This is a genomic window from Micromonospora rubida (assembly GCF_009908295.1).
In the GTDB taxonomy this organism is placed as follows: domain Bacteria; phylum Actinomycetota; class Actinomycetes; order Mycobacteriales; family Micromonosporaceae; genus Micromonospora; species Micromonospora rubida.
Map to the genome: position 1 here is coordinate 387,767 of NZ_JAAALO010000002.1, position 112,821 is coordinate 500,587.

Annotated in this window: 109 protein-coding genes, 2 tRNA genes and 1 pseudogene (2 of these 112 only partly in view); 47 read left to right on the forward strand and 65 right to left on the reverse strand. The window is 73.3% G+C overall.

Going from position 1 to position 112,821, the window contains the following annotated elements; translation table 11 throughout:
- Positions 1-668, reverse strand: the 5' end (the start) of a protein-coding gene (locus GVV04_RS06140; protein ID WP_161685385.1) for a histidine kinase N-terminal domain-containing protein. The gene continues 991 nt to the left of window position 1, outside the view; the window shows 668 of its 1,659 coding nt (coding positions 1-668); the start codon lies at positions 666-668; the stop codon falls past the left edge of the window.
- A gap of 25 nt (positions 669-693) precedes the next feature.
- Positions 694-1,725, reverse strand: a complete 1,032-nt coding sequence (locus GVV04_RS06145; RefSeq protein WP_161686720.1) for an SIS domain-containing protein — start codon at positions 1,723-1,725, stop codon at positions 694-696.
- Between the two features lie 256 nt (positions 1,726-1,981).
- On the opposite strand from GVV04_RS06145, the gene GVV04_RS06150 reads away from it, so the two are divergent.
- On the forward strand, positions 1,982-3,811 hold the full coding sequence (locus tag GVV04_RS06150) for a tetratricopeptide repeat protein (protein ID WP_328822233.1): 1,830 nt from the start codon (positions 1,982-1,984) through the stop codon (positions 3,809-3,811).
- 110 nt (positions 3,812-3,921) lie between these two features.
- On the opposite strand, the gene GVV04_RS06155 is transcribed toward GVV04_RS06150, so the two are convergent.
- A complete protein-coding gene (locus GVV04_RS06155) occupies positions 3,922-5,517 on the reverse strand; it encodes an MDR family MFS transporter (RefSeq protein ID WP_161685391.1) in 1,596 nt (531 codons plus the stop codon).
- Between the two features lie 108 nt (positions 5,518-5,625).
- Between GVV04_RS06155 and GVV04_RS06160 the strand changes: the two genes are divergently transcribed.
- Positions 5,626-6,192 (forward strand): TetR/AcrR family transcriptional regulator, encoded by a 567-nt coding sequence (locus tag GVV04_RS06160; RefSeq protein ID WP_161685394.1) that lies wholly within the window; start codon positions 5,626-5,628, stop codon positions 6,190-6,192.
- Positions 6,193-6,230: 38 nt separating this feature from the next.
- Here GVV04_RS06160 and GVV04_RS06165 read toward each other — a convergent pair whose 3' ends face one another.
- Together GVV04_RS06165 and GVV04_RS06170 are read right to left on the reverse strand one after the other, a co-directional pair.
- Entirely contained in the window at positions 6,231-6,752 is a 522-nt protein-coding gene (locus tag GVV04_RS06165; RefSeq protein WP_161685396.1) for a GNAT family N-acetyltransferase, read from the reverse strand.
- Entirely contained in the window at positions 6,749-6,964 is a 216-nt protein-coding gene (locus GVV04_RS06170; protein ID WP_161685399.1) for a biotin/lipoyl-binding carrier protein, read from the reverse strand. Before GVV04_RS06170 ends, GVV04_RS06165 begins: the two co-directional genes overlap by 4 nt.
- A gap of 281 nt (positions 6,965-7,245) precedes the next feature.
- On the opposite strand from GVV04_RS06170, the gene GVV04_RS34730 reads away from it, so the two are divergent.
- Complete coding sequence (locus GVV04_RS34730) at positions 7,246-7,320, forward strand: 50S ribosomal protein bL37 (RefSeq protein WP_386988480.1); 75 nt, start codon at positions 7,246-7,248, stop codon at positions 7,318-7,320.
- 133 nt (positions 7,321-7,453) lie between these two features.
- Here GVV04_RS34730 and rsrA read toward each other — a convergent pair whose 3' ends face one another.
- From rsrA to GVV04_RS06195, 5 genes are all read right to left on the reverse strand, one after another.
- A complete protein-coding gene (gene rsrA, locus GVV04_RS06175) occupies positions 7,454-7,741 on the reverse strand; it encodes a mycothiol system anti-sigma-R factor (RefSeq protein WP_161685402.1) in 288 nt (95 codons plus the stop codon).
- Position 7,742: 1 nt separating this feature from the next.
- A complete protein-coding gene (locus tag GVV04_RS06180; protein ID WP_161685405.1) occupies positions 7,743-8,567 on the reverse strand; it encodes a sigma-70 family RNA polymerase sigma factor in 825 nt (274 codons plus the stop codon).
- 265 nt (positions 8,568-8,832) lie between these two features.
- The gene (locus tag GVV04_RS06185) at positions 8,833-9,453 is read right to left on the reverse strand and encodes an alpha/beta hydrolase family protein (RefSeq protein ID WP_161685408.1); all 621 of its coding nucleotides are present in this window, start codon (positions 9,451-9,453) and stop codon (positions 8,833-8,835) included.
- Between the two features lie 113 nt (positions 9,454-9,566).
- The gene (locus GVV04_RS06190; protein WP_161685411.1) at positions 9,567-9,959 is read right to left on the reverse strand and encodes a WhiB family transcriptional regulator; all 393 of its coding nucleotides are present in this window, start codon (positions 9,957-9,959) and stop codon (positions 9,567-9,569) included.
- 199 nt (positions 9,960-10,158) lie between these two features.
- On the reverse strand, positions 10,159-10,866 hold the full coding sequence (locus GVV04_RS06195) for an SOS response-associated peptidase (RefSeq protein ID WP_161685413.1): 708 nt from the start codon (positions 10,864-10,866) through the stop codon (positions 10,159-10,161).
- A 103-nt stretch (positions 10,867-10,969) separates the two neighbouring features.
- Between GVV04_RS06195 and aroA the strand changes: the two genes are divergently transcribed.
- The 4 genes from aroA to GVV04_RS06215 all read left to right on the forward strand — a co-directional run bounded on the left by aroA (position 10,970) and on the right by GVV04_RS06215 (position 15,199).
- Positions 10,970-12,271 (forward strand): 3-phosphoshikimate 1-carboxyvinyltransferase, encoded by a 1,302-nt coding sequence (aroA, locus tag GVV04_RS06200; protein ID WP_161685416.1) that lies wholly within the window; start codon positions 10,970-10,972, stop codon positions 12,269-12,271.
- Positions 12,241-13,392: a ribosome small subunit-dependent GTPase A gene (gene rsgA / locus GVV04_RS06205; RefSeq protein WP_201752986.1), complete on the forward strand. Its 1,152-nt coding sequence runs from the start codon at positions 12,241-12,243 to the stop codon at positions 13,390-13,392. Before aroA ends, rsgA begins: the two co-directional genes overlap by 31 nt.
- 62 nt (positions 13,393-13,454) lie before the next feature.
- A complete protein-coding gene (gene hisN / locus GVV04_RS06210; RefSeq protein ID WP_161685419.1) occupies positions 13,455-14,273 on the forward strand; it encodes a histidinol-phosphatase in 819 nt (272 codons plus the stop codon).
- A gap of 59 nt (positions 14,274-14,332) precedes the next feature.
- A complete protein-coding gene (locus GVV04_RS06215) occupies positions 14,333-15,199 on the forward strand; it encodes a hypothetical protein (RefSeq protein ID WP_201753106.1) in 867 nt (288 codons plus the stop codon).
- Positions 15,200-15,256: 57 nt separating this feature from the next.
- Here GVV04_RS06215 and GVV04_RS06220 read toward each other — a convergent pair whose 3' ends face one another.
- Positions 15,257-16,459: a glycosyltransferase gene (locus tag GVV04_RS06220; protein ID WP_161685426.1), complete on the reverse strand. Its 1,203-nt coding sequence runs from the start codon at positions 16,457-16,459 to the stop codon at positions 15,257-15,259.
- 191 nt (positions 16,460-16,650) lie between these two features.
- On the opposite strand from GVV04_RS06220, the gene GVV04_RS06225 reads away from it, so the two are divergent.
- From GVV04_RS06225 to GVV04_RS06235, 3 genes are all read left to right on the forward strand, one after another.
- On the forward strand, positions 16,651-17,649 hold the full coding sequence (locus GVV04_RS06225) for an SDR family oxidoreductase (RefSeq protein ID WP_161685429.1): 999 nt from the start codon (positions 16,651-16,653) through the stop codon (positions 17,647-17,649).
- Complete coding sequence (locus GVV04_RS06230) at positions 17,649-18,431, forward strand: ATP-binding protein (RefSeq protein ID WP_161685432.1); 783 nt, start codon at positions 17,649-17,651, stop codon at positions 18,429-18,431. Before GVV04_RS06225 ends, GVV04_RS06230 begins: the two co-directional genes overlap by 1 nt.
- 114 nt (positions 18,432-18,545) lie before the next feature.
- Complete coding sequence (locus tag GVV04_RS06235; RefSeq protein WP_161685435.1) at positions 18,546-19,115, forward strand: DUF5709 domain-containing protein; 570 nt, start codon at positions 18,546-18,548, stop codon at positions 19,113-19,115.
- Between the two features lie 32 nt (positions 19,116-19,147).
- On the opposite strand, the gene GVV04_RS06240 is transcribed toward GVV04_RS06235, so the two are convergent.
- Together GVV04_RS06240 and macS are read right to left on the reverse strand one after the other, a co-directional pair.
- Positions 19,148-19,801 (reverse strand): response regulator, encoded by a 654-nt coding sequence (locus GVV04_RS06240; protein WP_161685438.1) that lies wholly within the window; start codon positions 19,799-19,801, stop codon positions 19,148-19,150.
- Positions 19,798-20,925: a MacS family sensor histidine kinase gene (gene macS, locus GVV04_RS06245; protein ID WP_161685441.1), complete on the reverse strand. Its 1,128-nt coding sequence runs from the start codon at positions 20,923-20,925 to the stop codon at positions 19,798-19,800. The genes GVV04_RS06240 and macS overlap by 4 nt, the downstream gene beginning before the upstream one ends.
- Positions 20,926-21,047: 122 nt before the next feature.
- Between macS and GVV04_RS06250 the strand changes: the two genes are divergently transcribed.
- A complete protein-coding gene (locus tag GVV04_RS06250) occupies positions 21,048-21,503 on the forward strand; it encodes an ATP-binding protein (RefSeq protein ID WP_161685444.1) in 456 nt (151 codons plus the stop codon).
- A gap of 18 nt (positions 21,504-21,521) precedes the next feature.
- Here the strand turns inward: GVV04_RS06250 and GVV04_RS06255 are convergent, their stop codons facing one another.
- Positions 21,522-22,460, reverse strand: a complete 939-nt coding sequence (locus GVV04_RS06255) for a ribose-phosphate diphosphokinase (RefSeq protein ID WP_161685447.1) — start codon at positions 22,458-22,460, stop codon at positions 21,522-21,524.
- A gap of 63 nt (positions 22,461-22,523) precedes the next feature.
- On the opposite strand from GVV04_RS06255, the gene glpK reads away from it, so the two are divergent.
- On the forward strand, positions 22,524-24,008 hold the full coding sequence (gene glpK, locus GVV04_RS06260) for a glycerol kinase GlpK (protein ID WP_161685450.1): 1,485 nt from the start codon (positions 22,524-22,526) through the stop codon (positions 24,006-24,008).
- A gap of 109 nt (positions 24,009-24,117) precedes the next feature.
- On the opposite strand, the gene GVV04_RS06265 is transcribed toward glpK, so the two are convergent.
- The 3 genes from GVV04_RS06265 to GVV04_RS06275 form a co-directional block, all read right to left on the reverse strand.
- Positions 24,118-25,251, reverse strand: coding sequence for a hypothetical protein (locus GVV04_RS06265; RefSeq protein ID WP_161685453.1), 1,134 nt, complete (start codon positions 25,249-25,251; stop codon positions 24,118-24,120).
- Positions 25,248-25,745, reverse strand: a complete 498-nt coding sequence (locus tag GVV04_RS06270; protein ID WP_161685455.1) for a SigE family RNA polymerase sigma factor — start codon at positions 25,743-25,745, stop codon at positions 25,248-25,250. The genes GVV04_RS06265 and GVV04_RS06270 overlap by 4 nt, the downstream gene beginning before the upstream one ends.
- Positions 25,746-25,873: 128 nt before the next feature.
- Positions 25,874-26,707 (reverse strand): phosphoribosylaminoimidazolesuccinocarboxamide synthase, encoded by an 834-nt coding sequence (locus GVV04_RS06275; RefSeq protein WP_161685459.1) that lies wholly within the window; start codon positions 26,705-26,707, stop codon positions 25,874-25,876.
- 164 nt (positions 26,708-26,871) lie between these two features.
- Here GVV04_RS06275 and GVV04_RS06280 point away from each other — a divergent pair, with 164 nt between their 5' ends.
- Positions 26,872-28,200 carry an ABC transporter substrate-binding protein gene (locus GVV04_RS06280; protein ID WP_161685461.1) on the forward strand — a complete coding sequence of 443 codons (1,329 nt, stop codon included), beginning with the start codon at positions 26,872-26,874 and terminating at the stop codon, positions 28,198-28,200.
- A 57-nt stretch (positions 28,201-28,257) separates the two neighbouring features.
- Here GVV04_RS06280 and GVV04_RS06285 read toward each other — a convergent pair whose 3' ends face one another.
- The 3 genes from GVV04_RS06285 to GVV04_RS06295 form a co-directional block, all read right to left on the reverse strand.
- Positions 28,258-28,506, reverse strand: a complete 249-nt coding sequence (locus tag GVV04_RS06285) for a hypothetical protein (protein WP_161685463.1) — start codon at positions 28,504-28,506, stop codon at positions 28,258-28,260.
- 215 nt (positions 28,507-28,721) lie between these two features.
- Positions 28,722-28,795: transfer RNA gene (locus tag GVV04_RS06290), tRNA-Met, on the reverse strand.
- Between the two features lie 96 nt (positions 28,796-28,891).
- Entirely contained in the window at positions 28,892-29,545 is a 654-nt protein-coding gene (locus tag GVV04_RS06295; RefSeq protein WP_161685466.1) for a TetR/AcrR family transcriptional regulator, read from the reverse strand.
- A 100-nt stretch (positions 29,546-29,645) separates the two neighbouring features.
- On the opposite strand from GVV04_RS06295, the gene GVV04_RS06300 reads away from it, so the two are divergent.
- Positions 29,646-30,680 carry an NADP-dependent oxidoreductase gene (locus GVV04_RS06300; RefSeq protein ID WP_161685469.1) on the forward strand — a complete coding sequence of 345 codons (1,035 nt, stop codon included), beginning with the start codon at positions 29,646-29,648 and terminating at the stop codon, positions 30,678-30,680.
- A 151-nt stretch (positions 30,681-30,831) separates the two neighbouring features.
- On the opposite strand, the gene GVV04_RS06305 is transcribed toward GVV04_RS06300, so the two are convergent.
- From GVV04_RS06305 to GVV04_RS06315, 3 genes are all read right to left on the reverse strand, one after another.
- Positions 30,832-30,905 (reverse strand) — tRNA-Met (locus GVV04_RS06305).
- Between the two features lie 71 nt (positions 30,906-30,976).
- Entirely contained in the window at positions 30,977-33,943 is a 2,967-nt protein-coding gene (locus GVV04_RS06310) for a UPF0182 family membrane protein (protein WP_328822234.1), read from the reverse strand.
- 105 nt (positions 33,944-34,048) lie between these two features.
- A complete protein-coding gene (locus GVV04_RS06315; RefSeq protein WP_201752989.1) occupies positions 34,049-35,062 on the reverse strand; it encodes a YlbL family protein in 1,014 nt (337 codons plus the stop codon).
- Positions 35,063-35,244: 182 nt separating this feature from the next.
- Here GVV04_RS06315 and GVV04_RS06320 point away from each other — a divergent pair, with 182 nt between their 5' ends.
- Entirely contained in the window at positions 35,245-36,477 is a 1,233-nt protein-coding gene (locus GVV04_RS06320; protein WP_201753112.1) for a zinc-dependent metalloprotease, read from the forward strand.
- A gap of 246 nt (positions 36,478-36,723) precedes the next feature.
- Here the strand turns inward: GVV04_RS06320 and GVV04_RS06325 are convergent, their stop codons facing one another.
- Both GVV04_RS06325 and GVV04_RS06330 read right to left on the reverse strand, forming a co-directional pair.
- A complete protein-coding gene (locus GVV04_RS06325) occupies positions 36,724-37,323 on the reverse strand; it encodes a hypothetical protein (protein ID WP_161685474.1) in 600 nt (199 codons plus the stop codon).
- A 126-nt stretch (positions 37,324-37,449) separates the two neighbouring features.
- Entirely contained in the window at positions 37,450-37,980 is a 531-nt protein-coding gene (locus GVV04_RS06330; RefSeq protein WP_161685477.1) for a M48 metallopeptidase family protein, read from the reverse strand.
- Between the two features lie 513 nt (positions 37,981-38,493).
- On the opposite strand from GVV04_RS06330, the gene GVV04_RS32120 reads away from it, so the two are divergent.
- The 3 genes from GVV04_RS32120 to GVV04_RS06340 all read left to right on the forward strand — a co-directional run bounded on the left by GVV04_RS32120 (position 38,494) and on the right by GVV04_RS06340 (position 41,484).
- Entirely contained in the window at positions 38,494-38,661 is a 168-nt protein-coding gene (locus GVV04_RS32120) for a DUF5679 domain-containing protein (RefSeq protein WP_007464795.1), read from the forward strand.
- Between the two features lie 204 nt (positions 38,662-38,865).
- Positions 38,866-39,918, forward strand: coding sequence for a ThiF family adenylyltransferase (locus GVV04_RS06335; protein WP_161685480.1), 1,053 nt, complete (start codon positions 38,866-38,868; stop codon positions 39,916-39,918).
- Positions 39,919-40,152: 234 nt separating this feature from the next.
- Positions 40,153-41,484: an ABC1 kinase family protein gene (locus tag GVV04_RS06340; protein WP_161685483.1), complete on the forward strand. Its 1,332-nt coding sequence runs from the start codon at positions 40,153-40,155 to the stop codon at positions 41,482-41,484.
- A 384-nt stretch (positions 41,485-41,868) separates the two neighbouring features.
- Here the strand turns inward: GVV04_RS06340 and GVV04_RS06345 are convergent, their stop codons facing one another.
- From GVV04_RS06345 to GVV04_RS06355, 3 genes are all read right to left on the reverse strand, one after another.
- A complete protein-coding gene (locus tag GVV04_RS06345; protein ID WP_161685486.1) occupies positions 41,869-42,234 on the reverse strand; it encodes a WhiB family transcriptional regulator in 366 nt (121 codons plus the stop codon).
- Positions 42,235-42,367: 133 nt separating this feature from the next.
- Complete coding sequence (locus GVV04_RS06350; RefSeq protein WP_161685489.1) at positions 42,368-42,622, reverse strand: hypothetical protein; 255 nt, start codon at positions 42,620-42,622, stop codon at positions 42,368-42,370.
- A gap of 122 nt (positions 42,623-42,744) precedes the next feature.
- The gene (locus tag GVV04_RS06355) at positions 42,745-44,922 is read right to left on the reverse strand and encodes an ATP-dependent DNA helicase UvrD2 (RefSeq protein ID WP_161685492.1); all 2,178 of its coding nucleotides are present in this window, start codon (positions 44,920-44,922) and stop codon (positions 42,745-42,747) included.
- A gap of 90 nt (positions 44,923-45,012) precedes the next feature.
- On the opposite strand from GVV04_RS06355, the gene GVV04_RS06360 reads away from it, so the two are divergent.
- Complete coding sequence (locus GVV04_RS06360; protein ID WP_161685495.1) at positions 45,013-45,255, forward strand: mycoredoxin; 243 nt, start codon at positions 45,013-45,015, stop codon at positions 45,253-45,255.
- 152 nt (positions 45,256-45,407) lie between these two features.
- On the opposite strand, the gene GVV04_RS06365 is transcribed toward GVV04_RS06360, so the two are convergent.
- Positions 45,408-46,673 (reverse strand): MFS transporter, encoded by a 1,266-nt coding sequence (locus GVV04_RS06365; protein ID WP_161685498.1) that lies wholly within the window; start codon positions 46,671-46,673, stop codon positions 45,408-45,410.
- A 208-nt stretch (positions 46,674-46,881) separates the two neighbouring features.
- On the opposite strand from GVV04_RS06365, the gene GVV04_RS06370 reads away from it, so the two are divergent.
- The 3 genes from GVV04_RS06370 (at position 46,882) to GVV04_RS06380 (ending at position 48,658) form a co-directional block, all read left to right on the forward strand.
- Positions 46,882-47,859: a helix-turn-helix domain-containing protein gene (locus tag GVV04_RS06370; RefSeq protein WP_161685502.1), complete on the forward strand. Its 978-nt coding sequence runs from the start codon at positions 46,882-46,884 to the stop codon at positions 47,857-47,859.
- Between the two features lie 76 nt (positions 47,860-47,935).
- The gene (locus tag GVV04_RS06375) at positions 47,936-48,175 is read left to right on the forward strand and encodes a DUF397 domain-containing protein (protein ID WP_161685504.1); all 240 of its coding nucleotides are present in this window, start codon (positions 47,936-47,938) and stop codon (positions 48,173-48,175) included.
- Between the two features lie 213 nt (positions 48,176-48,388).
- Positions 48,389-48,658: a hypothetical protein gene (locus GVV04_RS06380; protein WP_161685507.1), complete on the forward strand. Its 270-nt coding sequence runs from the start codon at positions 48,389-48,391 to the stop codon at positions 48,656-48,658.
- Between the two features lie 320 nt (positions 48,659-48,978).
- Here the strand turns inward: GVV04_RS06380 and nudC are convergent, their stop codons facing one another.
- From nudC to GVV04_RS06400, 4 genes are read right to left on the reverse strand one after another with little or no spacing between them, the layout of a single operon-like run.
- The gene (nudC, locus tag GVV04_RS06385; protein WP_328822236.1) at positions 48,979-49,962 is read right to left on the reverse strand and encodes an NAD(+) diphosphatase; all 984 of its coding nucleotides are present in this window, start codon (positions 49,960-49,962) and stop codon (positions 48,979-48,981) included.
- Positions 49,959-51,302: a M16 family metallopeptidase gene (locus GVV04_RS06390; RefSeq protein WP_161685511.1), complete on the reverse strand. Its 1,344-nt coding sequence runs from the start codon at positions 51,300-51,302 to the stop codon at positions 49,959-49,961. Before GVV04_RS06390 ends, nudC begins: the two co-directional genes overlap by 4 nt.
- 56 nt (positions 51,303-51,358) lie before the next feature.
- The gene (locus tag GVV04_RS06395) at positions 51,359-52,669 is read right to left on the reverse strand and encodes a M16 family metallopeptidase (protein ID WP_161685514.1); all 1,311 of its coding nucleotides are present in this window, start codon (positions 52,667-52,669) and stop codon (positions 51,359-51,361) included.
- Between the two features lie 56 nt (positions 52,670-52,725).
- Positions 52,726-53,820 (reverse strand): LLM class flavin-dependent oxidoreductase, encoded by a 1,095-nt coding sequence (locus tag GVV04_RS06400; protein WP_161685517.1) that lies wholly within the window; start codon positions 53,818-53,820, stop codon positions 52,726-52,728.
- A gap of 184 nt (positions 53,821-54,004) precedes the next feature.
- Here GVV04_RS06400 and GVV04_RS06405 point away from each other — a divergent pair, with 184 nt between their 5' ends.
- Genes GVV04_RS06405 through GVV04_RS06420 form a run of 4 tightly spaced genes read left to right on the forward strand, consistent with a single transcriptional unit; the run spans position 54,005 to position 57,236 of the window.
- Positions 54,005-55,069, forward strand: coding sequence for an ABC transporter substrate-binding protein (locus tag GVV04_RS06405; protein ID WP_161685521.1), 1,065 nt, complete (start codon positions 54,005-54,007; stop codon positions 55,067-55,069).
- Positions 55,066-55,845 (forward strand): ABC transporter ATP-binding protein, encoded by a 780-nt coding sequence (locus GVV04_RS06410; protein WP_161685524.1) that lies wholly within the window; start codon positions 55,066-55,068, stop codon positions 55,843-55,845. The genes GVV04_RS06405 and GVV04_RS06410 overlap by 4 nt, the downstream gene beginning before the upstream one ends.
- Positions 55,835-56,719 carry an ABC transporter permease gene (locus GVV04_RS06415; protein WP_161685527.1) on the forward strand — a complete coding sequence of 295 codons (885 nt, stop codon included), beginning with the start codon at positions 55,835-55,837 and terminating at the stop codon, positions 56,717-56,719. Before GVV04_RS06410 ends, GVV04_RS06415 begins: the two co-directional genes overlap by 11 nt.
- A gap of 1 nt (position 56,720) precedes the next feature.
- Positions 56,721-57,236 (forward strand): RrF2 family transcriptional regulator, encoded by a 516-nt coding sequence (locus GVV04_RS06420; protein ID WP_161685530.1) that lies wholly within the window; start codon positions 56,721-56,723, stop codon positions 57,234-57,236.
- Positions 57,237-57,322: 86 nt separating this feature from the next.
- Here GVV04_RS06420 and GVV04_RS33900 read toward each other — a convergent pair whose 3' ends face one another.
- From GVV04_RS33900 to GVV04_RS06455, 7 genes are all read right to left on the reverse strand, one after another.
- Entirely contained in the window at positions 57,323-57,544 is a 222-nt protein-coding gene (locus GVV04_RS33900; protein ID WP_161685533.1) for a hypothetical protein, read from the reverse strand.
- Between the two features lie 200 nt (positions 57,545-57,744).
- Positions 57,745-59,148, reverse strand: coding sequence for a DEAD/DEAH box helicase (locus GVV04_RS06430; protein ID WP_161685535.1), 1,404 nt, complete (start codon positions 59,146-59,148; stop codon positions 57,745-57,747).
- Positions 59,149-59,377: 229 nt separating this feature from the next.
- The gene (locus GVV04_RS06435) at positions 59,378-59,581 is read right to left on the reverse strand and encodes a cold-shock protein (protein ID WP_161685538.1); all 204 of its coding nucleotides are present in this window, start codon (positions 59,579-59,581) and stop codon (positions 59,378-59,380) included.
- A 249-nt stretch (positions 59,582-59,830) separates the two neighbouring features.
- A complete protein-coding gene (locus tag GVV04_RS06440) occupies positions 59,831-63,214 on the reverse strand; it encodes an ATP-dependent helicase (protein WP_161685541.1) in 3,384 nt (1,127 codons plus the stop codon).
- Positions 63,215-63,319: 105 nt separating this feature from the next.
- Complete coding sequence (locus GVV04_RS06445) at positions 63,320-66,976, reverse strand: ATP-dependent helicase (protein ID WP_161685544.1); 3,657 nt, start codon at positions 66,974-66,976, stop codon at positions 63,320-63,322.
- 152 nt (positions 66,977-67,128) lie between these two features.
- Complete coding sequence (locus GVV04_RS06450; protein WP_161685547.1) at positions 67,129-67,674, reverse strand: LOG family protein; 546 nt, start codon at positions 67,672-67,674, stop codon at positions 67,129-67,131.
- Positions 67,675-67,678: 4 nt separating this feature from the next.
- A complete protein-coding gene (locus GVV04_RS06455; RefSeq protein WP_161685549.1) occupies positions 67,679-68,530 on the reverse strand; it encodes an LOG family protein in 852 nt (283 codons plus the stop codon).
- Between the two features lie 177 nt (positions 68,531-68,707).
- Between GVV04_RS06455 and GVV04_RS32125 the strand changes: the two genes are divergently transcribed.
- Complete coding sequence (locus GVV04_RS32125; RefSeq protein WP_201753267.1) at positions 68,708-68,875, forward strand: hypothetical protein; 168 nt, start codon at positions 68,708-68,710, stop codon at positions 68,873-68,875.
- A gap of 110 nt (positions 68,876-68,985) precedes the next feature.
- Here GVV04_RS32125 and dapE read toward each other — a convergent pair whose 3' ends face one another.
- On the reverse strand, positions 68,986-70,059 hold the full coding sequence (gene dapE, locus GVV04_RS06460) for a succinyl-diaminopimelate desuccinylase (RefSeq protein ID WP_161685551.1): 1,074 nt from the start codon (positions 70,057-70,059) through the stop codon (positions 68,986-68,988).
- 24 nt (positions 70,060-70,083) lie between these two features.
- On the opposite strand from dapE, the gene dapD reads away from it, so the two are divergent.
- On the forward strand, positions 70,084-71,043 hold the full coding sequence (dapD, locus tag GVV04_RS06465; RefSeq protein WP_161685553.1) for a 2,3,4,5-tetrahydropyridine-2,6-dicarboxylate N-succinyltransferase: 960 nt from the start codon (positions 70,084-70,086) through the stop codon (positions 71,041-71,043).
- Between the two features lie 125 nt (positions 71,044-71,168).
- On the opposite strand, the gene GVV04_RS06470 is transcribed toward dapD, so the two are convergent.
- Positions 71,169-74,534: a S8 family serine peptidase gene (locus GVV04_RS06470; RefSeq protein ID WP_235965722.1), complete on the reverse strand. Its 3,366-nt coding sequence runs from the start codon at positions 74,532-74,534 to the stop codon at positions 71,169-71,171.
- Positions 74,535-74,676: 142 nt separating this feature from the next.
- Here GVV04_RS06470 and GVV04_RS06475 point away from each other — a divergent pair, with 142 nt between their 5' ends.
- Positions 74,677-75,234 carry a sugar O-acetyltransferase gene (locus GVV04_RS06475; protein ID WP_161685555.1) on the forward strand — a complete coding sequence of 186 codons (558 nt, stop codon included), beginning with the start codon at positions 74,677-74,679 and terminating at the stop codon, positions 75,232-75,234.
- Positions 75,235-75,302: 68 nt separating this feature from the next.
- Here the strand turns inward: GVV04_RS06475 and GVV04_RS06480 are convergent, their stop codons facing one another.
- The 5 genes from GVV04_RS06480 to fdxA form a co-directional block, all read right to left on the reverse strand.
- On the reverse strand, positions 75,303-75,947 hold the full coding sequence (locus GVV04_RS06480) for a nucleoside/nucleotide kinase family protein (RefSeq protein WP_161685557.1): 645 nt from the start codon (positions 75,945-75,947) through the stop codon (positions 75,303-75,305).
- A complete protein-coding gene (locus GVV04_RS06485) occupies positions 75,947-76,591 on the reverse strand; it encodes an SIMPL domain-containing protein (protein WP_161685560.1) in 645 nt (214 codons plus the stop codon). The genes GVV04_RS06480 and GVV04_RS06485 overlap by 1 nt, the downstream gene beginning before the upstream one ends.
- A gap of 165 nt (positions 76,592-76,756) precedes the next feature.
- The gene (locus GVV04_RS06490; protein ID WP_161685562.1) at positions 76,757-77,776 is read right to left on the reverse strand and encodes a prephenate dehydrogenase; all 1,020 of its coding nucleotides are present in this window, start codon (positions 77,774-77,776) and stop codon (positions 76,757-76,759) included.
- 132 nt (positions 77,777-77,908) lie between these two features.
- Positions 77,909-79,024, reverse strand: a complete 1,116-nt coding sequence (dapC, locus tag GVV04_RS06495; protein ID WP_161686732.1) for a succinyldiaminopimelate transaminase — start codon at positions 79,022-79,024, stop codon at positions 77,909-77,911.
- On the reverse strand, positions 79,021-79,347 hold the full coding sequence (gene fdxA / locus GVV04_RS06500; RefSeq protein ID WP_007072862.1) for a ferredoxin: 327 nt from the start codon (positions 79,345-79,347) through the stop codon (positions 79,021-79,023). Before fdxA ends, dapC begins: the two co-directional genes overlap by 4 nt.
- Before the next feature lie 79 nt (positions 79,348-79,426).
- Between fdxA and GVV04_RS06505 the strand changes: the two genes are divergently transcribed.
- A complete protein-coding gene (locus GVV04_RS06505) occupies positions 79,427-80,398 on the forward strand; it encodes a GNAT family N-acetyltransferase (RefSeq protein WP_161685565.1) in 972 nt (323 codons plus the stop codon).
- 533 nt (positions 80,399-80,931) lie between these two features.
- On the opposite strand, the gene GVV04_RS06510 is transcribed toward GVV04_RS06505, so the two are convergent.
- The 3 genes from GVV04_RS06510 to mshB form a co-directional block, all read right to left on the reverse strand.
- Positions 80,932-81,396 (reverse strand): hypothetical protein, encoded by a 465-nt coding sequence (locus GVV04_RS06510; RefSeq protein ID WP_161685568.1) that lies wholly within the window; start codon positions 81,394-81,396, stop codon positions 80,932-80,934.
- An 81-nt stretch (positions 81,397-81,477) separates the two neighbouring features.
- Positions 81,478-81,918, reverse strand: a complete 441-nt coding sequence (locus GVV04_RS06515) for a hypothetical protein (protein WP_161685571.1) — start codon at positions 81,916-81,918, stop codon at positions 81,478-81,480.
- 17 nt (positions 81,919-81,935) lie between these two features.
- A complete protein-coding gene (mshB, locus tag GVV04_RS06520) occupies positions 81,936-82,865 on the reverse strand; it encodes an N-acetyl-1-D-myo-inositol-2-amino-2-deoxy-alpha-D-glucopyranoside deacetylase (RefSeq protein ID WP_328822238.1) in 930 nt (309 codons plus the stop codon).
- 87 nt (positions 82,866-82,952) lie between these two features.
- Between mshB and GVV04_RS06525 the strand changes: the two genes are divergently transcribed.
- On the forward strand, positions 82,953-85,097 hold the full coding sequence (locus GVV04_RS06525; RefSeq protein WP_161685576.1) for a S9 family peptidase: 2,145 nt from the start codon (positions 82,953-82,955) through the stop codon (positions 85,095-85,097).
- 78 nt (positions 85,098-85,175) lie between these two features.
- Here GVV04_RS06525 and GVV04_RS06530 read toward each other — a convergent pair whose 3' ends face one another.
- The 5 genes from GVV04_RS06530 to GVV04_RS06550 form a co-directional block, all read right to left on the reverse strand.
- Positions 85,176-86,918 (reverse strand): ABC transporter substrate-binding protein, encoded by a 1,743-nt coding sequence (locus GVV04_RS06530; RefSeq protein ID WP_161685579.1) that lies wholly within the window; start codon positions 86,916-86,918, stop codon positions 85,176-85,178.
- Between the two features lie 131 nt (positions 86,919-87,049).
- A complete protein-coding gene (locus GVV04_RS06535; RefSeq protein ID WP_161685582.1) occupies positions 87,050-88,036 on the reverse strand; it encodes an ABC transporter permease in 987 nt (328 codons plus the stop codon).
- Between the two features lie 9 nt (positions 88,037-88,045).
- A complete protein-coding gene (locus tag GVV04_RS06540; protein WP_161685584.1) occupies positions 88,046-89,059 on the reverse strand; it encodes an ABC transporter permease in 1,014 nt (337 codons plus the stop codon).
- Entirely contained in the window at positions 89,056-90,078 is a 1,023-nt protein-coding gene (locus GVV04_RS06545) for an ABC transporter ATP-binding protein (protein ID WP_161685586.1), read from the reverse strand. The genes GVV04_RS06540 and GVV04_RS06545 overlap by 4 nt, the downstream gene beginning before the upstream one ends.
- Positions 90,075-91,178, reverse strand: a complete 1,104-nt coding sequence (locus GVV04_RS06550) for an ABC transporter ATP-binding protein (protein ID WP_161685589.1) — start codon at positions 91,176-91,178, stop codon at positions 90,075-90,077. Before GVV04_RS06550 ends, GVV04_RS06545 begins: the two co-directional genes overlap by 4 nt.
- A 226-nt stretch (positions 91,179-91,404) precedes the next feature.
- Here GVV04_RS06550 and GVV04_RS06555 point away from each other — a divergent pair, with 226 nt between their 5' ends.
- The 7 genes from GVV04_RS06555 (at position 91,405) to GVV04_RS06585 (ending at position 99,739) form a co-directional block, all read left to right on the forward strand.
- Entirely contained in the window at positions 91,405-91,953 is a 549-nt protein-coding gene (locus GVV04_RS06555; protein WP_161685593.1) for a Uma2 family endonuclease, read from the forward strand.
- 135 nt (positions 91,954-92,088) lie between these two features.
- Positions 92,089-92,637, forward strand: a complete 549-nt coding sequence (locus GVV04_RS06560) for a Uma2 family endonuclease (protein ID WP_161685596.1) — start codon at positions 92,089-92,091, stop codon at positions 92,635-92,637.
- A gap of 32 nt (positions 92,638-92,669) precedes the next feature.
- Entirely contained in the window at positions 92,670-94,106 is a 1,437-nt protein-coding gene (locus GVV04_RS06565) for a TldD/PmbA family protein (RefSeq protein ID WP_161685599.1), read from the forward strand.
- Between the two features lie 20 nt (positions 94,107-94,126).
- Positions 94,127-95,641, forward strand: a complete 1,515-nt coding sequence (locus GVV04_RS06570; RefSeq protein ID WP_161686734.1) for a TldD/PmbA family protein — start codon at positions 94,127-94,129, stop codon at positions 95,639-95,641.
- 285 nt (positions 95,642-95,926) lie between these two features.
- Positions 95,927-96,733: a hypothetical protein gene (locus tag GVV04_RS06575; protein ID WP_161685602.1), complete on the forward strand. Its 807-nt coding sequence runs from the start codon at positions 95,927-95,929 to the stop codon at positions 96,731-96,733.
- A gap of 10 nt (positions 96,734-96,743) precedes the next feature.
- A complete protein-coding gene (locus GVV04_RS06580; RefSeq protein WP_161685603.1) occupies positions 96,744-98,675 on the forward strand; it encodes a fumarate reductase/succinate dehydrogenase flavoprotein subunit in 1,932 nt (643 codons plus the stop codon).
- Positions 98,675-99,739, forward strand: coding sequence for a succinate dehydrogenase/fumarate reductase iron-sulfur subunit (locus GVV04_RS06585; protein ID WP_161685607.1), 1,065 nt, complete (start codon positions 98,675-98,677; stop codon positions 99,737-99,739). Before GVV04_RS06580 ends, GVV04_RS06585 begins: the two co-directional genes overlap by 1 nt.
- Before the next feature lie 79 nt (positions 99,740-99,818).
- Here the strand turns inward: GVV04_RS06585 and GVV04_RS06590 are convergent, their stop codons facing one another.
- Positions 99,819-100,259 (reverse strand): (deoxy)nucleoside triphosphate pyrophosphohydrolase, encoded by a 441-nt coding sequence (locus tag GVV04_RS06590; protein WP_161685610.1) that lies wholly within the window; start codon positions 100,257-100,259, stop codon positions 99,819-99,821.
- Positions 100,260-100,442: 183 nt separating this feature from the next.
- Here GVV04_RS06590 and GVV04_RS06595 point away from each other — a divergent pair, with 183 nt between their 5' ends.
- From GVV04_RS06595 to GVV04_RS06605, 3 genes are read left to right on the forward strand one after another with little or no spacing between them, the layout of a single operon-like run.
- Positions 100,443-100,751, forward strand: coding sequence for a 4a-hydroxytetrahydrobiopterin dehydratase (locus tag GVV04_RS06595; protein WP_161685612.1), 309 nt, complete (start codon positions 100,443-100,445; stop codon positions 100,749-100,751).
- 42 nt (positions 100,752-100,793) lie between these two features.
- Complete coding sequence (locus tag GVV04_RS06600) at positions 100,794-101,288, forward strand: hypothetical protein (protein WP_161685615.1); 495 nt, start codon at positions 100,794-100,796, stop codon at positions 101,286-101,288.
- Between the two features lie 38 nt (positions 101,289-101,326).
- On the forward strand, positions 101,327-101,689 hold the full coding sequence (locus GVV04_RS06605; RefSeq protein ID WP_161685618.1) for a PH domain-containing protein: 363 nt from the start codon (positions 101,327-101,329) through the stop codon (positions 101,687-101,689).
- A gap of 53 nt (positions 101,690-101,742) precedes the next feature.
- Here GVV04_RS06605 and GVV04_RS06610 read toward each other — a convergent pair whose 3' ends face one another.
- Positions 101,743-102,633 carry an NmrA/HSCARG family protein gene (locus GVV04_RS06610; RefSeq protein ID WP_161685621.1) on the reverse strand — a complete coding sequence of 297 codons (891 nt, stop codon included), beginning with the start codon at positions 102,631-102,633 and terminating at the stop codon, positions 101,743-101,745.
- A gap of 82 nt (positions 102,634-102,715) precedes the next feature.
- Between GVV04_RS06610 and GVV04_RS06615 the strand changes: the two genes are divergently transcribed.
- Positions 102,716-103,291 carry a TetR/AcrR family transcriptional regulator gene (locus GVV04_RS06615; protein ID WP_161685624.1) on the forward strand — a complete coding sequence of 192 codons (576 nt, stop codon included), beginning with the start codon at positions 102,716-102,718 and terminating at the stop codon, positions 103,289-103,291.
- Positions 103,292-103,328: 37 nt separating this feature from the next.
- On the opposite strand, the gene GVV04_RS06620 is transcribed toward GVV04_RS06615, so the two are convergent.
- On the reverse strand, positions 103,329-103,772 hold the full coding sequence (locus tag GVV04_RS06620; RefSeq protein ID WP_161685626.1) for a hypothetical protein: 444 nt from the start codon (positions 103,770-103,772) through the stop codon (positions 103,329-103,331).
- Between the two features lie 141 nt (positions 103,773-103,913).
- Here GVV04_RS06620 and GVV04_RS06625 point away from each other — a divergent pair, with 141 nt between their 5' ends.
- Positions 103,914-104,120, forward strand: a complete 207-nt coding sequence (locus tag GVV04_RS06625) for a hypothetical protein (RefSeq protein ID WP_161685628.1) — start codon at positions 103,914-103,916, stop codon at positions 104,118-104,120.
- Here GVV04_RS06625 and GVV04_RS06630 read toward each other — a convergent pair.
- From GVV04_RS06630 to GVV04_RS32900, 3 genes are all read right to left on the reverse strand, one after another.
- The gene (locus tag GVV04_RS06630) at positions 104,117-105,061 is read right to left on the reverse strand and encodes an acyltransferase domain-containing protein (RefSeq protein ID WP_161685630.1); all 945 of its coding nucleotides are present in this window, start codon (positions 105,059-105,061) and stop codon (positions 104,117-104,119) included. The two genes, GVV04_RS06625 and GVV04_RS06630, sit on opposite strands and share 4 nt — an antisense overlap.
- Before the next feature lie 164 nt (positions 105,062-105,225).
- Positions 105,226-105,483, reverse strand: coding sequence for a hypothetical protein (locus tag GVV04_RS06635; RefSeq protein WP_161685632.1), 258 nt, complete (start codon positions 105,481-105,483; stop codon positions 105,226-105,228).
- Positions 105,483-105,800: a DivIVA domain-containing protein gene (locus tag GVV04_RS32900; RefSeq protein WP_407938764.1), complete on the reverse strand. Its 318-nt coding sequence runs from the start codon at positions 105,798-105,800 to the stop codon at positions 105,483-105,485. Before GVV04_RS32900 ends, GVV04_RS06635 begins: the two co-directional genes overlap by 1 nt.
- 178 nt (positions 105,801-105,978) lie before the next feature.
- On the opposite strand from GVV04_RS32900, the gene GVV04_RS06645 reads away from it, so the two are divergent.
- The gene (locus tag GVV04_RS06645) at positions 105,979-106,392 is read left to right on the forward strand and encodes a GntR family transcriptional regulator (RefSeq protein WP_161685636.1); all 414 of its coding nucleotides are present in this window, start codon (positions 105,979-105,981) and stop codon (positions 106,390-106,392) included.
- 34 nt (positions 106,393-106,426) lie between these two features.
- On the opposite strand, the gene GVV04_RS06650 is transcribed toward GVV04_RS06645, so the two are convergent.
- Positions 106,427-107,026 (reverse strand): hypothetical protein, encoded by a 600-nt coding sequence (locus GVV04_RS06650; protein WP_161685638.1) that lies wholly within the window; start codon positions 107,024-107,026, stop codon positions 106,427-106,429.
- A 99-nt stretch (positions 107,027-107,125) separates the two neighbouring features.
- On the opposite strand from GVV04_RS06650, the gene GVV04_RS06655 reads away from it, so the two are divergent.
- The gene (locus GVV04_RS06655; RefSeq protein ID WP_161685640.1) at positions 107,126-107,845 is read left to right on the forward strand and encodes a SanA/YdcF family protein; all 720 of its coding nucleotides are present in this window, start codon (positions 107,126-107,128) and stop codon (positions 107,843-107,845) included.
- Here the strand turns inward: GVV04_RS06655 and GVV04_RS06660 are convergent.
- Positions 107,831-108,748 carry an alpha/beta hydrolase family protein gene (locus GVV04_RS06660; RefSeq protein ID WP_328822241.1) on the reverse strand — a complete coding sequence of 306 codons (918 nt, stop codon included), beginning with the start codon at positions 108,746-108,748 and terminating at the stop codon, positions 107,831-107,833. The two genes, GVV04_RS06655 and GVV04_RS06660, sit on opposite strands and share 15 nt — an antisense overlap.
- Before the next feature lie 257 nt (positions 108,749-109,005).
- Entirely contained in the window at positions 109,006-109,632 is a 627-nt protein-coding gene (locus GVV04_RS06665) for a histidine phosphatase family protein (RefSeq protein WP_161685642.1), read from the reverse strand.
- A gap of 969 nt (positions 109,633-110,601) precedes the next feature.
- On the opposite strand from GVV04_RS06665, the gene GVV04_RS06670 reads away from it, so the two are divergent.
- Positions 110,602-111,102, forward strand: coding sequence for a DUF1877 family protein (locus GVV04_RS06670; RefSeq protein WP_161685644.1), 501 nt, complete (start codon positions 110,602-110,604; stop codon positions 111,100-111,102).
- A 200-nt stretch (positions 111,103-111,302) separates the two neighbouring features.
- Positions 111,303-111,823: pseudogene (locus tag GVV04_RS06675) on the forward strand (IS5 family transposase); the annotation flags it as partial.
- A 208-nt stretch (positions 111,824-112,031) separates the two neighbouring features.
- Here GVV04_RS06675 and ychF read toward each other — a convergent pair.
- A protein-coding gene (gene ychF / locus GVV04_RS06680; RefSeq protein ID WP_161685646.1) for a redox-regulated ATPase YchF crosses the window boundary here: on the reverse strand, positions 112,032-112,821 show its 3' portion. 296 nt of this gene lie beyond the right edge of the window; only the last 790 of its 1,086 coding nucleotides appear in the window; its start codon lies off the right edge, out of view — the gene reads right to left on this strand; the stop codon is at positions 112,032-112,034.

A 112,821-nucleotide genomic window follows, 5' to 3' on the forward strand; every position in this document is an offset into this window, starting at 1 on the left:
CGGTGCAGCTTGGCCAGGTCCTCCCCGCCCAGGTGCGAGGCGTAGCCGAGGCGCCGGTACGCGGACTGGGCGTTCGGGCTGGCGTAGGTGACCTTGCCGCCCGCGTCCAGCCGGACCAGGCCGTCGCCGACCCGGGGCGCGGAGGTGGTCTCCCCGGGATGCCGGGGCGGCGGAAACGTGCCGTCGGCGATCATCTGGGCCAGGTCGTCGGCGGTGGTGAGGTAGTTCAGTTCGAGCTGGCTGGGCGTGCGGGCGGTGGAGAGGTTGGTGTCCCGGCCGACCACCGCGATCACCTCGCCGGCCTCCCCGTCGGCGGTGCGCAGCCGGACCGGGATCGCCTCGTGCCGGGCCGGCACGTCGCCGTACCAGACCGGGTCGCCCTCCCGCCAGATCCGGCCCTGCCCGTACGCGACGTCCAGGTGGGACACCTCCGGCCCGCCGACGATCCGCCCCACCTGGTCGTCCTGGTACGCGGTGGGGGCGGTCGTCGGGCGGACCTGGGCCACGCAGAGGAAGCTGCCCTCGGCGTCCACCGGCACCCAGAGCAGCAGGTCGGCGAAGGACAGGTCGGACAGCAGTTGCCAGTCTCCGGCGATCCGGTGCAGGTGGTCGATGTCGGCGGGGCGGAGCTGGGTGTGCTCCTCGGCGAGGTCGCGCAGCGTGGACACGCTGACCAGCCTGCCACGCCGGAACTCACATCGTCGCGGTGACCTTCTTGAGGCCGCGCGGGGCGTCCGGGTCCTCGCCCCGGGCCAGCGCCAGCGCCAGCGCGAGCCGCTGCAACGGCAGGATGTCCAGCAGTGGGGCGTACCGCTCGTCGACCTCGGGGACGGCCATCCGGGTGGCCCCCTCCACGTCGGCGGAGCCGACCACCACCACGTCGGCGCGGCGCTCGCCGAGCCGGGGCAGCACCTCCCCCATCGACCGGCCGCCGGGGCCGGAGCCGACCACGGCCAGCACCGGGACGTCCGGGTCGGTCATGGCGAGCGGGCCGTGCAGCAGGTCCGCGCCGGAGAAGGCGAGCGCCGGCAGGTACGACGTCTCCATCAGCTTCAGCGCCGCCTCCCGGGCGGTCGGGTACGCGTAGCCCCGGCCGGTGGTGACGAGCTGGGCGGCGAACCGGTAGCGCGGGGCGAGCTGGGCCGGGGTGGTGTCGTCCAGGGTGCGGGCGGCCAGCTCGGGCAGGGCGGCCAGCGCCGACCGCTCCTCGGCGGGCAGCGCGCCGTCGCCGGCCCGGATGCCCTCCACGAGCATCAGCAGGGCGAACAGCTCGGCGGTGTACGTCTTGGTGGCGGCCACCGCCCGCTCGTGCCCGGCGGCGATGTCCACGCTCAGCTCGGCCACCTCGGCCAGCGGGGAGTCCGGGTTGTTGGTGACGGCGAGGGTCAGCGCGCCGGAGGCGCGGGCGCTGCGCAGCACCTCGGCCAGGTCGGGTGAGCCGCCGCTCTGGCTGACCCCGACGACGAGCGCGTCGGACAGGTCGGGCCGGGCACCGAAGAGGGTGACCGCGCTGGGCGAGGCGAGCCCGGCGGGCAGGCCGAGCCGGATCTCGGTCAGGTACGCCGCGTAGAGGGCGGCGTGGTCGGAGGTGCCCCGGGCGGTGAAGACCACGTGCCGGGGGCGGCGCTGGGCGACGGCGGCGGCCACCCGGGCGATCGCCCCGGCGTGTTCGGCGGAGAGCAGCCGCTCGTAGCCGGCCGGCTGCTCGCTGATGTCGGTGGCCATCCCGGCCCCTGCACGTGTCACGAATACCCCATCCCTGCGCGATAGCCGCGCGTTTCCTGCTCAGTCTTGCAGGTTTTTTCGGGCACGAGCAATCCAGCGAGCAGCATTGCGCAGAGGATCACCACATCGCCGCAACATCACCTACGCTTGCCCGGCCCGGCGCCACACCGACGAGCGGGGCCCGCCCGTCTCCGGCGAGCGCCTGCGCGCGGACGAACCCGCCGGCGGGCGAGGCACCTACGAGCGGGAGGCCCACGTGTCCGAGGGAAGGGACGATCCCCCGCTGTCGGCGGAGGAGGAGCTGACCCTGGCCCGGCTCGCGCTGGACGAGGGCGACCTGTCGCACGCCGCCGGGCACGTCGCCGGCGCGCTGACCCGGGCGCCCACCCTGCCCGAGGTGCACGAGACGCTCGCCCGGCTCGCCGCCTCCAGCGGCGGGGGCGTCGACCTGTTCCCGCTGCACCAGCGCGCCTTCGTCGGCGTCGTGGTGGCCCGCGCGCACCTGCTCGCCGCGACCGGGCGGCCCGACGACGGGCTGGAGCTGCTCGCCGCCGCCACCGGGCACGACCCCCACGCCGACTGGGCCGGGGTGCCCTGGGTGACCTCCCCCGAGCTGCCCGAACGGCTCGACCCCGAGCGCGTCGCCCGGGTGCTGATGCAGGTCTGCGCCACCGTGGGCGACCCGGTGCCGCGCGCCGACCGGGGGCCGCTGTCGCCGTACCTCGTGCTGGCCCGCAACGCGGTCACCGTCCACCCCGACCACGGCCTGCTGCTCGGCGCGGCGTCCGCGCTGGCCCGGCGCCTCGGCGAGGTCACGCTGGCGATCCACTGGGCCAGCCGGGGGGTACGGGTCCAGCCGTCGAAGCTCGGCGAGGTCTGGCTCGGGTACGCCTACCGCAGCGCCGGCCGGACCCGGGACGCCCTCGCGGCGCTCGGCCGGGCCGTCGAGCACGACCCGACAGATCTCGCCGTGTACGCCGACCTCGCCGGCACGCTGGCCGACAACGGGCGGCTCGACGAGGCCCTGGACTGGATCGACCGGGCCCTGGCCCGGGACCCCACCTTCGACTGCGCCGTGCACACCGCGCACCGGCTGCGCTTCCAGCGCGACGGCGACGTGGCGCACCTGGTGGCGCTCGCCGACTTCGTCCGCGACCACCCCGACGACTCGCACGAGCACGGCGACCTCGCCGAGGGCTGCCGCAGCCGGCCCTGGCTCGGGCAGGTCACCCCGGCCGCCGGGGCGGCGGTGGCCATGCTGCGTCACGCCCTGACCGAGGAGAACCGCGGCCGCGGCGCGACCGTACGGCTGGAGACGCTGGAGCCGCCGAGCGCCATGCGTACCGTGGCGACGGCCGCGCCCGGGCTGCGGGTCGAGGTGGTCGCGGTCGGCGACCCGGACCCGCGCGAGCCCCGGTGGGCCAGCGACCGGCCGCTGTGGCACTGGGAGGGCACGGTCCCCGCGCCGACGGTGCCGGCGCCCTCGGCCGAGGCCGCGGACCGGATCCGGCAGCTCGCCCACCCGGCCTGGCCGCACCCCCCGGCGGCGTACGACGCGGCGGTCGGCCTGGCCACCCTGGGCCTGACCGACCTGCTCGGGCTGCTGGTGCACCCGCCCGCGGCACCCGCCACCGGGATGGGCCGGTTGCTGGCCGGCCATGACCCGTCGCTGTGGGTGCGCTGCGTGCAGGTCTGGGCGTGCCTGGGCCTGCTGCACCACCGCACCGACGAGCCGTGGCCGGAGTCCACCCGCCGCCGGGTGCTGGTCGACCTGGTCTGGGGTGTGGAGGACTGGATCACCGAGGCGGCCCTGTTCGCCCTGGTCACCGCCGCCTGGGTGGACCCGCTCGTCCGGGCCGACGTGGCCCGGGTGGTGGCCGAGCGGCTCGCCGACGCGGCGGCGGTGGCCCGGGAGCGGCCGGTGCCGATCGCGGTGTCGCTGGCGTACCTGGCGCTGGCCACCCCGGCCCTCGACGCGGACACGGCCACGCTGGCCGGCGAGCTGATCTCCGGTCCGGGACCGCAACGGCCTGGACCGCTGCGCCGGCTCTGGGCCTGGCTCACCCGTTCCCGACGCCGCCCCTGACCGACCCGGCTCACCGCCCCGACCCGGCTCGCCGCCCCCGACCGCGACTGGCCGCAGGCCGCGCGGCCGCGCCGTACCCCGCAGGGTGGGCGCGGCCGGGCGGGCGGTGGTCAGGCCGTGGGGGCCCGACCGAGGGCGACCTCCGCCTGTTCCTCCCCGGCGGCTTCGGCGGTCGGGGTGTCGTTGGTCGAGCGCAGCGGGACCTCCCGGATGAACCAGGCGAGCACCGGCACCAGGACGGTGAAGAGCACCGCCCACCAGAAGACGTGCGAGATGGCGTCGGAGAGGCCACCGAGCACCAACTGCCGGGCCGGCGCCGGCAACTCCTTGAGCTTGTCCAGGTCGAGCTGGCCGCCTTCGCCGCCCCCGCCGCTGAACGCGGACCCGGCGGACGAGTCGGCGAGCCGGTTGGCGAAGATCGCGCCGAACAGCGAGATGCCGAACGAGCCGCCGATGGAGCGGAAGAAGGTGGCCGCTCCGCTGGCCGCGCCGAGGTCCTTCTGCTCGACGCTGTTCTGCGCGACCAGCATCGAGGTCTGCATGAGGAAGCCCATGCCGACGCCGAGGACGATCATGTAGAGCGAGGACTCCACCTTGCCGGTGCCGACGTCCAGGCGGGTGAGCAGCGCCATGCCGGCGGCCATCACCACGCCGCCGACGATCGGGAACATCCGGTACCGGCCGGTCTTCGTGATGGCCCGGCCGACCGCCAGCGAGACCACCAGCATGCCGAACATCAACGGGAGCAGCAGCAGGCCGCTGTTGGTGGCCGAGGCGCCCTGGACGGTCTGCTGGTACAGCGGCAGGAAGTTCATCGCGCCGAACATGGCGAAGCCGAGCAGGAAACCGATCGCCGAGATCAGCGCGAAGTTACGGTTCGCGAAGAGCCGCAGGGGCAGGATCGGCTCGGGGGCGCGGCGCTCGACGAGGCCGAACACGACGAGGGTGACCAGGGCCAGCGCCGCCAGGCCGAGGATCTGCGGGGAGGTCCAGTCGTAGGAGTTCCCGCCCCAGGTGGTGATCAACACGATCGCGGTGATGCCGACCGAGAGCAGCCCCGCGCCGAGCCAGTCGATCCGGTGCTCGGTGCGGTACTTCGGCAGGTGCATGGTGGTGGCGAGCAGCACCAGGGCGATGCCGCCGAGCGGCAGGTTGACGTAGAACGCCCAGCGCCAGGAGAGGTTGTCCGTGATGAACCCGCCGACCAGCGGGCCGGCGACCATGGCGATGGCCATGATGCCGGCGATCATGCCCTGGTAACGGCCCCGCTCCCGGGGCGGGACCAGGTCACCGATGATCGCCATCACGCCGACCATCAGCCCGCCCGCGCCGAGGCCCTGGACCGCCCGGAAGGCGATCAGCTCGACCATGCCGCTGTCCGTCCCGCCGAACAGCCCGGAGCCGGCCATGCCGCACAGCGCCGAGCCGACCAGGAAGATGACCACCGAGGTCAGGAAGACGATCTTGCGGCCGTAGATGTCGCCGAGCTTGCCCCAGATCGGGGTGGAGACCGTGGTGCCCAGCACGTAGGCGGTGACCACCCAGGTGAAGTGGTCCACCCCGCCGAACTCGCCGACGATCCGCGGCAGCGCGGTGCTGACGATCATGTTGTCGAGCATCGCGAGCATCATCGCGATCATCAGGCCGAAGAGCACCACCCGGATGTTGGGTCGTCGCTCCACAGTCTGCTGTTGCACCTGAGTCATCAGTAGGCTCCCCCGAGGCGTGACTGGCTTACTTGCCGGCCGGTTAGCTTACTAGCCGCGCGGTAGGTTGGACAGCAATATGACGTCAACGAGTGGGATGGTGGACCGGTGACAGAGAGCACGGGCGGCACGCGGGAGCGCATCAAGACCGTGGCCCTGGAACTCTTCACCGAGCACGGATACGAGAAGACGTCCCTGCGCGAGATCGCCGAGCGACTCAACGTGACCAAGGCCGCGCTCTACTACCACTTCAAGAGCAAGGACGAGATCGTCAGCAGCTTCGTCCACGACCGGCTGGACCGGATGGACACGCTGATCGCCTGGGCCGAGGGGCGGCCGGCCACGCTGGCGACCCGGCAGGAGCTGATCGCCCGGTACGCCGACACGATGTTCGCCACCGAGGAGCACTCGGTGATGCGCTTCTTCGAGCAGAACCAGACCGTGCTGAAGAGCCTCACCGCAGGGCAGCAGATGCGCGACCGGATGATGCGGCTGGCCCTGGCGCTGGCCCGGGGCGACGACTCACCGGCCGCCCAGCTACGCGCCGCGGTGGCGCTGTTCGCCGTGCACAGTTGTTGGTTCGCGATCCGCGGCCAGCACGTCACCGACGCCGAGCGGCGCAAGCTCGCCCTTGAGGTGGCCGACGAGTTGCTCGCCAGGATCGGCGAGGGCTGAGCGCGCCGCCCCGGGCCCGTCGGGCGGACAGTCGCGGATCAACCCTCGGGGGTCGCCACGGGCAGTTCCCGGCGCAGGCCGAGCAGCTCCACCCCGGGCAGCGGGGACCAGTCCCGCTCCGGCGTGCGGACGAAGCCCAGCCGCTCGTAGAGCCGCCGGCCGACCTCGGCGAACCCGTCGCGGACACAGATCACCACCGCCGAGCAGCCCAGCTCGGCGGCACGGGACAGGCAGGCCCGCGCCAGCGCCGCGCCGGCGCCCCGGCCCTGCGCGGCCGGGTCCACCGCGAGCATCCGGAACTCGGCCTCGCCGGGCCCGGAGATCTCGGCGTACGGGGTGCCGGGCAGCACGAACGTGACCGACCCGAGCAGCTCGTCGGTGGCCTCGTCCACGGCGACCAGCACCTCGCCGCTCGCCGCCCGGGTCGCCACGTCGGCGAGCGCGACGGCGTAGCCGTTCTCCCCCTTGAGCTGCCCGTCCGCCTCGTACGCGGCCACGGTCAGCCGGGCCACCGCCGCGAAGTCGGCTGCGGCGGCCCGCCGGACCAGCAGGCCGGTCAACCGATCACCGCGATGAGGTCGCCGTCCTGCACCACGTCGCCCTCGTTGACCGCGAGCTGCTCGATGACACCGTCGGACTCGGCGACGACCGGGATCTCCATCTTCATCGACTCAAGGATCACCAGCGTGTCCCCCTCGGACACGGCGTCCCCGGCCGACACGACGATCTTCCACACGTTGGCCACCATCTCGGCGCGGATCTCCTCGGCCATGTCGGCCCTCCCTCTCCACCGGCGTCTCTGCGATCGGTATCCAATCATGCTCCGGCCCGCCCCGGGGCCGGAGCGGGCGAGAGCGTGCGACACACGGCACGCCGAGTCGACGAAACAGGGGCAGCCCGGGCGGGCGCGGCGCCAGCACCGCCCCGGCGGACCACGGCGGACGCCGCCCGCACTAGCATCAGCGGGTCGGCCCGCGGGCGCCCGAGGGCCGGTATCCGACCACCGCCGCGCTCGCGCGCGGGCGGAAGTGACCAGCACCTGAGGAGGTCGACATGGCGAAGAAGTCCCGGAAGAAGAAGGCCCGGAAGAAGAGCAACGCTAACCACGGCAAGCGTCCCAACTCCTGACCGGCGCGGCGGCCTGCCCGCCGACCGTCCAGCGGCCCGGTCCGACCCGCCTCGCGGGGGCCGGAGAAACGACGGTGGCCCGGGTCGATCGACCAGGGCCACCGTCGTGTCGTTGTGCGGGTATCCCGCCGGGTCAGTCGGCCAGCTCGCGAGACTCGCTCGTCTCGAAGACGACCAGCTCGGTGAGGCGGACCCGCAGCCGTTCGCGCAGCTGCTCCGGCGCGGTCTCGTTGCCGCAGCACCGGGCCACCAGCGCCTTCACCTCCTGCTCAAGGCCGTACTCGCGCAGGCAGGGCCCGCACTCGTCGAGGTGGTGCCTGATCAGCAGGCGACGCTCCTCGGCGCACTCCAGGTCCAGGTAGAGGTAGACCTCGGCGAGCACCTCACGGCAATCCGTCCTGTGCGGCTTCCCACAGCTCACGTCACACCTCCCGGCTGGCGGCGGCGGTCGAACCCTTGGCCGGCTGCGCGGCGGAGAAACCGCGCTCGGCGGCGTACCGTTCGAGCAGCTTGCGCAGATTACGTCGGCCGCGGTGCAACCGCGACATCACCGTGCCGATGGGGGTGCCCATTATGTCGGCCACCTCCTTGTAGGAGAAGCCCTCGACATCGGTGAGGTAGACGGCCATCCGGAACTCCTCCGGCAACTGCTGGAGGGCGTCCTTGACGTCGCTGTCGGGCAGCCTGTCCAGCGCCTCGGTCTCGGCCGAGCGGAGCCCGCTGGAGGTGTGCGACTCGACCGCGGCGAGCTGCCAGTCGGTGATCTCCTCGGTGGGCGCCTGAATCGGCTGGCGCTGCCGCTTGCGGTAGGAGTTGATGTAGGTGTTGGTCAGGATCCGGTACAGCCAGGCCTTCAGGTTGGTGCCCTGTTCGAACTGGTGGAAGGCCGCGTACGCCTTCAGGTACGTCTCCTGGACCAGGTCCTCCGCGTCCGCCGGATTGCGCGTCATGCGCAGCCCGGCGGCGTAGAGCTGATCGACGAAGGGCATCGCGTCCCGCTCGAAGCGGGCCCTGCGTTCGTCCGTCTTCTCGGTGGTCAACCGCACATCCCCTCGCGTCGGATGCTTTCCCGCCGAGGATACGCGCCAGGACCCCGGCGCAGATTCGGTTCCGCCCGGTGTGCTGGTCCTCACCGCCGCAGGCCCGTCCGGCCACGCTGCGGCGGGCCACTCCGGTGCGTCGAGCAGCCCTCTGAGCTGCCCGGCCTCCCGTTCGTCCCGTTCCCGGCTCCGTGTCTCGGTCGGCACCGGTCACCCCCCTGAAGCAGAAATTTCGTCCATGGGAGGTAACGCGGACCGCCGGGCCCGGCATTCCGGCCGACCGGCCCCGTTCCCGGTCCCGGCCCCGGCGGACGCCGGCGCCGGGACCAGGAGGGCCTGGGCGGGACGGCGCCGGTCGCCCGGATCGACACCCGACACCACCGGAGACAACGACGCGTGCCGCACCCCGGTCACGGCCGCGCCCCGGCTCAGCCCGCCGCGACCGGGCGCGGCCCGCGACCGGGGTCACGGGTCAGGGCGACGACGCCCAGCCCCGGCCGCGCAGCCAGTCGACCACCACGCCGGCCGTGCCGGCTGGATCGTCGCGCAGGTCGTGCCGCTCGCCGGGGCGGACCACCACCCGGACCGGCGGGCCCGCCTCGGGCACGCCGAAGGGATCGCGGTCGCCGTTGACCACCAGCGTCGGCAGCCCGGTGGCCAACTCCGCCGCCCGGGAGCGCTCCGGCCGACCCGGCGGGTGCAGCGGAAAGGCCAGCGCAAGCACCGCGTCGGCGCCGACGGCCACGGCGGTACGGCAGGCCACCCGGGCGCCGCTGGACCGGCCGCCGACCAGCAGCGGGGGCCCGGCGGGGTGCCGCCGGCGCACCTCGGCCACGACCGCCGTCCACGCCTCGTCGAGGTGCCCGGCGGGGGCCGGGGCACGCCGGCCGGCCACCCGGTACGGCTGGGTCACCCGGACCACCGCCACCCCGGCGGCCACCGCCGCGTCCCGGACCGCGACCAGGTCCGGCGCGTCGACGTCGCCGCCCGCCCCGTGCCCGAGCACCAGCAGGGCGAACGGCGGACCGGCCGGCAGGTCGGTGTCGACCCGGGCCGGCCCGCGTGGTGTCCCGATCTCCTCGTCATGCCGCACGGGCCCATTCTGCGGGTCGACGGGGCGACGGCCCCGGGGACCGTCCCGGCCCGTACGCCGAACCCGCCGGCCGTCCGTCCTACCCGGGCGGGAGGACGGCCGGCGGGTTCGGGTCAGCTCAGCGGGACCAGGGTGAGCAGCCGGTCCCGCACCGGCGGGCCGGCCCCGTCGACCGCGTCCGGGTCCGGGTCCACCTCACTGCGCCAGGCGACCAGCATCGCCCGGCGCTCGCGCGGCGTGGTGCCGCCCCAGACGCCGTGGCAGTCGCCGACATCCAACGCCCAGGCCAGGCAGGGCCCCTGCACATCGCAACTGCGACAGAGAGCCACCGCCGCATCGGCCGGTTCGTTGGGCGCCGGAAAGAATGTCTCCGGGTCCACGCTCTGGCAAGTCCCTCTCGTTCGCCAGGCTTCGTCCTGTTGCCGTTCACGCAGCGCCCGCAGCAGTCGCGGATCTCGTCGTGCGGCGGCCACCTCATGCGGGCGGGGCATACGCGCCCGTGTCATCCACCCACCTCCCCCGTGGGACCGGCATGATCGATGGACGTCGTTCGCACCGTGCGAATCGCCGTCCACTACCGGCGCTGTGTTGTATCGCACTTTGGGACACGGGGACAAGGGCCTCGCGTGAAGAAAGCCTAAACAGCGGGCGACGATTCACCGCAACCCTGGCGAATCAGTGCGCGACAATGCGCTTCGCCGGCTGTCAGAAAAGCGTCATGCCCCCGGTCGGCGCGATCTCTGCCGGCACCCGGGCGGTCAGCTCCGGCCCGTCGTTGCGCACGTTGCCGACCGCCGGCCCGATCGGTCGGATCTCCAGGCCGGCCAGCCACCCGGCGGCGGGCGGGGCGAGCAGCGCGGCCGGGTCGTCCACGGGGCCCAGCCAGGACGCCCAGCGTTCCCGCGGCAGCAGCAGCGGCATCCGCTCGTGCACCTCGGCGAGTTCACCGACGGCGGCGGTGGTCAGCACGCTGAACGTCAGCACCGGCCCGGCCGGGCCCTCCCAGGTCGTCCAGATGCCCGCCAGGGCGAGCACCGAGGCGTCGGCCGGGGTCATGTAGTAGGCCTGCCGGCCGCCCTCCGGCCGCCGGACCCACTCGTACCAACCGTCGGCGGGGACCAGGCAGCGGCGGCGGGCGAACGCGGGCGCGTACGCCCGGCTGGTGGCCACCGTCTCGGCCCGCGCATTGATCATCCGGGCCCCCTCGCCCGGCGAGCGCGACCAGGGCGGCAGTAACCCCCAGCGGCCGACGGACAGGGCACGGTGCCCCTCGGCGGAGAGCCGGACCAGCGGCACGGCGGAGGTGGGCGCCACGTTGTGGCTCGACCGAACCCGGTCGTCGGTCTCGTCGGACGACTCGAACAGCCCGCTCAGGTCACCCGCGCTCCGGGTCGTCGCGTACCTCCCGCACATGGGGCACACGCTAACGCCCTGTGCGACGTTCGGCTGTCCCGCCAACCGGGAGCGGACCCGCCGGCCCGTCGCATCGGGGGCGGAAGGCGGCAGAATGTGATCCGTGGGGATTCCGACCGCGACCCGGCCGCTACGGCCGTGGACCGCTCCGACCGCGTCCGACCCGGTGGTGGCCACGCTGCGGCTGCCCGGCTCCAAGTCGATGACCGCCCGCGCGCTGGTGCTCAGCGCGCTGGCCAGCGGCCCCTCCACGCTGGCCGGGCCGCTGCGGGCCCGGGACACCGAGCTGATGGCCGGCGGGCTGCGGGCGCTCGGCGCGCACATGTCGATCGCGGACGACGACCGGTGGCTGGTCCGGCCGCACCCGCTGGCCGGCCCGGCGCACGTCGACGTCGGCCTGGCCGGCACCATCATGCGGTTCGTGCCGCCCGTCGCCGGTCTCGCCGACGGGCGGGTCACCTTCGACGGCGACCCGGCCGCCCGCACCCGGCCGCTCGGCCCGCTGATCGGGGCGCTGCGCACCCTCGGGGTGCGGGTCGACACCCCGACCACCGGCAGCCTGCCGCTGACCGTGTTCGGCGCCGGCCGGGTGACCGGCGGCGAGGTGGTGATCGACGCGTCCGCCTCCAGCCAGCTCGTCTCCGGCCTGCTGCTGGCCGCGCCCCGCTTCGACCGGGGCGTGGTGGTCCGGCACGTCGGCCCGCCGGTCCCGTCCGCGCCGCACCTGCGGATGACCGTGCAGATGCTCCGGGCCGCCGGTGCGGCCGTCGACGACAGCGTCGCAGACGTCTGGGTCGTCGAGCCGGGTCCGCTGACCGGGCGGGGCTGGGAGATCGAGCCGGACCTCTCCGGCGCGGTGCCGTTCTTCGCCGCCGCGCTGATCACCGGCGGCGAGGTGACGCTGCGGGGCTGGCCGCGCAGCAGCGCCCAGCCGGTCGAGCAGCTCCGCGCCCTGCTGTCCCGGATGGGGGGCGAGGTGACCCTCACCACCACCGGCCTGACCGTGCGCGGCACCGGCACCGTGCACGGGGTCGACGCCGACCTCTCCGAGGTCAGCGAGCTGACCCCGGCGCTGACCGCGCTCGCGATGCTCGCCGACTCGCCGTCCCGTTTCACCGGCGTCGCACACATCCGGGGGCACGAGACCGACCGGATCGCCGCGCTCGCCCGCGAGTTCGCCGGCCTCGGCGCGGACATCACCGAGTCCGACGACGGGCTGGAGATCCGCCCCCGTCCGTTGCGCGGCGGGATGTTCCGCACGTACCACGATCACCGGATGGCGCACGCCGCCGCGGTGACCGGGCTCGCCGTCCCCGGCGTCGAACTTGACGACGTGTCGTGCACCTCGAAGACCATGCCGGAGTTTCCGGCGCTATGGTCGGCGATGGTGACCGGAGAGAGCTGACACGGCGGGGGGACGTCCTGGCGACCAAACGGCGGGAGTACGACGAGGACGACGTGCGGGTCCGGCCCGGGAAGTCCTCGCGCCCACGCACCCGGACGAGGCCCCTGCACGCCGACGCCGTCGACGGTTTCGTGATCGCCGTCGACCGGGGCCGCTACACCTGCGTGCTGCCCGACCCCGGCCCGGACGCCCCGCTCGTCACCGCGATGCGGGCCCGGGAACTGGGCCGCAAGTCCGTGGTGGTGGGCGACCGGGTGAGCCTGGTCGGCGACACCTCCGGGGCGGCCGGGGCGCTGGCCCGGATCGTCCGGATCGCCGAGCGCAGCTCGGTGCTGAGGCGCACCGCCGACGACGACGAGACCACCGCCGAGGGGCGGCTGGAGCGGGTCGTGGTGGCCAACGCCGACCAGCTCGTGATCGTCAGCGCGCTGGCCGACCCGCCGCCACGCACCGGGTTCATCGACCGCTGCCTGGTGGCCGCGTACGACGCGGACATCGAGCCGCTGCTCTGCCTGACCAAGGCCGACCTGGCCGGCCCCGAGCAGGTGCTCGGGTACTACGCCGAGCTGGAGCTGCCGTACGTGCTGATCCGGCCCGACTCCGACCTCGACGCGCTGCGCGACCTGCTGGCCGGCCGGGTGTCGGTCATGGTCGGGCACTCCGGGGTGGGCAAGTCGACGCTGGTCAACCGCCTCGTCCCGGACGCCGACCGGGCGGTGGGCGTGGTCAGCGCGATCGGCCGGGGCCGGCACACCTCGACCAGCGCGGTGGCCCTGCGGCTGCAGCCCCGCCCGGGCGCACGCCGGTCCGGCGCGTCCGGCGCCGCCACGGGCTGGATCGTGGACACCCCCGGGGTGCGCAGCTTCGGGCTGGCGCACGTCTCGGCGAACAGCCTGCTGCACGGCTTCCCCGACCTGGTGGAGGGGACGGTCGACTGCCCGGCGAACTGCCAGCACACCGCCGACGAGACCGACTGCGCGCTGGACGCCTGGGTGGCCGCCGGCAAGGCCGACGCCCGCCGGCTGGCTTCGTACCGCCGGCTGCTGGCCTCCCGCTCCGGGGACGGCGACGCGCGCGAGCCCGACCAGCGCAACCCCGGCGACCCGCTCGCCGGGTCGTGAGCCACCAGCCGGGCGCCACCCGCGCGGCGGGGGCCGACCCGGCCGCCGCTACCGTCTGCGGCATGACCGGGTACGCCGACGATCTCGCCCTCGCCCACCTGCTCGCCGACCGGGCGGACGCCATCTCGGCGGCCCGGTTCCGCGCCCTCGACCTGCGGGTCGAGGCGAAGCCGGACCTGACCCCGGTCTCGGACGCCGACACGGCCGTCGAGCGGGAGATCCGCGCGCTGCTGGCCGAGCGGCGCCCCGGCGACGGCCTGCTCGGCGAGGAGTACGGCGAGCAGCCCGGCGACGGGCCGGGCGGGCGGCGCTGGGTGGTCGACCCGATCGACGGGACCAAGAACTTCGTCCGGGGGGTGCCGGTCTGGGCGACCCTGATCGCCCTGCTGGAGGGGGGCCGGCCGGTGCTCGGGCTGGTCTCCGCGCCCGCGCTGGGCCGGCGCTGGTGGGGTGCGGTCGGCGAGGGCGCGTACGCCGGCCCGGACGCCGCGCACGGCGCCCCGATCCGGGTCTCTCGCGTGGGTCGGCTCGCCGACGCCAGCTTCTGCTACTCGTCCCTGTCCGGCTGGGAGGACGCCGGGCTGCTGGAGCCGGTGCTCCAGCTCATGCGGGACACCTGGCGCAGCCGCGCGTACGGCGACTTCTACGGCTACATGCTGCTGGCCGAGGGGGCGCTGGACGTGATGGTCGAGCCGGAGCTGTCCCTGTGGGACGTCGCCGCGCTGGTGCCGATCGTCACCGAGGCGGGTGGGACGTTCACCGACCTGGCCGGCCGGCCGGCCCCCGGCGGCGACGCGGCCGGGGAGCGCAGCGCGGTGGCCAGCAACGGGCCGCTGCACGCCGACGTACTCGCGAGGCTGGGTCGGCCCCCCGCGCGCTGAGCGCCGCCAGCCTCTATCCTCGCCAGGTGGTGTCCTCCGGTTGGTGCTTCCTGGCGGCGATGATCGTCGCGTACGGCATCGCCAACCTCCTGCAGTCCTTCGCCGCGGCGCGGACCACCATGCACCACAACTTCGATCCCGGGCTGCTGCTGCGGCTGGCCGGCCACCGCACGTACCTGATCGGGCTGGGCTGCCAGGTGGGCGGCTTCGTGCTGGCCTTCCTGGCCCGGCGGGACCTGCCGCTGTTCCTGGTCCAGGCGAGCGTGGCGGCCGGGCTGGGGGTGACCGCCATCCTCGGCGTACTGGTGCTGAAGTGGCGGTTGCCCGCCGCGGAGGTGGCGCTGCTGGTGCTGCTCTTCGCCGGGATCGCGGGGCTGGTGCTGTCGGCGCAGCCGGCCCAGTCCGGGCCGCTCGGCACCGCCGGCCTGGTCGCGCTGGCCGTGGCCCTGGTGGTGATCGCCGTGGTCGGCTTCTTCGCGGTACGGCTGCACGGCGCACCCGGGTCGGTGGCGCTCGGCTCGCTGGCCGGGATGGCCTTCTCGGCCGCCGCGGTGGCCGCCCGCCCGCTGGCCGCCGTGACGAGCGTGGAGGGGTTCGTCCGGGACCCGCTGCTCTACCTGCTGGTGGCCCACTCGGTGGTGGGCCAACTGCTGCTCGGCCTGGCCATGCAGCGCGGGTCGACCACGGCGGCGGTCGCCGCGATGGACGCGGCCGGGGCGGTGCCCGCCGCGATCGTGGGGCTGCTGCTGCTCAACGACAAGATCTGGCCCGGCCGGGAGTGGCTGGCCGCGCTCGGCTTCCTGACCACGCTGGCCGCGGTGATCGGCCTGACCCGGTACGCCGAGCCACAGCACCACCACGAGGTGGTCCGGGAACGCGACCGGGCGATACTGCCCGCCGGCGCCCCGGCCCACCCCCGCCGCTGAACCGCCGCCACTCAACCGCCGCGCTGAACCGCCGCCGCTGAACCGCCGCCGCGACCGCTATGCGGCCTCGACCGGCCGGCGTCGGCCGACCACCCGCTCGTAGAGCCGCTCCAGCGCGCCGGCTGTTCGCTCCCAGGTGTAGCTGCACCGCACCCGGTCCACCGCGGCGTGCCCGTAGGCGAACCGGCCGGCGTTGTCGGCGAGCAGCCGGCGCAGGGTCACCCCCAGTGCCCGGACGTCGCCCGGGGGCACCAGCTTCCCGGTGACCTCGTCGACCACGGCGTCGGCGAGGCCGCCCATGGCGTATCCGACGACCGGCACGCCGCAGGCCATCGCCTCCAGCGACACCCGGCCGGCCGAGGAGTAGTGCGGGGTGCAGGCCACCACGTCGGCCGAGCGGTACCAGGTGGCCATCTGGTCGTGCGGCACCGCGCCGACGAGCTTCACCTGGTCGGCCACGCCGGTGCGCTCGGCCAGCTCAAGCAGGCGGCGGGCCTCGGCGTGGTGGGTGAGTTGGTCGACCGGCGGCCCACCGGCGATCACCAGCTCGGCGTCGCCGACCAGCCGCATCGCGCGGATCAGGTCCTCCTGCCCGTGCCCGGCCGACAGGCCGCCGACGGAGAGGATCCGGTGACGCTCGTCACGCGGGGCCGCCTCCCCGTCGGGGTGGAACCGCTCGATGTCCACCCCGGCGGGCACCATCGCCACCGACGTGCGTTGCAGCCCCATCCGGGTCAGCTCGTCGACCTCGTCGTTGCACTGCGCGACCGCGATGTCCACCGCCCGGGTCAGGGCCCGCTCCAGCGGGATCCGGGTGCCCGGGCCGTCGTACTGGGAGCCGAGGTGGCGAAGCTGCTCCACGCCGAGGGAGTGGAAGGTCTGCACGACCGGGATGTCGGTCTCCCGTACGGCCTGCGCGGCGGCCAGTCCGCCGACCCAGTAGTGCCCGTGCACCACGTCCGGGGTCCACTCGCCGGACCACCGGTCGGCCAGCCAGCGGCCGAGCTCGGCCACGTGCGGGACGAGCTCGGCGGTGGGCGTCGGGGCGGCCGGGCCGACGGCGGCCCGTTCCACCCGGTAGCCGTCCAGCTCCAGCGTCGCCGGCAGCGCCGGATCGTCGCGGCGCTCGTACACGTGCACGTCGTGGCCCCGGCCGGCCAGTTCGGCGGCGACCCGCGCGATGTGCTCGCGCGTGCCGACGACCGGACCGTCGACGGGCCGCGACGGTCCGGAATGCGCGCACACTAGGCCGACGCGCATGGGTCACCTCCATGCGTTTCCCGAGCTGGTGGGTCCTCCCGGTCAGAGGGTCCCATTAACCGCGACCCCCGGGTGCGAAACCTGGCAAGTCGGAAACGTGCGACCGGTCGGGCTGGGGGCGTGACCGGTCGCGGCTGCTATCCGACCAGGGCCGGCGGCATGAGCGGGCCCATCGAGGGTACGGGCGAGGAATGCCTCTCACCCGCAGTCTCGATGACGCGAGCGTCGTTCTCACCGGCGCCTCCAGCGGCATCGGCACGGCGACCGCGTACGCGCTGGCCCGCCGTGGCGCGGCCGTGGTGCTGGCGGCCCGCAGCGAGGAGGCCCTGGAGCGGGTGGCGTCCCGCTGCCGCGAGTTGGGCGGCCGGGCGCTGGCCGTGCCCACGGACGTCACGGACCCGGTGGCCGTCGAACGCCTCGCGGCCCGGGCGGCGGCGGAGTTCGGCCACATCGACGCCTGGGTCAACAACGCGGCGGTCAGCGCGGTGGGCCTCTTCGACGAGATCCCCGTCCGGGAGTTCCGCCAGGTGCTGGAGGTGAACCTGCTCGGCGCCGCGTACGGGATGAAGGCGGCCCTGCCGTACCTCGACGCGGCCGGCGGCGGGGTGCTGGTCAACAACGTCTCCGTGCTGGCCGAGGTGGCGATGCCCTACCAGTCGGCGTACAACGCCACCAAGCATGGGATCCGGGGGCTGGCCGACACGGTCCGGCAGGAGCTGCGGGTCACCGGGCGGGGGAACGTCTCGGTCTGCACGGTGCTGCCGGCCAGCATCGACACCCCGTTCTTCCGGCACGCCGCCAACCACAGCGGCCGGGAGCTGGTGCCGCCGCCGCCGGTCTACCCGCCGGAGGTGGTGGCCGAGACCATCGTGCGGGTGCTGCGCCGGCCCCGCCGGGAGGCGTACGCCGGGGGCGCCGCCCGGCTGATCGGCGCGCAGTGGCGGCTCGCCCCGGCGCTGGCCGAGCGGGCCCTCGGCTGGTACGCCCACCGCACCCAGTTCGGGCCCGCCGGGCGGCCGGACAGCACCGGCAACGTCTTCACCGCCGACGCGGCGGCCGATCGGGAGGGTGGGTGGCACGGCCGGCGGCGGCAACTCGTCCGGATGACCGCCGCGTTCGGGCTCGCCGCCGCCGGCACCGCGGTCGGCACGATGGCGGCGATGAACCGCCGCTCCCGGACGGACCGCTGATGAACCGCCCCGACCGACCGGATGACCGCGACACCACCGACGTGCAGAATGGGGCGGTCATGCCGACCGACGTGCGCTGCCTGGTGGAGACGGACGAGTCGTCCGGCCTGCTCCGGTTGTCCGGCGTGCTCGATTCGGCCGCCATCGGCGCCGTACGCGACGCGCTGCTCCTGCGGCTCTGCGAGCGGCCCGGGCCGGTGGTGGTCGACCTGTCCCGGCTGCGGGTGGCCGATCCCGCCGCCCGACGGGTCTTCGCCGAGGTGCGCCGCGAGATCGCCGACTGGCCGGCGGCGGACGTGTTGGTTCTCGACCCCGCCGAGACGACGGCCGGCGACGGGCTGGCGGTGTGCTCGACCCTCGACGAGGCGCTGGCGGCGCTGGCCCGGGCCCCGACGACCGCGGCGACGACCACGGAACTGGCCCCGGTCGTCGGCGCCGCGCGGCAGGTCCGGATGCTGGTGACCGACCGCTGTGCCCGGTGGGGGATCGACGACCTGGCCGAGGCGGGCTGCATCGCGGCGACCGAGATGGTCAACAACGTGGTCGCGCACGCCCGCACCGGGATGACCGTCCGGTTGGCGCCCCGCGGCGGCACGCTGCACATCGGCGTACGCGACCGCTCCCGGCGGCAGCCGGCGTACCGCGGGTTCGCCCCGGTGGACACTGCGGGGGGCCGGGGCCTGCTGTTGATCGACACCGTGGCCCAGCGCTGGGGCAGCACCCTCCTGCCCGACGGCAAGCTCGTCTGGGCCGTCCTCTATCCCCCCATCTACACCGTGTAGCGGCTTTTGCCGAACGACCCGATTCCATGATCGACGGGACGCGAGGTGGGCCGGGCGCGGGAGATCGGGCGGGGGCGTCGGTTACGGGCGGTGGGCAACGGGTAGTGATCAGCCATGCGTGACGACGAGTACCCGACCCCCGTTTCCGATCCCGAGGCCGACGGCCTGCCCGACACCGCCGACGACGACTCGACGGCCAACGACGACGTCCTGACCGGCCGGGAGGCGGACGGCCCGGAGCCGGCCCAGCTGCCCGGGGACCGCACGCCGGTGGCGGTGGACCGGTTCGGCACCACCGCCGAGGAGCAGCTCGACGGCGAGTCGCTGGACTACAAGCTCCAGCGGGAGAGCTACGAGCGCCCCGCCGACGACCCGCTGGCGGCCCCGGTCGACCCGGGCATCGCCGCCGAGGCGGACAGCCAGGAGCAGGCCGCCCAGGCGCAGCTCGACGCCGACGTGCTCAACCCGGGCCCCACCTCGGACCCGCACTCCCCCGTCTCCCTGTACGACCACGGCCAGCTCGGCGCCCCCGACGCCGAGGTCGGGCGGCTGATGGAACCGGACGAGGGGACGCACACCGACCGGGAGCCCGACAACATCGCGTACGACGCCGGGTCGGCCGGCGGCGGGGCGACGGCCGAGGAGCTGGCGGTCCACGAGACCCGCCCGCCGGACTCGCACTAGACGCGGACGCCCGGGACCGGGCGCTCGGGCCGTCAGTCGTCCAGCCCCCGCTCGATGGCGTACCGGGTCAGCTCGACGCGGTTGTGGAGCTGGAGCTTGCCGAGTGTGTTCTGCACGTGGTTCTGCACCGTCCGGTGGGAGAGCCGGAGCCGCTCGGCGATCTGCTTGTACGACATTCCCTTGGCGACCAGCCGCAGCACCTCGGTCTCCCGGTCGGTCAGCCGGGGCGCGGCGGCGTCCGGGGTCACCGGGCCGACCGCCAGCCGCCGGTACTCCCCCAGCACCAGCCCCGCCAGGCCCGGCGTGAAGACCGGTTCGCCGGCCGCCGTCCGGCGCACCGCGTCCAGGAACTCGGCCGGGGCGGCCGACTTGACCAGGTAGCCGGTTGCACCGGCCTTCACCGCGTCCAGCACGCTCTGCGGCTCGCCGCTGGCCGACAGCATCAGCACCCGCACCTCGGGCAGCACGGCGCGCAGGCCGTGGATCACCTCGACGCCGGAGACGTCCGGGAGTTGCAGGTCGAGCACGACCACGTCGGGCCGGGCCGCGGCGGCCACCCGGACGGCCTGCCGCCCCTCCCCGCTGGTCGCGACCACCAGGTGCCCGGCCTCGGTGAGGTCGCGGGCCACCCCCTCACGCCACATCGGGTGGTCGTCGACCACCATCACCCGGACGCCGGTGCTCATGATCCGCTCCTCGGCACGCTCAGCTCGATCTCGGTCCCCGCTCCGGTGGTGGAGACGATCCGCACCTCGCCGCCCAGGTCGGCGACCCGTCCCCGGATGGACTGCGCCACTCCCAGCCGCCCCTGTGCCGCGGCCTCGACCAGCCGGCCCGCCGGAATCCCCGGCCCCTCGTCGCGTACGGAGACGGTCACCTTCTCCCCCTCGTCCTCGATCAGCACCCAGGCCCGCCCGCCGGCGTGCCGGGTCACGTTGTCCAGCGCCGCGCCGACGGCGGCCGCCAGCTCGGCGGCCACCCACCCGGGCAGCGGCACCGGGGTGGCCGGCGCGGAGACCGCGACCGTCGCCGAGGCGTACCGGTCGAGCATGGCCCGCAGGTCGCGGATGCTCCCGTCCCCGGCCGGCGCGACGGCACCCGCCCGCCCGATCAGGGCACGCAGGGCGGCCTCCTGCTCCCCGGCCAGCCGGGCCAGCTCGCCGGCCTCCCCGTCGAGGTGGGCGCCGCGTCGCTGCACCAGCGCGAGCACCTGGAGCACCGAGTCGTGGATGTCCCGGGCCAGTCGCTCCCGCTCCCGGGTGGCCGCCTCCAGCTCCACCGCCCGGTGCAGCCGCTGCTCGGCCGTCACCGCGAGCCGGGCGACGTGGCCGACCACCGCGCCGGCCAGCAGCAGCAGGATCGCCCCGGTGAAGGTGGACTGGCCGATCCGGTCCCGGGTCGCCAGGTCGACCCCGCCGACCAGCAGTGCGGCGACCGTGCCCCGGCGCCGGCCGCCGGAGACCGCCCAGGCGAGCACCGGCCCGGCCAGCCAGACCACCGCGAGGCTGGGCACGCCGGCGGCGAGTGCCGTCCGCCCCTGCACCCACGGGCTGACCAGCAGGACCCCGAGCACGACCGCGAGGTCGGCCACCAGCAGCGGCCAGCGCCGCCGGGCCGGGCGGGCGTAGCCGTACGCGGTGGTCACCGTCGCGCCGAGCATCGCGAGCAGGATCACCCCGGCCGGCACCGGGTGGGCGTACCGGTCGGCGTCGCGCAGGGCCAGCAGACCGACGTACGCCAGGGCCGCGAACCGGAACACCGCTACGGCCCGCCAGAGCGGGACCTCGAATCCACCGGGCGGCGACGGCACGCCCGTCACGATGCCACAGCCCGGCACCGGGCCCGCAGGGGTGGCGGATGCGCGACCACCAATTCTGGCGTACGGTGGAAAAGCCGCAAATCAGGTCCGCGCCCCACCCCCCGGACGGGGTCATGACGAACGTAGAGCTGCCCGCACCGCGTACGGTGGTGCCCATCGACACTTCCCCCCTGATCGCCGAGGCCTTCGAGCAGGCACAGGTGACCGAGCTGCGTCACTCGGTCACCTCCTGTGCGCATGCAGCAGGCCTGGCCGGGCAGCGCCTCGACGACTTCGTGCTGGCGGTCAACGAGCTGATCACCAACGCGGTACGCCACGGCGGCGGGCAGGGTTGGCTGCGGATGTGGCGCCGCCCGGGGCGGCTGGTCTGCGAGGTCGCCGACCACGGGCGGGGAATCAGCGCCCGACGGCTCGACGACCACGACCGCCCCGCGCCCGACACCGCCGGCGGCTGGGGCCTCTGGCTGGCCCGGGAGCTGAGCGACGCCATGGAGGTGGAGACCGGCGCGGCCGGCACCACGGTCCGGATCAGCGCCGCCCTCGGCGCCCGCCAGCCCACCGGGGGCTGACCCGCCACCGGGCCGCGTTCAGCCGAAGAGGGCGCTGACCGACTCCCCGTTGTGAATCCGGCGCATCGCCTCGGCCAGCGCCGGCGCGACCGAGAGCACCTCCAGCTTGGGCACCCGCTTCTCCGCCGGGATCGGCACCGTGTTCGTGCAGACGATCTCCAGCACCCCGTCCTGCCCGCTGAGCCGGTCCAGCGCGCCGCTGGAGAAGAGGCCGTGGGTGCAGGCCAGCCGGATCGAGCGGGCCTTCAGCTCGCGCAGGTGGGCCATCAGCTCGATCACCGTGCTGCCCTTGGCGATCTCGTCGTCGAGCACGATCACGTCCCGGTCCGCCACCTCACCGATCACCGTACTGATCTTGACCAGGTCGTCGCTGAACCGCTGCTTCGCGCCGGCCGCGACCGGGGTGCCGAGCATCCGTGCGAAGGCGGCGGCCTCCTTGGCGTTGCCCAGGTCGGGTGAGACCACCACGGTGTTGCTCAGGTCGTACCGCTGGAAGTGGCCGGCCAGCTCCCGCAGCGCGTGCAGGTGATCCACCGGGACGCTGAAGAACCCGTGCACCTGCGGCGAGTGCAGGGTCATCGCCAGCACCCGGTTCGCGCCTGCCGAGGTGAGCAGGTCCGCGACCAGCCGGCCGCCGATCGAGATGCGCGGCCCGTCCTTCTTGTCCGACCGGGCGTACGCGTAGTGCGGCAGCACCACCGTGATCCGGCCGGCCGACGCCCCCCGGGCCGCGTCGATCATGAGCAGCAGCTCGACCAGGTTCTCCTGCACCGGCGGCACCAGCGGCTGGATCAGGAAGACGTCCCGCTCCCGGCAGTTCGCCTGCAACTGCACCTCCAGGCAGTCGTTGGCGAACCGGGACACCCGCACGGGGTGCAGCGGCACCCCGAGGTGGGCGCAGATCTCGGCGGCGAGGTCGGGATGGGCTGTTCCACTGAAAACGGCGATGTCGCGCACGTTGACCAATCGTACGGCCGTCGGCGGCCGGCGGACGCGGGGCGGGCCGGGTACGGTGCTGCCGTGACCGCAGAGTACGTCGCCGCCATCGACCAGGGCACCACCTCGTCGCGGTGCATCGTGTTCGACCGGGGCGGGGAGATCGTCGCCGTGGCCCAGCGCGAGCACCGGCAGATCTTCCCCCGGCCCGGCTGGGTCGAGCACGACGCCGAGGAGATCTGGGACAACGTCCAGCTCGTGGTGCGGGAGGCGCTGGACGCCGCCGGCACCGGCCCGGAGGGGCTGGCGGCGGTCGGCATCACCAACCAGCGGGAGACCACCGTGGTCTGGGACCGGGCCACCGGCCGCCCGGTCGCGCCCGCCATCGTCTGGCAGGACACCCGCACCGGCCCGCAGCTACGCGCGCTGGCCGACGCGTACGGCGAGGAGCGGCTGCGCGCCCGCACCGGGCTCACCCTGGCCACCTACTTCGCCGGCCCGAAGCTGCGCTGGCTGCTCGACCACGTCGACGGGCTGCGCGAGCGCGCCGAGCGGGGCGAGGTGCTGTTCGGCACCATGGACAGCTGGCTGATCTGGAAGCTGACCGGCCGGCACGTCACCGACGTGACCAACGCGAGCCGGACCATGCTGATGGACCTGGAGACCCTCGACTGGGACCCGGAGCTGCTCGACGCGCTCGGCGTGCCGGCGGCGATGCTGCCGGAGATCCGCTCCTCGTCCGAGGTGTACGGCACCGCCGAAGGGCTGCTCGCCGGGGTGCCGGTGGCCAGCGCGCTCGGCGACCAGCAGGCCGCCCTGTTCGGGCAGACCTGCTTCCAGCCGGGCGAGGCGAAGTGCACGTACGGCACCGGCAGCTTCCTGCTGCTGAACACGGGGGCCAGCCCGGTCGCCTCGACGCACGGCCTGCTGACCACGGTGGCGTACCGGATCGACGGCCAGCCGGCCGCGTACGCCCTGGAGGGGGCGATCGCCGTCACCGGCTCGCTGGTGCAGTGGCTGCGGGACAACCTCGGGCTGATCGCCACCGCCGCAGAGGTGGAGGACCTGGCCCGCACGGTCGACGACAACGGCGGCTGCTACGTGGTGCCGGCGTTCTCCGGGCTGTTCGCCCCGCACTGGCGAAGCGACGCGCGCGGGGTGATCGCCGGGCTGACCGGGTACATCACCAAGGGGCACCTGGCCCGGGCGGTGCTGGAGGCGTCCGCCTGGCAGACCCGCGAGGTGGTCGACGCGATGAACGCCGACTCGGACGTGGCGCTGCGCCGGCTGCGGGTGGACGGCGGGATGACGGCCAACGGCCTGCTGATGCAGTTCCTCGCCGACGTGCTGGACGTGCCGGTGGTCCGCTCCCGGATCACCGAGACCACCTGCCTCGGCGCCGCGTACGCGGCCGGGCTCGCCGTCGGCTTCTGGCCGGACCTGGCCACCCTGCGCGCCCAGTGGCGCTCCGACGCCCAGTGGACCTCCACGATGGATGCCGGGCACCGCGAGCGGGAGCTGCGCCAGTGGCGCAAGGCCGTCCAGCGCACCCTCGACTGGGAAGACTGACCAACGCCCCCGGCCAACCCCTCGCCTCATGATCGTCTGTCGTTGGGCGACACATCGCCCGGCGTGTCGTCTCGCCGAACGACAGACGATCATGAGGCGAACCGGTGGGCTAGTCGGGTAGCTTCTGCTGCAGCACGTAGCCGGTGTGTAGTGGCCGCATGAGGGTGGCCAGCAAGGACCTGGTCAACTGGGCCCGGGTCGCGCCGTTGTCCAGCCCGCGCCCCGTGCACCCGTTCCAGTTGACCCGCACCCGGGTCTCCTCGCCTCCGTGGCGCACCACCAGCAGGACGTTGTAGCCGGCCGGATCCGGGTGCCGACAGGACATGGCGAAGGCGTCCGGGTTGCTGCCGGGGCGGGCAGCGTTGAGCGCTGCGGCGAGCGCGGTGGCCTCCGCGCCGGTGAGCCGGACCGACGCCTGGAGCCGACCGGGCCGGGTGCCGTCGGGCAGGCTCGAATCGTACGAGCAGACCCCGATCGAGGACGGATCGGACGGCACGAACGTCGCCTTGTTCGGGATGCTCGTGGATTCCGCCCCGGAGGCGCTCGGCACCCCGGTCGCGGGAGACGCGGCGGTGATCTCCGGGCGCCGGGCGGCGCAGCCGGCGTGATCGGTCTCCACCAGCCGGAGGCTGTCCAGGATCCGCCGGGTGGTGGCCGCGCTCCGGGTCCGCACCGTCACGGCGACCTCCCGGGCGGACACGGTCACCGTGCCGGCGTACCGGCCGTCGGGCAGCCGCCCCTCCGCGCGGACGGCCCGCACCCCGTCCACGGTGACCTCGCGCCCCGGCAGCCCGTCGCCACCGGGCTGGCCGACCGGCCGCTCGCCGATGACGGCGATCTCCTTGTCGACGGGCTCGGGGGTCAAACAACTGAACTGTATGTGCTGCCCCCGGACCACACTCGGCTCGCCGGTCATCAGGCAGCCGAAGTTGTTCACCGCCCAGCCCGCCGGCACCCGGATCTCCGCGCCGAGGGAGCTCTCCCAGCGCCAGTCGGCGGTCGCCGCCCGGTCCTCGGCGGTCCCGTCGACGGCCGGTGGCCGGTCGGTCAGCACCGAGGCGGTCCCCCCGGCGGCGGCGAGCACGGCCAGCACGCCCGCCCCGGCCGCGATGACCCGGGCCCGGCGGCGGCGTGCCACCCGGGCACGGACCGCGCCGACCAGGCCCGGCTGCGCGTCCTCCGTCTCGTGCTCTCGGCTGCGGAACGCGTCCCGGACCAGCGTCTCCACGTCGTACCGGCTCATGGCAATGCCTCCCGATCCATCGCGGGCACCACGGCCCGGAGCGTGGCGAGGGCCCGGGCAGCCTGGGAGCGCACCGTGCCCGGGGTGCAGCCGAGAACCTCGGCGATCTGCGTGTCGGAGAGATCCTCGTAGTACCGCAACGCCAGCACCGCCCGCTGGCGTCGGGGCAGCCGGCCCAGCAGCGCCCAGGCGGCTTCCCGTGCAGCGTGCGACCCGACAGCGTCGGAACCCGCCGGGCCGTCGTCGGGCGCGGCGACCGGGACCTCGCGCGACGAGCGCCGCCGCCACCAGCGCAGGTTCTCGTTTACCAGCACCCGTTTCAGGTACGCCTCGGGCTGGCTCATCCCGGCCACCCGGTCCCACCGGACGTATGCCTTGGCCAGGACGGACTGGACGAGATCCTCGGCCTGATGCCGGTCACCGGTGAGCATCAGCGCGAACCGCAGCAGCGATCCCCCGCGCGCGGTTACGAACTCCTCGAACGTCGGCTGCATGGCACCTCCACCCCGGAAAAGGCCACGGGACGCCCGAAGTGCTGCATGTGCGGGGGACCGATGTTCAGCCCGCCTCGACCGGGTCGACGAAGGAGCGCCAGGCGGCGAAGCGCGGTTACGGGTCGCGGTCAGGCCCAGGTGTTGCCGGTGAGCCTCTCGTAGACCTCGACGTAGCGGGCCCTGGTCGCCTCGATCACCTCGGCGGGCACCTCGGGGGCCGGCGGCTGCTTGTCCCAACCGCCGCCGGTCGCCCAGTCCCGGACGTACTGCTTGTCGTAGGAGAACTGCGCCCGGCCCGGCTGGTACGACTCTGCCGGCCAGAACCGGGACGAGTCGGAGGTGAGCACCTCGTCGCCGAGGAGCAGCGTGCCGTCCGCCGCCCAGCCCAGCTCGATCTTGGTGTCGGCGACCAGGATGCCCCGCTCGGCGGCGAGCTCGGCGCCACGGCAGTAGACGTCGATGGTGATCTGCCGCAGCCGCCCGGCGGTCTCCGCGCCGACCTTGTCCACCACCTGCTGGTAGGTGATCGGCTCGTCGTGCTCGCCCTTGGGCGCCTTCGTCGACGGGGTGAAGACCGGCTCGGGCAGGATCGACGCCTCGACCAGCCCGCGGGGCAGCTCGACGCCGGAGACCGCGCCGGTGCGCTCGTACTCGGTCAGGCCGCCGCCGGTCAGGTATCCCCGGGCGACGCACTCGACCGGGACCATCTCCAGCCGCCGGCAGCGGATCGCCCGGCCGGCGAACTCCGCCGGCACGTCGGTGGCGGAGACGACGTGGTTCGGCACCAGGTCGGCGAGCTGCTCGAACCACCACAGCGACAGCGCGGTCAGCAACCGGCCCTTGTCCGGCACGGGGGTCGGCAGCACCACGTCGTAGATCGAGATCCGGTCCGAGGCGACCAGGATCAGGTCGTCACCGTCGGCGTAGACGTCCCGGACCTTGCCCGAGTGCAGAAGTTCCACGCGGCCTAGTACACCACGGCCCCCCGGAACGCCTGGGCCGGCCACCCGGGGAGGGGTCTACCGGCCGTGGCCTCGGCCCGATCCCGGCCGGAAGGCCGTTGACACCCGCCCGCGCAGGCTGTGTAAATGGTCCGACCGCCCGCCGGACGACCAGGAGAACCCCCGTGCCCACCGCCAGCCCCCCGCTCCCCCACGCCGGCGCCGATCCGGGCCGCCGGCGACTGCTGGGGGCGCTGTTCGGGGCGCCGCTCGCGGCGACCGGCCTGGCCGGGTGCGGCGGCGCGGAGGAGACGCCCGTCGACGACGGGCTGATCGAGCTCTCCGTCTTCTGGTACGGCAGCACGAAGCGGGCCGAGCTGACCGAGAAGGCGCTGCGGCTCTACTCCGCGCGCAACCCCCGGGTCAGCTTCCGGGTCACCTGGCAGGGCGTCGACGGCTACTACGACCGGCTGGCCACCCAGGCGGCCGGCGGGAACGTGCCCGACCTGATCCAGGTCGACGACACCGTCCTCACCGAGTACGCCCGGCGGGACATCCTGCTCGACCTCGGCGGGTACGCCGCCGACAACCGGCTCGACCTGCGCGGGCTCCCCCCGGGGCTGGTCCGCTACGGCGAGGTCGACGGCCGAACCGTGGGTGTGGCGGCGGCCCAGACCAGCGCCGCCGTGGTCTACAACCGCGCCCTGCTGCGCCGACTGAGAGTCCCGGAGCCCCGCACCGGGATGTCCTGGCAGGAGTACGTCGACTGGGCGGCGCGGGTCACCCGGGCCGCCGACGGCCGGGTGGCCGGCACGATGGACCCGTCCGGGGACCACCGGGCGCTCTGGCTCTGGCTGCGGTCCCGGGGCGGCGAGCTGTACCAGGGCCGGCAGCTCGGCTTCAGCGCGAGCGACCTGGTCGACTGGTTCGAGCTGTGGCAGACCGCCCGGACCCGCCGGGCCACCCCGAGCGCCGCACTGGTCGACCAGGCCGACAGCGGCGAGACGAACCGGCAGTTGGTGGTGACCGGGCACACGGCCGCCTCGTTCGCGTGGGCCCATCAGCTCCCCGAGCTTCAGCGCTACACCAACGACGAGCTGGCACTGGCCGCGTTCCCCGGCCCGCCGGCCGCGCAGTGGGCGCGGGCGTCCATGTACTGGGCGGCGTTCCGTGGCACGCGGCGACCCGACGTGGTGGCGGAAGTGATCAACTTCCTCACCACGAACATGGAGGCGGCCCGGGCCCTGGGGCAGGAGCGGGGGGTCAACCCGAGCCTCGCCAACCGCCGGTACGTCAAGGAGAGCGTCACCGACGCAGGCCAGCAGCGGGCCGCCACCCTCGCCGATGCCCTCGCCGACGCCCTCGGCCCCGCGCCCAGCCCGCCCCCGAGGGGGCACGCCCGGGTGCGGGCCCTGCTCGTCGCCACGGCCGAAGGGGTCCTTTCCGGCCGGTCCGGCATGCGCACGGCGACGTCCCGGTTCATCGCCCAGGCCAACGCCGCGCTGGCCGAGTGACCCGACCCGCCGCGCTCGGGCGCGGCGGGTCGACCCCACCCGGTCAGCGCGAACCGGTCAGCGCGGTGGCCGGTTACGCCGGTTGCGCATCAGCATCAGCACCAGTAGGACGATCCCGCCGACGACGACGAGGCAGCAGAGCAGCCCCAGGAAGCCGAAGCCGCCGCCCCGGCGCCTCTTGGCGGCCTCGACCACCAGCTCGCCGGGACCGGTGGACGCCCAGGCCGCGACCGGGACGAAGACCGACAACACGACCGCACCGAGGACCGCGCTCAGCCGGCCCCACCACTTGTTCAACGAAGACATGCCCCTCATCCTCGCCGAGCGGCGCAACAGTGGCACCCGGGACAGACGGGGATTTCACCGACGCGCTCCGGGCGGACCGCCCGCCGTGGCGAGGAAAGCCCGGTCGGGGACATGAACCGAAGACCTGGACAGGGGCGGCACGCCGAGCCCGGCCACGGTTAGCGGGACGGGACATGCGAAATGGCCCGGAGTTTCCTCCGAGCCATTTCGGTTCGTAGCGGGGACAGGATTTGAACCTGCGACCTCTGGGTTATGAGCCCAGCGAGCTACCGAGCTGCTCCACCCCGCGTCGACTTCTAAAGACTAGCGCATCCCCGGAACGGAGATCAGCCGGCCCCCTGAGTTGGGTCGTCAGACGGCGCCCTGCCGCTGAGGCGAAGCATGGTCAGCCCTGCTCCGAGCCTTGGGCTGGGACAGGCCGGGCGGCGTTGCGGGCGGCGGCGGTGAAGTCGCCGGTCGTGGGGGCAGCGACCGGAATCTCGCGCGCGCACTCCGGGCGCAGCCCGTCGAAGATCAGATGCAGGTAGCGCCGCCACAGGCCGGGCACCGTGTCGCCGAGCGGTGCCGCAGCCTGGACGGCGGCGTTGAAGAGCAGCACGATGTCGTGGCCGGTGACGTCCGCTCGGATCGCGCCGGCATCGCGGGCCCGCCCGGTCAACGCCTCCGCGACCTGCGCCAGGCGCTCGCTCGCGGCACGCACCCTGGGGTCGGCCCGTGAGATCGCGGTGGCTGCCTCGCAGAACGAGCGGTCGTTGGCCTGTAGCTCGATGCCGGCGGTCATGAACCGCAGTAGCGCGGACTCCGGGTCGGCTTCTTCCCGTAGCTGCTCCCCGAGCGCAACCAGACCGGCGACGCGGTCGCCGAAGATCTCCGCGACCAGGTCTTCCTTCGTGGGGAAGTGGTTGAAGACCGTGCCCTTCGCCACGCCGGCCCGGGCCGCGATCCGGGCGATGGAAACCTCCAGGCCGTGCGCGGCGAGTTCCGCCGAGGCGGCGTCCAGCAATGACTGTCGGTTGCGAGTGGCGTCGGCGCGGGGCACCTATCCAGCCTAACTCAACTTGACCGTGTGGTCATCTTCTCTGTTACGGTCGAGACAATATGACCCCATGGTCAAGTTGCTGGATGCATGGAGGCTGACGATGAAGGCAGTGGTAGCCCGGGAATACGGCGGCCCCGAGGTGCTGGCGGTCGAGGAGATTCCCGTTCCCCGGCCGGGACCCGGCCAGTTTCAGGTACGGATACGCGCGGCCGGGCTCAACCCCGCCGATCTGCGGACCCTCAGCGGAGTGCTGCACCGCCTGACCCCGCTGGAGTTCCCGTACGTGCTCGGCAGCGATTTCGCCGGCACAGTCACCGAGGTCGGTCCGGACGTTGCCCGGTTCGCGGTTGGCGAGGAGGTGTTCGGGGTCGGGCTGCCGCGTGCGACGGGAGAGATGGCCACGATGCTGTCCACTCCGCCGTCCCTGACCACCGGCACCATGGCGGAGTACGCGGTGTTCGAGGCGGACACGCCGGCCATCGCCCGACGCCCGGAGAAGCTCGACGCGGAGCAGGCCTCCACCCTGCCGATCGCCGGGCTGACCGCGCTGTCGCTGCTGCGCGCCGGCGGCTTCGACCCGGCCGACGGGCAGACCCCACTGACGGGCGGCGGCAGGGCACTGGTCACGGGCGCGGCGGGCGGGGTCGGTGGCGTGGTGGTCCCACTGCTCGTAGCCGCAGGACTAGAGGTGATCGCCACGGCGATTCCCGACGATGAGCAGTACGTGCGCGACCTGGGCGCCGCCGACGTGATCGATTACCGCAGCGTCGACACCATCACCGAGACACTGCGGCGCCATCCCCGTGGCGTCGACACCCTGATCAACCTCGCGCTCCCAGGGCCCGCACTGATCGAGGCGAGCCGCGTGCTCCGACCCGGAGGCCAACTGCTCAACGCGGCCTTCCCGAGCCCCGACCCGTCGGCGTTCGACGGTGCCGATCTGACCGTGAAGACGGCCTACAGCACTGCCCGCCCCGGCGACCTGGACCGGCTCGCCGCATACGCTCTGGACGGGACGCTGACCTCCACCATCAGCCGGCGGTACGCCCTGACCCAGGCACCCTGCGCGTACGCCGACCTGGTGCACACGCACATACGCGGCAAGCTCCTCGTCACCGTCGCACCCACGGCCTGACCCGGTGACGCGGCGGGCATCGAGCCCGCTGCTACCAGACACCCGATCTACCCACAGATCATGTTCCGTCTGCCCGGACCATGCCCGGAAGGAGATCAAAAGCCCGGCCCCCACGATCTGGGGGCCGGGCTTTGACTTGCACTTTCATTTGTAGCGGGGACAGGATTTGAACCTGCGACCTCTGGGTTATGAGCCCAGCGAGCTACCGAGCTGCTCCACCCCGCGTCGACTTCTAAAGACTAGCGCACCGCCCGGGCGGACCGCAAAACGGCCCCACCCGGGCGGCTTTGCGCAGGTCAGCCACCCGCCGAGGGCGACGGGGCGGGACTGCCACTCGGCGAGGCGCCCGGCGTCGGCGAGGCCGCCCGCTGCGCCTGCTGGAACGCCGTCATCGCGTCGTCCAGGGCCTTGAGCGCCCGGCCGTACCGCTCGAAGTCACCGGACGTCTGCGCGGCCTTGACCTCGACGATGGCCGCCTGCACCTTGCCCGCGGCCTCGGCCAGTTCGCCGGTCAGCGGCGGCGCGTCGGTCCCGCCGCTGGGCGGCGGCGTGCCGCCGGCCGACGGCGGAGTGGCACCCTGAGCGGCCTCCTTGCCCTGCTCGACGAGCTGCTTGATGCCGTCGGTGAGGTTGTTGGCCAGCACCACGTACGAACCGCCGTCGCCGTACGACAGCAGCACCTTCTGCAGCAGGGGGTACGCGTCCTGCTGGTTGCTCTTCACGTACACCGGTTCGACGTAGAGCATCCCGTTGCCGAACGGCAGCGAGAGCAGGTTGCCGTACTGCACCTGGGCCTGGTTCGAGGAGAGCAGGTTGAGCTGCTGCCGGATGTTGGCGTTGTTCGTCATCTGCTGGTGCACCTGCACCGGGCCGGAGATCCGGGTCTGATCCGGCAGCTCCAGCACCTCCAGTTGCGGCTTGCCGTCCACGTACGAGCCGGAGATCAGCGCGGCGAGGTTCTGCCGGCCGTTCGGGGTGACCGCCGAGGTGAGCTGGAAGCGCGGCGCGTCCTGGCCGGGGAACTGGGTCCACAGGTAGAACGGCGGCTGCTTCTGCCCGCCGTCCGGGTTGTCCGGCACGTTCGGCACCTGCCAGAAGTCCTGCGCCGAGTAGAAGTCGCCCGGGGCGGTGACGTGGAACTTGGTCAGCAGGTTGCGCTGCACCTTGAACAGGTCGGCCGGGTAGCGGAGGTGCTCCCGCAGCTCGGCCGGGATCTTGTCGTTGGGCAGCACCAGGTCCCCGCCGAACGCCTTGTTCCACGCCTTCAGCACCGGGTCCGTCTGGTCGAACTCGTACAGCCGGACCGTGCCGTCGTACGCGTCGACCGTGGCCTTGACCGAGTTGCGGATGTAGTTGACGTTCTCCCGGGCGAGCTGGAACGTGCCCCGTCCGGTCAGCTCGTCGGTCGTCTCGGCCTGGAGGTTCACCCGCTCGGCGTACGGGTAGGTCGCGGCCGTGGTGTAGCCGTCGACGATCCACTGCACCCGGCCACCGACCACCGCCGGGTACGGGTCGCCGTCGACGGTGAGGAACGGCGCGACCTTCTCCACCCGGTCCCGGGGGTTACGCACGTAGAGCAGCTTCGAGTTCTCGTTGACCGCCTCGGAGAGCAGGAAGTTCGACTCCTGCTGCTTGATGGCGTACAGCAGCCGGCGGGTGAACGAGCCGATCTCGACGCCACCCTCACCGGTGTAGGTGTAGTACTGCTCGCCGCCGGTCTGGGTCGGCCGGTCGAACTCCGCGTTCCGCTCCGGGTTCGCCTGCCCGACGATCGCGTAGTCGTCCGGGCCCATCCGCTCCCCGTAGTAGATGCGCGGCTGGCTGGCCGGGATCTGCTCGACCTGCGAGGAGCAGTCCTCCTTGGTCTTCTCACCCAGGAAGCCCGAGACGAAGTACGGCTGACCGCCGCAGACCACCTGGTTGGCCGGCGCGGCGACCAGGCCGTAGCCGTGGGTGTAGACGGTGTGCCGGTTGATCCAGGTGTTCTGCTGGTCGGTCAGCTCGTTGTAGTTGACCTCCCGGACCCCGACCACGTAGTCGGAGGTCTTGCCGGACACGGCGTACCGGTCGATGTCCAGCTTCGGGCCGAAGTCGTAGAAGCCCCGGACCTGCTGGAGCTGGGTGTACGTCTCGGAGACGAGCTGCGGGTCGAGCAGCCGCACGTTCGGCACCACGGAGGTGTCGGTGGCCAGGCTCGCCGGTGGAGCGAGGTTGCTCGCCGCGTACGGCGAGGTCTTCGTGTCGCCCAGCCCGAACGCCGACCGGGTGGCCCCGATGGCACGCTCGATGTACGGGGCCTCCTTGTCCTTGGCGCTCGGCTTGACCTCGAAGGTCTGCACCGCCCAGGGGTAGATGCCGCCGATGGCGACCGCGGAGACGCCGAGCAGGGCCAGCGAGATGCCCGGCCACACCAGGTTCCGCATCACCGCGTTGGAGAACACGATGATCGCGATGGCCACCACGACAGAGATGTAGGCGAGGATCTCCTTGGCCGGCAGCAGGGCGTTGATGTCGGCGTACCCGGCGCCGTAGAGCTTCGCCCCCTCGTTGTACTCCAGCAGCAGGGAGCGCCGGTCCAGCACGTACGCGACGGCCTTGAGCAGGACGAAGACCGCCACGAGCGTGCTCAGGTGGGCCCGCGCGGCGTTGGTCATCCGGTCCCCGACGCCCTGCAACCGAACGCCGCCGAAGATGTAGTGCACGGCCAGCGCGCCGAGCAGGGCGAGCACGACGGCGGTGAAGCCGACGCCGAGCACGTAGCGCCAGAACGGCAACTGGAAGACGTAGAAGCCGATGTCGATGCCGAACTCCGGGTCCTTGACGCCGAAGTCGCCGCCGTTGCGGAACAGCAGCCACTGGCTCCACCGGCTCTGCGCCGAAAGCCCGGCGAAGAGCCCGACCACCACGGCGACCAGGCTGATCCACAGGCCGAGCCGCGGGCCGAGCACCATCCGGTACCGCTCCAGGGTGGCCTGTTCCAGCGAGTGCGGGCGCAGCCGGGGCCGCAGCCGGTGGGCCAGCCACAGGTTGCCGCCGACGATCACCGCCATGGCGAGGCCGACGATGAGGAAGAGCAGCACCCGGGTGGCGAGCACCCCGGTGAACACCTGGGTGTAGCGGACCTCGTCGAACCAGAGCCAGTCGGTCCAGGCCTGCACCCCCCAGCCCAGCAGGGTGAAGAGCACGAACACCCCGATCAGCACCCCGATCGTGACGCGTCCGCGTCGGCTCATCCTCGGCAGGGGGCTGCTACGCATGACCACTCTTGGCTCCGCACGCTCGATGTGATCGGCTCCGACCAGGCACCCAGCGTACGGGGTGTTCCTGAAAGCGTCGGCCCACGGTCACGCCGGGCAGCGGCGGGTCGGTCAGCAGCGGGTCGGCTCACCGCCCTCGCGCAGCGCCGTCAGGGCCGTCAGCGCGTCGTCGAGGGTGCCCACCTTGAGCAACGGCAGGCCGGGCTGCGGGTTGCGGACCGCCTCGGCGCAGTTGGCCTCCGGCACCAGGAACACCTTGGCCCCGGCCTGCTTCGCGCCGACCAGCTTCTGGGCGATCCCGCCGATCGGGCCGACCTGCCCCTCGTCGTCGATCGTGCCGGTGCCGGCGATGATCTTCCCGCCGGTCAGGTCGGCCGGCTCCAGTTTGTCCACGATCCCCAGGGCGAACATCAGGCCGGCGCTCGGGCCGCCGATGTCGTTCAGGTCGATGGAGAGGGTGAACGGGTGCGGCTGCTGCTGGTCGATCTCGATCCCGATGCGCGGCCGGCCGTCCTGCTCCCGGCTGGTGACCTGCGCCGTGGCGGCGGCGCCGTCGCGGGTGTAGCCGATGGTCAGCGCGGTGCCCGCCGGCTTGGCCCGGATCAGCTCGGTGAGCCGGCCGGCGCTGGTCACCGGCGTGCCGCCGACCGAGGTGACGACGTCGCCGGCACGCAGCGCCCCGGCCGACGGGCCGCCCGCCGTCACGGTCTTCACCCGCACCTGGACCGGGTACCCCAACTCCCGCAGGGCCGCCGTCTCGGCGCTGGTCTGGGAGTTACGGAAGTCCTCCTCGTTGCGCTGCTCCACCTCCTGCTGGCTCTCCCCCGGCGGGTAGACCAGCTCGCGCGGCACCACGGCCTCGTCGGAGGAGAACCAGCCGGACAGCGCCGAGCGCAGCCGGACGGTGGGCTGCACGCCGACCGTGGTCAGCCGGAGCTGGCCGGCGGAGGTGGACGTCGCCCGCCCGGACACCTGGATGATCTCCTTGCCGTCCGAGGTGCCCAGCGTGTTCACCGTCGGCCCGGGGCCGAGCACCACGTACGGGATGGGCGCGTTGAGCACACCGAAGCTCAGCAGGGTGGTCAGCAGGGCACCCAGGAGGACGGTCACGCCGCGACGTCTCATGGCGCAGAGCGTACCGACCGGTCCGGCGGGGGTCCGGACGGTGACGACGACTTCGCCCTCAGCGCAACGCCGGTGGCGGCTACCAGGGGCGCAGCCCGCGTACCGTAGACGTCGTGCCTGATATTCCGTTCGGTTTCGCGCTCCCGGGTGGGCAACCACCAGACCCCAACGATCCCGCGCAGATGCAGCAGTTCATGTCGCAGTTGCAGCACCTGCTCTCCGCGCCGGGCAGCGGGCCGGTCAACTGGGACCTGGCCCGCCAGGTGGCCGCCAGCCAGCTCGCCGCGGCGGGCGACCCGGCGGTCTCGCCACACGAGCGGCACTCGGTCGAGGAGGCGCTGCGCCTCGCCGACCTCTGGCTTGAGCCGGTCACCGCCTGGCCCTCGGGCATCCGCACCTCGCTGGCGTGGAACCGCAACGAGTGGATCTACAAGACCCTGGACGTCTGGCGCAAGCTCTGCGACCCGGTGGCCAGCCGGATGGTCGGCGCGATGGGTGACCTGGTGCCGCCGGAGGCGCGGGCCCAGCTCGGCCCGATGCAGTCGATGATGGCCACCCTCGGCGGCGCGCTGTTCGGCGGGCAGCTCGGGCAGGCCCTCGGCTCGCTCGCCGCGGAGGTGCTCTCCGCCGGCGACATCGGGCTCCCGCTCGGCCCGGCCGGCACCGCCGCGCTGATCCCGGCCAACATCCGGGCGTACGGGCAGGGCCTGGAGCTGCCCGAGGACGAGGTGCGCCTCTACGTCGCCCTGCGCGAGGCGGCCCACCAGCGGCTCTTCGAGCACGTGCCATGGCTGCGCGGGCACGTGTTCACCGCCGTCGAGACGTACGCGTCGGGCATCCGGGTCAACCGGGAGGCGATCGAGGAGGCCATGGGCCGGGTCGACCCGACCGACCCGGAGTCCATGCAGGCGATCGCCCTGGAGGGCATCTTCACCCCGGAGGACACCCCGGCGCAGAAGGCGTCGCTGGCCCGGCTGGAGACCGCGCTCGCCCTGGTGGAGGGCTGGGTCTGCCACGTGGTCGACGCCGCCGCCGGCGAGCGGCTGCCCAACGTCGTCCGCCTCGGCGAGGCGTTCCGGCGGCGGCGGGCGGCCGGCGGGCCGGCCGAGCAGACGTTCGCGGCGCTGGTCGGGCTGGAGCTGCGCCCGCGCCGGCTGCGCGAGGCGGCGACCCTGTGGGCGGCGCTGACCGAGCACCGGGGCATCTCCGGCCGGGACGCCGTCTGGGGCCACCCGGACCTGCTCCCCTCCGACGACGACTTCGCCGACCCGGTGGCGTTCGCCACCACCCGGCTCGACCTCGACGACGAGCTGGCCAACTTCGACTTCAGCGCGCCGGGTGGCCCGGAGGAGCAGGCACCGGGCTCCCCCCGTCCGCGCCCCGAGGGCACCGGGGACGACGCCGAAGAGTCCTGACCCCGCTTTCTCTCCCGAGCGCACCCGAGGGCCGCCGACGCACCGCGCCGGCGGCCCTCGGCCGTCCTCGGCGTGAGCCGCTGCGAGCGGGGAAGCCCATGATCCAGACGCGGAACCGCTCGGAGGTCTCGTCGGGGGATTTCCGTGGGGCCCTGACGGCGGCACCTCGCACGGCCGACCCGGACGCGGAACCGCTCGGGGCTCGGCGGCGGCCGGAGGCAGCCCGGCGCGGGTCGGCTGGTGGCGTCAGCGGCCACCGGAGAGCAGTGCGCGGGTCGTCTCCCAGCCCTCGACGGCGGGGTCGAGGGTGGCCAGGTCGGCGGGGCCGCGCATCCGCCGCCAGGCGGCGGTGACGGCCACGTCCCCGGGTTGCGGGGCGGCCCGCCGCACGTCCGCCGGGAGCGCGGTGTCCAGGTCGACCTCCGGCAGCCATCCCGGCACGGGCAGCCGGGACGCGACGCCGAGCAGGCCGGGGCCGGCCCCCTCGGCGGGGGCCACCGCCACCGACCGGGTGGTCAGCGGGCGGAGCAGCTTGCCGACGGTCAGGCCGGGCAGGTCCGGGGCGTCGGCGGCGACGACGGCCGCCTGGTCGTAACCGGTCAGCGCCGCCAGGACGGCGGTGCCGGTGGCCTCGGGCACCTCGAGCACGGCCATCCCCGGCCAGACGACGGCCTCAGCCAGCGAGCGGTCCTGCGGGGTGGCCGCGATCGCGGTCTCCACCTCCTGGAGCGTGGCGAGCAGGTCCACCACGTCCTCGGCGAGCGCGGCACGCCAGACCGCCGGGTCGATCCCCGGCGGCGCCCACGCCACCGGTCCGAGCAACGCCACCACCACACGTCGGGCCACGCACCGACCCTAGGCCGTCGGCCACACCACCGCGCGCCCGGTGCCGGGGCGCGGTTTCGACGCCCGGTCACCCCGGACCATCGACATCGAGCCGATCGAAGCGGGGCAACCGGAGCCGGCGGCCGGTCAGTCGACCGGAGGGCCGCCGGAGGCGGCGGCGACGCCCTCCAGGTACCCACGGGCGCGCTCGGCCTTGGGATAGCGCCCGACCAGCGCCCAGAACCGGGCGTTGTGGCTGGGCACGATGAGGTGGGCCAACTCGTGCAGCAGGACGTAGTCGATCACCCAGTCGGGCATGTCCTGGATCCGGTGCGAGATGCGGATGGTCCGGTCGGCGGGGGTGCAGGAGCCCCAGCGGCCGTTCTGGTTGGTCACCCAGCGAACGCTCGACGGCAGCGCCCGTTCGCCGTACTCGGCGAGGTAGAGGCTGCGCAATCGGGTGGCGCGGTCGAACAGCTCGTCGTCGGAGCGGGCGAGGCGCCCCTCCCGGGCCTCCAGCCGGGCCAGCATCCGGTCGACCCACTCGGTCTCCTCGGCCCGGGAGAACTGGTCGGGGATGAGCACCACGACCCGTTCACCGTCGCGGTAGGCGGACACCGTACGTCGCCGGCGCTGGCTGCGCCGTACTTCGACGACCGGCTTCCGCGCCCCTGCCATCAGTGGGCCGCGCAGCCTCGTTTTGCTGTCACGAAGGAAAGCTAATGGGTACTGACCAGGGGTCCGCAAGAGTCAACACCACGACACGCGCCCGGAAAGTCATGGTTGATGGCCAGAAGTCCCGAAAAAAAACCTTGCAGACCGTCACGAAGACGCTCCGTCACGGTCGAGGGACCGGGTCGGGCGGCCCGAGGGCTCGCCTCCCACCGTAGGTGATCATCGCCCCGACCGCCTCCTCAGGGCCACCTTGTGGGGCATCTGGGTGCTTTCACCCGGCGTGTCCCCGCCAAACTGACTTATCCGACCTAATTCGGCATGCACACTCTCGACGTCGACTTGCTCACAGTGTCGAAGCACAGCTGACATGGAACCGCCCGCACCTGGGTAGGGTCCGCGGACCAGCGGTCACGAGGGTGGCCGTGGAGAAAGACCCAGCGTCGGCGCCCCGCGTGGCCCGCCGCCGGGCAACCGCCGGAACCGGATTGACCGGCGGACGAGACGAGGAGGGCACCCGTGGCCGACCAGGCCCAGACCTACAACGGTTACTGCGTCAAGTGCAAGGAGAAGCGGGACTTCGAGGGGCACGTCGAGGTCTCGAAGACCGGGATGAACATGGCCAAGGGCAAGTGTCCGGTGTGCGGCACAACAGTGAACCGCATCCTGGGCAAGGCGAAGGTCTGACCCGTACGGGTCCGGTACGGGGGAGGGCGACTGCGGTCGCCCTCCCCCGTACCGTTTCGGCGCCCGCCCGGTGTCGGCTGACCGACACGGTTACCGGCCGGTTGTGGATAACCCGGCCTTTTCTGTGGAGAACCCTGGGCAGGGCCGTGCGCACCTGTGGACAACGATCGACGGAAAGCAGGGACTCGGTGACGATTCGTCGTCATGGACCGTCCCACGCTGCCCCGGCCCGTTCTGCTTCCCGGCCTGACCCGCCTGTGGCGGGACCGGCACACCCTCCAGCTCGGGCTGGGATCGGGCCGCGCCGTCCTCGTCGAGGTGGCCAACCCCCGCGCCGTCCGGGTGCTCGACCTGCTCGACGGCACCCGCAGCGAACGGCTCGTCCTGGCGCACGCCGCCAACGTCGACGTGCCGCCGGACGAGGCGCGCGGCCTGCTCGACGCGCTACGCGACGCCGGGCTGGTCGTACCCGCGCACACGCTGCTCCCCCGCGACCTCACCGGCCCGGCGCGGCACCGCCTCGCCGCGGAGGCCGGGGCGCTGGCCCTGGCCGCGCCCGCCCTGCCCGGCACCCCGGCCCAGGTGTTGCGGCGACGCCGGGCCGCCCGGGTGCTGGTGACCGGCAGTGGCCGGCTCGGCGCTCCCGTCGCCGTCGCGCTCGCCCAGGCCGGGGTGGGGCACGTGCACGCGAACCTCGCCGGGTCGGTGCGCCCGACCGACCTGGTCGGCAGCGGGCTGGCCGCCACCGACCTGGGGCACCCACTCGCCCCGGCGGTACGCGCCGCGGTGGACCGGGCCGCTCCCGGCACCGCCACCCGCCCGCTGCACCGCAGCCGGCCCGACCTCGTGCTCCAGCTCGGCGTCGACCGGCCGGCCGCCCTGCTCGCGGCGGGGTTCGCCCAGCGTCGCCAGCCGCACCTGCTGCTCACCCTGCGCGAGGGGATACCGACGATCGGCCCGCTCGTCCGGCCGCCCGCCGGGCCCTGCCTGCGCTGCGTCGACCTGTACCGCACCGAGCGGGACCCGGGCTGGCAGGCGCTCGCGGCCCAGCTCGCCGCCGACGCCTCGGACCAGTCCTGCGGCACGGCCATCCTGCTCGCCGCAGTCGGGTACGCCGTCGCCGAGGCGCTGGCCCACCTCGACGGCGGCACACCGGAGACCCTGGGCTGCTCCGTGGAGGTGACCGGCCCCGGCCGGCTGCGCCGGCGCACCTGGCCGCCCCACCCGTCCTGCCGCTGCGCCGGACGGGGCCGCTGACCGGCCGCGACGGCTGACTCGGCGTCGGCGGGCAAGGTCGGCGATCGGCCGGCGGGCCGGGGCCCTGGATCGGCGGCGGACGGGTACGGCGGGGCGGCGGCACGGCAGGCAGGCGGGCACGGAGGGTACGGAGGGCACGAGACGGGCGGCCCGTCGGCCACCGATCTGGGGGTCGAGCGGTCCGGCCCGGCCACGGAGCAGCCGCGAGGCCGCCGAGTCGGTAACAATGGCCGAGTGACCGACATCCCGCGCCGGGCCATGTCCCGGACCGCCAAGCTCGCCGCTCTGCCGCTCGGCTTCGCCGGCCGGACCGTCCTCGGCATGGGTAAGCGCGTCACCGGGCTGGCCTCCGACGTGATCTCCGCCGAGATCCAGCAGCGCACGGCCGAGCAGATGTTCAGCGTCCTCGGGCAGCTCAAGGGCGGGGCGATGAAGTTCGGCCAGGCGCTGTCGGTGTTCGAGGCGGCCCTGCCCGAGGAGGTCGCCGCCCCCTACCGGCAGGCGCTCACCAAGCTCCAGGAGGCGGCGCCGCCGCTGCCCGCGGCCACCGTGCACAAGGTGCTCGCCGAGCAGCTCGGCCCGGCCTGGCGGGAGCACTTCGACAAGTTCGACGACACCCCGGCCGCCGCGGCCAGCATCGGGCAGGTACACCGGGCCGTGTGGCGGGACCCGGACGGCGGGGCGTCCCGCGACGCGGCCGTCAAAATCCAGTACCCGGGGGCCGGCGACGCGCTGCTCACCGACCTCAAGCAGCTCTCCCGCCTCGGCGGGATGTTCCGGGCGATCCAGCCGGGGCTGGACGTCAAGCCCCTGCTGGTCGAGCTGCGCGAGCGGATCACCGAGGAGCTGGACTACGAGCTGGAGGCCGAGTCGCAGCGCGCCTTCGCCGCCGCGTACGCGGACGACAACGAGATCTTCATCCCTGCGGTGCTCGCGGCCACCCCCCGGGTTCTGGTCACCGAGTGGATCGAGGGCACCCCACTGGCCGAGATCATCCGGGCGGGCACGGAGGAGCAGCGCGACGAGGCCGGCCGGCTGATGGCCATCCTGCACCTGTCCGCGCCGGCCCGGGCCGGCCTGCTGCACGCCGACCCGCACCCGGGCAACTTCCGGCTGCTGCCGGACGGCCGGCTCGGCGTGATCGACTTCGGGGCGGTGGCCCGGATGCCGGAGGGCACGCCCGAGCCGATCGGCCGGCTCGCCGGGCTGGCCCTGCGCGGCGACGCCGACGGCGTCGTCGAGGGGCTGCGCGAGGAGGGCTTCGTCAGCCCCACCGAGCCGATCGACGCCGGGGCCGTGCTGGACTACATCCGGCCCATGCTGGCCCCGGTCGCCGAGGAGGAGTTCCGGTTCACCCGGGCCTGGCTGCGGTCCGAGGCGACCCGGCTGGCCAGCCCCCGCTCACCGGCGTACCAGCTCAGCCGGCAGCTCAACCTCCCCCCGTCGTACCTGCTGATCCACCGGGTGACGCTCGGATCGATCGGGGTGCTCTGCCAGCTCGAGGCCAAGGCGCCGTACCGGTCGATCCTGGAGCGCTGGCTGCCGGGCTTCGCCCCGGTGGCCTGAACCGGCCGCACGGACGAACGGCCGAAACCGCGGCACGGACGGGCGGCCGAAACCAGCGGCGCGGACGGGACCGGTCGACGACGTGGGGGCGTGTCGGCCGGTCGGCCGACACGCCCCCACGTGTGTCGTGTTCGGTTACAGAACGCCCAGGTCGCGAGCCGACTGGATGCGGCTGCTGATCGCGATGGTACGGGCGGATCGGGTTGCCTCAGTGCTCGTGGTGGTGCGACCGGCCTGAGGCCGGGGCATTCGGGCCCGGGACAACGCTTCGTGGAGTAGTTGCATCTCGACGGCTCCGATGGGCAGGTGCATCATGGGGCTCAGCTCTCTCTCGTGTCTCTCTTAGCCGGTGTGGACCGGCGGGGATGGTGCGGATCGGGTGTGTCAGGCAGCAAGCCGGACGGTGTTGCGCGACGAGGACAGCCCACCGGCTGCCAGACGCGCCTCGGCCTCGACCTTCAGCGCGGCGTCACGGGCGACATCCTCCTTGCGCGGACGGCCCCGGGGCCGCTTGCGCGGGACGACCGCGCCACGCTCGAAGATCTCGCCACCCCAGACACCCCAGGGCTCGGCCCGCTCCATCGCCCCGGCGAGGCACTCGACGCGCAGCGGGCAGTCCCCGCAGAGCGACTTGGCCAGCTCGAGCTCGGTGGGCGAGTCGGAGAACCACAGGTCGGGGTCGAACTTCCGGCAGGACAGGTTCGCCTCCACTTCGACGCTCACGTCGACGGGGGCCAACGCCAGACTCATCTCCCGGTCACCTCTCTCTCACTTCGATCTTGTGGATCGGACTTTCGACGTACTTCGGCAGGCAGGCAAAAAACTGAGGCCGCGGATCCCAGTAGCGGGTTCCGCGGCCTCGAGGTGAGCCGGAGTCTGATGATCAGACCGGTCTACCTCGAGGTGGAACGCCGCGGACATCCGTGCGCTTCTTGGCGCCATCGATATCCATGCCCGTGAAGCCACTGGCCCCCTCGACTCCAGTCGGCGGCGCGACGGTCAGATTCAGCTCGGCCTGAACCCGGACCTGGTGCGCCTGCGGAGCCGACGGCCGAGCAGCGAGGGCCACCCAGACAGTCGACAGCGGAGCAACGGCAGCGGGCATCCCCACTGGGCGCTCATAGGTGAAAATCTCCATTGGTGACACCCCCTCACGTTCCTCGAAGTCGACTGGCCTCTACCCCCTGAGCAGCCGGAATGGCGCTGCTCGCGAGGTGTGTCCTGAGGCTATTCCTCGCCCGGGGGCGAGGGCAAACGAATTTACGGCTCGATTTCGAAAGTTTTCTCAGGGCAGACATCGTCGACCGCCGCGCCCCCCACGAGGGCCAGCACCAGCTCGCCGTAAAGGCCGAGTTTGCGGGGGCCGATGCCGGCGATCGCGATCAGCTCCTCGGGCCGGCCGGGTCGCCGTTCCGCCAACGCGACGAGGGTGGCGTCGGTGAACACCACGTACGCCGGGACCTTCTGCGCCCCGGCCACCCGGGCCCGCCAGTCGTGCAGCCGCTCGTACAGGCCCTGATCGATGTCGGACGGGCAGGTCGGGCAGCGGCCGAGCTTGCGGTCCGGGCCGGAGAGCAGGGTCGCGCCGCAGATCCGGCAGGAGACCACCTGGGGGCGGCGGCGCTCGGCCCGCTTGGCCGCGCCGGCCCCGGCCGTCGCGGTCCCGGCCCGCTCGGTCCCGCCGCCGGAGCGGTCGAGCTGGGGCAGGAACCGCGACGGCCGCCGGGCCCGCCCACCGGGCGAGCGGGCCACCGCGTACGACAGCCAGAGCCACTCCCGGGCCCGGGTGATCCCGACGTAGAGCAGCCGGCGCTCCTCCTCGACCTGCTCGGCGGTGCGGGCGTACGTGGTGGGCAGGGTGCCCTCGGAGAGCCCGACCAGGAAGACCGCGTCCCACTCCAGGCCCTTGGCCGAGTGCAGGGACGCCAGGGTCACCCCCTCCACCGTCGGCACATGCTGCTGGGCGACCCGGCGGGCCAGTTCGTCGTTGAAGTCGGCCAGCGTCACCGGGCGCTCCACGGCGGCGGCCTCGCCGATCAGCAGCACCGGCGGGCTGGCCGCGTACTCCTCGGCGAGCTGGACCAAGGCGGCCAGCGCCTCCCAGCGTTCCCGGGCCGCGCCGCCGGCCGGGGCGGTGTCCGGGGCCCAGCCGACCGCCGAGAGGCCCTCCACGACGGCGACCCGCAGCGGGGTCTCGCCGGGGATCGAGCGGGTCGCGGCCCGCAGCGCCACCATCGCCTGGCGCACCTCGACCCGCTCGAAGAACCGCTCGGCGCCCTGCACCACGTACGGCACCTCGGCGTCGGTGAGCGCCTTCTCGTACGCCTCGGACTGGGCGTTGGTGCGGAACAGCACGGCGATCTCCCGGGCCGGGGTGCCGGCGTCGACCAGGGCCCGGCAGCGGGTCGCCACGGCGGCGGCCTCGGCCGGCTCGTCGGTGAAGATCCGCAGCTCCGGTTCGGGGCCGGTCGGGCGCTGCCCGCGCAGCTCCAACCGCAGCCGGGCCTCGGTGCCCCGGGCCTGGGAGATGACGGCGTTGGCCAGCCCGACCACCTGCGGGGTGGAGCGGTAGTCCCGGACCAACCGGACCACGGTGGCGCCGCGGTGCCGGCGGGGGAAGTCGACCAGGTACGCCGAGGTGGCCCCGGTGAACGAGTAGATCGTCTGGCTGGCATCGCCGACCACGGTCACGTCGTCCCGGCCGCCGAGCCACGCCTCCAGCAGCCGCTGCTGCAACGGGTTGACGTCCTGGTACTCGTCGACCACGAAGTGCCGGTACTGCCCGCGGACCTGCTCGGCCACGTCTGGATGCTCCTCGATGCCCCAGACGGCGGCGCGCAGCATGTCCTCGAAGTCGATCACCCCGTTGGACCGCTTGAGCCTCTCGTACGCGGCGAACACCTCGGCCACCTTCGCCGGCTCGTGCGGCGTGTCGCGCAGCGCCTTGGCCGCCGCGACGACGTACTCCCCTGGCTCGACCAGGGACGACTTGGCCCACTCGATCTCGCCGGCCAGGTCCCGCGCGGCGGCCCGGTCGGTCCGCAGGCCGACCCGGGCGGCGGCGAGCGTGACCACCCGGGCCTTGCTGTCCAGCAGCTCGGGCATCGCCCGGCCCGCCAGCAGCCGGGGGGCGAAGTAGCGCACCTGGCGCAGCGCGGCGGCGTGGAAGGTGCGCGCCTGCACGCCCTGCGCCCCGAGTGCGGTGAGCCGAGCCCGCATCTCGGCGGCGGCGCGGGCGGTGAAGGTGACCGCGAGCACATGTCGGGGGGACACCTCACCGGTCAGCGCCCGGTGGGCGATGCGGGAGGTGACCGCCCGGGTCTTGCCGGTGCCGGCGCCGGCCAGGACGCAGACCGGGCCGGCGGGGGCGGTCACCGCGGCGCGCTGCTCCGGGTCCAGCCCGGCGAGCACCAGTTCCGACGCTGAGTGAACCCCCACAGCGAGGAATCATCTCAGCTCCGTCTGATGTTGCAACGGTTAGCCTGACCTGACCGGACGGGCGGAACGGACCTTGGAGGACACCCGATCATGTTGACGATGTACTCGACCCCGTGGTGCGGCTACTGCCACCGACTCAAGTCGCAGCTCGACCGGGAGGGCATCGCGTACCAGGTGGTCGACATCGAGCAGGACACGAAGGCTGCCGAGTTCGTGATGAAGGTCAACGGCGGCAACCAGACCGTCCCGACACTGCACTTCGCCGACGGCAGCGCCCTCACCAACCCGTCCATCACCCAGGTCAAGCAACACCTGGCCGCCCTACCCGGCTGACCCCCCACCCCCACCCCCGCCCCACCCCGCGCCCTCCTGATGGGCGCGCGCACTTTCACGGAAAGAGTGGCCATTCCGCCTCGAATGGCCACTCTTTCCGTGTATTTGCGGCGTGGGTGGGGTGGGGGGTGGGGGGTGGGGGGTGGGGTGGGTTAGGGGGTGGGGCGGGGGGTGGGGGTGGCCGGGGCGGGCGGGCGGCGTTGGAGCGGGATGTGGACCATCGGGGTGGGGGTGGGGGTGGGGGTGGAGAGGCTGCGGCCTCGCCACAGGAAGACGCCGGCGGCCGTGGTGGTCAGGCCGACCAGCGCGAACAGCAGCCGGTAGTCGAACACGCCGACGAGCAGCGCGCCGGCGCCGATGGAGACCGCCTGGGGCCCGCTGACCAGGGCCTCCGACGCCGCCGCGACCCGGCCGAGCAGGCCCGCCGGAGTACGCCGTTGGATGAGCGTGTTCAGCCCCACCGTGATCAGCGGAAGCGCGGCCCCGGCCAGCAGCAGCGCCACGCAGCCCAGCCAGAGGGCCGGGTACGCCAGGGCCAACGCGGCCGGACCGAACAGGGTCACCCCGGCGGCCAGCGTGCCCACCTCGCCCGCGCGGCGTACCGTGGCGGCGGAGAACAGGCCACCGACCAGCCCGCCGACGCCCTGCACGGTGACCAGCACGCCGACGAACGCGGCGTCGCGGCGCAGCCCGTGGTCGACGTACGCGAAGATCAGCGACTCGGTGAAGCCCATCACCAGCGAGCCGAGGCCGTAGCCGAGCAGCGCCCGGCGCAGCGCCGGCTCGCCGGCCAGGTGGCGCAGCCCGGCCCCCAGCTCGGCCGACCACCGCAACTCGCCGCCGGCCGACGGTGTCTCGGGCACCCGGAGCAGGGCGACCACGGCGGCTGCCACGACGAACCCCGTCATCGCCAGCGCGGTCAGCAGCCAGCCGCCGACGGCGGCGTAGAGCGCGGCACCGGCGAGCGGCCCGATCAGCCGCAGCCCCTGGCGCACGGTCTGCAGCAGACCGTTGGCGTCGGCGAGCAGGTCGACGGGGACCAGTTGCTGGATCAGACCGTTGAGCAGCGCGCTCAGCGTCAGGTACGACAGCCCGTACAGGACCGCCACCACGTAGATGATCCGGACGTCGGCGCTCTCGGAGACGGTGAACAGCGGGGTGAGCAGGGCGGCGGTGGCGAGGTTCGCGATGATGAAGAAGGGCCGCCGGGGGTACCGGTCGACCGCCCAGCCGACCAGCGGCGCGAGCACCATCGGCGCGATGATCGCGAAGATCGTCGCCCCGGCCAGCCCGTCGGAGCCGGTCAGGTCCTTCACCCAGATGGCGAGGGCGAGCAGCAGGATCGACTCGGCGGCCATGCTGGCCAGCAACCCGCCGAACAGCAGGCGGAACTCGGGGCGGCGCAGGACGGTGCGCATCGGGTTTCCTCTCGGAGGGTGGCCGGGGGCCACGGGGGTCGACGGCGACGTCGTCGGATCGCTCGCGCCAGGTCAGCGGTCCTCTTTCTGCGAGACACGCCCCCGTCGGGGCGTCCGACTTCGATCGCGCCCGTCCATACTGAACGTGGGGGGCGAATTTCATACAGTTACCGTCGCGTCTGCGGCGGCCGACGGAGAAGAGGACACCGTGCCTCCAGCCGGACCCAGCCCGATCATGCGTCGCCGCAGGTTGGGCAACGAGCTGCGCCAACTGCGCGAGGCAGTCGGCCTCACCGGGGACCAGGTCATCGCGCGAATCGGCTGGGCCTCCGCGTCCAAGCTGTCCCGCCTGGAGAACGGCCGCAGCCGTCCCGACCTCGACGACGTCCGCGTCCTGCTGGACCTCTACGGCACCGACGGCGAGTCGCGCACGGAGCTGCTGGGCATCACCCAGGAGGCCGGCGACATGCGAGGCTGGCTGAAGAAGTACCCGGTGATGACCCCGCAGCAGCGCATCTTCGCCGAGCTGGAGGCGGGCTGCACCGAGATCCGGGAGTACAACCCCGTGCTGGTCCCGGGCCTGTTGCAGACCCAGGGGTACGCCCGGCTGCGGATCGTCTCGGCCCAGCAGGTCGAGTCCGGCGCGGGGGCCCCGGAGCCCGACGAGGCCCCGGAGACCGAGGTGGCCGCCCGGTTGGCCCGCCAGTCGCTGCTGGACCGCACCGAAGCGCCGCGCTACACGGCGGTGCTGGAGGAGGCGGCGCTGGGCCGGCGGGCCGGCCCGCCGGACGTGCTGCGGGAGCAGCTCCGGCAGCTCTGCGAGCTGGCCAGGCTGCCGCACGTCACCCTGCACGTGCTGCCGAGGGACACCCCGATCGGCGACTGGTACCTCCCGCCGACCGCGTTCTCGATCTACCTGTTCGCCGACCCGCTCGACCCGGAGACGCTGGCGATCGAAGGTGGCTTCACCAACGTCATGTCTACCGAGGCAAAAGCCCTGAATCGCTATAAAGTGGTCTTCGAGTGGTTGCGCTCGGCCGCGCTCTCCGAATCGGACACCATCACCTGGCTCTCCGAGGCTTCGGGGCGGCTGGCCGAGGCGGTGGGCCCGACCGCGGTCGGCCACGGGCCGGCAACGGCGCCGGCCCAGCGCCGCCGACACTCCGGACGCCTGACGGAGCGGTGACCCACCGCGGGACCCGCCCCGTCCGGGCGTGCGGCGCCACTCGTCCCGTCGGAGCAGTTCCAGTCAGGAGCAGACCATGAACGACATCCGCAACACGCCGTCCGCACTCGCCCGGCAGCTGACCGACGCCCCGTGGCGGACCAGCACCCGCAGTCAGACGTCGAACTGCGTCGAGGTGGCCCCGCTGAGGGTGGGCCCGGCCGCGGTCGCCCTGCGCGACAGCAAGGACCGCGGCGGCCCGGTGCTGCTGTTCGACCGCGCCGGCTGGCGGGGGTTCATCACCGGGACAAAGGACGGGCAGTTCGATCTGACCTGATCCGGTGACCGGGCGGGGCCGTCGGCGGGTGCCGGCGGCCCCGACGCGTATCCAGCGTTCCACCCCTGCTGAACAGGGTTCACCCGATCGGGCGACCCTGCGGACCAATCGGCGGGTTTCACTTGCTGAGACGCCGTCCGGGCGTAGCATGTCGACAGAGTGACGTGGAACTTCCACGGAATACCGCCCGTCACGGTCGCATCGGAGTTACCCATGCGGTTCCTGATCGTTCGCACCGACATCCGCGCCGCCGCCGACATCGACATCGCCGCGGCCTGGGCCGGCGGGGGTCGGGTCCGGGACGAGACGACCAGCCCGGAGCCGCGCCGCCAGGTGGTGCACGCCGAGAACCGGGACGCCGCCCTAATGCTGGCCCGGGCCCTGTCGACGGTGGGCGCGGTCCGCTACGGCAGGCAACGGGTGAAGGTGCTTCCCCTCGGCGACTCCGCTCCCCGCCGCCGGCGGCTCGGCTCCGGCGGCTGACCCACCCGACGTCCGTCGTGGTCGGACCGGCTCCCCCGCCGATTCCTCGCCTCACCCGACCAGGGCGGCCCGTGTTCCCGGCCCGGGACCGTCGCGGCAACGGCGGCCCGGGCCGGCACCGTGTCCAGCTCCGACCCGAGGCTGGTCGACCGGCGACCCGGGCAGGCCGCGTTCCATGGCTGATCACCGAACCGACGGGGCCAGCGGCACGACGGGCCGCGTTCCATGGCTGATCACCGAACCGAAGGGGCCAGCGGCACGACGGGCCGCGTTCCATGGCTGATCACCGAACCGAAGGGGCCAGCGGCGGGCCGGGATGGTCAGCAGTGGCCGTCGAGCCAGCGGTGGATCAGGAAGAGCGCGATCGACGACGGCGGGGGCAGCACCAGCCGGTCGCCGCCGCCCGCGCCCGCCGGCCGCCCGGCCAGCGCCGCGCCGATCTCCCGCCGGGTGAACCAGCGGGCGTGCGTGATCTCGGCCGGGTCCAGGTGTACGGGGTGTTCCGGGTCGGCCAGGGCGAGGAAGCCGAGCATCAGCGAGCCGGGGAACGGCCAGGGCTGGCTGCCCGCGTACACGATCTCCTCGACCGCGACGCCGACCTCCTCGCCGACCTCGCGCAGCACGGCGGCCTCGGCCGACTCGCCCGGCTCGACGTACCCGGCGAGGCAGGAGTACCGGCGCCCGCCCGGGATGCCCGCCCAGGCGGCGTTGCTGCCGAGCAGGCAGCGCCCCTGGAGCCCGTCGACCCCGTCGTGCACCAGGACGATCATCGCCGGGTCGGTGCGCGGCCAGGCCCGGTCGCCGTCCGGGTCGGTCCGGGACCAGCCGGCCTCGTCGACCCGGGTTGGGTGGCCGGTGGCCGAGGAGTAGCCGTGCCGGACGTGCCAGTTGGTCAGTGCCAGTGCGGTGGTGAAGATACCGGCGTCCCGGTCGAGCAGCAGGTGGCCGATGTCGCGCAGGTGCGCCGCCCGGGTGCCCGGCAGCTCGGGCAGCGGGCTGTCCACGGCGAACACCGGCACCCCGTCCGGCTCTACGCCCAGGAACATCGGGACCGAGCGGGGCACCTCAGGCAGCTCGCCGGAGTCGAGCAGCACCAGCTCCGGCGGGGAGGTGTCGTCCCGGACCAGGGCCCGCCCGTCGCTGGCCGAGTCGAGCACCAGCACCCGGGCCTGCTCCCAGGCCTCGGCCAGCCACGCCGGGTCGGCCCGCCGGTGCGCGGCCCGGTCGAGCGTGGTCCGGGCCAGCGGCGGGACGGCCTCCCCGGTCGTCCCGGCGTCCCGGACCAGCCCTCGCCGGGCGGTCACGGCCGGGCCGGCTCGGTGTGCACCGGGGCGAGCGCGGACAGGGCGGGGGCGATCCGCCCGGCGTCGCCGAGCACCACGGTGACCGCCCGCGCCGGGGCCAGGTAGCGCCGGGCCGCCTCGGCCACGTCGGCGACGGTGGCCTTCGCCAGCCGGGCGGCGTGCTCGGCGAGGAAGTCCAGGCGCAGCCCGTTGGCCGCGAACACGCTGGTCAGCGACGCCAGCCCGGCCTGGGTGGACATGCCGAGCTGGAGGGTGCCGAGGGCGTACTGGCGGGCCTGCTCCAGCTCGTCCGGCTTCGGCGGCAGGGAGGCCAGCCGGCCCAACTCGTACGTCGTCTCCAGCAACGCCGGACCGGTGACCTCGGTGGCCACCTCGGCGGCGGCGATCAGCACCGACCCGGCCACCGAGTGCTCGACCAGCGAGTGCGGGCCGTACGTGTAGCCCTTGTCCTCGCGGATGTTCTCCACCCAGCGGGACGAGAAGTAGCCGCCGAAGAGCAGGTTGGCCAGTTGCAGCGCGGCGTGGTCGGGGTGGGTGCGGGGCACCGCCGGCAGGGCGATGCGCAGCGAGGACTGCACCGAGCCGGGCCGGTCGACCAGCAGCAGCGGGCCGGGCTCCAGCGGCGGGGCGGGCGGCAGTTCGCCGGCGTGCCCGGCGCCGCTCCAGCCCGACAGTGCCTTGTCGGCGGCGTCCAGCGCCCGCTCCGGCTGCACGTCGCCGACCAGCACCAGCACCGCGTCGGCCGGGTGCACCCGCTCGGCGTGCAGCCGGCGCAGCGCCGCCGGCCGGACCGCGTGCACCTGCTCCGGCTCGGGGGTCTGCACGGCGTACGGGTGCTTGCCGTAGACCCGCCGGAGCAGGGCGTTGCGGGCCAGGTGGGCCGGCTGGCTCTGGGCCACCTGGATCCGGTCGACCAGCCGGTCCCGCTCGGTGCCGACCTCCTCGCCCGGGTACGTCGCCCCGGTCAGCACGTCGGCGAGGATCTCCAGCATCCGGTCCAGCCCGGTGACCAGGCCGGCGCCGGAGAGCATCAGCCGGTCCGGGTCGAGGCCTGCGGAGAGCCCGCCGCCGACCGCCTGGAGTTCGGCGGCGATCTGCACGCTGGTCATCGACGCCGTGCCGGAGAGCATGGTCTGCGCGAGCATCGCGCCCCGGGCCGGGGGGATCCGTCCGGCCGGCATCGACAGCCGCAGCTCGACCAGGGGGACGGACGGCCGGCGCACCGCGATGACGGTCAGGCCGTTGCCGAGCCGACGCTCGGCATACTTGGGCACCTTGAGCCTGCGGTTCGGACCGAGCGGCGGCAGCGTCCGCTCCCCGGCCTGGACGGTTGCCGTCACCTGACCCTCCTCCGTTCGCGACTGCGGGGCTCGCAAACCCGGCTCACTCCTCGCGCTCACCGGGCACCTCCTGCGATGACCTCGACGGACGCGCGGCGCTCCGGCCGCAGGGTGGCGGCGGCGGCCCGGACCTGCTCGTCGGTGACCTCGCCGACCAGTCGGGGCAGCTCGTTGAGCAGGCCCGGCTCGCCGCGCTGCTGTTCCAGCACCGCCATCCGCAGCGCCCGGCCGAGCACCGCGTCGGTGTCGCGCAGCAGGTGGGTGGCCATCCGGGCCTGGGTGCGGGCCAGCTCGCCGTCGGTGGGGCCGTCGGTGGCCAGCCGGTCCAGTTCCTCGTCGAAGGTGCGCAGCACCTTGTCCACGTCGCCGCCGGGTGGCAGGTGCGCCTGGAGCAGCAGCGCGGTGGGGCCGCGCGTGTCGAACGGGTCGCCCATGAAGCCGACGTACCCGCCGAGGCTGGTCACCGCGCGGTCCCGCTGGACCAGCCGCTCGACCAGCCGGGACGCGTCGCCGTCGGTGAGCACCTCGGCGAGCACCACGTACGGCAGGTAGCCGGTGAAGTCGGTGATCGGGTCGGGCACCCGCCAGGCGGCGGCCACCGCGGGCAGCGGGGCCAGCGCATCTGTGTACGACGAGCGCCGCTCGGCGGTCAGGTCGGGCTCGTCGAAGTCGGGGCGCTGCGGGGCGGGCCGGGCCGGCACGTCACCGAAGTGCCGCTCGATCAGCGCGGTGGCCTCGGCCACGTCGACGTCCCCGCTGACCGCGAGCACGGCGTTGCCGCTGGCGTAGTAGTGGCGGAAGAAGTCCGCCGCGTCGGCGACGGTGGCCGACTCCAGGTCGTCGAAGGAGCCGTAGCCGTCGTGCGCGTTCGGGAAGGTGTCGAACATGACCGGTGGCAGGGTCAGCCACGGGAACCCGCCGTACGGGCGGTTGAGCACGTTGACCCGGATCTCCTCCTTGACCACGTCGACCTGGTTGCGCAGGTTCTCCTCGGTCAGCCGGGGGCCGCGCATCCGGTCGGCCTCCAGGAACAGCGCCCGTTCCAGGGCGTTGCTCGGCAGGGTCTCGTAGTAGTCGGTGTAGTCGTGATGGGTGGAGCCGTTGAAGGTGCCGCCCGACCCCTGCACGTGCCGGAAGTGGGCCAGCTTCTCCAGGTTCTCCGAGCCCTGGAACATCAGGTGCTCGAAGAGGTGGGCGAAGCCGGTACGCCCCTCGGGTTCGGACCGGATGCCGACGTCGTAGACCACCGCCACCCCGATCACCGGGGCGCTGCGATCGGGGGTGAGCACCACCCGCAGGCCGTTGTCGAGGGTGAACCGCTCGACCGGATACTTCGTCGCTGGAATTCTCGATCTCCGCGCCGCCACGGGACCGACCCTAGCGCGTCGGCGCCTCCGACGGCGGCGACCTCCCGCAGGCCGGCTCAGCCCACCGGGGCCGGGCCCACGGCGAGGGGGGCGGTCACCCGGGGCAGCACCTCCGCGCCGACCCGATCCGCCTCCTCCCGGTGCGGCCAGCCGGAGAGGACGAACTCGTCGACGCCGTGTGCGGCGTACTCGTCGATCCGGGCCGCGACCTCGGCGTAGCTGCCGACGAGCGCGGTGCCGGCGCCCTCGCGGACCAGGCCGACCCCGGCCCAGAGGTTCGGCGCGACGGTGAGCCCGTCGGCGTTCCCGCCGTGCAGGGCGGCCATCCGGGCCTGGCCGACCGAGTCCATCCGGCGGTACCGCGCCTGCGCGGCGGCGATCCGCTCCGGGCTCATCCCGGCCAGCAGGCGGTCCGCCTCCGCCCACGCCTGGGCGGCGGTCGGGCGGGCGATGACGTGCAGCCTGATCCCGGTGCGCAGGGTCCGCCCCTCCTCGGCGGCCCGGGTGCGGACGCGGTCCACCCGGGCGGCGATCGCGGCGGGCGGCTCGCCCCACATCAGGTACGTGTCGGCCTGCCGGGCGGCCACCGCCTCGGCGGCCGGGGACGCGCCGCCGAAGTAGACCGGCGGCGGGGCTACGAGCGGGGCGGTCAGCCCGCCGCCGGCGACCTGGTAGTGCTCGCCGGCGAAGTCGAACGGGCGCCCGCGCCAGGCCCGGCGGAGCACCTCGACGAACTCGCCGGTCCGCGCGTACCGGGCGTCGTGGTCCAGGAAGTCGCCGTACGCCCGCTGCTCGGCCGGGTCGCCGCCGGTGACGACGTTGAGCGCGAGGCGCCCGCCGGACACCGACTGGAACGCCTCGGCCTGCTGGGCGATCAGGGTGGGCAGCGCGAATCCGGCCCGCACGGCGACCAGCATGCCGATCCGTTCGGTGTGCTGGGCGACGGCCGCGCAGACGATCCACGGGTCGGGGCAGCCGGACCCGACAGGGGTGAGCAGCGCGGCGAAGCCGGCCGCCTCGGCGGCCCGGGCCACCTCGGTCAGGTAGCCGACGGTGGCCGCCCGGTCGTGCTGAGCCGCGCCGGCCGCGACGGTGGCGGCGCCGACCTGGTGCCCGTCGCCGGAGGTGGGAAGGAACCAGTGGAAGGTCATGCCGACCGCCTCTCCGCCGCCCCCGACACCCGGCCGAGGGACGCCGGAGAACCTACCAAGAAGGTAGGAAAACCGGGAATAACTTCGAGCGTGAATCCCGCGATGTGGACGGGCCTTGACGCCACCCGAACACTGCCCCACTCTTCCTACCAACTAAGTAGGAATACTTCGGATTGGACAGACGATGAGACGGCTCCCCTTCCGTCGGACGCTCTCCCTGGCCGCCCTCGCCGTGGTGGGCACGGCGACCCTGGGCGTCACCGCCGCATGCGGCGAGGACGACGGCGCGGCCGGGGGCGACTCCGGCCCGGTGACTTTGCGGCTGGGCTACTTCCCCAACATCACCCACGCCCCGGCCGTGGTCGGGGTGGAGAAGGGCATCTTCGCCGAGAAGCTCGGCGCCGACGTCAAGCTGGACACCAAGACCTTCAACGCCGGCCCGGCCGCCATCGAGGCGGTCTTCTCGGGCGCGCTCGACGCGACGTACATCGGTCCGAACCCGACGGTGAACGCCTTCTCCAAGTCCAAGGGCGAGGCGGTCCGGGTCATCTCCGGCGCGGCGTCCGGCGGCGTCGCGCTCGTCGTCAAGCCCGGGATCACCTCGGTCGAGCAGTTGCGCGGCAAGAAGATCGCCACGCCGCAGCTCGGCAACACCCAGGACGTCGCGCTGCGCTACTGGCTCAAGGAGAAGGGCCTGACCGCCACCAAGGAGGGCGGCGGCGACGTCAAGGTGGTCCCGCAGGAGAACGCCCAGACCGTGGAGACGTTCACCAGCGGCGCGATCGACGGCGCGTGGGTGCCCGAGCCGTTCGTCTCCCGGCTGGTCAACGCCGGCGGCAAGGTGCTGCTCGACGAGCGCGACCTGTGGCCGGACAAGAAGTTCGTGATCACCAACCTGATCGTCTCCACCAAGTTCCTCAAGGCCCACCCCGACGTGGTGAAGAAGCTGGTCGAGGGTCAGGTCGCGGCGAACGAGTTCGTCAACACCAGGCCCGACGAGTCGCAGCAGGCCATCTCCGACCACATCGGCAAGATCGCCGGCAAGCCGCTGGACGTGAAACTGATCAAGCAGGCGTGGCCGACGTTGGAGTTCACCAACGACCCGATCGCCTCGTCGCTGAAGACCGGCCTGGACCACGCGGTCGCCGTCGAGCTGACCCAGCCGGTCAACCTGGACGGCCTCTACGACCTGAAGTACCTCAACGAGGTGCTCAAGGCCCAGGGCAAGCCCGAGGTCGCCCAACCATGACGTCGACCACGACGACGCCACGCAGCGCGACCGGATCGGTCGCGCTGCACGGCGTCACCAAGGTGTACGGGCACGGCGAAAGCGCCGTCCTCGCCCTGGACGGAGTCTCCCTCGACGTCGCGCCCGGCGAATTCGTCTGCCTCGTTGGCGCCTCCGGCTGCGGCAAGAGCACCCTGCTCAACCTCGTCGCCGGCCTGGACCGGATCAGCGGCGGGCGGATCGAGCTCGGCGACGGGGTCAACCCGGGGCTGATGTTCCAGGAGTCCGCCCTGTTCCCCTGGCTCACCGTCGAGGGCAACGTGGAGGTGCCGCTGAAGCTGCGCGGCATGCCCCGGTCCGCGCGCCGGGAGCGGGTCGCCGAACTGCTGCGCACGGTGCACCTGGCCGACTTCGCCCGCAAGCGCCCGCACGAGCTGTCCGGCGGCATGCGGCAACGGGTGGCCCTGGCCCGCACCCTCGCGCTGGACACGCCGGTGCTGCTGATGGACGAGCCGTTCGGCGCGCTCGACGCGATGACCCGGGACCTCCTGCACGACGAGCTGGAGCGGATCTGGACCGAGCGCAAGCTCACCGTCCTCTTCGTGACCCACAACGTCCGGGAGGCCGCGCGGCTCGCCGACCGGATCATCCTGCTCTCCAGCCGGCCCGGCCGGATCATCTACTCCACCCGGGTCGACGTGCCCCGGCCGCGACGCATCGACTCCCCGGAGATCGCGTCCATCGCCGCCGAGGTCACCGACAAGCTCCGTACGGAGGTGGGCCGCCATGGCCAGTGACACGATCGCCGGCACCCCGCGCGCCGACGCGGAGATCTCCGGACTCGACGCGCTGGAGATCGCCGGCCGGCAGAAGACGACGACCCGGGCCGCGGCGATCTGGGCGTCCACCTGGCCGAAGGTGGCGGCGCTCGCCATCGCCATCGGCGCCTGGCAGGCCGTGGTGTGGGCCGGGTTCTGGCCACCGTACTCGCTGCCCGGGCCGGCCACCGTCGGGCAGGAGCTGCTCCGGCAGGTCAGCGGTCCGCAGCTCTGGGAGGGGATGGCCACCACCCTGCGCCGGGCGGCCCTCGGCTACCTCTTCTCCGTCGGGGTCGGCCTGCTGCTGGGGCTCGCCGTGGCCCGGTCCCGGGTGCTGCGGGCGGCCATCGGCTCGATGATCACCGCGTTGCAGACCATGCCGTCGATCGCCTGGTTCCCGCTGGCGATCCTGCTGTTCGAGCTGAGCGAGAAGGCCATCTTCTTCGTCGTGGTGCTCGGCGCGGCCCCGTCGATCGCCAACGGGGTGATCAGCGGCGTGGACTACGTCCCGCCGCTGCTGCTGCGCGCCGGGCGCAACCTCGGCGCGCGGGGGCTGAACCTCTACCGGTACGTGATCGCCCCGGCCGCCCTGCCCGCCATCGTCGCCGGGCTCAAGCAGGGCTGGGCCTTCTCCTGGCGCAGCCTGATGGCCGGCGAGCTGATCGTGGTGGGCATCTCGCAGACCTCGCTCGGCGCGCAGCTCACCTACTCGCGGGAGCTGTCCGACGCGCCCTGGCTGCTCTCCACGATGATCGTGATCCTGGTCGTGGGCCTGGTGGTCGACGCCGCGTTCGGGGCGGCGGACCGGTCGATCCGCCGACGCTGGGGCGTACTGGACCAGGCCGGGCAGTGACGTGTACGTCTCCGCACGCAGCGACTACGCGCTCCGGGCCATGCTCGCCGTCGCCGCCTCGACCGGCGGCGACCGGCGGGCCGAGGCCCGGGGCGTCTCCCCCGAGCCGGGCGGCGAGCTGGTCAAGGCGGCGGTCCTGGCCGAGGGCCAGGCCATCCCGCTGAGCTTCCTCCAGGGCATCCTGCTCGACCTGCGCCGGGCCGGGCTGCTGTACAGCCACCGGGGCACCGAGGGCGGATACGCCCTGGCCCGCCCTGCCGCCGAGATCAGCGTCGGGGACGTGCTCCGCGCGGTCGGCGGGTCGCTCACCTCGGTGCGGGGCCTGCCGGCCGGGCACTCCGGCTACCACGGGGTGGCCACCGGGCTGCGCGACGTGTGGCTGGCGGTGGACGGGGCCATCGCCCTGGTGGTGGACCGGACCACCCTGGCCGACCTGCTCACCCGGGAGGGCCTCGACGACAGGCCGAGCCGGGACATGCCGGACGCCCTGAGGGCCCGGCCCGTCGGCGGCCCCTGACCGGCCCCGGTTGACCCGACACGGTCCGCCGTCCGGGCTGACCGGCCGGCACGGCCACCCGGTCGAGGCCGTCGCGCCGTACGGGATCAGCCGGCGGACTCCTCGGTCTCCTGGACGACGGAGGCGGTGAGGTCGCTGCCCGTTCCCCCCGGAACGTGGAGCCCCACCACCCCCGCCGGTGTCCGGCCGCCACGGGTGGGATGCCACGGCGAGAACGCCGCGACCGTGGCCAGCGCCAGCCCCGCCCCCGCGACCGCCAGCACCACCGTCAACTCCCGCAGCGCCCCCGACTCGGCGTTGCACGCCATGGTCAACCCCTCCCCCAGTGGGCCGACCCCGCCGACCCGCGTTCCCCCACGGCTAGCATCGACCACGCCGAGGCTGCCGAACAGTCACCGATCGGACCCCACCCTGCCTGATTCCCGACTCAGGCGCGGGACAATTCAGGCGCGCGGCGACTCAGATCCGGGACGGGTCAGGCGTCGATCGGTGACCGCGGAGAAGCCGTTCAGGCCGTACGGGGACGACGCGGCCGGCGCGACCGACCCGAGGCGCGGTGCCCGGCGCGTCGGCCGTCGGCGCCCGCCCCGTCCTCGGACGGGCGGGCGCCGCGCGACGCGCCCCCGGTCGCGGCGGTCCCGGCGGCGTGCGACTGACCGGCGGGACGGGACGAACGTGGGCCACGGCCACCGCCCGAGGCGGGCCGGTCCGGAGCCGGGACGACGATGGTCACCGGCACCCCGGACGGTTCCCGGGCCCCGGTGACCCGGGCCAGCGCCTCGTCGCCCAGCCGGACCTGGGTGGCCTGCGGCCGGATTCCGGCGGTCGCCATCAACCGGGACACCTCGCGGCGCTGCTCGGGCAGGACCAGGGTGACCACGGTGCCCGCCTCGCCGGCCCGCGCGGTACGCCCGCCCCGGTGCAGGTAGTCCTTCGCCTCGGTCGGCGGGTCGACGTTGACCACCATGTCGAGGCCGTCCACGTGGATGCCCCGGGCCGCCACGTCGGTGGCGACCAGCGCGGTCACCTGGCCGGTGCGGAACTGCTCCAGGATCCGGGTGCGCTGCGGCTGGGACTTGCCGCCGTGCAGAGCCGCCGCGCGCACCCCCTTGGACAGCAGCTGGCGGGCCAGCCGGTCGGCGCGGTGCTTGGTGCCCATGAACAGGATGGTGCGGCCCTCCCGGGCCGCGATCTGGGTCAGGGCGGCCGGCTTGTCCTCCGCGTCGACGTGCAGTACGTGGTGCGTCATCGCGGTCACCGTGGCGGTGCCGGGGTCGACGGAGTGCGAGACCGGGTTGGTGAGGAAGCGGCGGACCAGCTTGTCGACGCCGCCGTCCAGGGTGGCGGAGAAGAGCATCCGCTGGCCGTCGCCGGCCACCTGCTCCAGCAGCTTGGTGACCTGCGGCAGGAAGCCCATGTCGGCCATCTGGTCGGCCTCGTCGAGCACGGTCACGGCGACCTGGTCGAGCCGGGCGTCCCCGCGGTTGATCAGGTCGTGCAGCCGGCCGGGGGTGGCCACGACCACCTCGGCGCCGGCGCGCAGCGCGTCCGCCTGCCGCTGCAGCGACAGGCCGCCGACCACGGTGGTGATGCGCAGCCCGACCGCCCGGGCGTACGGGGTCAGCGCGGTGGTCACCTGCTGGGCCAGCTCCCGGGTCGGCACGAGCACCAGGGCCAGCGGACGCCCCGGGCGGGCCCGGCGGCCGACGGTGCGGTGCACCAGCGGCAGCCCGAACGCGAGGGTCTTGCCCGAGCCGGTGCGGCCCCGGCCGAGGACATCCCGGCCGGCCAGCGAGTCCGGCAGCGTCGCCGACTGGATCGGGAACGGCTCGGTGATGCCCTGCGCGGTCAGCTCGGCGAGCAGTTCCGGCGCGAGGCCGGTGGTGGAGAACGAGGGGATGACGGTGGTCATGCGAGAGCCTTCCTCGACGCGGCACGTGTCGAGGAGGCGCCGGAGTGGCGCTGCACCGGCGGCGGGGCCGCGGTGGTCACAAGCACGAACCGAAGGTGGGGTGCGGCCGGCCCGCACGGGGCGGACCGGCCGCGACACCGCGCCTGAGGCGCGATGGGTGTTCCGAAGAACGGTGGTGCCTGTTCAGATGAACAGTCGTGCCTGTTCCGAGGAACAGTGCTGCCGACGATCAGATCGGGCGGATGTTCTCCGCCTGCGGGCCCTTCTGGCCCTGGGTGATCTCGAACTCGACCCGCTGGTTCTCGTCCAGGCTCCGGTAGCCGGAGGACTGGATCGCCGAGAAGTGGGCGAAGACGTCAGCGCCGCCGCCGTCCGGGGTGATGAAGCCGAAACCCTTGTCAGCGTTGAACCACTTGACGGTGCCAATTGCCATGTGTTCTGTCTCCTTGACGGAACGTTCGGCCTCGCACTTGTTGCGAGCCGAAGAGGGAGGAGCGGACCACGCCCGTATGCGCGGCCCACCTGTCGCTTCTGGTCGCCCCGCCCGGAGAGCATCCGGACACAACAAAGAGCGCCTGGGGCTACAATCCGCCAGGCGCACACAAGGTCTCTGGTAACCAAAACTGCAACCCGGATACGGTACCACGGATTCGGATCGCCGGAACCCCACGGTCGAAAATCTTTATCGCCCGGTGCGGCGGACGGCGGGCGGTGCCTCCGGCACGCCCGCGATCAACGCGGTGAGCCCGTCGGCGTCGAGCAGGTCCGCCGGGCGGACCGTCGCCCCGTCCCGCACGTAGTGGAAGGCCGCACCGACCCGGTCGACCGGCACCCGGGCCAGCTCCGCCCAGGCCAGCCGGTAGACGGCGAGCTGCACCGCCGCCGCCTCGGCCTCCTCGCCGACGGGCTGCCGCCCGGTCTTCCAGTCGACCACGTCGTACCCACCGCCGGGCCGGGCGAAGACCGCGTCCATCCGGCCGCGCACCACCACCCCGGCGATAACTGTGGCGAACGGCACTTCCACCTCCGCCGGCACCCGGTCGGCCCACTCCCCGGCCAGGAAGCGCGCCTGGAGTGCGGCCAGCGCCTCGTCGGGCGCCGCGTCGGCGTCCGCCGCGCCCGGCAACTCGTCGACGTCGAGCAGCCGGTCCGCGCCGAAGCGCCGCTCCAGCCAGGTGTGGAACGCGGTGCCCCGCCGGGCGTACGGGTTCGGCTCGCTGGGCATCGGGCGACGCAGGGCGCGGGCGAGCTCCTCCGGGTCGCGGCGCAGCGCCACGAGCTGGGTGACCGAGATCTGGCCGGGCAGGGCCACCTCGACCGCCCCCGCCCCCGCGGCCAACTCGGTCCGCTCGGCGAGCAGCAGGTCGGCCTCCCGCCGCCAGCGGGCCACCTCCGGATCCTCGGCCACCTCGGCCACCTCGGCGGCTGAGGCCGGGGGATCCTCGGCGAGAAAGCGGCGAACCAACGCGGCGGCCTCGGCCAGCGCCGGACGACGCCCGCCCAGCGGGTCGGCCGGCCACTCGGCACGCAGCACCACCTCCGTGGTGGGGTTGGTGGCGTCACCGGCCGGCTCGGGGGCCCACCGGTCGACCAGGTGCCCAGCCTCGCCGTCCAGGCACACGTCGTGCACCTCACGCAGGAACACCGACGGCCCGCGCGGGCGCTTCGTCCCCTCGCCCCACCAGTAGCCGGAGCAGAGCAGCAGCCGCCGGGGGCGGGTCACCGCCACGTACGCCAGCCGGCGCTCCTCCCGCTCGTCGTGCGCCCGCCAGTCGTCGACGAAGTCGGCCAGCGCCCGGGCCACCGCGCGCTGGTCAGCCGCCTCGGCCAGGCCCAGCTCCGGCAGCCCGTCGGCGTCCCCGCGCAGCGGGAAGGGCAGCACACCCAGCCCGCCGAGCCAGTGGTCGGAGTTGCGCACCGGCCCCGGCCAGCCGCCCCGGCTCAGGCCGGCGACCGCGACCACGTCCCACTCCAGGCCCTTCGCCGCGTGCGCGGTGAGGATCTGCACCGCGCCGGAGACCACCTCCACCTCGCCCGGGGCGAGGCCGCGCTCCTCGTCCTCGGCCGCGGTGAGGTAGGCCAGGAAACCCGAAAGGGTCGCTGCCGGGGATTCCCCGCTGAACCGGGCCGCCACGTCGCCGAGGGCGTCCAGGTGGCCCCGGGCGAGGCCGGCGTCGCCGGTGCCGTCCCGACCGGCCCGGACCGCCACCTCCACGTCCAGGCCGATGGTCCGCTCGACGTCCGCGATCAGCTCCGGCAGCGTCTGGTCCAGCCGGTAGCGGAGCAGGGCCAGCTCCTCGCCGTACGCGCGCAGCCGGGCATAGCCCTGGACCGAGTACGCCTGGGCGGGCCCAAGGTCCGCCAGCGCCTCCACCAGCGTGGCCTCGTCGAGCAGGTCGGCGGCGATCTCCGACTCCTCGGCGGCGGCGAGCCGGCGGCGGCCGGCGGCGATCGCCCGGGCCCGGCGGTGCAGGGCCACCAGGTCACGCGGCCCGATCCGCCAGCGCGCACCGGTGAGCAACCGCAGCAACGCCGCCCCATCGGTCGGGTCGGCGAGCACCCGCAGGGTGCACACCACGTCCCGCACCTCGGGGGTGTCCAGCAGGCCGCCCAGGCCCACCACCTCCACCGGCAGCCCTCGGGCCCGCAGCGCGGTCGAGAGCGCCGGGATCTGGCTGCGCAGCCGGACCAGCACGGCGGTGGTGGGCCGCTGCGGCACCGGGATGTGCTCGGGCAGGGCCTCCGGCATCCGAGCCGCCCCGCGCCAGGCGGCCAACACGCTGTCGGCGATCCAGTCCGCCTCGTCCGCGTACGTCGGCAGGAGCGCGCAGTGCACGGTGCCGGCGGCCAGGCCACCCGGCGTGCGGTGCGGGATCGGGTCGGCGACGCTCAGCGCGGCGCGCAGCTCGGGCACCCGGGCGCCGGCCGCCCGCAGCGGGGTGGCCAGGGCGTTCGCCACGCCGAGGATCTCCGGCCGGTTGCGCCAGCTCGTGGTGAGGCCGAGCACTGCGGCCGGCTCGCCGTCGGGGCGGGCGAACTCGCCGGGGAAGCGGTCCAGGGTGCCGGCGCTGGCCCCACGCCAGCCGTAGATGGACTGGCAGGGGTCGCCGACGGCGGTCACCGGGTGGCCGCCCCCGAACAGCGCGTTGAGCAGCACCACCTGGGCGTGGCTGGTGTCCTGGTACTCGTCGAGCAGCACCACCCGGTAACGGTCCCGCTCGATCGCGCCGACCGCCGGGTGGTCCCGGGCCACCCGGGCCGCCCGGGCGAGCTGGTCGGCGAAGTCCATCGCCTCGAAGTCCTCCTTGCGCCGGGCGTACGCGCGGACCAACGGCAGCAGCTTCAGCCGGGTCTGCTGAAGGGCGAGGGACTTCCGCACGTCGGCGTAGACCCGGCCGGGGCGGGACTGCACGTCGGCGAAGAACCGGCCGGTCCAGGCCGCCAGGGCGTCCGGGGCGACCAGGTGCTCGTCCAACTCGCCGGCCAGGGCCAGCACGGCGTCGGTGATGGTGCTGGGCATCCGGTCGACGCTGGTCATGTCGCCGTCGTAGTTGCGCACCAGCAGGTCGACGAGCTGCCAGCGGGACGCCTCGGTGAGCAGCCGGGTCGACGGCTCGTACCCGGCGCGCAGCCCGTGCTCGGTGACGATCCGCCCGGCGTACGAGTGGTAGGTGGACACGGTCGGCTCGCCCGCGAACGGGTCGTCGAGCGGGTCCCGGCCCCGCCGCCCGACCCGGCGCACGAGCTGGTCGAGCCGGGTACGCACCCGGTGGCCCAGCTCGCCGGCCGCCTTGCGGGTGAAGGTCAGCCCGAGGATCTGCTCCGGCCGGACGTACGCGTTGGCGACCAGCCAGACCACCCGGGCGGCCATCGTCTCGGTCTTGCCGGACCCGGCGCCCGCGACCACCAGCAGCGGTTCGACCGGCGCGGCGATGATCGCCGCCTGCTCCCGGGTGGGCGCGGGCAGCCGGAGCAGCTTCGCCAGCTCGACCGGCGTGTACCGGGGGCCGGAGTCGGCCGTCCGGGGCGCCGGGGTCGCGGCGCTGAACAGGGCAGGCTGGGTCACGGCACCAGCTCAGTTCGCGACTGCGGGGCTCGCAAGCTCACTCCTCGCGCTCACGGGTGACATCTCAGTTCGCGACTGCGGGGCTCGCAAGCTCACTCCTCGCGCTCACGTCAGCCCCTGGCGGCGGGGGGTCGGCGGCTCGACGACCTGGCGCCCCTGCCCGGACACCGGGCAACTCGTGCGCACCGGGCAGACCCGGCACTTCGAGTTGGCGACCGCGGCGAAGGTGGCGGCGGCCATCGTATCGGCGGTGCGCCGCACCAGCGCGGTCGCCCAGCCCGCCTCCGGCCCCTGCCCCGCCGCCGGCTGGCTCTGCTCCTTGGCGTCCTTCGCGCCGGTGCCGAGCTGCACCAGCGCCGCGCCCCCGGACTCGTCGCCGAACTCCGGGAACGCCCCCGACTCCACCGCCGCCTGGTACGCCCCGAGCTGCGGATGCTCGCCGATCTCGGGCTCGGTGACGGCGGTGGACTTGCCGGTCTTCAGGTCCACCACCACCAGCCGGCCGGCGTCGTCCACCTCCAGCCGGTCCACCCGGCCGGTCAACTCGACCGGCCGGTGCGGGTCGTCGAGCCGGACCGCGAACTCGTGCTCGATGGCGAGCAGCCGGCGCGGGTTGCCGGCCAGCCAGCGCAGCAGCTTGTCCACCATGGCCTCGGCCCGCTCCCGCTCCGGGCCGACCATCCACCGGGCGGCCAGCTCGATCGCGTCGAACCGGGCGGCCACGTACTCCAGCAGGGCGGAACGGTCCGCGCTGGCGTCCTCGGCGAGCATCGCGGCGGCGTGCACCAGGTTGCCCACCCCCTGCGCGGCGCTGGCCGGCCCGCTGCCGCCGTGTCGCTCCAGCAGCCAGCGCAGGCTGCACCGCAGGGCGCTCTCCATCGCCGACGGGGTGACCTTCACCGGCTGCCCTTCGTCGACCAGCGGCCGATCGTCGGAGAGGCCGCGCAGCCCCCACCAGTCGTCGGGGTGCGCGCCGGGCACCCCGGCGGCGGACAGGCGGGCCAGCTCGGCCGCCGCCGCGCGCCGCCGGTGGTGCGACGCCGCCGGGTCGGCCACGGCGGTACGCAGCTCCGCGACCAGCGCCGGCAGGGTCAGCGCCCGAGGCGGCCCGGCCACCGGCAGGGTGACCGGACGATGCTCGGCGGGGACCGGGCCGCCATCGCCCGGACCGCCGTCGCCCGGGCCGCCGTCGCCCGGACCACCGTCGCCCGGACGCGGCGGCTCGGTCTGGTCCAGCTCGTACAGGAACCGGCTGGGCTGTTCCTCGTGGTCGTCGCCGCCGACCGCGGCCGAGGCGACGGCGCTGACCAGCAGCCGGCGACGGGCCCTGGTCACCGCCACGTGGAAGAGCCGGCGCTCCTCGTCCAGCAGGGCGGACGTCTGCCCGATCAGGACCGCCCGCCCGCCGTCGTCCTGGCCACGGCCGGCGAGCACGTCGACCAGCCGCTCGGAGCCGAGCAGGCTGCCGCGCAGCCGCAGGTCCGGCCAGACGCCCTCCTGCACCCCGGCGATCGCCACCAGGTCCCACTCCAGCCCCTTGGCGGCGTGCGCGGTGAGCAGCCGGACGGCCTCGCCCCGGTCGGCCGTCGCGGCCAGGGTGTCCGCCGGCAGGTCCTGGCCGAGCACGTGGTCGAGGAAGACCTCGGTACGGGCGCCGGGCAGCCGGTCGGCGAACCGGGCCGCCGCGTCGAAGAGCACCAGCACGGCGTCCAGGTCCCGGTCGGCGGCCTCGGCCCGCCAGCGCCGTGCGGTCTCGTGCTCGCCGGTCGCCGCCTGCCCCCGGGTGATCGCCCCGGCCCAGCGCTCGGCCAGGCCGCTGGCGTCCCACACCGCCCAGAGCACGTCCTCGGCGGTCGCCCCGGGCCGCTCGGCCGCCTCCCGGGCGATGGCGAGCAGGCCGGCCACCGCCTGCGCCGGCTCCGCCCAGAGCCGGTCGATGGCCGCCAGCTCCTCCGGGTCGCGCAGCGCGTCGACGATCAGCTCGCCGGAGGGCCGGCGGTCCCCACCGGCCAGGGCCAGGGCGCGCAGCCCCTGGCGCAGCCGCCGCTCGGCCAGCGGGTCGGCCCCGCCCAGCGGCGAGTGCAGCAGCACCACCGCCGCCTCCTCGTCCAGCCGCTCCGGCTCCAGCGCGCAGCGCAGCAGGAGCAGCAGCGGGGCCACCGCCGGTTGCAGGTGCAGCGGCAGGTCCTCGCCGTGCACCACGGTCGGCACCCCGGCGGTGTGCAGCGCCCGGCGCAGCACCGGAAGCTGCCGGGCGGTCGAGCGGACCAGCACCGCCATCGCCGACCAGGGCACGCCGCCGAGCAGGTGCGCCGCGCGCAGGGCCTGCGCCAACCAGGCGGCCTCGCTGGTGGCCGAGCGGAAGGTACGCACCTCGACCGAGCCGGCCGGGGCCGCCGGCAGCGGATGCAACCGGCGGTGGGCCGCCGGGCCACGCAGCCGGCCGGTGAGCCGCCGGGTGGCGGTGAGCATCCCCGCACCGGCCCGGTACGACGTGTTCAGCACGACCTGCGCGGCCGGCGCCCCGGAGACGGTGCGGAACCGGTGCGGGAACGCGCTCACCCCGGCCGGGTCCGTGCCCCGGAAGGCGTACGTGGCGGAGTCCGGATCGGCGAAGGCGACGAGGGACTTTCCCCCGCCGGCCACCGCGGCGAGCAGGTCGAGCTGGGCCGGGTCGGTGTCGGCCAGCTCGTCGACGTACACGTGGGCGAGGCGGCGGCGTTCGGCCTCCATCAGCTCCGGGTCGTCGAGCAGCAGCCCGGTGGCGGCCCGGACCAGCTCCGCCGGGTCGTACGCGATCGAGCCGCGGTTACTGACGTCACGCAGGGCGAGCACGGCGACGTACTCGCGGAGGAAGCGGGCGGCGGCCGGCCAGTCCGCGCGGCCCAGCCGCTCCCCCAGCCGGGCCAGCTCCGCCGGGCCCACCCCGCGCTCCGCGGCCCGCATCAGCAGGTCGCGGAGCTGGGCCGCGAACGCCCGGGTACGCAGGGCGGGGCGCAGGTCCTCCGGCCAGCCGACCGGGTCGTCGTCGGGTTCCTCGCCGACCACGTCGAGCAGCTCCCGGATGATCAGATCCTGCTCGGGGCCGGTGAGCAGCCGCGGGGACGGCTCCCCCCGCTCGGTGGCGGCCCGGCGCAGCAGCCCGTACGCGTACGCCGGGAAGGTGCGCACCAACGGCTCGCGCAGCACCCGGTGCCCGTCGCCGGCCACCCGGGCCTCGATCCGGCGGCGCAGGTCGGTGGCCTGCCGACGGCCGAAGGTGAGCACCAGGACCCGCTCGGGGTCGACGCCCTCGGCCACCCGCGCGGCGACCGCCTCGACCAGCGTGCTGGTCTTCCCGGTGCCCGGCCCGCCGACGACGAGCATCGGCCCGCCGGTGTGCGCCACGACCTCGGCCTGGAGCGAGTCGTCCCGCCACCCCCGGCCCCGTTCAGCCCTTCCGCCCCGCTCCGTTTCCTCGGCCGGCCCAGCTTCCTCGGTGCGTTCCGCCCTCTCGGCCGGCACCGCGGTCGACTCCTCGGCGTGTCCCCGCCCGGCGGGAGACTCCTCGGCGCGCGCCAGACCGCCGGCAGGCTGGTCGGCGTACGTGCTACCGCCCCCGCGGCCCTCACCGGCCTGCGCGTCATCGCCGCCCGGTCCCCCGGCCCGATGATCCCGCTCGGTCGCCCCCTCGGGCCGACCGTCCCCCCGCGCCGCCCCACCCGACCGGCGGTCCCCCCGGGCCGCCTCGGCAGGCCGACGCACCAGCCGGTACGCCTGCATCCCCCCATCCCACCACGCCCCTACGACACCCCACCCCACCCGGTCCCGCCCCCGCCTGGCGATCAAGAAGTTCGCGTCAACAGCGCGCCAGATCCTGACGAAAATCTCTTGATCACCGGGGCAGGCGGGGCGAGCGGGGTGGGGCAGAAAGGTCAGGTGAGGCGGGGGGTCAGGGCGTCCAGGGCGGCGGGGATGCTGTCGACGACCGTGAGGAGGCCCAGGCCGGCCGGCTTGAGGAAGTTGCGGTCGGCGAGGCTGGCCAGCCAGTCGATCAGGGGGCGGTAGAAGCCGTCCACGTCGACCAGCACCATCGGCTTGGTGTGCAGGGCGAGGGTGGCCGTGGTCCAGACCTCGAACAGCTCGTCCAGGGTGCCCAGCCCACCGGGCAGGGTGAGGAACGCGTCCGACTTTTCGATCATGAGGGTCTTGCGGTCGGCCATACTGCCGGTGACCAGTAGTTCGTCCGAGGCGAGGTCGGCCACCTCCAGGTCGACGAGGGACTGCGGGATCACCCCCAGGGTGGTCCCGCCGGCGGACCGGGCCCCGTCCACCACCGCACCCATCATCCCGACGCAGCCGCCGCCGCTGACCAGCGTGTGGCCGCGCCGGGCGATCTCCGCGCCCGCCTCGGCGGCCAGGTTGAGCCAGCGCCGGTCGAGGGTACGGGACGACGCGCAGAACACGCAGATCGCCGCCACCGGCTCAGCCCTCCCGGCCGTGCTCGGCGGCGGCCTGCTGGTCCGCCGCAGTCTGGGCGACGGCCTCCTCGCGGACCGCCTCCTGCTCGGCGGAGAGCGCGGCCTCGGCCTCCACGATGTGCCGGACCGCCGCGTCGACGTCGTCGGTGAGGCAGATCAGCTCCAGGTCGATCGGCCCGATCTTGCCCTCGACCGCCATCGTGTCGCGCAGCCAGTCGAGCAGGCCACGCCAGTAGTCCGTCCCCATGAGCACCACCGGGAACCGGGTTACCTTGCCGGTCTGCACCAGGGTCAGCGCCTCGAACAGCTCGTCCATGGTGCCGAAGCCGCCGGGCAGCACCACGAACGCCTGGGCGTACTTGACGAACATGGTCTTGCGGGCGAAGAAGTACCGGAAGTCGATGGCCAGGTCGACCCAGTCGTTGAGGCCCTGCTCGAACGGCAGCTCGATGCCGAGCCCGACGGAGAGCCCGCCGGCTTCGCTGGTGCCCCGGTTGGCCGCCTCCATCACGCCGGGGCCGCCGCCGGTGATCACCGCGTACCCGGCCCGGGCCAGGGCGGCGCCCAGGTCCTCGGCCATCCGACACTCCGGGCTGTCCGGCTTGCTCCGGGCCGAACCGAAGACGCTGACCGCCGGCGGCAGGTCGGCCAGGGTGTCGAAGCCCTCCACGAACTCCGACAGGATGCGCAGGGCCCGCCAGGCGTCCTTGGTCTTCCAGTCGCCGCGCCCCCGGGAGTCCAGCAGCCGTTGGTCGGCGGTGCTCGTCGGGATGGCCTGGCGGCGCAGCGTGACGGCGCCCCGATGCCGTTCCCGCCCCCGCTCGCGGCCCGAGCCTCGTCCGTTGCTGTCGCTCATGGGAGCAACCGTAGTGGAGGGGCACCCACCGGAGGTGGCACCGGAACCAGGTGGCGGGCGGACAGCGGCGGGGCGGACAGATTTTCCACGACCAGGGCAACTAATTCGGTCGCACGCACGTCTTAGTATTCACATACCGGGTATGCCCCGGCGCGCGCCTTCGGGGGAGGAGCCAGCGTGATCAGCAGCAGCGAGATGATCCGGATCCGTCGGCAGATGCAGCGACGGATCCAGGACGTGGTGGCCGAGCGCCGCCGCACCCGGCAGATGGAAGCCAGCACCGCCGACCTCACCGGCGACCCGACCGACACCCGCCCCGAGTCGTCCCTGTCCCCGACCGCCTGACCGACCGTACGGCTGCCGGCCGGGCGGCCCGCCCACCGAATCAGAGTGGGCGGGCCGCCCGGCCAGGCCACGCCCCCGGCCAGGCTTTCAAGCCCCGGGGCACGGCGGGTTCAGGCGGGGGTTAGCCAGCGGTGCAGGGTGGCCGCGCCGTCGCGGATCTTGCTGATCTCGACGTGCTCGTCCGGGTGGTGGGCCAGGTTGGGATCCCCCGGGCCGAAGTTCAGCGCCGGGATGCCCATCGCGGCGAACCGGGCCACGTCCGTCCAGCCCAGCTTGCCGATCGGGGTGGTGCCGACCGCCGCCACGAACTCCTTCGCCGGGGCCGCGTCCAGCCCGGGCGCCGCCCCGGCCGCCGAGTCGGTCACCCGCAGCTCGAAGCCCGCGAACACCTCACGCAGGTGCGCCTCGGCCTCGGCCGGCGTCCGGTCGGGCGCGAACCGGTAGTTCACCTCGATCTCGCAGTGGTCCGGCACCACGTTGCCGGCGACCCCGCCGCCGACCCGGACCGCGTTCATGCCCTCGCGGTAGTCGCAGCCGTCGAGGGTGACCCGCCGCGCCTCGTACCCGGACAGGCGGCGCAGCACCTCGCCGGCGGCGTGGATGGCGTTCACGCCGTGCCAGGAGCGCGCCGAGTGGGCCCGGACGCCGGTGGTGGTCACCACCGCACGCATGGTGCCCTGGCAGCCGGCCTCCACGATCCCGTGCGTCGGCTCCAGCAGCAGCGCGAAGTCCGCCTGGAGCCACTCCGGGTACGCCTCGGCGACCAGGAAGAGGCCGTTGTACTTCGACTCGATCTCCTCGGCCTCGTAGAAGAAGTACGTGACGTCGTACTTCGGCTCGGGCAGGGTGACCGCCAGGTGCAGCGCGTACGCCACCCCGGACTTCATGTCCGAGGTGCCGCAGCCGTACATCAGGTCGCCGCGCATGGTCGACGGGAAGTTGTTGTTCAGCGGGACGGTGTCCAGGTGCCCCGCGAGCACCACCCGGGAGTCCCTCCCCAGGTCGGTACGCGCCATGACGGTGTTGCCGTGCCGGAACGTGGTCAGATGCGGCACGGCACGCAGCACCTCCTCGACACAGTCGGCGATCGCCTTCTCGTCGAGAGAGACGGACTCGATGTCGACCAGGACGCGGGTCAACGCCACCGGATCGGCGAGGACCTCAGGGGTCAGCGGGTTCTCCATGGTTCGCACGGTACCGTCACAGACGTGACGACTGCACAGCCTGCGTGGGGCATCGGCTTGGCCACCATCACCGCTGACGAGCAGGTGCTCGACACCTGGTACCCGACGGGCAAGCTGGGGCTCGGCGAGCTTCCGTTGGTCTCCGGCGAGGACGAGGCGGACGTGCTCGACCTGCCGCCGGGGGCGGTCGGCGAGCGGTCGCTGCCCGGCCTGCGTACCGCCCAGGTGGTCACGGTGATCGGGGCGCTGGACGAACCGATCAAGGACGCCGCCGACGCGTACCTGAGGTTGCACCTGCTCTCCCACCGCCTGGTGCGGCCCAACGAGCTGAACCTCGACGGCATCTTCGGCAAGCTGGCGAACGTGGCCTGGACGTCGGCCGGGCCGTGCCCGCCGGAGCGGGTGGACGAGCTGCGGGTGATCGAGCGGGCCGCCGGCCGCCACCTGAGCGTGTACGGGGTGGACAAGTTCCCCCGGATGACCGACTACGTGGTCCCCGCCGGGGTGCGGATCGCCGACGCCGACCGGGTCCGGCTCGGTGCCCACCTCGCCGCCGGCACCACCGTGATGCACGAGGGCTTCGTCAACTTCAACGCCGGCACGCTGGGCACCTCGATGGTCGAGGGGCGCATCGTGCAGGGCGTGCTGGTCGGTGACGGCTCCGACATCGGCGGCGGCGCGTCGATCATGGGCACCCTGTCCGGCGGCGGCACCGAGAAGATCAGCATCGGCGAGCGCAGCCTGATCGGCGCGAACGCCGGCGTCGGCATCTCCCTCGGCGACGACTGCGTGGTCGAGGCCGGCTGCTACGTCACCGCCGCCTCGAAGATCGCCCTCCCGGACGGCCGGGTGGTCAAGGCCCGCGACCTGTCCGGCGTCGACGGCCTGCTGTTCTGGCGCAACTCGGTCACCGGCGCGCTGGAGGCCCGCCCCCGCACCGGCCGGGGCATCGAGCTGAACGCCGCCCTGCACGCCAACGACTGACGACCGTCGGCGGTGCCGCGTGGCCCGGCGGCCGGATCACCGAGGCCGGGCGACGGCGGCACCGCCGACGGAGGACGGCACGGGTCCGGGCCCGGCGGGACGTGCCGCCGGGCCCGGACGCCGGTTCAGCGCAGCCGGTACGCCTGGATGATCCGCGTGGTCACCGTGTTTCCGGCGGTGTCCTTCGCGGTGGCCCGCAGCGAGACGTGGCCGGTGCCGGCCGGGTGCGTCAGCGTGGCCGTCCAGCCGGAGCCCTGGCGGCGCAGTTCCGCCTTGCGCCAGGTCTTCCCGCCGTCGTACGAGGCGTCGACGGTCAGCTTGGCGACCTTCGCCGCCGGAGCGCCGTCCTGCCGCTCCACCCGCACCGGAACGGTGAAGGACCGCCCGGCGGGGGCGCTGTTGTCGACGCGCAGCGCCGGGGCGAAGCGCACCGCCATCGCCTGCAGCGACGCGAAGCCGTCACCGGGGACGTGCTTCGACCGGAACGTCCAGGCGCTGGTGACCTCTGTGCTCAGGTCGGTGAAGCCGCGCTTCGCCGAGGTCTCCAGCCGGTAGTTCGCCGCGCCCGCCGGCACCTCGAACTCCCCGTACCCCGGGTATTCGCTCTCCCCGACCAGCTTGCCGCCGCGATACAGCCTGGTCCACTCGGTGTCGTTGAGCGACCCGCCGGCGTGTCCGCCCGCGTCGCTGTGTACGGGCAGGTCGGCCACGATGGTGTCGCCCGTGCGGGTGATCCCCTCGTGCCCCCAGCGCCGCACCGGGAAGGACGGCGCGAACGGGGCCTCGCCCCAGGTCTCGTGGGACGTCCGGCCGGCCCGGTACGCCGTCGGCGGCGTGCGCAGCACCGCCTGCGTGTCCAGCCAGCCCTCGGGGCTGGGGGTGCCGAAGTTCAGCTCGCTCTCCCACCGCACGTGGTTGGTGCTGTAGTGCTCGACCCGGCGGCCGGGCGTCGCGGTGGGCAGGACCACGGCGGAGCCGCCCGTGTTGTACTCCAGCTCGCCCAGGACCATCCGCTCGGCCTCCAGCCCCGGGTAGGCGTCCCGGAAGGTGTGCACGACGGTGGCCAGGTCCCGGCTGCGGTAGTGCTTGACGAAGCCGGTCGGCATCCGGCCGGGGAACGCCTCCAGCAGCGCGTACAGGTAGGGGCTGCTGGCCGCGCCCTGCTCGGCCCATTGGCTGCCGATCGTGGCGACGAACCGCTCGGGAGTGCTGGCCGGGCCGACCTGCCCGCTGGTCAGCCCCTCGAAGCCGTCGCTCCACAGGCTGAACCCGTAGATGCTTTGGTCGGCGCCGAAGAAGACCGTGCTGACGTCCACCAGTCGCGGGGTAGCGCCGCGCTGCGGCACCGTGTTCAGCACCGGCTTGGCGGTGCGGGCGTCGAGGGTGAGCCGGAGCGCCCGATCGACGATCATCTCGGGCCGGGCGAGCACGGTGGCCCCGGCGGGCTCGCCGTTCGCGTCGGTGGCGAACAGGTAGCTGGCCAGCCCGTACCGGCCCTTCGGGACGCGCACGGTCGCCGTGCCGTCGGCGTCGTAGACGTCCACGAAGTTGAAGGAGTTCAGGCCGACCAGGGTGGTGCCGTACTCGCTGATGGGCTGGCCGTCCCGGCCGACGTGGGCGATGGTGACCTCGTAGCTCTCCACCTCGCGGTGCACGGCGATCGGGGTGACCGCCACCGTCGCGCCGGATCGGGCGACGACCCGGCCGGTGTAGTACCCGTCCGCGCCCTGGACCCGGGTGTCGGCGGTGACGGTGGCCTGCGCCTGGCCGCCGGCCGGCACGGTGACCTGGGACGCGCCGAGCTGGAACAGGCCGGCCGGGGCGGGGTCGCCGTCCGGGCCGGTGGCCTCGACCGTGAGGTCGAGGGTGACCGGCGTGGACCCGGAGTTGCGCCAGTTCACCGTGCGGGCGATCGTGGGGTCGTCGCCGTGCGGCCACTCGGCGCGGCCGAACGACACGCTCGCCGGGTCGCTGGTGACCTGCTGGCCAATCGCGCGGGCCACGTCGACCCGGCCCGCGCCCTGCTGGTAGGCGGTCTGCCCGGGGTGCGGCTTGGCCGAGGCCATCAGCGTCGACTTGAGCGCGCCGGCCCGCCAGTCGGGGTGCCGCTGGGCGAGCAGCGCCGCCGAGCCCGCGACGTGCGGGGTGGCCATCGACGTGCCGGAGAGCGTCATGTACTTCTCGCCGACCGGGTCGCCGAGGTCGCTGCCGGCGGCCCGAGCCGCGACGATCTCCACGCCGGGGGCGGTGATGTCCGGCTTGAGGCCGTCGTCGCCGACCCGGGGGCCCCGGCTGGAGAAGTCGGCCAGCTCGTCGTCGCGGTCGACCGCGCCGACCGCCAGGGCGGCGTCCGCGCTGGCCGGGGAGCCGACCGAGCCGTCGGAGCCGTCGTTGCCGGCGGCGATGACGAAGAGGGTGCCGGTCTGCGCGGTGAGGGTCTGCACCGCCTGCTCCAGCGGATCGACCTCGGGGGTGTCCATTCCGCCGAGGCTCAGGTTGACCACGGTGGCGTGCTTCTCCGCCGCCGCCCACTGCATGCCGGCGAGGATCGCCGAGTCGGCGCAGCTGGTGCTCTCGCAGACCTTGCCGGAGAGCAGCGTGGCGTCCGGGGCCACCCCCCGGTACTTCCCGCCGGAGGCGGCGCCGCTGCCCGCGATGATCGAGGCGACGTGGGTGCCGTGGCCGACCGTGTCGCCCGGCTCGGGCGCCTCGCTGAAGTTGTGCGACTCGGCGAGCCGGCCGGCGAAGTCGGGGTGCTCGGGGTCGACGCCGGTGTCCAGCACCGCGACGGTGACGCCCCTGCCGGTGAGCCCGGCCGCGTGGGCGGCGGGCGCCCCGATCTGGGGCACGCTGTGGTCCAGGGTCACCTTGCGCCGGCCGTCCAGCCAGAGCCGGTCGACACCCTCCGCCGTGTCGACCCGGGCGGACGCCCGGCCGGAGGTCATCGCGCCCCACACCGCGCCGGCTCGGGCCTTCTCGGCCGTCACCGCCGCCCCGCCGATCGCGGGCAGGTCGCGGGTCACCCGGGTGCCGGCGATGCCGGCGACGGCCCGGCGGGCCTCACCCGAGCGGTACGAGACCAGCAGCGGCAGGCTGTTGCGGTGGGCGTCGTCGTAGCCGGCCTCGATCAGCCCGGTGACGTCGAAGAGCCGTCGGTCCACCTTGCCCGACCGGAGCAGCGGCAGCGCATCCTGGGGCAGCACGGTGACGCGGCCCCGGTCCCGCTGGACCAGGAAGCGCAGGTCGGCGCGGCCGGCTCCGGGCCGGACGGACACCGCGCCGGAGGCCGCGACGGTGACCCGGTCACCGGTGACCAGCGTGACCGTGGTGGCCGGGCGTCCGGCGGTCCGGCCGGCCGGCTCGGCCCCGGCGGGGGTGGCGGAGGCGGGGGACGTGGCCGGGGCGGCCCCGGCCGGGGTGGTCAGCGGCGCGGCGAGCACCAGACCGAGGGCCAGCGCCAGGCCGGCCGATTTTCTTCCTGCTCGATGCAACGGATTCCTCCTTGTGAGGCGTCATCACTGACAGGGGTCGCACAGGTACAGAAGAGAATTGCATACTCGGTATGCGGAAGAGAAGACAGGAAAGTGACAAACTTGACACTAAGTGGAGGCCCGGCCGGGGGATGATCGGCCGATGACCTCCATGAAGGACCGCATGCTCGCCGGCGAGTTGTATCGCGCCGAGGACCCGGAGATCCTGGCCGACCTGGACCGGGCCGCCTGCCTCAACGAGGCGTTCAACCGCAGCTCGGCGGCCGACCCCGAGGGCCGGCTGGCCGCGCTGCGCGAGCTGCTCGGCTCCGTCGGCGAGGGCGCCTGGGTCCGACCGCCGTTCCACTGCGACTACGGCTGGAACGTCCACCTCGGGCCGCGCGGGTTCGTCAACTTCAACGCGGTCTTCCTCGACGTCGCCCGGATCAACGTCGGCGCGGACGTCCAGATGGGACCGAACGTGCAGCTCCTGACGGCCACCCACCCGGTCGACCCGGAGCCCCGGCGGGAGAAGTGGGAGGCGGCGCAGCCGATCACGATCGGGGACAACGTCTGGCTCGGCGGTGGGGTGATCGTGCTGGCCGGGGTGAGCATCGGCGACAACACGGTGGTCGGCGCGGGATCCGTGGTGAACCGCGATCTGCCGGCGAACGTCGTCGCGGTGGGCAACCCCGCCCGGGTCGTACGCGAGCTCGCCTGACCCGTCGACCGGGCCGCGGCTCACGGTGCGGGACGCCGCCCCCGGGGCACCGCCGCCGGCCCCGTCGCTCAGGCGGGCGGGTCGGCCAGCCGGACCACCAGATCGGCGCGTACGGCGGTGCCGGCCACCAGAGCCGCGTTGGTCTCGTCGCTGCCCAGCGCCCAGGCCCGCGCCTGCTCCGCCGACCGCCCGTACGACTCGTGCCGGGCGGTCAACCGGCGGAGCCGCAGCTCGGCGTCCAGGTCGAGGAACCACACCTCGTGCAGCAGCGACCGCACCTCGTCCCACGGATCCTCGGGCAGCAACAGGTAGTTACCCTCGGTCACCACCAAGCGCACCTCGGGCGGCACCTCGACCGCACCGGCGACCGGCTCCTCCAGGTCCCGACGGAACTCCGGGGCCCAGACCGAGATCGGCTCCAGCCGGTGCAACCGGCGCAGCAGCGCGACGTACCCGCCGACGTCGAAGGTGTCCACCGCGCCCTTGCGCGCGTCCCGGCCGAGCCGGCGCAGCTCCGCCTGGGCCAGGTGGAACCCGTCCATCGGCACCAGCCGGGCGGCCGCACCCACCTCGGCGACGACCCGCTCGGCCAGCGTGGACTTTCCCGCCCCCGGCGCTCCGGCGATGCCGAGGAGCTGACGGGGCCCGGCCCCGGCCAGGGCCCGGGCGCGGGCCACCAGCTCTCCGAGCGAGAGGACCCGGGCGGCCGGCATCAGCCGAGGGCCGGCTCGGTGATCGTGAACCGGGCCTCCACGGCCGCGTGCACGCTCTGCGGCTGCGGGTCCAGCTCCAGCTCCGGCGGGGCGTCCTCCAGCCCGCCCGACTTGAACGCGGCGCGGGTCATCATCGGCTGCGGGGTCAGCCCGTTGTCGGCCAGCTCCAGCAGCGCGGTCACCCGGGAGCCCAGCGCCTCGGCGTACTCCCGGGCGCGGGCCAGCGCGTCGGCGATGGCGGCGTGCCGCGCCTCCCGGTACGCCGGGCTGTCCGGCCGCAGCGACCACCACGGGCCGGCGACCTCGACCTGGTCCTGATCGGCCAGGCGGAGCATCAGCTCGCCCAGCGCGGTGAAGTCGGTGACGGTGACGGTCGTGGCGACGCTGCCGTGCCAGGCCACCACCCGCTCGCCGGAGCGCTTCGTCTCCGGCCAGACCCGCAGGTCGCCGGTCTCCCGGCGGTCCACGGCCGGCTCGGCGGCGTCGAGCAGCACCCGCACGGCGGCGGCCCGCTCGGCGAGCCGGGCCAGAACGGCCTCCCGGTCCCGGTCCCGCGCCATCGCGGCCACCGTGAACCGGGCCAGCTCGGGAGCGACTTCCCGGTACGCCTCGCCGCGTACCGCCACGATTGGTCCGTCCACCATGCCCTCACCCTAGAGGAAGGAAAGGGCGCCTCATCGTGGCCCGCGTTGAGCAGGGCCCTCGTCGGCACCTTCGCGGGCGCACGGGACGGCGGAACGACGAGGTCTCGGGCGAGCGGCCGGGGCTGGCCCGGGGTGGTCGGGGCTCAGACCCGGGGTCGCCGGGGTTCAGGCCGGGGTGGTCGGGAGGTGGCCGGTGTAGGTCACCGTCCCCGCCGCCACCCGGCACCCGGTCAGGTGCCCGCCGGCGGCGCCCAGCGACAGCAGGTACCCCAGTTCGCCGTCGACGTCCCCGCCGAGCGAGAAGCCGCGGACGACCGGGGGCAGCTCGCGGTCGATCAGGGCCAGCCGCAGCCCTCGCGCCCGCTCGTAGTGCCCCACGAGGGCCGCCGCGTCGCCGGCCCGCAGCGCGGCGGCGAGCTGGTCGAGCAACCCGGTCACCCGGCCGAGCTGGGCGAGCACCTGGTCGCGGTTGTTCAGCAGCATGTCCGCCGTCCGGGCGGCCGGGGTGCCGGCGACCCGGGTGCCGTCCCGGAAGCTGCCGGCGGCCAGGCCCAGCACGGCGTCCCGCAGGTCGGCGTCCGCCACCGCGCCCGCCAGGCTCCCGGCCAGCAGGTGCGGGATGTGCGAGGCGAGCGCCGCCGCCGCGTCGTGCGCGTCCGGCGTCATCGGCACGACCCGCGCGCCGAAGACGTCGATGACCAGGGCGGCGAGCGTACGGAACCGCTCGATGCCCGCCGCCGCCGGGCAGAGCACCCAGGCCGCGCCGTCGAACAACTCGGGGACGGCGGCGGTCAGCCCGGCGCGCGCCGCTCCGGCCATCGGGTGCCCCGGGATGAAGCGGTCGGGCAGTCCGTTCGCCGCCGCGAACCCGGCGATCCCGCCCTTGGTGCTGCCCACGTCGGTGAGCACGCAGTCGGGACCGGTGTGCTTGGCGACGATGAGCAGGGTTTCCGGCAGGCTGGACAGCGGGCCGCAGAGGAACACCACGTCCCGGCCGCGGACGGCGTCGGCCAGTTCTTCGGGGAAGGGGATGCCCCGGGCGCGTCCCTCCGCGCGGGTGGCGGTGTCCGGGTCCCAGCCGGTGACGTCGATCCCGCGCTCGTGCAGGCGGAGCAGGACGGAACCGCCGATGAGCCCCGTGCCCACCACCGCGGCCCGGGGGTCGCCACTGCGCCTGTCCACCATCACGCACCTCGGCGTTTTCGGTCGGTACACGTCAAGCTTCGACTCGGTTCTTCGGCACCAGGGCTGTCCCCAGCCCGGGCCCGCTCGGCGCATACCCGATCTTGAGGAGCGGAGCGGCGAGGGGGCCTCCGGTCAGGGCAGGGCGAGGCGCGCGGCGACCGCCGCGATGTGCTCGTCGGACTCGGTCAGCGCCGCCCGGACGTGCTGCGCGCCGCCCGGGCCGTAGAAGACGCCGGCTGCGACCAGGATGCCCCGGCGGGCCAGCCAGTCCACCGTCGCCCAGCAGTCCTCGCCCCGGGTCATCCACAGGTAGAGCCCGGCCTCCGAGTGCTCGACCGTGAACCCGGCACCGGTGAACGCGGCCAACAGCCGCTCCCGCCGGGCCCGGTAGCGCTCCCGCTGGGCGTCGGCGTGCTCCTGGTCGCCGAGCGCGGCGATCATCGCCGCCTGCACCGGGGCGGGCACGATCATGCCGGCGTGCTTGCGCACCCTGAGCAGCTCGGCGACCAGGGCGGGGTCGCCGGCGACGAGGCCCGCCCGGTACCCGGCCAGGTTGGAGCGCTTGGACAGCGAGTGCACCGCCAGCAGCCCGTCGTACGACCCGCCACAGACCTCGGGCGCGAGCACCGACACCGGCTCGGCGGCGGCCGACCAGCCCAGCGGCAGGTAGCACTCGTCGCTGGCCACCACGGCGCCCCGCTCGCGGGCCCAGTCGACCACCTTGCGCAGGTGGTTGGCGGGCAGCACCCGGCCGGTCGGGTTGCCCGGCGAGTTCACCCAGACCAGCCGGACCCGGGGGTCGGGCCCGAGCGCGGTCAGCGAGTCGGTGCGCACGGTGGTGGCGCCGGCGATCCGCGCCCCGTCCTCGTACGTCGGGTAGCAGACCGACGGCACCACGACGATGTCACCGGGGCCGAGGCCGAGCAGGGTGGGCAGCCACGCCACCAGCTCCTTGGAGCCGATGGTGGGCAGCACCCCGAGGCCGTCGACGCCCGCACCGCAGACCCGGGCCACCCAGTCCGCGATGGCGGCCCGCAGGGCGGGCGTGCCGGCGGTCAGCGGGTAGCCAGGGGCGTCGGACGCGTCGGCCAGGGCCTGCCGGATCACCGGGGGCACCGGGTCGACCGGCGTGCCGATCGACAGGTTGATCAGGCCGTCCGGGTGCGCCGCGGCCACTGCGGCCGCGGCGCCCAGGGTGTCCCAGGTGAAGTCGGGCAGCCGTGACGAGACCGGCTCGGGCCGACTCAGTGGCCTTCTCCGCGCGGTGGCTGGCCCGCGACGAAGGTCGCGTCCTTCTCCACCTTGCCGATCTTCGAGGCGCCCCCGGGCGAGCCCAGGTCCTCGAAGAACTCGTAGTTCGCCCCGGTGTAGTCCTTCCACTGCTCCGGGACGTCGTCCTCGTAGAAGATGGCCTCGACCGGACACACCGGCTCACAGGCACCACAGTCGACGCACTCGTCGGGGTGGATGTAGAGCATCCGGTTTCCCTCGTAGATGCAGTCGACCGGGCATTCCTCGATGCATGCCTTGTCGAGCACATCCACGCAGGGCTCGGCGATGATGTAGGTCACCGGTCTTCTCCTCCGCAAGACACGCCGCGATCACCCGCGACGGTTAGAGCCTAGTATCTCGCCGGGGAGGGGGTCGATCGTGCTCCGACAGCAGGATGTGGGACACCGGATCGTGGTTCGCCGGATTGTGGGGATTCGCGAAGGCCGGCCGCTCTTCTCGGACGCCCTCGGCGAGCTGGTCGAGCTGACCGAGACCCATCTCACCCTCACCACCGCGCAGGGCCGGCTCCAGGTCCCGGTGGGCGAGGTGCACCGGGCCAAGCGGGTGCCGCCGGCCCGCCGGCCGACGGCCGGCGCGGTGGTGGCGCTGGAGCTGGCCGCCGACGCGGCGTGGCCGGCCCCGACCCGGGGCCGCCTCGGCGACTGGCTGCTGCGCAGCGCCGAGGGCTGGACCGGACGGGCGAACTCGGCCCTGCCGGTCGGCGACCCGGACCGGCCGCTGCCGGCCGCGCTGGACGCCGTCGAGCGCTGGTACGCCGACCTCGGGCAGCCCGCCATGGTCAACACGCCGCTGCCGCTCGCCGCGCCGGTCGGCGCCGAGCTGGACGCGCGGGGCTGGGGCGCCCGGCCGCCGGTGCTGGTGCAGACCGTGCCGCTGGCCAGGCTGCGGGCGGACCGCGCCGGGCTGCCGCCGGTCGAGCTGACCGCCGCGCCGCCGGTCGAGCTGACCGCCGCGCCGTCCGACGACTGGCTCGCCGTCGCCGCCGGGCGCAAGGGCGGCCTGCCGGACGCCGCCCGGCACGTGCTCACCGCCGTGGACCAGGTCCGCTTCGCCCGGGTGTACGCCGACGGCGAACTGCTCGCCGTCGGCCGTGGCACGGTCACCGGCGCGCGGCGGCTGCTCGGCCTGACCCTGATCGAGGTCCTCCCGCACGCCCACCGGCAGGGCCTGGCCACCCGGGTCATCCGCGCCCTGGCCGACTGGGGCGCGGCCCTGGGCGCCACCGACGTCTTCCTCCAGGTGGAGCAGAGCAACGCCCCGGCGGTGGCCCTCTACCGCTCGCTGGGCTTCACCACCCACCACACCTACCTCACCCGCGTCGCCCCCTGACCAATCCGGCTCCGGGCCCGACAGGTCCGACCCGCGCGGGCCCTAGCCTGTGTCGAGGTCATCGACGCGGCCCCCTTGGGGGGCGACGATGTGCGCGTTGGCGCCGGGGTGCACCGCTGCCTGCCGTGGCGTGATCGTCTGCTGATTTGTGAGACGACACGCCGGGCGAGTTCTCCAAAATCAGCAGACGATCATGAAGCCCCACCCCAGAGGGCGGGGCGGGAACGCCGACGCTGACATCGTCGCCGACCCGCGGGCAACCCCGCAGCGCCCCCTTTGCTCTGCCGCCCCCGGCGCAACGCTCGCGGAGCGTGACGATTCTGCCGCCTCTCGTGCCCGGCCGGCACCCGACCCGAAGCGACTGCGCGACGCTGGTGCTGGTGTTGCACGGCGTGCTGGTGTGCAGGCAGATGCTGGTGTTGCGGTGGCGGCAGCAGAGCAAAGGGGGCGAGGTGGCACTACCCGCCCGGCCCCCAGCCGCTCGGACGGCGGTCCCGCCGTCCCACCTCACCCGGGGCGGGCGGACCGGGCGGTCAGCGGCGGACCGGGCGGTGCGGCTTCGCCGCCTTGATCTCGGCGTACCGCTTGAGCATCCGGGAGCGGTGGTCGCGGCCCAGCGCCGTGAGGGTCAGGTAGCCGACGAGCACGCCGGCGGCTGCGGCCAGCAGGTAGAGCCCGGCCTGGGCCAGCAGGGTGCCCGCGTCGCCGTCGAACGGGTTCTGCCCGACCAGCAGCGGCCCGACCAGGACGGTCAGCAGCACCGCGATCCCCACGGCTGCGGCCACGTCGCCGGCCCAGCGGGCCACCGGGCGGTCCTGCCCCCAGCGGAACGCCAGCACCGCGAGGATCGCCCCGATCACCAGGAACATCGCCAGCGAGACCCGGTCGGCCGCCGCGTCGTCGCCGTCGAGACCGAGCTTGGTGACCACCCGGGCGACCACGTTGACCACGAACAGCGCCGCCGCGAGCACCCCGGCCGACCGCCACCGATCCTTCATCGCACGCCTCCCGCCGCACCGCCCGCCGCGACAGCGGGCCTCCTGGCAGGAATGTCTACCACCGGAAGATGAGCGCCGTCATCACCCGACACGGCGGACCGGCGGCGGAGCCAGCACCTGCCGGAACCCCATCACCGCGAAGGTCATCGCCCCCACCACGATCATCGCGAGCCCGACCCAGTTGTCCCCGGCGAGCAGCAGGTCCCCCTCGCTGGTCCGGACGGCCGCCGCGCCCATCAGCACGAACCACGGCGTCGCCGGCAGGACCACCGCCCACCGGCGGCCGACCGCCGCGTACGCGAACCAGCCCAGCGCGATGTTGGCGACGACGGCCACCAGCACGGACACCCCGATCAACTGCCCGCCGACCCGGGCGGTCGACAGGAGCAGCTCCAGCAGGCCGGTCACCACCGCGCCGAGCACGGCCACCAGGCCGCCGACGACCCGCAGGGCGACGTCGAGCAGCCGCCACGCCCGGCCCGGCGGGGTCGGGGCGGGGGCCTGCGGCGGGACGACCGACATCGGCGCGGCGGGCAGGGTCACCGGACGCCGGCCGCCGAGACCGGTGCGCGGCCGGACCCGTCGTCGTCGAGGCCGATCCCGGCGAAGAGGTCGTCCTCCCAGCCGTACGGGCCGGAGCCCGGCCCCTTCTCCCCCACCGCCAGGGTGAAGTACTCCACCCCCATGAACTCCGCGCCGAAGTTGCCGGCGATCGAGTAGAGCCAGGAGGTGGCCGGAATCTGGGTGGCGTGCGCCCGCATCGCCGCCTCCTTGGCGGTGTGCTGCTCGGTAGCGTCGATCCGGGCGGCGATCTCCGGGTCGGGGGTGCCGAAGGGCAGGTCCTCGATGCTCTCGATGCCGTCGAACGGGTTGTCCGACGACTCGGTGAAGTGGCTCAGGCCGGCCTCCAGCACGCTGCGCGGCATGGCCGTCCAGTAGACCTTGGCCGGGGCGATCCCCTCCGCGGCGGCCAGCTCCACCGCCCGCATCGCCACCCGGTGCGCCTGGATGTGGTCGGGGTGGCCGTAGAAGCCGTTCGGGTCGTACGTGATCAGCACCTGCGGGCGCACCTCCCGCATGATCTCCACCAGGTGCCCGGCGGCGGTGTCGAGGTCGGCCTGCCAGAACGCCCGGGGGTGCTCGTTGGTGTCCAGGCCCATCATCCCGGAGTCGCGGTAACGGCCCGCGCCGCCGAGGAAGCGGTGGTCGGCGACGCCGAGCGCGGCGCAGGCGGCGGCCAGCTCGCCGATCCGGAACCCGCCGAGCTGGTCGGCCTCGGCGGCGGCGAGCTGGGCCAGCTCCGGCACGTGGATCTCACCCTCCTCACCGAGGGTGCAGGTCACCAGCGTGACGTGAGCGCCGGCGGCGGCGTAGTGGGCCATCGTCGAGCCGGTGCCGATGGACTCGTCGTCGGGGTGCGCGTGGACCAGCAGGAGGCGGCGGTCGGGCAGCGTCGTCACGACGGTCACTCTAACCGGCGCTGGATTCCCCGCTGTTCCCGACGCGTCCACGCAGGTCGGCCACATCGCCGCCGGCCCCGCTCTACGATCCGACGTGTGGACTTTCCGGAGCTGGCCGCCCGTACCCGCCGGTTCTGTCACGGGGCACCGCGCGCCGTCTCCGTGGCCGACGACGGCGCCCGGGTGATCTTCCTGCGCTCGGCCGGTCCGGAGGACCCCGCCGACGCGCTCTGGCTGCTCGACCCGGCCAGCGGCGAGGAGCGGCTGGTCGCCGACCCGGCGGGGCTGCTCGGCGCCGGCGCCGACCCGGCGGCCCTCGCCCCCGGGGAGCGGGCGCTGCGCGAGCGGCTGCGGCTCAGCGCCGCCGGCATCGGCTCGTACGCCCTGGACGGGGCGGGCCGGGTGGCGGTGTTCGCGCTGGCCGGCCGGCTGTTCCGGGCCGACCTGGTGCACGGGGACGTGGTCGAGGTGAACACCGCTGGCCCGGTCATCGACCCGCGCCCGGACCCGACCGGCGAACAGCTCGCGTACGTCACCGACGCCGCCGACGGGGTGCGCCGGGGCGAGCTGCGGGTGGTGTCGGCCGACGGCACCGACTCCCTGCTGGCCGGCGAGGACGCCGGGGTCACCTGGGGGCTGGCCGAGCACGTGGCGGCCGAGGAGTTCCACCGGTTCCGGGGCTACTGGTGGGCGCCGGACGGGCGTGCCGTGCTGGCCGCCCGGGTCGACGAGTCCCGGCTGCCCCGCTGGCACCTGCACGACCCGGCGGACCCGGCGAGCCCGCCGACCACCGTCGCGTACCCGCAGGCCGGCGGGCCGAACGCCGAGGTCAGCCTGCACCTGCTCGACCTCGATGGCGGCTGGGTCGACGTGCACTGGGACCGGGAGACCTACCCGTACCTGACGTCGGTCGACTGGGCCGACGGCAACCCGCTGATCACCGTGCTGCGCCGCTCCCAGCAGCACGGCCTGGTGCTCGCGGTGGATCCGCGCACCGGGGAGACCCAGGTGCACGCGGAGTTGGCCGATCCCCGCTGGGTGGAGCCGATCCCCGGCACCCCGGCGCACCTGCCGGACGGCCGGGTGCTGGTCGGCGGCGAGCTGGCCCACGACGGGTACGACGCCCGCTGCCTGTTCGCCGACGGCACCCTGCTCACCCCGCCCTCGCTGTACGTGCGCCGGGTGGTGGGCCGGCTGCCCGCCGGCAACGGCCCGGCCGACCTGCTGGTCGAGGCGAGTGAGGGCGAGCCGAGCCAGCGACACCTGTACCGGGTCCGGACGCTGATCGGCGGCGGGGTGGACGCCCGCCGGATGAGCGGCACCCCCGGCTGGCACACCGCCGCGGTGGGCGGGGACACGCTGGTGGTCGGCACCGCGTCGCTGGAGCAGCCGGGGACCACCTGGTCGGTGTGGCGCGGCGACCGGGAGGTGGCGCAGCTCCGCTCGCTGGCCGCCACCCCGCCGTACGCGCCCCGGCCGACGATGGTGCGGGTGACCGACCGGCGGCTGCCGAGCGCGGTGCTCTACCCGACCGACCACGTCAAGGGCACCCGGCTGCCGGTGCTGCTGGACGTCTACGGCGGCCCGGGGCACCAGGAGGTGGTGGCGGCCCGGTCGGCCTGGTTGGAGCGGCAGTGGTGGGCCGACTCCGGCTTCGCGGTGGTGACGGTCGACAACCGGGGCACCCCCGGGGTGGCCCCGTCGTTCGAGAAGGCGGTGCACCGGCGGGTCGCCGACGTGGTGCTGACCGACCAGATCGACGCGCTGACCGCGCTCGCCGGCAAGCACCCCGACCTGGACCTGGGACGGGTCGGCGTGCGGGGCTGGTCGTTCGGCGGCTGGCTGGCCGGGCTGGCGGTGCTGCGCCACCCGGAGCTGTTCCGGTGCGGGATCGTCGGCGCCCCGGTCACCGACTGGGCGTTGTACGACACCGCGTACAGCGAGCGCTACCTGGGCATGCCGGAGGACGGAATGGACGTCTACGCGCACCACTCGCTGCTGGAGCTGGCCGCCGAGCGGCCGGTGTCCGGCGAGCCGGCCCGGCCGCTGCTGCTGGTGCACGGCCTGGTCGACGACAACGTGGTGGCGGCGCACACGCTGCGGCTGTCGGCGGCGCTGCTCGGCGCGGGCCGGCCGCACTCGGTGCTGCCGCTGACCGGGGCCACCCACCTGGCCGCGGGCGGCCTGTCGGAGCGCCTGCTCCGCCTGGAACTCGACTTCCTCCGCACCCACCTGGGGTGAACGAAGGGCCCCCGCTCGACGGCGCTGTCGAGCGGGGGCCCTTCGTCTACCGGGCTGGGGCCCGGCCGTGACTCGGCACTACTTCTTGACGTGCGCGTTCACGAAGGACGGGTACCCGAAGACGCTGGAGATGAAGACCCCGCCGGCCTTGGAGCCGTGCACGAGGTAGGCCACGTCGACGTAGAGCGGCACCACCGGCGCGTGCTCCTTCATGATCTTCTGGTCGAGCTTGGCCCACTCCGGCCCCTGCTTGGTCGGCTCCAGGGCGAGGATCCGGTCGAACTCGGCGTTGATCGCCGGGTCGTTGAAGAACGCGCTGTTGCTGTTGCCCTCGGCCTTGATGGAGCGGCCGTCGTAGAGCACCGGCAGGATCGACGCGCCGCTGGGCCAGTCCGCCGCCCAGTTGCCGATGTACAGGTCCCAGGGGTTGTTCTTCTTCTTGACCTCGTCGAGCTTCGCGTCGTCCGGGATGTTCCGAACGGTGATCTTGAAGCCGGCCCGCTCCAGGTTGCCCTTGAGCTGGATCGCGATCTTCTGCTCGCCCGTGTTGTCGGCCACGCCGAGGACCAGCTCCGGGGTCTTGCCGCCGAGCAGCTCCTTGGCCTTGTCGACGTTGCCGTTGGCCCCGGCCGGGTACGCGTCGTACGCCTCGTAGCCGATGGTGGACGACGGCATCAGCGTGGTCATCGGCTGGGCCACGGTCTGCCCGCCGACCGCCTTGATCAGGCCGTCCCGGTCGATGGCGTAGTTCAGCGCCTGACGGATCTTGAGGTCCGTCACCCGCTGGTTGTTGATCACGAGCTGGTTGGCGCTCGGCGTCGGGGAGAGGATCGTCCGCGACTTCAGCGCCGCGTCCTGGGCCACCTTGGCGACCAGCGAGGACGGCACGTAGTTGAAGGCGACGGCGCTCTGGTCGGCGCCGTTGTCGGCGATCACCCGGTTGTTGGCGGCGTCGGCGGTCGGGCCGAAGCTCCACACGAACTGGTCCGGGTACTGGTGGCGCACCGGGTCGGTGGCGGCGTCCCAGTGGGGGTTACGGTCCAGGGTGAGCTGCACGCCGGCCTGGTTCTTGGCGACCTTGTACGGGCCCGAGGAGAACGGCCGCTGGTCCAGGTTGACCCCGGTGTCCTTGTCGGCCTTCAGCGGCGCGCTGGTCGGCAGCGACACCGCGAACGGCAGGTCGCAGCGGGGCTTGGCGAACTCGAAGCGCAGGGTCTTCGGGTCCGGTGCGGTCAGCCCCGGCGGCAGCGAGGTCTGGTTCTTCTTGAAGTCCCACTTGGTGTCGTACTCCGGGCTGTCGGCCAGCCACTCCTGCACGTAGGTCGGGCCGCCGGCGAGGTCCGGGTTGAACGACCGGGCGATGCCGTACGCGATCTCCTTGGAGGTGATCGGGGTGCCGTCCTCGAACTTCACCCCGTCCTTGATCTTGAACTCCCAGACCTTGCAGTCGGAGTTGACGTTGGTGCCCGGGGTCTCGGCCAGGTCGCCGACGAGGACCAGGCCGCCCTTGCCGTCGTCCTTCCAGGTGGTCAGGTAGCGGGAGAAGAGCGGGTTGGCCATCAGGCCCGCGAACGAGTACGTCCGCTGCGGGTCCAGGTGGGAGATCGGGGTCTCCCGGATGATGGTGAAGGTGCCGCCCTTCTGCGCCCCGGCCACCTCCGCCGCCGGACCCAACGAGTCCTTCGGGTCGGTGGCGATGACCCCGGTCTGCTGCCGGGTGTTGTCCACCGTGGTGCCGTCGCCCGTGTTCTCCGAGCACGCCCCCAACGTCACCACCAGTGCGATGGCGCCGCCTGCGGCGACCGCTGCGCGTGGTCTCATCTGCTACCTCCTCCACCCGGTGCCGCCGGGCGGAAACGCCGACGTCCCGAGGATCGTAAAGAAGAAAATCTTCGAATTGTGTAACGGTTCTTGATGATTCCGTCAGCGCCGCGGTGGCGGCCGGGCGACGGTCAGCGCAGCCGCACCCGGGGGTCGATCACGGCATAGAGCAGGTCCACCACGACGTTGGCCAGCACCACGAAGACCGCGGCGATGAGCACGGTCGCCATGATGGTGGGCAGGTCACCGTCGCTGACCGCGTTCACCGCGGTACGCCCCAGCCCCTGGATGCCGAAGGTGGTCTCGGTGATCACGGTGCCGCCCAGCGCCCCGCCGACGTCCAGCCCCGCGATGGTCACCACCGGGGTGATCGCCGCGCGCAGCGCGTGCCGCCCGTACACCTTGGGTTTGGTCAGGCCCTTGGCCCGCGCGGTGCGGACGTAGTCCTCGGAGAGCGTCTCCAACATCTGCGCCCGGGACAGCCTCGCGTAGATGGCGGAGTAGAGGAAGGCCAGCGCGACCCAGGCGAGCACCAGCCCGCTGGCCCACTTCGCCGGACTGTCGAACAGCGATGTGTAGCTCGGCACCGGCAGCAGCCGCAGGTTGTAGACGAGGACCAGCAGCAGCACCGCGCCGACGAAGTAGATCTGCAACGACGCGCCGGTCAGCGAGAAGCCGATGGCCACCCGGTCCAGCCAGGTGCCCCTGCGCAGCGCCGAGACCATGCCGAGGCCGACGCCGAGCAGCAGCCAGAGGATCGCCGCCGGGATCACGATGCTCAGGGTCACCGGCAACACCCGGGCCAGGGTGTCGCTGACCGCCTCGTTGTTCGCGTACGACCAGCCCAGGCAGGGGGCGTCGCACCGGCCGCCCTGGGCGCTGCCCAGGTCCCGACCGGTGAAGATGCCCTTCATGTAGCCGGCGTACTGGCTGATCAGCGGGTCGCGCAGGCCCAGCTCCTGGCGGACCCGTTCCAGTCGCTCCGGGTTGCAGTTCTTCGGGCACATGCCGCTGACCGGGTCCCGGGGCAGGGCGAAGAACATCAGGAAGCTGAACACGCTCACCGCGAACAGGGTGAGCCCGGCCGAGAGCAGCCGCTTGACCAGGAATCGCGCCATAGGAAACCCCTACCGGGACGACTTCGGGTCGAGCGCGTCGCGCAGCGCGTCCCCGAAGAGGTTGAAGGCGAGCACCAGCGCGAAGATCGTGATGCCGGGAAAGAAGACGTACGAAGGGTCGGTCTGGAGGTAGTCCAGGCTGCGGTAGATCATCCGGCCGAAGCTCGGCGTCTCGTCGGTGAGGCCGACGCCGATGAACGACAGCGCCGCCTCGCTGGTGATGTACGAGGGCACCGCGAGGGAGAACGACACCAGGATCGGCGCCCAGATGTTCGGCAGGAGCTGGCGGAAGAGCATGTGTCCCAGCCCGGCGCCGCTGGCCCGGGCCGCCTCCACGAACTCCCGCTCGCGCAGCGCGATGACCTGCCCCCGGACCAGCCGGGCGGTGCTGGTCCAGCCGAACAGGGCGAAGATGGAGATCAGCACGCCGATCTGGAACGCGGGCGGCACCGCCTCGCGCTGGCCGTAGAAGCGCAGCGCGACGGTCGGGGTCAGGGCCAGCGCGATGATCAGGAACGGCATGGCCAGGGTCAGGTCGGTGATCCAGTTGATCACCGCGTCGATCCAGCCGCCCAGGTACCCGGCGAGGGTGCCCAGCAGGATGCCGAGCGCGGCGGTGATCACGGCGGCGGCGAACGCGATGAACAGCGACGTCCGCAGGCCGTGCACCATCCGGATGAAGATGTCCCGGCCCAGGCCCGGCTCCAGCCCGAACCAGTGCTCGCCGGTGATGCCCCCGGCGTAGCCCAGCGGCATGCCGAAGCCGTCGAGCCGGTCCTGGAACTGCTCGCGCGGGCCCACCCCGTACAGCGCCTGGATCAGCGGCACGGCGAACGCGAGCAGCACGAAGAAGACCAGCATCGCGGCGCTGATCATGGCCGTGCGGTCCCGCCGCAGCCGGACCCACGCGAGCTGGCCGGGCGACCGGCCGACGAAGCCCTTCGCCTTCGGCGCGTCGCCGTCGCCGTCGCCGGTGGACTCGATCTCCGCCAGCGCCACGCCCTCGACCGGGGACAGGCTCACCTCGTCACCTCCGCACCACTCACGTCGACCCGCTCGGACTCCGGGAAGTGGCAGGCCGTCGACTGGGCGCCGCCGTCCCGGGGCTTCAGGGCCGGCTCCTCCGTGGCGCAGACGTCCTGCGCCTTCCAGCAGCGGGTGCGGAACCGGCAGCCCGACGGCGGGTTCAGCGGCGTCGGCACGTCGCCGGTCAGCCGGATCCGGCCGCCCGGCCCGAGCGTCGTCACGTCCGGGATCGCCGACAGCAGGGCCCGGGTGTACGGGTGCTGCGGGCGCTCGTAGATGTCCGCCCGGTCGCCGATCTCGACGATCCGGCCCAGGTACATCACGGCGACCCGCTGGCAGAAGTGCCGCACCACGGCCAGGTCGTGGGCGATGAAGACGAACGCCAGCCCGAGGTCCCGTTGCAGGTCCCGCAGCAGGTTGACCACCTGCGCCTGGATCGAGACGTCCAGGGCGGAGACCGGCTCGTCGGCGACGATCAGCTTCGGTCGCAGGGCCAGCGCCCGGGCGATGCCGATGCGCTGTCGCTGCCCGCCGGAGAACTCGTGCGGGTAGCGGTTGTAGTGCTCGGGGTTCAGCCCGACCAGCTCCAGCAGCTCCTGGACCCGCTTGCGCACCCCGCCCGGCGGTTTGATCCCGTTGACCTGCAACGGCATCGCCACGATCCGGCCCACGGTGTGCCGGGGGTTCAGCGAGGCGTACGGGTCCTGGAAGATGATCTGAAGGTCCTGCCGCAGCGGGCGCAGCTCGCGCCGCCCGGCGTGGGTGATGTCCCGCCCGGCGAACTCGATCTTCCCGGCGGTCGGCTCCAGCAGCCGCACCAGCATCCGGCCGGTGGTGGTCTTGCCGCAGCCGGACTCCCCCACCAGGCCCAGCGTCTCGCCGGGGCGCACCTCGAAGTCCAGGCCGTCGACGGCCTGGACCAGACCGGTGCTCCGGAACCCGTCGCGCACCGGGAAATGCTTGGTCAGCCCGCTGACCCGCAGCAACGGCTCGGTGTCAGTCGTCGGGTCCGTCATCGGGCCACCCCCACATGTGCGACGTCCTCGCGGTACAGCCGGGTGCGCTCCCGCGCCGGCAGGTGGCAGGCGACCAGGTGACCCGCCTCGCCGGCCGGGCCCAGCGTCGGGACCTCGGTGCGGGAGCGGTCGCCGTTGCGGTCGGCGTACCGGCAGCGGGGGTGGAAGGCGCAGCCCGACGGCAGGTTGATCAGGCTGGGCGGGTTGCCCGGGATGGGGATCAGGTCCGCGTCCGAGTCGCCGTGCAGCGACGGCACGCTGGAGAGCAGACCCCAGGTGTACGGGTGCTGCGGGCGCCGGAGCACCTGCTCCACGGCGCCGTGCTCGACGGCCCGCCCGCCGTACATCACCAGCACCTCGTCGGCGACCTGGCTGACCACCCCGAGGTCGTGGGTGATCAGGATGATCGCGGAGTGGAACTCGGCCTGGAGGTCGGCGAGCAGGTCGAGGATCTGCGCCTGCACGGTGACGTCGAGCGCGGTGGTCGGCTCGTCGGCGATCAGCAGGTCCGGGTCGTTGACCAGGGCCATGGCGATCATCGCCCGCTGCCTCATGCCGCCGGAGAACTCGTGCGGGTACTGGTCGTAACGCTTTGCCGGCTGCGGGATACCGACCCGGCCGAGCATGTCCACGGCCCGCCGCCGGGCCTCCCGCTTACCGGCCCCCGGGTGGTGCACCCGGAACGCCTCGGCGATCTGCTTCCCCACCGTGTAGTACGGGTGCAGCGCGGACAGCGGGTCCTGGAAGATCATCGCCATGTCCCGGCCGCGCAGCTGGCGCACGTCCTCCTCCGGCAGGCCGATGAGCTGCCGGCCGCCGACGGAGATCCCGCCGGTGATGGTGGCGCGCTTCGGGTCGTGCAGGCCGAGGATCGCCAGCGAGGTGACGCTCTTGCCCGAGCCCGACTCGCCGACGATGCCGAGGGTGCGCCCCCGCTCGACGGCGAAGGAGACCCCGTCCACGGCGCGGACCGTGCCGTCGGAGGTGGCGAACTGCACCCGCAGGTCGCTCACTCTCAGGTATGGGCCGTCTCCGCGTTGCTCCGGCACGCCGGGACGGTCGCCCGGTTGCCCGGACGGCGCCGGTGCTGACTTGTCCACGACCGCCTCCCTCAGTGACGAAGAGAACCTACAACAGATCACTGAGGCTGAAACTAAGCTACAAAACGGGTGCTGTCAGCGGGGGTCAGCGTAACGACTCGGCATCTACCTCCGACACCCCCCACCAGGACATCGACGCGATGCGCACCCCCCGATCGCACCTCGGGTGCGACCATGGTGGCGGCAACCGGGAGAGGATCCGCGCCGGATCGAGGTGGAGGTGACCATGACCGCGGCGGTGTTCGACCACGACGGCCCGTGGACCGAGGAGGAGTACCTCGCCCTCGGCGAGACGTCCCAGCGGGTCGAACTGTTCGACGGGAGCCTCCACGTGACCCCAGCCCCCACCCCCCGGCACCAACGAATCTCGCGCAAGCTGGGCAACATCCTCGAACCGGCCGCCGAGGCCGTCGGGCTGGAACTGCTGGAGGCGGTGAACGTCCGGCTCAGGCCCGGGCGGGTCCCCATTCCCGATCTCGTCGTCACGAACCCGGTCGACCTCGACGATCCCAACATCGAGGCGCACGAGGTCCGGTTGGTCTGCGAGATCATCTCACCGAGCAACGCGGCCACCGACAAGGTGCTCAAGATGCACTACTACGCCGCCGCCGGCATCGACTGGTACCTGTTGATCGAGCAGGACACGGGCGCGCTACGTCTTTACCACCGTCGGCACGCCCACTACGTGGAGCACGCGGCGGTCAAACGGGGCGAGGTGCTGGAGCTGACCGAGCCTGTCCGGGCGACGGTCCGGCCGGAGGATCTCGTCCCCTGACGGTGCCCATACCGGCCGGATCGTGCGTCTCGTAGCCGAGGTTGTCGGTCAACTCCTCGTTCAGTCGCACGTACGGTGCGACCATGGTGGCGGCAACCGGGAGAGGATCCGCGCCGGATCGAGGTGGAGGTGACCATGACCGCGGCGGTGTTCGACCACGACGGCCCGTGGACCGAGGAGGAGTACCTCGCCCTCGGCGAGACGTCCCAGCGGGTCGAACTGTTCGACGGGAGCCTCCACGTGACCCCAGCCCCCACCCCCCGGCACCAGAACATCTCGGGCGAACTGCGGGCCGTCCTACGGACGCCGGTCCGCGAAGCCGGCCTACGCGTGCTGGAAGCCGTCAACGTCCGGCTGAAGCCAGGTCGCATCCCCATTCCGGACCTGGTGATCACCGGCGAGATCGATTTCGACGATCCCAACATCGAGGCGCGCGACGTGCGGCTGGTCTGCGAGATCATCTCACCGAGCAACGCGGCCACCGACAAGGTGCTCAAGATGCACTACTACGCCGCCGCCGGCATCGACTGGTACCTGTTGATCGAACAGGAGAGCGGGACGCTGCATCTCTACCGTCGGCAGGGCCGTCACTACATCGAGCGGTCGGTCACCAAGGTGGGTGAGGTGCTGGAGCTGACCGAGCCTGTCCGGGCGACGGTCCGGCCGGAGGATCTCGTCCCCTGACGGATGTCGGTCCCGTCACCTAGGGTCGGGCCATGACCGGATTCGACGCGGCGTCCGCGGCCGTGCAGGCCGCCCTGGACGCGGGGGCCCGGTACGCCGACGCCCGGGTGATGCACCGCCGGTACGAGTCGATGTCCGCCCGCAACGGCGACGTCGAGGAGCTGACCCAGGACGAGAGCCTCGGGCTGGGCGTCCGGGCGCTGGTCGGGTCGAGCTGGGGCTTCCACGCCGTGCCCGACCTCTCCGACGCGGCGGCCCGCGATGCCGGCCGGCGGGCCGCGCGGATCGCCGCCGCGAGCGCGCGCGTCCCTGGCCCGCCGATCGACCTGGTGCCGGCCGAGCCGACCGTCGCGAGCTGGTCCTCGCAGTGCGAGGTGGACCCGCTCGGGGTGGCCCTGTCCGACAAGGGCGACCTGCTCGTCGGCGCGACCGCCACGATGGCCGCCCACGGCGCGGACGTGGCCGAAGGGCTCTACCAGGTCTGGGACACCACGAAGTGGTTCGTCTCCAGCGAGGGCCACCGCATCGACCAGCACATCCGCGAGTGCGGCGGCGGCATCTCGGCCACCTCGATCGGCGACGGCGAGACCCAGCGCCGGTCCTACCCGAGCTACCGGGGCCAGTACGGCACCACCGGCTGGGAGCTGGTCACCTCGCTCGACCTGGCCGCGCACGCCGCCCGGGTCGCCGAGGAGAGCCGGGCGCTGCTCACCGCCCCGCTGTGCCCGGCCGGCGAGACCGACCTGATCCTCGGCGGCGAGCAGCTCGCGTTGCAGATCCACGAGTCGGTCGGGCACGCCATCGAGCTGGACCGCATCCTCGGCTGGGAGGCCGCCTTCGCCGGCACGTCCTGGTTGGACCTGGCCCGGCTCGGCTCGCTGCGCTACGGCTCCGAGCTGATGAACGTCACCATCGACCCGACCATCCCCGGCGCGCTCGGCAGCTTCGGCTTCGACGACGAGGGTTCCCCGGCGGTGCGGCGCGACGCGGTGCGCGAGGGCCGGTGGGTCGGGGTGCTGGCCGGCCGGGACTCGGCCGCCGTCGCCGGCCTGGACCACGGCGGCAGCGTGCGGGCCGACGGCTGGGCCCGGCTGCCGATGGTGCGGATGACCAACGTGGGCCTGGAGCCCGGCCCGCACACCCTCGACGAGATCGTCGCGGCCACCGACGACGGCGTCCTGATGGACGTCAACCGCTCCTGGTCCATCGACGACAAGCGGCTCAACTTCCAGTTCGGCTGCGAGATCGGCTGGGAGGTGAAGCGGGGCCGGCGGGGGCGGATGCTGCGCAACCCCACCTACACCGGCATCGGGCCGCTGTTCTGGCGCTCGATGGACATGCTCTCCTCGGAGACCGTCGCGTGGGGCACGCCGAACTGCGGCAAGGGCCAGCCCGGCCAGACCGGCCACACCGGCCACCCGGCCGCGCCGGCCCGGTTCCGCAACGTCCGAGTGGGAGTCCGCGCATGAGTGAGCGCAGCGGTGGGCGCATGAGCCACGATGCCGAGCGGCACGCGCTCGACCTCGCCGGCCGGGTGGTCGACCTGGTCCGCCGGCTGGGCGGGCCGGGGGCCGAGGCCGAGGTGGTGGTCACCCGGTCCGAGCTGGCGCTGACCCGGTTCGCCAACTCCTTCATCCACCAGAACGTGGCCGAGTCGGGCGTCGGGGTGCGGCTGCGGGTGCACGCCGACGGGCGTACGGCCGCCGGCAGCGGCAGCGTGGTCACCCCGGACGGGCTGGCCGCCCTGGTCGAACGGGCCCTGACCGCGGCCCGACTCTGCCCGCCCGACCCGGCCTGGCCGGGGCTGACCCCGCCGGCGTCGGTGCCGGCCGTCCCGGCGTGGGACGAGGCCACCGCGTTCGCCGAGCCCGACGAGCGGGCCGAGCGGGTGCGCGCGTTCGTGGCCGCCGTCGGCGGGCTGGAGGCCGCCGGCTACTGCCGCACCGCGTACCGGGCTGCGGCGTTCGCCAACTCGGCCGGCCACTCGGCGCAGGGCAGCGCGGCAGAGGCGGCGATGGACGGCATCGCCCGGGCCGGCGCGGCGGACGGGGTGGCCCGGCTCTGCGCGGACCGGCTCGCCAACCTCGACGGGGCGGCGCTGGGGCACCGGGCCGCCACGAAGGCCCGGGCCGCCGTGGCCCCGGTCGAGCTGCCGCCGGGCCGGTACGAGGTGGTGCTGGAGCCGGCCGCCGTGGCCGACCTGCTGCACAACTTCGCCGTGTGGGGCTTCAACGGCAAGCGGTTCGCCGAGCGGCAGTCGTTCGCCGAGCCGGGAGTCGCCCAGTTCGACCCGGCGGTGACGCTCGTCGACGACCCGCTCGGCGGCTCCGGGCTGCCCTTCGACGCCGAGGGCACCGGCCGGCGGGCGCTGACCCTGGTGGACGCGGGCACCACGGTCGCCGTGGCGCACGACCGGCGCAGCGGCGCGCAGGCCGGCACGGGTTCCACCGGGCACGCGGAGCCGGGGGCGGCCACCTTCGGCCCGACGCCCGGCAACCTGCGGCTCACCGGCCCCGGCGGGGTGGCCGCCGCCGGTTCCGCCCGGGGGACGGGCGACCCTGTGGCGAGTCCCACTGTGGCCGGCGGTGGGCCGATGGACGGGCCGGGGGCTTCGGTCGGGCCGGCGGGCGGAGTGGAGACGCCGGGCGGGTTGGAGACGCCGGGCGGGCCGGTGCTCGACGCCGAGACCGCCGCCCTGGTCGCCGGGATGGAACGTGGCCTGCTGGTCAGCGACCTCTGGTACACCCGGGTGCTGGACACCAAGAGCCTGGTGATCACCGGGCTGACCCGGAACGGGGTCTGGCTGGTGGAGGGCGGTGTGCCGGTCCGGGCGGTGCGAGACTTCCGCTTCACCGAGTCGTACCCCCGGGCGTTGGGGCCCGGCGCGGTGCTCGGGATCGGCCGCCACCCGGCCCGGCAGCCGGACCGGGTCGACGGCGTCTGGTGGGATGCCCCCGCGCTGCGGCTGGCCGCCTGGAACTTCACCGGCGGCGCCTCCGGCTGAGTCCCACGCCGCGACCGGTCAGTCCCCTGCCGACCGGCGCGGTGCGGCCCGCAACCCCGGAATCGAACGTGTTGCGAGGGGTTTTCGGGGGACCGGACACCCGGGACGCTCCCTTGCGCGGACGGCCAGCGGAGATCGGCGTAACGTGTGTCACTTAGCTGCGCCGGCACACCGGTGCGGTCGTTGGCTTGCGCGTGACGTGGCAGCGGGTACGAGGTTCGCCGGTCCGCGTGCCGGCCGGAACATGATGCCGCCCGTCAGGGCCCCGTCAGGGAGACGACTCGAATGACATCAACGGCAACGAGGCCGCGGGGCGCGCGAGCACGCGCCGCCATAGCGGCGAAGACGTTGCGGACCGACCGCTGGTGGATAGCCCCACTGATCACCGTCGTCGGGCTCAGCGCCTGGATCGCGTACGCGACGGTCCGGGTCTTCATGCACAAGTGGTACTGGGTGGAGCAGTACCACTACCTGACCCCGTTCTACTCGCCCTGTGTCACCGAGCGGTGTGTCGAGAGCGCCTCGCACTTCGGGCGCTTCCTGCCCGGCTGGTGGGTCATCCCGGACGCGGCGCTGACCCTGCCGTTCCTGCTGCTGTTCCGGCTCACCTGCTACTACTACCGCAAGGCGTACTACCGGTCGTTCTGGCTGTCGCCGCCGGCCTGCGCGGTCCCGGACGGGCACAAGACCTACTCCGGCGAGACCCGGTTCCCGCTGCTCGGCCAGAACCTGCACCGCTACTTCTTCTACGCCGCCGCGATCATCTCGCTGATCAACACCTGGGACGCGATCCTGGCCTTCCACTCGCCGAAGGGCTTCGGCTTCGGGCTGGGCAACATCGTCCTGCTGGTCAACGTGATCATGCTGTGGGCGTACACGATCTCCTGCCACTCCTGCCGGCACATCATCGGCGGGCGGCTCAAGCACTTCTCCAAGCACCCTGTGCGATACAAGGCCTGGACGTTCATCTCCACGCTGAACGCCAGGCACATGCAGCTCGCCTGGATCACCCTCGGCACCCTGGCGCTGACCGACTTCTACGTCATGGCGGTCGCGGCTGGCTGGTTCAACGACCTGCGGTTCATCAACTAGAGGGCCTGACATGACGACCACGAATCGCATCGAAAGACACCACTACGACGTCGTCGTGATCGGGGCCGGCGGCGCCGGCCTGCGCGCGGCGATCGAGGCCCGGCTCGCCGGCAAGAAGACCGCGATCATCTCGAAGTCGCTGTTCGGCAAGGCGCACACGGTGATGGCCGAGGGCGGCGCGGCGGCGGCCATGGGGAACGTGAACAGCCGGGACAACTGGCAGGTGCACTTCCGCGACACCATGCGCGGCGGGAAGTTCCTCAACAACTTCCGGATGGCCGAGCTGCACGCGAAGGAGTCGCCGCAGCGGATCTGGGAGCTGGAGACCTACGGGGCGCTCTTCGACCGCACCAAGGACGGGAAGATCTCCCAGCGCAACTTCGGCGGCCACGAGTACCCGCGGCTGGCGCACGTCGGCGACCGGACCGGCCTGGAGCTGATCCGCACCCTCCAGCAGAAGATCGTCTCCCTCCAGCAGGAGGACAAGGCGGAACTGGGCTCGTACGACGCTCGGATCAAGGTGTTCGACGAGACCACCATCACCGAGCTGCTGCTCGACGGCGAGAAGGTCGCCGGGGCGTTCGGCTACTACCGGGAGTCCGGCGAGTTCATCCTGTTCGAGGCCCCGGCGGTGGTGCTGGCCACCGGCGGCGTCGGCCGGTCCTACAAGGTCACCTCGAACTCCTGGGAGTACACCGGGGACGGGCACGCGCTGGCGCTGCGCGCCGGGGCGACGCTGATCAACATGGAGTTCCTCCAGTTCCACCCGACCGGCATGGTCTGGCCGCCCTCGGTGAAGGGCATCCTGGTCACCGAGTCGGTGCGCGGCGACGGCGGCGTGCTGAAGAACTCCGACGGCAAGCGGTTCATGTTCGACTACGTCCCCGACGTCTTCCGCAAGCAGTACGCGGAGACCGAGGAGGAGGCGGACCGCTGGTACACCGACCCGGACAACAACCGGCGCCCGCCGGAGCTGCTGCCCCGCGACGAGGTCGCCCGGGCGATCAACAGCGAGGTCAAGGCCGGTCGGGGTACGCCCGCCGGCGGCGTCTACCTGGACATCGCCTCGCGGCGCTCGGCCGAGGAGATCCGCCGCCGCCTGCCGTCGATGTACCACCAGTTCAAGGAGCTGGCCGACGTCGACATCACCAAGGAGCCGATGGAGGTCGGCCCGACCTGCCACTACGTGATGGGCGGCGTCGAGGTGGACCCGGACTCCGGGGCCGCGTTCGGCAGCGTGCGCGGGCTCTTCGCCGCGGGTGAGGTCTCCGGCGGCATGCACGGGTCGAACCGCCTCGGCGGCAACTCGCTGTCCGACCTGCTGGTCTTCGGCAAGCGGGCGGGCGGCCACGCCGCGTCGTACACCGATCAGCTCACCGTGCGCCCGAAGGTGGCGATCGGCGCGGTGGAGGCCGCGGTGGAGACGGCGCTCGCGCCGTTGCAGCGCGACACCGGGGAGAGCCCCTACCAGCTCCAGCAGGACCTCCAGGTGGTGATGGGGGATTTGGTCGGCATCATCCGGCGTGAGGGCGAGCTGGCTGACGCGTTGGGGCGGCTGGCCGAGCTGCGCGAGCGGGTGGCGAAGGTCAGCGCGGTGGGCGGCCGGCGGTACAACCCGGGCTGGCACCTGGCGCTGGACCTGCGCAACATGCTGGTGGTCTCGGAGTGCACCGCGAAGGCGGCGCTGGAGCGGCAGGAGTCGCGCGGCGGGCACACCCGGGAGGACTTCCCGGCGATGGACCCGATGTGGCGGCGGGTGAACCTGGTCTGCTCGCTGAACGGTGACGCCGTGCGGCTGGCCCACAAGCCGCTGCCGAAGATGCGCTCGGAGCTGATCGGCCTCTTCGACCGCGCGGAACTGGCCAAGTACCTGACCGACGAGGAGCTGGCCGACTTCGACGCCCTCGTCTCGGACGCCGACGCCGAGGAGGCGGGGAACTGATGGGCACCAAGCGTCACTTCAGGGTCTGGCGCGGCGACGACAGCGGCGGCGACCTTCAGGACTACCAGGTCGAGGTCAACGAGGGCGAGGTGGTCCTCGACATCATCCACCGGCTCCAGGCCACCGACGCGCCGGACCTGGCCTGCCGGTGGAACTGCAAGGCCGGCAAGTGCGGCTCCTGCTCCATGGAGATCAACGGGATGCCCAAGCTGGGCTGCATGACCCGGATGTCGACCTTCGAGGAGAACGAGACCGTCACGGTCACCCCATTGCGCACCTTCCCGATCATCCGGGACCTGGTCACCGACGTCTCGTTCAACTACGAGAAGGCACGGGAGACCCCGGCGTTCGCACCGCCGGCCGGGGTGGCCCCGGGCGACTACCGGATGCAGCAGGTGGACGTCGAGCGCTCGCAGGAGTTCCGCAAGTGCATCGAGTGCTTCCTGTGCCAGAACACCTGCCACGTGATCCGGGACCACGACGAGAACAAGCACGCCTTCGCCGGCCCCCGGTACTTCATCCGGGCCGCCGAGCTGGACATGCACCCGCTCGACACGCGGACCGACCGCAGGGAGTACGCGCAGGCGGAGCAGGGGCTCGGCTTCTGCAACATCACCAAGTGCTGCACCGAGGTCTGCCCCGAGCACATCAAGATCACAGACAACGGGATCATCCCCATGAAGGAACGGGTCGTCGACCGCAGGTACGATCCCCTTGTGTGGCTCGGTAGCAAAATCTTTCGGAGGGGTCAGGTGCCTCAGACCTTCGTGACCAGCGCGAAGCACGGCGACGCGGTGCACTCCCACGTCGCGCACGGCGGGGTGCACTCGCACGCGGGCGACTCGCACGACCCGGCAGCCGAGGCCGAGGCCCAGGCCGGCGTCAACTGGCACCGCGAGGTGCCGAGGCCGACCGCCCCGGCGGTGGACGACAACGGCAGGCTCCCGCTGACGGAGCTCACCTTCGACCGGGCCGCCGCGCCGTCGCCGTTCGGCGACGACGTGACGTTCCCGCTGCCCCCGGAGCACCTGAACTTCGCCCACCCGGAGCAGGACAAGCACTGAGCGCAGCGACGCAGACGGGGGCCTCGGCACGCGCCGGCGGCCCCCGTCCGCATTTCGCCCGTACGCCCGCTTCGGCCGGTCAGTCGGCGGCGAGCAGCGGGCGCAGGGCGGCGACGATCGGGGCGTCGGCGGGGAGCCAGGTGACCGTGTCGAGCTCGTGGGCGGACAGCCAGCGCAGGGCGGAGTGTTCCAGGGCCTGCGGTCGGTCGCCGTGCAGCAGGCGGGCGGCGTACACCTTGAGCACGGAGCGGCCGTGGGCCATCCGCACGTTGCGGCCGACCCGGTCGCCGACCGCCACGCGTACGGCCAGTTCCTCGGCGCACTCGCGGGCCAGCGCGGCTGTCTCGCTCTCCCCCGGCTCCACCTTGCCGCCCGGGAACTCCCACATCCCGGCGACCTCGGGAGGGGCGGACCGGGCGCAGGCGAGCACCTTCCCGTCCTCGATGATCGCCGCGCCGACGATCACCTTTGGTTCCTGTCGTTCGGTCTGTCCGTCCTCGCTGGCCCGTTCGGTCTGCACGGGCGTCCAGGGTGCCAGATCAATCGGCGGTTTGGGTACCGTGACCGTCCGCCAGGCCAGTAGAAGTAGGAAGTGTGGGCGTGGACACACCCTCGGTCGGACGACAAAATTGACGCACCGGCATAGACACGGGACGGCGACGATTTGGCCACAAGCCGGCAACGACGCCTGGGAGGTGCGGTGATGCGCGTGCTGTTCAGGGGGCGGACGAAGCACGACTACCTGAGCGACGCACTGACCCTGTTGACCGGATGGACCCGGGAGGGCGAGCAGATCCGGCGCACGTTGGTGATGGACGACACCCAGCACGCCGCGCTCACCGAGCGGGTGAAGGTGGTCGCCGACGCCCTGCACCTGCGCCCCGAGATCAGCCGCCGGGAGGGCCGGACCCAGATCCGGGTCGGGCACGGCGACGGCGAGCCGCTCACCGAGGGCGAGGTCCTGCTGGCCGCCCGCATCGAGGACGTGTACCGGGCCGTCACGAGCGCCTGAGAGCTCTTGGGCGGGGTGACCCGCACGCCGTATGGTGCACGCGTGAAGTCCGGTCGGATGTTCGCGCTCGCCTCTGTCGGTGCCGTCGTGGGCGTCGTCGTCCTCTGTGGTGCCGTGCTGGCCGGCTGTGCGGGCCTACTGGCCGTATTTAGCCCCGTCAACTACTTCGGCTGCGGGACCGAGCGCCCCACCGGGATCACTGCGGCCGACCTGACGGGGTCGTACGCCACCGCCGATGGCGGGCGACTGGAGCTTTTCGCGGACTCCACACTCAGCGCGAGCGGCCTCACCAACTGGGAGAGCTGGGACGCCTCCGAGCAGGATCAGGATCCCCCGCTCTCTGGTCCCGGCACCTGGTCCCTCAACCCGGCCGACGGCCCGTCACACGACATCCTCCTGGCCTTCACCGCTCCGCCCGGCTACGGCAGCAGCTTCGGCACATCGCTGAACATCGCGGGCAGCCGCGCCGAGCCCTGGCTCTACCAACACCTCACCGACTCGGACAGCTGCCAGCTATACCGCCTCGACCGGGTCTGACCGGGTGGCCGTTGGCGCGACCGACCTACCGTGGGCTCATGGCGAACGCGACGTACGACCGCAAGGAGCAGTTCCAGCAGATCCAGAGCGGCCTGCTCGACGGTGAACAGATCATCGCCGTCTACGACGCCGTGGGCACCGGCACCGGGTTCATCGGCCTGACCGACCGGCGCGTGATCATCCAGGACCGGTCCTTCGTCGGCAAGCGGTACGCGATCACCAGCATCCCGTACTCGAAGATCACCAGCGTGAGCGTGGTGAGCAACAAGTCGTGGGGCGGGTCGTTCTTCTCCACCGGCTCGATCGCGATCCACGTCGGCACCCACACGTACGAGGTCGAGTTCCGAGGCTCGGACAAGAGCCACCACGTGCACAACGTGATCCTGCACTACATCTCCTGACCCTCGCCGGGCGGTGAGCACCGGTGAGGGTCAGGAGACCTGTTGACGTCGCCCTAACCGCGCTTGTCCAGGAGCGCCGCGATCGCGTCGGCGCCGCCTCGGGCGAGCCAGGTGGGGAAGTCCAGGAGTGCGGGGTGGCGTTTGCGCAGGGCTGGGATGTCGGCCCGCCACACACCCCGCTCGGAGGCGAAGGCGCTGGTGGCGTCCCCGTTGAAGTTCAGGGTGGTGGCCGGGATCTGCTCGTAGGTGATCGGACGGCCGAGATGCTGGCTGATCAGGCGCACGGTGGCGTCGGGGGTTAGCTCGTCGCCCGCAAGTTCCAGGGCTTGACCGAGGTATGCGGCGGGGTCGGCGAAGGCGAGGGCGGCCATGGCACCGATGTCGGTCACCGCGATCAGTTGCACGGGCACGTCCGGCCTGAAGAGGTGGCGCAGGACACCGTCCGTGATGCCGCCCATGGGTAGTCCGGGAATGGTGTGGTTCTCCATGAAGCGCACCGGCCGCAGGACGGTGGCGGGTACGCCGACGGCGCGGATGTGCTGCTCGATGGCCCACTTGGCCTCCCAGTAGGAGATGCCGTCGTTCCGGTCGGCGCCCCCGACGGAGGTGAAGACGAGGTGGGTGACGCCGGCCGCCGCCGCGGCGTCCACGAGGTGCCGTCCGCGCCGGATCTCACGCTCGCCGTCCCGGTCGTCGGGGGTGACGGCGAAGACGCCGTGGGCACCGGCGAGGGCCGCGTTGAGGGTCTCGGGGGTATCCAGGTCGCCCTGATGGAGGGTGGCGCCCGCTGCGGCCAGGGCCCGGGCGGCCGGGGCGTTCGGGTCGCGGACCAGGACCCGGACCGGCCAGCCGTCGGCCAGCAGGTGGGTGGCGGTGGCGCCGCCCTGCCGGCCGGTGGCGCCGGTGACCAGGATGGGCTTGTCGGCTCTGCGTGCCGCAGTCATGAGCTGTCCCCTTCGACGTTAAGATGAGACTGTCCCGAGAAATATATTGAGACTGCCTCAACTTGTCTAGTGAGGGATGCGTATGAACACCGGAGAGTCGACGCCGCCGCGTCGAATGCGCGCGGACGCTCGCCGCAACTACGACCGGCTGCTCGCCTCGGCGGCGACCGCGTTCGCCGAGCGCGGCACGGATGCCTCCCTGGAGGAGATCGCGCGGCGGGCAGGCGTGGCCAACGGCACGCTGTACAGCCACTTCCCCAACCGGCAGGCGCTGCTGGAGGCGCTGCTGGGTGATCGGATGCGCGCACTGGCCGCAACCGGCGAGGAACTGCTTGGTCGCTCCTCGCCGTTCGAGGCCCTGGCCGCCTGGGCGGAGGCGGCCGTGGCACACGCGGCCCGCTACCGAGGGCTGGGCGCCTCGTTCATGCGAGCGATCGAGGACGAGTCCTCGGATCTGCATGCCGCGTGCGAGGCGGTACTCGCCGCTGGTGAACGGCTGGTGGCGCGGGCGCGGGCGGCCGGAGAACTGCGGGAGGACGTCACCGCCCCGGACCTGTACGCGCTGGTCAACGCGATGGCGTGGGTGGGTGAGCAGAGCTCCCCGGCGCAGGGTGAGCGACTGCTGACCTTCACGCTGGACGGTCTCAGAGCCCGGTAGGGAACGCCGCCTCAGGCGCACCCTGTCGACGGTCGCTCTAAGCCTCGTCGGTGAGGCGCAGTTCCCGGCACACGCGACACCTGCCGCCCCACTCATCCCGGTCCCAGTCGTGCTCCGTCCGAACCTGGGTGACCTCGTCACAGACGTCGCAGACCTGGGCGTAGTCGCAGGGCTCGGGAGGATGAAACCGTCGCTGAGCTGCGGGCAGGTCGGCCACCAGCACGGAATGGGTCCGGTTGTGCTTGCGCCACTTCGACTCGTGCCCGCACCGGACGCAGGCGGAAACCTGCTCGCAGGGCTCCGCCCCGCCGCGGGCTCGGCCGTACGTGTGGATCACCTTGGCGGAGAAGACCTGCCCGCAGTGCCGGCACCGCCGCTCGTGGCGGCACGGGTCGGCGGAGTCGGCGAACCCGGACGGTAGGTGCAGCCTGAGCCGGCAGAGGACCCGTCGAGCCCTGCCCGTCCGCTGCGGAACTGGCATCGCGCGTCCTAACCTCGGCTGCGAAGGGTGTCGATGACACTACGCCCCACCATTCCCCACCGCTACCGAGCGCGACGCCTCGGCCACCACCAGGCCGTCCACGGGTCGGCGGCCCTCACCCGGTTGCCCTACCGTCGGGACATGACGACAGTGATGATTGTCTTCGGGTCGGCCCTGGCGCTGGCCGTGGCCGCGTTCGTCGTGGTCGCCTGGCGGGACCGGCGGCGGCAGTCCACCCCGGAGGACTCGGCGGCGGCCCGCGAGGCGGCCAGCACCCAGGAGCGGTACGCGGCCGAGCGGCACGGTGCCCAGGGCGAGGTGTGGCAGCGCGGGCAGACCCCCGGCTAGATCGGGAAGCGGCCGCGGCGGATGTGCCAGTGGCGGCCGGCCCTCAGGTGGTCGACGATCGCGCGCTCAAGCACGGTGCGGCGCGGCAGCCGGTCCAGCGGCGTGGTCAGGGTGCGGAACACGAACCTCAGCACCTCGACGTCGGCGTCCAACCCTTCCGGCTCCTCGTAGGGCTCCAGCTCGAACCTCCGCTGGAACCGGACGATGTTGGAGTCCCCAGGCAGGTATTCGAGCAGCTGCGGGTCGAGCAGCCACGAGCCGCAGGAGAACGCCGTGTAGTGCTCGTCGGGAAAGTGGTGCGGGAAGAACGCGCGGGCCTCGTCGAGCGACGCCGCGACCGCCTCCGGGGTCATCGGCCCCGACTCGGGGATGTGCAGGTCGATGGCGGTGCCGCCGCGCTGGTGCTGCAACCGGCCCAGCTCGTAGAGGCCGCCGCGCGCGTGCAGCGTCAGCCAGCTCTGCATGACCGGCCAGCCCTCGCGGTGCATCCGCCGGTCGACCGCGAGGTTGCGGCCCAGGTCCGCGAGGGTCGCCCACGACACGGCATCGGCGATGCCGTGGTCGCGGTGGTACGCCGTGACGACGTCGACCAGGGCCAGGTACGCGTACACGTAGAGATGTTGCCAGGCGGGGCCCCGTTCGCGCGGCAGCTCCGGGCCGGGCGACAGCCAGCCGTGGCCCCCGAGGTCGGCGCGAACCAGGGCGATCGAGCGGTCGAGCAGCCAGCGCAGCTCCGGAGTCCACAGCGGAGAGTCGGGGTCGGGCCAGCCTGCCATGATCTCGGCGGCGTCGTCCGGCCGCACCGCGAGCCGGTCGAGGATCGCGGGCGCGTCGGCCTTGGCGGGCAGCGGAGCCGACGGCCGGTCGCCGGCGAGCCGGTGAATGCGGTCGACGTCCTCGACGGGTACGCCGAGCCGGGCGGCGGTGTCGTCCAGATCCACGCGGCGACCCTACCGGCTTGGTCGCTGAACCATCTACCGGAAACCTCGCTATCGAGGGGTTCGCGCAGGCCCCTCGCCTGAAGCCCGGCCTGGGTCTGACCGGGGCGCGGCCCGAACCGCCGCCGGCCTGGCTGCGCGCTGCCGGCGTGCCCGTCCGCCGAGGGTCAGCGGCTCGGCCGGCGGGTGCAGGGGCCGTCGTGGTCGGCCCTGAGCAGGCAGCGCCGACCGCCCGGCAGGCGCAGGTCGCAGAAGACCCGATGCCGTACGCCCTGCTCGTCCTCGGCCGACACGGTGGTCTCCCCCGGGTCCGCCGAGGAGAGCATGCCCGCCCAGCGCGCCACCACCCGGGCGAGCCGCACCGCGCCGACCAGGTCCGGGGCGAGGACGGGCAGGTGGATGACGAACCGCCCCCGGGCCGCCATCAGTGCCGGCCAGCGTTGGGTCGGCGAGCCTGCTCGGCCCGCAGCCGCCGCAACTCGCAGCCGAGCCGCGCCGTCTCCAGCCGGGCCGCCCGCAGCGCGTCGTAGTGGGCGGCCAGCTCGGTGGCCAGCCGGTCCATGAACGCCTGCACCTCCCCCGGGTCCAGGCCACGTCGACCGAGCCGGGCCGACCGGAACCGCTGCGTCCGCACCTGCCAGGGCAGCAGCGACACGGATGTCGAGGAGCGCGGGCAGGACGACGCCCCGCGCCTCCACGACGCCCGCCCGGGCCCGCCGGACCACCTGAAGAAGCCGCGCACCACCAACCACCCCTCCCCACATCGGACCAGCCTCACTCGGTCGAGCCAGTGCACCTCAGCGTTTCCGCCCAGACACCGAACACAACTGGAACTATAGGCATGAAGCCCATAAGGCATCAAGGCCTTATGGGCACATAGCCACAAGCCACCCTGGCCACGAGGCCACCACGCTGATGCCATGACCATCGATCCGCGTTCTCACACGCCCGTCTACGTGCAGCTCGCCGACCTGCTGCGGGAGCGGATCGAATCCGGTGCTCTGCCGGCGGGTTCGGCCGTCGGCAGCGAAACCCGACTGACGCAGGAGTACGGCATCGGACGGGACGCCGTCCGGATGGCGATCTCGGTCCTTCGCTCCGAAGGACTCGTCACCACCAATCGCAGCAGGGGCACCGTCGTCCGGGAGGCACCTGAGCGGCGGCGGGTGGAGTTGTTGCCGGGGGCGTCCGTGATCGCGCGGGTGCCCAGCGTGAACGAGCGCCGGGCCATGCAGCTCGACGAGGGCGTGCCGGTCCTTGAGGTACGCGGCCCGGAGGGCGACGTGGAGGTCCTGCCCGGCGACGAAGTCGAGCTGACCCGCCCGCCGTCCTGACCCGCTGGCGGCACCGACGCCGCCACGGGGTGGATCAGCGATCACTCTCGTCGGAGTCCGAGCGCCGGTAGCGGTCGAACACGGACGGGTCGGCGAGCCATGCGGCGACCATCCGCTTGCCGTGGCGGTGGCGGAGGTACTCCTCCGCGCCGATCCGGCTTCCCCCGTACCGCTGGAGCACGGCGAGCACCCCCTCCGGCAGGACCGTGAAGTCGTCCATGTCCAGCAGGGTGTAGACGCGACGGCCGTCCTTCCTGGTGGCCCAGCGTCCCCCCAGCCGCACCCCGGGGGCCAGCCGGATCTTCAGGGGCGGGTTCGCCCACCCCTCCCCGGCCTTGACGACGGTGATCGACTCGATCGACGCCCACGGCAGGACGGTGGTGGACCCCCTCGCGAGGACGGTCAGGCCGTCCGCGCCGACGTCGAGCCGGAACGGCCACAGCAGCGACACCCACGCCGCCACGGCGAGCAGCACCATGAGGTACGTCAGGGGCTCGTAGAACGAGACCGTGGCGGGCCAGTCGTAGCCGGCCTTGGCCTCTTTCGCCTGCGCCGCCGCCCAGCCCGCCACCCCGAGCACGCCCCACGCCAGGCAGGTTTTGCGCAGCTCGCCGGTCTTCCGCTGGAATCGCACGCCCTGCTCCACCACGCCATGGTGACGCTCCCCCACAACTGACCACCCCGGAGGTGGCGGGCAAGATCAGTTGTCAGGCCGCCCTGGAATACTTGCCCGATGCGCGTTCGACTCTCCACGCTGATCCGTCGGCTGCGCTCGACCGGCGGCAGGCGTACCCGCTGGCTGCGCCGTGTCGTCGTCGCGGCCGTCGTCGGCGCGGCGCTCCTGGCCGGTGGCACCGTGGCCAGCGTGCAGTGGATCCGCGGCGGCGCGGAGGGACACATCTTCGCCGAGCGGGACGTCCCCGACGCCCCGGTCGCCCTGGTGCTGGGCACCAAGGTCCACCCCGACGGGACCCCGTCGCCGTTCCTCACCGCCCGGCTGGAGATCGCGCGGCGGCTGCTCGCCGCCGGCAAGGTGCGCGCCATCCTGCTCTCCGGCGACAACATGAACCCGGACTACGACGAGCCGACCGCGATGCGGCGCTGGCTGCTCGACCAGGGCGTGCCGGCGGAGAAGGTGGTGCTGGACTACGCGGGCTTCGACACGTACGACTCGTGCGCCCGCGCGAAGCGGATCTTCGGGGTGGAGCGGGCGACGGTGGTGACCCAGTCCTTCCACCTGCCCCGGGCCGTGGCGGTGTGCCGGCGGCTCGGCGTCGACGCCAGCGGCGTGGGCGACGAGACCGCCCGCGAGTACGACCGGACGTGGCGGATCAGCTCCACCCGCGAGTACGGCGCCTGCGTGAAGGCCGCCGTGGACCTGCTGTCGGGCCGCGACCCGGCCCACCTCGGCCGCCGGGAGACCGGCGTCGAGGACGCGTTACGCCGTGCCTGACCCCGTCCGCTGACCGGCGGGCAGCAGGGCGTCGAGCCAGCTCAGCACCGTGGCCTCGTACTGCGGGCTGATGCTGTCGAGGTCCTCGCCCTCGTGCAGGGTGGGATAGTGGTCGCAGCCGTCCAGCCGGCAGACGGTGGGCGGGGTGGCGGCCCCGGCGGTGGCCCGCCGCCAGGCGGCGACGCTGGCGTCGATCGGGACCCACGCGTCGGTCGTACCGTAGAAGAGCAGCACCGGGCAGGTCACCCGGGCGAACACCGGGACCGGGTCGAAGTCCATGTCCCGCCAGGTGCCCGGCTCGTCGGGCAGCTCGCGCGGCAGGTAGACCAGCGGGAACCACGGGCGCTCGGCGGCCCGGTCGACGGCCGCCTGCGCGGTCGCGCGGTCGAGGTCGCCCCGCAGGTACGCCTCCATCGTGGCCCGCACCCGGCCCAGCTCGGTCAGGTCGACGTCGCCGTAGCCGTTCCGGCGGAGCTGCTCGGCGGTGCCGTAGCGCATCTGGGCGGCGGGGCTGACCCCGCTGGAGGAGACGAGCACGAGGAAGGCGACCAGGTCCGGGCGGAGCGCGGCGGCCAGCGGCGCCGACCATGCGCCCTGACTGAGCCCCCACAGCCCGACCGGCGCGTCGCCGACCTGCCGGCGCAGCACACCGATGGCCGCTGCCGCGTCGGCGGCCTGGTCGGCCAGCGGAACGTCGTGGCCGTCCACCCGGGGCCGGCGGTCGAAGCGCAGCACCGCGATCCCCGCGCCGGGCAGCACCCGGGCCAGGTGCTCATAACAGAAGTACGACCGGTGCCCGGCCTCGGCCGCGTGCAGGATCACCAGCCCGGCCCGGACCGGGCCGACCGGCAGGTCCAGCGTGGCCGCCAACCGCACCCCGCCACCATCGAACTCAAGCTCCACGCCGACACCCAACCACGCCCCGCCGCCCCCGCCGCTTTCAGCCGCCCCCGGCCGTCCCCGACTTCCCCGGCCGCCTCCGGCTGCCCCGCCTTCCCCGGCTGCCCCCGCCGCCCCCAACCGCCCCCGTCGGAGACCTTGGACGTTTACCGTCGCCCCGCAACGACAACTGTCCAACATCGAGAGTCGGCGGGTGGTGTCCTGGAGCTATGCCCCGCCGAGTGGGGTCGTGGCGGCGCGGATCGGTCGCCGCCCGGGCGTCAGGAGACGTCGCTGAAGCGGCGCAGGGTCCATCGGGCCGGCGGCCAGCCGGTGGGGTCGTCGTCGGTGGTCCACTCGGTGATCGAAGCGTTGGCCACCGCCACGTCGAACGCCCTGAACATCGGCTGGGCGGCGAGGGCGTGGAAGGAGCCCTCGACCGTCTCGGTGTGCCCGACCAGCACGACGGTGCCGCCCCGGTGCCGGTGCGCGATATCCATGATCGCGCGACTGACCCTCACGACCAACTCCGCCCAGGTCTCGTTGCCCTCCTCGAACGGCCGGAACACCCCACCGCCCGCCGTCGCGTGGTCGGTCTGGAACCGGGTCGCCGACAACCCGTCGGCGTACGGCGGGGTGTGCCAGGCGCACAGTCCGCAGTCCGCCACCGGGCTGACGCCCAACGCCCCGGCGATGGGCCACGCGGTCTCCACCGCCCGGCGCAGCACGGACGAGTAGACGGCCACGGGGCCGGCGGCAGACAGTTCGTCGGCGAGCCGGCCGGCGAGCCGGTGTGCCTGGTGGTGGCCCGCGTCGGTCAGTCCCCGGCAGCCGTGCGGGCCACCCACGACACCATCGACGCGGTGCACCGACTCGCCGTGTCGGACGAAGAGCAGCCGTGTTCGCATCACGCCATCATGCAGCGCACCGCCTGACCTGTCGATCAGCCCGGTACGAGTTGGTCGAGGAGACGGCCGCCGTTCGCCCCCACCCGCCCGAAGAGTGTGCAGGCGGTGTCGGAGCGTATGCAGAAGCTGGGGCGATTCGGACGTTGAAGCGGATTCAGACGTTGAAGCGGAACTTAGGCCCGCTCTCCCGTGATCTGCGGATGTCTAGCCGGCACGCTGGTCACGTCCCGTCGTGGGCTCACGTCATTGGCGGTTGGTTGCCGACGTTTCACGCTGTCTTGTGCCCCGTGTGTGCCCCAAGCCCGAGGAGTGGTACTTCCTCCAACGGCGGAAACCTGCCCCGATCATTCCCCCGCCCACCGCGCCCAACATCGCCTCGTTGAACGGCCCTGGCTGCTCGACGTGTCCTAAGGCGACCATGAGTCCAGTCCCTGCCGTCATCACGCCTCCAGCCAGCAAGGCGACGTAGAGGAGAAGACGGGCACGCATCCCTTCAGTGGAGCAGTTTGCTCCGCCCGAGCGCCAGGCCGCGCAGCGGGACTTGAACCCCTAATACCGTAGGCCGGGTAGAGATCGTCTGCAAACGGACAGATCTGGCCCCTGACCAGGGCTGGAGTCCTCAGCGCTTCTCGACGTTTTACACGGCTTTTCGGGCTCAGTTGTGCCGGATCTGTGCCCGATGATCTTGTAGATACATCGAGGGCTACCTTCCAGGCGCTACTGCTGCTCGCGCCGGGGCGCAGAGTTCGTCCCGGACATGCGTGCAGTTCGGCAGACCAGACACGTCACCACCCTCAGCACGTTCATCGACGCGGCCGGATCGGATACACCGCCGATCCGGCACGCTCGCCGGTGCGCCCTTCATCGCCTAGCCCTCCGGATGCGATCCCCGAGCTGTTCGCTCTCGTCGGTGGACATAGGCTTGATCACCTGACCCGACACTGCCGGTTGGTAGATAGGAAATTCATTATGAGCGTCTTGGGCGACTTTGCGCGGCTGAGCCCGGAGCAGTTGGAAGAATTCCGAACGATGCCCTCAGTCGACGCGTATTCGCAACTTGCGGATTTCGACGAACCGGGCTGCCGGCTGGATCTGGATCGAACCTGGAGCAGACTCGCTTTCCTCATTGACGCGGCACATTTCCCGATTAACCCGATTACCGCCGGATCATTCTTCCCCGACGAACGAACGGCCTGGGGCCAGGACGGGGACTCGCGTTCACTCACACCTGAACAAGTCGCGCAGGCCGCTGTCCACCTCATGTCGACGCCGTTCGACGTGCTGGCGCCCCACGTGCATGCGGCGCTGACGGCCGAGTACCGCGGCCCCTTGAATAAGAAACAGTCACGGTACGTCAGCGATATCCTGCCGTGGATCACTGAACACCTGGCCGCGTACTACCGGGCCCTCGTCGAGTTTTTCGACGCCGCTGCCCGAAACAATCAATGCACGGTGTTCTGGGCCGCCTGACGGCGGTTACTTGCCCCACCGCGCAGCGGCACGGAGGCCCTGGGCAGTCAAGGCTCCGGCTTGGTGTGGCGACTACATCCGGCCGGACCGGTGCTGACGGTTGGCGCCCAGGGCGACAGGGCGATCAGTCACGCCTTAGAACTCCTAACTAAATGATGCTGGGCGTAACTGGCTGGACGTGAGGATCGTTCTGTCTGAACGTGAGGAGGGGTCAGCAGCCGCCGTGGGTCGTCTCGGATGAACTCTGGGCCGAGATCGAACCGCTGCTGCCGCCGCGGCCCCCTCGCCGGCGCCGCTACCCGGGACGTAAGCCGCTGGATGACCGCAAGGTGTTGTGCGGGATCTTGTTCGTGCTGCACACCGCGATCCCGTGGGAGTACCTGCCCCAGGAACTCGGGTTCGGGTCGGGGATGACCTGCTGGCGCAGGTTGCGGGACTGGAACGACGCGGGCGTGTGGCAACACCTGCACGAGGTGCTGCTGGGCAAGCTCCGGGCCGCCGGGCAACTCGACATGTCGAGGGCGGTGATCGACGGCACCCACATTCGGGCGCTCAAGGGCAGCCCAAAACAGGTCCGAGCCCGGTCGACCGCCGCAAGCCGGGCTCGAAACACCACATCATCACCGACGCGGGCGGCATCCCCCTCGCCGCGAGCTTGACCGGCGGCAACCGCCACGACGTCACCCAACTGCTGCCCCTGGTCGACAAGGTCCCACCAATCGGTACTGCTCATGCAGGGTGAGTCGGTCATCGTGGTGGCCGAACGGCTGGGGCACGAGAACACGACCCTGGTCCTGTCGACGTACGGCCACCTGATGCCGGACTCCGAGGAACGTACCCGGCGGGCGCTCGATGACCGCTTGGGGTTGCGCCCCGGATGTGCCCCCGAGCGAAGGAACATGCGCGTGAGCTGCGCAAACAGGTCGGATTCAGACGTTGAAGCGGAACTCCACAACGTCGCCGTCCTGCATGACGTACTCCTTGCCCTCGATGCGGACCTTGCCGGCCGCCTTCGCCGCCGCCATCGATCCGGCCGCGACCAGGTCGTCGAAGGAGACCACCTCGGCCTTGATGAAGCCGCGCTGGAAGTCGGAGTGGATGACCCCCGCGGCCTCCGGGGCGGTCGCCCCGACCGGGACGGTCCAGGCCCGCGACTCCTTCGGCCCCGCCGTCAGGTACGTCTGGAGCCCGAGCGTGCGGAAGCCGATCCGGACGAGCTGGTTGAGGCCGGGCTCGGCCTGACCGATCGACTCCAGCAGCTCACGGGCCTCCTCCTCGGGCAGGTCCACCAACTCGGACTCGATCTTGGCGTCCATGAAGACGGCCTCGGCCGGGGCGACCAGGGCACGCAGCTCGTCGAGGAACTCGGCGTTGGCCAGCTCGGCCTCGTCGACGTTGAAGACGTACAGGAAGGGCTTGGTGGTGAGCAGGTGCAGCTCGCGGAGGTGCTCCAGCTCGATCTTCGCGGCGGCGGCGCCCGCGTACAGCGTGGTGCCGCCGTCGAGAACCTCGACGGCCTGCTTCGCGGCGGCCACGGCGGCGGCCCGGTCCTTGCGGAGCTTGGCCTCCTTCTCCAGCCGGGGCAGCGCCTTCTCCAGGGTCTGGAGGTCGGCCAGGATCAGCTCGGTGTTGATCGTCTCGATGTCGTCGGCCGGGGAGACCTTGCCGTCGACGTGCACCACGTTCGGGTCGGAGAAGGCCCGCACCACCTGGCAGATC

Bases quoted from the DNA above. Each gene is read 5' to 3' on its own strand.
- GVV04_RS06145 (WP_161686720.1), bottom strand. From the start codon at position 1,725: ATGGCCACCGACATCAGCGAGCAGCCGGCCGGCTACGAGCGGCTGCTC.
- GVV04_RS06155 (WP_161685391.1), bottom strand. From the start codon at position 5,517: ATGACTCAGGTGCAACAGCAGACTGTGGAGCGACGACCCAACATCCGG.
- GVV04_RS06170 (WP_161685399.1), bottom strand. From the start codon at position 6,964: ATGGCCGAGGAGATCCGCGCCGAGATGGTGGCCAACGTGTGGAAGATC.
- GVV04_RS06190 (WP_161685411.1), bottom strand. From the start codon at position 9,959: ATGACACGGGCGCGTATGCCCCGCCCGCATGAGGTGGCCGCCGCACGA.
- GVV04_RS06195 (WP_161685413.1), bottom strand. From the start codon at position 10,866: ATGTGCGGGAGGTACGCGACGACCCGGAGCGCGGGTGACCTGAGCGGG.
- rsgA (WP_201752986.1), top strand. From the start codon at position 12,241: ATGGTCGGCGATGGTGACCGGAGAGAGCTGACACGGCGGGGGGACGTC.
- hisN (WP_161685419.1), top strand. From the start codon at position 13,455: ATGACCGGGTACGCCGACGATCTCGCCCTCGCCCACCTGCTCGCCGAC.
- GVV04_RS06215 (WP_201753106.1), top strand. From the start codon at position 14,333: ATGATCGTCGCGTACGGCATCGCCAACCTCCTGCAGTCCTTCGCCGCG.
- GVV04_RS06220 (WP_161685426.1), bottom strand. From the start codon at position 16,459: ATGCGCGTCGGCCTAGTGTGCGCGCATTCCGGACCGTCGCGGCCCGTC.
- GVV04_RS06225 (WP_161685429.1), top strand. From the start codon at position 16,651: ATGCCTCTCACCCGCAGTCTCGATGACGCGAGCGTCGTTCTCACCGGC.
- GVV04_RS06230 (WP_161685432.1), top strand. From the start codon at position 17,649: ATGAACCGCCCCGACCGACCGGATGACCGCGACACCACCGACGTGCAG.
- GVV04_RS06235 (WP_161685435.1), top strand. From the start codon at position 18,546: ATGCGTGACGACGAGTACCCGACCCCCGTTTCCGATCCCGAGGCCGAC.
- GVV04_RS06240 (WP_161685438.1), bottom strand. From the start codon at position 19,801: ATGAGCACCGGCGTCCGGGTGATGGTGGTCGACGACCACCCGATGTGG.
- GVV04_RS06250 (WP_161685444.1), top strand. From the start codon at position 21,048: ATGACGAACGTAGAGCTGCCCGCACCGCGTACGGTGGTGCCCATCGAC.
- GVV04_RS06265 (WP_161685453.1), bottom strand. From the start codon at position 25,251: ATGAGCCGGTACGACGTGGAGACGCTGGTCCGGGACGCGTTCCGCAGC.
- GVV04_RS06270 (WP_161685455.1), bottom strand. From the start codon at position 25,745: ATGCAGCCGACGTTCGAGGAGTTCGTAACCGCGCGCGGGGGATCGCTG.
- GVV04_RS06285 (WP_161685463.1), bottom strand. From the start codon at position 28,506: ATGTCTTCGTTGAACAAGTGGTGGGGCCGGCTGAGCGCGGTCCTCGGT.
- GVV04_RS06300 (WP_161685469.1), top strand. From the start codon at position 29,646: ATGAAGGCAGTGGTAGCCCGGGAATACGGCGGCCCCGAGGTGCTGGCG.
- GVV04_RS06315 (WP_201752989.1), bottom strand. From the start codon at position 35,062: ATGAGACGTCGCGGCGTGACCGTCCTCCTGGGTGCCCTGCTGACCACC.
- GVV04_RS06320 (WP_201753112.1), top strand. From the start codon at position 35,245: ATGCAGCAGTTCATGTCGCAGTTGCAGCACCTGCTCTCCGCGCCGGGC.
- GVV04_RS06330 (WP_161685477.1), bottom strand. From the start codon at position 37,980: ATGGCAGGGGCGCGGAAGCCGGTCGTCGAAGTACGGCGCAGCCAGCGC.
- GVV04_RS06335 (WP_161685480.1), top strand. From the start codon at position 38,866: ATGGACCGTCCCACGCTGCCCCGGCCCGTTCTGCTTCCCGGCCTGACC.
- GVV04_RS06345 (WP_161685486.1), bottom strand. From the start codon at position 42,234: ATGAGTCTGGCGTTGGCCCCCGTCGACGTGAGCGTCGAAGTGGAGGCG.
- GVV04_RS06350 (WP_161685489.1), bottom strand. From the start codon at position 42,622: ATGGAGATTTTCACCTATGAGCGCCCAGTGGGGATGCCCGCTGCCGTT.
- GVV04_RS06360 (WP_161685495.1), top strand. From the start codon at position 45,013: ATGTTGACGATGTACTCGACCCCGTGGTGCGGCTACTGCCACCGACTC.
- GVV04_RS06365 (WP_161685498.1), bottom strand. From the start codon at position 46,673: ATGCGCACCGTCCTGCGCCGCCCCGAGTTCCGCCTGCTGTTCGGCGGG.
- GVV04_RS06375 (WP_161685504.1), top strand. From the start codon at position 47,936: ATGAACGACATCCGCAACACGCCGTCCGCACTCGCCCGGCAGCTGACC.
- GVV04_RS06380 (WP_161685507.1), top strand. From the start codon at position 48,389: ATGCGGTTCCTGATCGTTCGCACCGACATCCGCGCCGCCGCCGACATC.
- GVV04_RS06400 (WP_161685517.1), bottom strand. From the start codon at position 53,820: ATGACCTTCCACTGGTTCCTTCCCACCTCCGGCGACGGGCACCAGGTC.
- GVV04_RS06405 (WP_161685521.1), top strand. From the start codon at position 54,005: ATGAGACGGCTCCCCTTCCGTCGGACGCTCTCCCTGGCCGCCCTCGCC.
- GVV04_RS06410 (WP_161685524.1), top strand. From the start codon at position 55,066: ATGACGTCGACCACGACGACGCCACGCAGCGCGACCGGATCGGTCGCG.
- GVV04_RS06415 (WP_161685527.1), top strand. From the start codon at position 55,835: ATGGCCAGTGACACGATCGCCGGCACCCCGCGCGCCGACGCGGAGATC.
- GVV04_RS33900 (WP_161685533.1), bottom strand. From the start codon at position 57,544: ATGGCGTGCAACGCCGAGTCGGGGGCGCTGCGGGAGTTGACGGTGGTG.
- GVV04_RS06430 (WP_161685535.1), bottom strand. From the start codon at position 59,148: ATGACCACCGTCATCCCCTCGTTCTCCACCACCGGCCTCGCGCCGGAA.
- GVV04_RS06435 (WP_161685538.1), bottom strand. From the start codon at position 59,581: ATGGCAATTGGCACCGTCAAGTGGTTCAACGCTGACAAGGGTTTCGGC.
- GVV04_RS06445 (WP_161685544.1), bottom strand. From the start codon at position 66,976: ATGCAGGCGTACCGGCTGGTGCGTCGGCCTGCCGAGGCGGCCCGGGGG.
- GVV04_RS06455 (WP_161685549.1), bottom strand. From the start codon at position 68,530: ATGAGCGACAGCAACGGACGAGGCTCGGGCCGCGAGCGGGGGCGGGAA.
- dapE (WP_161685551.1), bottom strand. From the start codon at position 70,059: ATGGAGAACCCGCTGACCCCTGAGGTCCTCGCCGATCCGGTGGCGTTG.
- GVV04_RS06475 (WP_161685555.1), top strand. From the start codon at position 74,677: ATGACCTCCATGAAGGACCGCATGCTCGCCGGCGAGTTGTATCGCGCC.
- GVV04_RS06480 (WP_161685557.1), bottom strand. From the start codon at position 75,947: ATGCCGGCCGCCCGGGTCCTCTCGCTCGGAGAGCTGGTGGCCCGCGCC.
- GVV04_RS06485 (WP_161685560.1), bottom strand. From the start codon at position 76,591: ATGGTGGACGGACCAATCGTGGCGGTACGCGGCGAGGCGTACCGGGAA.
- GVV04_RS06490 (WP_161685562.1), bottom strand. From the start codon at position 77,776: ATGGTGGACAGGCGCAGTGGCGACCCCCGGGCCGCGGTGGTGGGCACG.
- GVV04_RS06510 (WP_161685568.1), bottom strand. From the start codon at position 81,396: ATGAAGGATCGGTGGCGGTCGGCCGGGGTGCTCGCGGCGGCGCTGTTC.
- GVV04_RS06515 (WP_161685571.1), bottom strand. From the start codon at position 81,918: ATGTCGGTCGTCCCGCCGCAGGCCCCCGCCCCGACCCCGCCGGGCCGG.
- GVV04_RS06530 (WP_161685579.1), bottom strand. From the start codon at position 86,918: ATGAGACCACGCGCAGCGGTCGCCGCAGGCGGCGCCATCGCACTGGTG.
- GVV04_RS06535 (WP_161685582.1), bottom strand. From the start codon at position 88,036: ATGGCGCGATTCCTGGTCAAGCGGCTGCTCTCGGCCGGGCTCACCCTG.
- GVV04_RS06545 (WP_161685586.1), bottom strand. From the start codon at position 90,078: ATGACGGACCCGACGACTGACACCGAGCCGTTGCTGCGGGTCAGCGGG.
- GVV04_RS06555 (WP_161685593.1), top strand. From the start codon at position 91,405: ATGACCGCGGCGGTGTTCGACCACGACGGCCCGTGGACCGAGGAGGAG.
- GVV04_RS06560 (WP_161685596.1), top strand. From the start codon at position 92,089: ATGACCGCGGCGGTGTTCGACCACGACGGCCCGTGGACCGAGGAGGAG.
- GVV04_RS06565 (WP_161685599.1), top strand. From the start codon at position 92,670: ATGACCGGATTCGACGCGGCGTCCGCGGCCGTGCAGGCCGCCCTGGAC.
- GVV04_RS06570 (WP_161686734.1), top strand. From the start codon at position 94,127: ATGAGCCACGATGCCGAGCGGCACGCGCTCGACCTCGCCGGCCGGGTG.
- GVV04_RS06575 (WP_161685602.1), top strand. From the start codon at position 95,927: ATGACATCAACGGCAACGAGGCCGCGGGGCGCGCGAGCACGCGCCGCC.
- GVV04_RS06580 (WP_161685603.1), top strand. From the start codon at position 96,744: ATGACGACCACGAATCGCATCGAAAGACACCACTACGACGTCGTCGTG.
- GVV04_RS06585 (WP_161685607.1), top strand. From the start codon at position 98,675: ATGGGCACCAAGCGTCACTTCAGGGTCTGGCGCGGCGACGACAGCGGC.
- GVV04_RS06595 (WP_161685612.1), top strand. From the start codon at position 100,443: ATGCGCGTGCTGTTCAGGGGGCGGACGAAGCACGACTACCTGAGCGAC.
- GVV04_RS06605 (WP_161685618.1), top strand. From the start codon at position 101,327: ATGGCGAACGCGACGTACGACCGCAAGGAGCAGTTCCAGCAGATCCAG.
- GVV04_RS06610 (WP_161685621.1), bottom strand. From the start codon at position 102,633: ATGACTGCGGCACGCAGAGCCGACAAGCCCATCCTGGTCACCGGCGCC.
- GVV04_RS06615 (WP_161685624.1), top strand. From the start codon at position 102,716: ATGAACACCGGAGAGTCGACGCCGCCGCGTCGAATGCGCGCGGACGCT.
- GVV04_RS06620 (WP_161685626.1), bottom strand. From the start codon at position 103,772: ATGCCAGTTCCGCAGCGGACGGGCAGGGCTCGACGGGTCCTCTGCCGG.
- GVV04_RS06625 (WP_161685628.1), top strand. From the start codon at position 103,914: ATGACGACAGTGATGATTGTCTTCGGGTCGGCCCTGGCGCTGGCCGTG.
- GVV04_RS06635 (WP_161685632.1), bottom strand. From the start codon at position 105,483: ATGGCGGCCCGGGGGCGGTTCGTCATCCACCTGCCCGTCCTCGCCCCG.
- GVV04_RS06645 (WP_161685636.1), top strand. From the start codon at position 105,979: ATGACCATCGATCCGCGTTCTCACACGCCCGTCTACGTGCAGCTCGCC.
- GVV04_RS06655 (WP_161685640.1), top strand. From the start codon at position 107,126: ATGCGCGTTCGACTCTCCACGCTGATCCGTCGGCTGCGCTCGACCGGC.
- GVV04_RS06665 (WP_161685642.1), bottom strand. From the start codon at position 109,632: ATGCGAACACGGCTGCTCTTCGTCCGACACGGCGAGTCGGTGCACCGC.
- GVV04_RS06670 (WP_161685644.1), top strand. From the start codon at position 110,602: ATGAGCGTCTTGGGCGACTTTGCGCGGCTGAGCCCGGAGCAGTTGGAA.